The organism is Rickettsiella endosymbiont of Xylota segnis, assembly GCF_964019545.1.
Taxonomy (GTDB): Bacteria; Pseudomonadota; Gammaproteobacteria; order Diplorickettsiales; family Diplorickettsiaceae; genus Aquirickettsiella.
The window spans coordinates 230,686-346,028 of sequence record NZ_OZ026451.1 but is presented as its reverse complement, the minus strand read 5'-3'; the positions used below and the strand labels follow the sequence as shown (position 1 = coordinate 346,028).

The following is a 115,343-nucleotide window of genomic DNA, read 5'->3' as shown; positions in this document are numbered from 1 at the left end:
CACGTTCTCTTGTCGAACAAGATCCTAATTATACCTACGCCACTGCACGTTTCTTATTACGCACATTATATACAGAAGCATTAAACTTTCTTGATCTACCTACTACAACCCACATCAGTAATCATGGCGTATATCATCACTATTTCCAACACTATATCAAGCGCGGAATTGCCTTAGAATTATTGGACCCGCAATTACAAACCTTTGACTTAGAAAAATTAAGTAAGGCTTTATTACCTGAACACGATCAGAAATTTACTTATCTAAGTTTACAAACTTTATATGATCGCTACTTCTTACACGCCGATGATGTCCGTTTTGAATTGCCTCAAGCTTTCTTTATGCGCGTTGCCATGGGACTTGCGCAACAAGAATCTAACAAAGAAGAACAAGCGATTGAATTTTATCATTTACTTTCGTCTTTTGATTATATGGCATCCACACCGACTCTATTCAATGCTGGAACTCTGCGTCCACAACTCTCAAGTTGCTTCTTAACAACTGTCCCCGATGATCTCAATCAAATTTACAGTGCCATAAAAGATAATGCCTTACTTTCAAAATTTGCGGGTGGTTTAGGCAATGACTGGACTTCAGTTCGAGCGATGGGCGCACGAATTAAAGGCACCAATGGTAAGTCACTCGGGGTCGTACCTTTTTTAAATGTAGCCAATGCTTCTGCAGTGGCCGTCAACCAAGGGGGTAAACGTAAAGGTGCCGTCTGCGCCTATTTAGAAACATGGCATTTAGATATTGAAGAATTTTTAGAATTACGAAAAAATACCGGTGACGATCGACGTCGTACGCATGATATGAATACCGCGAATTGGGTACCTGATTTATTTATGAAACGACTCATGCAAGGAGAGAACTGGACTTTATTTTCTCCCGATGAAACTCCTGATTTACATGATGCGTTTGGTTTAGAATTTGAAGAAAAATATCAAGCCTATGAAGCCAAAGCCGCGCGCGGTGAAATTAAAAATTTCAAAACGATTCCCGCAGCTAATCTATGGCGAAAAATGTTGAGTTTATTATTTGAAACCGGACATCCTTGGATCACATTTAAAGATCCTTGCAACTTACGTTCACCACAACAACATGTTGGAACCATTCATAGCTCCAATTTATGTACTGAAATTACGCTCAATACCTCAATTGATGAAATAGCCGTCTGTAATTTAGGTAGTATTAATCTACCTCAACATCTAACCGAATCTGGCGAAATTGATCAAACGAAATTGCGTCGTACCATTCGCACAGCCATTCGCATGTTAGATAATGTAATTGATATCAATTATTACACTGTACCTCAAGCACGTAGTTCTAACTTAAAACACCGTCCTGTCGGTCTAGGTCTGATGGGTTTCCAAGACGCTTTATATCAATTACGGCTACCTTATGCTTCAGAAGCTGCAATCACTTTTGCCGATCACTCCATGGAATCGATTAGTTATTACGCCATCGAAGCTTCCAGTGATTTAGCCAAAGAGCGTGGTTCGTATGAAAGCTTTAATGGATCGTTGTGGAGTCAAGGGATCTTACCCTTAGATTCTATTGCACGGTTACAAAAAACCCGTGGTAAATTCTTAGATCAAGATCAAACCACTCGTTTAGATTGGGACACATTGCGAAAAAAAGTGATGGCAGATGGTATGCGCAACTCGAACTGTATGGCCATTGCACCGACAGCCACTATTTCCAATATCTGTGGCGTTTCACAATCCATTGAGCCGACCTATCAAAACCTTTTTGTAAAATCCAATATGTCCGGCGAGTTTACCGTGATCAATCCCTATTTAGTCAAAGATTTGAAATTATTGGGATTATGGGATGCCGTTATGCTCAATGACCTTAAATACTATGACGGTAGTTTACAAAAAATTGAGCGGGTTCCTGATAGCTTAAAACAACTGTATGCGACTGCTTTTGAAGTTCCTACACATTGGCTGGTTGAAGCCGGATCGCGTCGACAAAAATGGATAGATCAAAGTCAATCGTTAAATCTTTATATGGCACAAGCTTCTGGTAAAAGATTAGATGAACTTTATAAAAACATTTGGCTGAAAGGATTAAAAACGAGTTACTATTTACGGACCATGGGCGCTACACATACTGAAAAGGCAACCTTAGAAAAAAGTCATTTAAATTCAGTGCAAATGGATAGCGCAGCCGGTGGCCCTGCTTGCTCAATACTCGACCCGGATTGCGAATCATGTCAATAACCAACTAGTTTTTTGTAAATTAAAGTTACTAACTCACAGCAATGGGATTTTTGTCAAGGCGCCGTGAGAATGAGCAACCGCAGTGTATATAACATACATGAGGATTGCGAATTGAGCGGCAACACCGACAAAAATTCAAGTGCGAAGAGTATATTAAAGAGGATCCTAAAGCGATGAGTACTACTGAACATGCAGCCGGTGGTTTTACCGGTCTAGAAACACTAGAAATAGGCGCAGCACGCGTGCAAGTCGATGATAAAAAAATCATCAATTGTCGCGCTGATCTCAATCAATTAGTCCCATTTAAGTATAAATGGGCCTGGGAAAAATACTTAGCCGCCTGCGCTAATCATTGGATGCCACAAGAAGTTAACATGTCCGCTGACATTGCATTATGGCGCGATACAAAAGGATTAAGTGAAGATGAACGTTTGATCATAGAACGCAGTTTAGGTTTTTTTTCAACCGCTGATTCTCTGGTTGCGAATAATCTGGTTTTAGCCGTCTACCGTCATATTACCAATCCAGAATGCCGACAATACTTACTAAGACAAGCTTTTGAAGAAGCTCTGCATACGCATGCTTATCAATATGTCATAGAAAGTTTAGGGATGGATGAAGCGCGCCTGTTTAATATGTATCGCGAATTACCTACCGTAGCCAAAAAAACCGAATGGGCTCTTCCTTTTACGCAAAGCTTAGCCGATCCTAATTTTCGTACTGGCACGCCCGAAAATGATCAACGTTTATTGCGCGATTTAATTGCTTTTTATGTGGTGTTTGAAGGCATATTTTTCTATGTCGGTTTTTCACAGATCCTAAGCATGGGTCGACGCAATAAAATGACCGGAACAGCCGAACAATTTCAATATATCTTACGCGATGAATCAATGCATTTAAATTTTGGTATCGATGTCATCAATCAGATTAAATTGGAAAACCCACATTTATGGACACCGGAATTCAAACGCTATGTCATTGATCTCGTGAAAGAAGGCGTCGATCTAGAATATCAATATGCTTTAGATACCATGCCACGTGGCATTCTTGGATTGAATGCTAACATGATGTGGGATTATCTACGTTTCATCGGGAATCGACGTCTCGCACAAATTGGCTTACCTGAACAATATCCTGGTGTTAGCAACCCTTTACCATGGATGAGTGAAATCATCGATCTTAAAAAGGAGAAAAATTTCTTTGAAACGCGCGTAACAGAATATCAAACCGGCGGAAGTTTAAATTGGGATGACTGAATAAAAAATTAATTTTTTATTCAAGAAAATCAATTATGCATAAATTTTTAAAAAGCTTGGCTTAAAGGTAACAGATGAAATTTATTTTTTTCTTGCAACTTAAAAAATAGCTTAATACCTTTTGGCTCATTACCATTGCCATGCACCAGTATGATGCTTCCTGGCTTAGGTGATTGACCTTTGGCTAACCAAGCATTACTGGCTATGGGAATTAAACCAAACTGTCGGAGCTCTAAAACAAGACATTTACTTGAAACAAGTCCTGGAAAACGAAAAAAAACTGAAGGTGTTTGGCCATGAGTAATTAATAATTTTTCGGTATCAAGAATCTCATGCGAAATATTCGTTGATGGCGTTAACAGAAAATTTTCTCTAAGCGGAACCTCCACGTAATAGGGATGATGAAAAGAGTGATCAATCCAAGTGATATGTAGTGTATTCAATTTCTGTTGTTGGAGTAACCAAGCAAATTCCTTTTGATGATGAATTGCCCATAACCCAGATATACCAATACCTAAGGGAACAACCTGCCCAGTTTGCTTAGTTTGTATAACAAGACTTTGAAAAAAAGTTTTCTCAAAAGACTTTTTTGAAGGACACATATCTACTGTGAGAAAAACACCCTCTAGTAGATGATCCGTATGCGTAATTCCATAATTTTGCAATGGATATGGCGGAGAAGTATAACGGATAAGTGCTTTAACATAAGGCGTATTTTTAATCTCTAAGGGTAAATAGTGATTGTAATAATTTAAGCCATTAACTTGAGGAATATTTTTTAAACTAATAGAAGAAAATGGAACAATCTCAGTTGCAAAATTGTAGGGATTGACAAGTAATAAATAAGGTTTTTTTCCTAGATGGTACATACGAATAGCAATTCGCAATGAAGCATGCTTATTGTAACCAAATGCAAAAATAGAATGGTAATTAGTAATCAGCGGATTGTTAGCGGCAAATAGTTTACTGTAAGAGCTTCCTACCAATAAAATGGCCATCAAAATTAAAGCGAAAAAAAAATTTTTAACCGTTAGCATAATAAAAAAAACTCGCCATTCTATAAAAAAACATTAAAAGTTAATAGTATATTACATAGGTCTATTTATTGATCTTCCTAGATAACTGAGAAAATAATTACCAGCAGCCAATGCACTAATCCAAAACGGAATAGGCCAATCGGTAACAAATGATAAAATAATACCCAACCATACGATTAGGATACCAAACAGCACGGTTAAAAATAAACCACTTAAAATACGGTGCGTCCAATTTAAAGCGGCTGCAGCAGGTCCTATCAATAAAGTAAATACTAAAAGCACACCGACTACTTGACTGGCTTCAGTTACAGCAACTGCCACGATGATCATAAATAAAATAGAAATCAGTGGTAACGAAACGCCTTTTGCTTCGGCTAACTCCGGTTCTAAGCTAGCAAATAATAATGGTCTTGCAATGATACCTAAGCCTAGCAAGCTGAAAACAGAATAGATCAACATCATCTTTATTAAATGCGCTGAAACACCCAAAAGATTACCAAATAATATCGTCATCGCTTGTGCAGCGTAACTGGTATAAAAATGTAAAAATAACACGCCCAATCCTAGTGCTAAAGCCAGAATAATACCGATAGCTACATCACTTTTACTAATTCGGTGCCCCAAACTACCCATACCAATAGCGGCTAATATTGTCAAAATTAACTGCCCACTGACCGGCATTAAACCAATTAAACCTGCGCCGGTCGCTCCAGCAAAACCAATGTGCCCTAAGGCATGACCAGCAAAAGCCAACCTCCTGATAACCATAAAATAACCGACGAAACTGGCTAATACCGCTGCAATCGTACCTGCTATAAGTGCGTTACGTAAAAAATGATATTCAAACAGAGAAATGATCAAGGTCGGGTCGACAATGGTTGACATGATGGTGGAATCCTAATTCTTTATTTATGACAAAAAGTTGCTGTTCATGCTGAATAACTTGTATATCCAATCCATAAAGCTCACTTAATTTTTTACTATTGATAATTTCATTGACTAAACCTATCACCGCTTTACCTTTTGCCAAATAGAGTACTCTATCTACGCTGGTTAATAGTGGGTTGATGTCATGCGAAGTAAACAATATGGTAATACCATATTGCAAACGGATATCATCAATTAAACTGACCAACGTGGCTTGATAATAAGGATCTAGATTCATTAGTGGCTCATCTAATAATAAAATCTTTGGTTTATTCAATAAAGCTTGAGCTAATAATAAACGTTGTCGTTCCCCTCCTGATAAAAGGCTGTAAGGTCGATTGATAATCTTTTCAGCTTTTACTAACTGAATAACACGTTGTAATTCTTCGGTTTGTTGTGCATTTAAAACGGGCAACCCCCACTGATATCCATTTAAATTTGCGCCTAACCAGGCATAGGCACTCAAACTATTACCGATATTCTGGCGTATTTGTGGCATATAACCAATAAAAGCGGCGCCTTTATGTACTGCTTGTCCGAATACTGAGATGTAACCTTGGGATGGAGCGATTAAACCTAATATTGATCGCAGCAAAGTACTTTTTCCGGCACCGTTAGCTCCTAAAATAGCAACAAACTCACCTGTATCGATACTTGCAGTGAAATCCTGAAAAATACAGCGTTGTCCATAGGCAAGGCTAAGTTGTTTAAATTCGATGGCGTTCATTCAAAGCCTGCTCCACTTGTTTTAATTGATTCTGCATCCACTGATAGTAAGTAGACTGCATAGGTTGTGTTTCCATCACACCTATGATTGGAATTCCAAAAAACTTAGCCTGTTGTAATAATTGCAATACCAAAGGACTACTCACTTGACTATTATAAAATACTAATTTGACTCGATGCTGTTGCAACTGACGTTGAAACTCTTGTACTTGTTTAGGACTAGGATCCACCCCGTTCATCATGCTGAGTTGAAACGGAATTCCTTGCATACGAAATCCTAAAGCCTGTGCCATATATCCAAACACAGGCTCTGTCGCAATAACCGAAACACCCTTGTGTTGAACTTTAATTTTTTTTATCAGTCGCCATAAATGTTGCTGTTGTGCAATAAACTGTTGGTAATGCGCTTGATATTCCTTCTGATGATCGGGGTCGTGCTTAATCAAATAATCGCGCAATGCCGTAGCATAAACGGGCATAGTATCCGGATCATACCAAATATGAGGATTAGCCCCTTCTTTTCTATGTATTAAATCAGCAACGCAAATAACGGTTCTTGGTGAAGCTGTTCCAACACTCAATAAATTCTGCATCCAAGGATCATAGCCCAAGCCATTATAAACAATTAGATCTCCTTGCTCCAAAATCTTAGCCACACTGGGCGTTAAATTAAATAAATGTGGATCTTGATCGGGTTGATTAAGAATGCTCGTGACTTGGACATAATTTCCACCGATTTGTTTTGCAACAGAACCATAAAAATTCTCAGCGGCGATAATGTGAATGGGTTTTGCTATACTAGGTGTTGTAGAGCCGATTGCCAATAGCAAGGCTAAGGCTTGGAAAAATTTCAACATGAAAAACCCTTTTATTCAACGAAAAATTCTCGTTATGGATAATGCAAATTAGCAAGTTTGCATTGAGCCGTTATACTATACTCACAGCAATAGGATTTTTGACAAATACCGTGAAGAGATTGTGCCGATCAGCAGCAACGAGTCAAAATTCAAATGCGACGAGTATACTATACCAAACTTGTCAAGATAGATTATGGGGCTTTTATGGGTAAAATTATCGCTATCGTAAATCAAAAAGGGGGCGTGGGGAAAACCACAACGTGTATTAACCTTGCTGCATCGATGGCTTTGTTAGAACAAAAAACACTGCTAATAGACCTTGATCCTCAAGCCAATGCAACCACCGGCAGTCTTTTACAAAAAGATCTCAGCCCGCATATTGCACAAGTACTTCTAGATGAAGTTCCAATAGAACAGAGTCTCGTCGTTACTCCAGCAAATTATACACTTATTCCTGGCTCTGGGGATTTAACACAGACTGAAATTCAATTATTAAAAATAGAACAACGTGAATATATACTCAAAAAAAAGCTAAGTTTACTAATCGAAGCTTATGACTATATTTTGCTAGATTGCCCGCCGTCTTTAAATATACTGACTGTTAATGCTTTAGTAGCCGCTCAATTTGTCATTATCCCTGTACAATGTGAATATTTTGCTTTAGAAGGCTTAAGCAATTTGATGAATACATTGCAGAGTTTACGCGCAACGGTCAATCCGCATTTACAAATCCATGGCATACTTCGTACACTATTTGATGGCCGAAATAGTCTAGCCAAACAGGTTTCCGAAGAATTAGTTATGCATTTTAAAGATAAAATGTATACCACACTGATCCCTCGCAATATTCGACTCGCAGAAGCACCTAGTCATGGACAACCGGCTTTATTGTATGATCCCCAATCAAATGGTAGTCATGCCTATTTAAGTTTAGCCAAGGAAGTATTAACACGAGATGGATGCCCTATTCCACTTGTGGGCTCACCTACAGATATACCCTCGAACGTTTTTTTAAAAAAACGTTCGTATTATGAAAAATCTCCGTCCGTCGAACAGGTAATATGATGAAAAAATCGCGCTTAGGTCGAAATCTTGACATGTTATTAAGTGGACAACCTTTTGAAGATTTAGTGCAAACAGCTAATCCTCGCAAAGAAGAGTTACGTTATTTACCGATTGAATGGCTACAAGCCGGTCGTTATCAACCTAGAAGAGAATTTGCTAAAGAAGCATTAGAAGATCTAGCCAATTCAATTCGCACACAAGGCATAATCAACCCTATCGTGGTACGTCTTATCGGCGAAAATTGTTATGAAATTATTGCCGGTGAACGTCGTTGGCGCGCTGCTCAACTCGCAAATCTCAATGAAGTACCTGTATTAATCAAGGTAATCTCAGATGAGACGGCACTGGCTATTTCTTTGATAGAAAATATTCAACGTCAAGATTTGAATCCCTTGGAAGAAGCGGAAGGTATACAACGACTTATTAACGAATTCAAATTAACACATCAAGAAATTGCCAAAACCTTAGGTCGCTCACGCACTGCCATTACGAATTTATTACGCTTATTAGGTTTAACTCCGCAAGTAAAGCTTTTATTGCAACAAGGCCAACTCGAAATGGGTCATGCTAGAGCTTTGTTAAGTCTATCCGGTAACTTACAAATTCAAGCTGCTGAAAAAATTATAAAAAATAAATTGTCTGTTCGTGAAACCGAACGTTTAGTTCAAAATCAGGCTTATATTAACCCGGAAATCACCATCCCATTAAAAATTGATGCTGATGTGCAGCAACTCGAACGTAAATTATCAGAAACATTAGGTGCCAGAGTTTATTTTAAACAAACAGCTAAAGGAAAGGGTCAACTTATCATCCATTATAATAGTTTAGAAGAATTAGATGGGATTCTGTCTCATCTGAACTAATTTCTCTGTAACAACTAATAAAAAATTACCGCCTAGGCGAGCGATTGTAATGAAGGCCGTTCATAGTTTCGTATTTCCTAAATATTGCCGCGCGTTTCGCGCTCGCAATGACAGGTAAATGATTATCTAGCAAAGCTGATTAAACCATTCTTTTGCCTAGTGCTAGTCATGAAATCCCTATTTTATATAAGATTATTCTCGAACTATAGTAATTTATCGCCCACAAGTTATAATTGGGCATTGAAAAATTAGCAAATGGCAAACCAATGGAAAATAAAACAGTTCTTCATGGACAACATAAAAAAAACGGAGCAATACTCGTCAATTTTGCAGGTTGGCTAATGCCTCTGCATTATGGCTCTCAAATACAAGAGCACCATGTCGTCAGACAAGATAGCGGCTTATTTGATGTTTCGCATATGTTAGCCGTCGATATTGCTGGGGAAAATGCAATTCATTATCTCAGTTTTTTATTGGCAAATAATCCGCAACGTCTTATTCCAGGAAAAGCTTTATATACCTGCATGTTAAATAATGTGGGTGGAATTTTGGATGATTTAATCGTTTATCAACTTTCGAAACAACTTTATCGCATCGTCATCAATGCTGGAAATCGACTATCCGATCTCGATTGGATGAAAAAGCAAGCTCAACATTTTTCTTCTATTTCTATCCTTGAACGCACCGATCTCGCAATTATTGCCATTCAAGGCCCTCATGCAATATTAAAAGCAAATAATGCTTTTGATTTACATCAACAATCTCTAATAAAAGAATTAAAACCTTTCCATTGTGTTCAGCACGATAATTGGTGCATCGCAAGAACAGGTTACACCGGTGAAGATGGCCTAGAGGTGATCTTACCGATACACGAAGCTGAAGGCTTCTGGCAACGTTTAATTGAGTGTGGTAACAAACCATGTGGATTAGGTGCACGCGATACCTTGCGTCTAGAAGCTGGATTAAATTTGCATGGCGCCGATATGGATGTCACAACAACTCCTTTAGAATCCAACCTCGCTTGGACAATTGCCTGGGATCCTAGTGATCGAGACTTTATGGGGCGTCAGGCACTAATCAAACAACTAGAAAACCCTTCGCGTAAATTAGTGGGTTTAGTATTAGAAGAAAAAGGTCGCATCTTACGTAACCATCAAAAAATTATTACTTCCGAAGGAGAGGGTGAAATTACTAGTGGAAGTTATTCTCCTACGTTAGGCAGTTCTATTGCTTTTGCTAGAATACCTTACGCGCATAACGAAAATTATTGTGATGTTATCATGGGCACCAAACAATATCAGGCACGCATCATTAAACCTCCCTTTATACGAAAAGGAAAAAAAACTTTTATTTAAGCAATTGATTTTTTAAAGAGTGACTATCATGAAAAAACTATCCGAATTATTAAAATATACAGCAACTCATGAGTGGGTTCGTATCGAAGAAAATAATATCGTCTGTATTGGAATTACCGCGCATGCTCAAGAATTGTTAGGTGATATTGTCTATGTTGAATTACCTGTCATTAAAAAGATTTTTAAAAAAAGTGAGGAAGCCTGTGTTTTAGAATCTGTAAAAGCTGCTGCTGATGTGTATGCTCCTCTTTCTGGCGTAGTCACTGAAATCAATACAGCATTGAGTGATAAGCCTCAACTGATCAACTTAGACTCTTACGACCAAGGATGGTTATTTCGACTTCAGTTTTCAGATGCAAGTGAATTAGAAAATTTATTGGACTTTGTCACTTACCAACAACAAATTTTAGTTGAGGCTTAACATGCCATTCATTCCTCACACTGAAGTCGAAGTGCAAGAAATGCTGGCTATGTTAGGTGTGCATGCCATCGATGATCTTTTTGATGAAATTCCATCTCATTTAAAAAATGCAGAATTAAATCATGTTTCTTCAGGTTTAACTGAAATGGAAATGACACGTATAACAGAACAACGTGGTCAAGAAAATAGAAAAGGACTTTGTTTTATTGGTGCGGGTGCCTACGAACATCATATCCCAGCCGCAGTTTGGGATATTACGAGTCGTGGTGAATTTATGACGGCTTATACGCCCTATCAAGCGGAAGCGAGTCAAGGAACCTTGCAATTGATCTATGAATATCAAACCATGATGGCAAGTCTAACGGGTATGGATTATTCCAACGCTTCACTTTATGACGGTGCTTCTGCTTTAGCTGAAGCGGTTTTGATGGCGATTAGAGCCAACAAAAAAACATTATCTGCAAAAATACTAATCCCACGTAGCTTACACCCTCATTATCGACAAACCTTAAAGGCTATTGTTACTCAACAATCTATCGAGCTTATTGATCTTCCTTACTGCCCAGAACAGGGTAAAACTTTATTATCCACACTTGAAAACTGCGAACAACAAGATATTTGTGCTTTAGTGATACCTCAACCTAATTTTTTTGGTTGCTTAGAAGAAGTTGATCAATTAACTGAATGGGCACATGCTAAACAGGCTTTTGTCATTGCTGTCACCAATCCCATTAGTTTGGCTTTGCTTAAGGAGCCGGGAAGTTGGGGTAAGCAAGGTGCTGATATTGTATGCGGTGAAGGACAATCACTGGGTGTGCCACTTGCAGGTGGTGGACCTTACTTTGGCTTTATGTGTTGCAAAAAAGAATGGTTGCGACAAATGCCGGGCAGAATTGTCGGTCGCACCGTTGATAAAAACGGTAAGCCAGGATTTACATTAACACTACAAGCACGTGAACAACACATACGACGTGCTAAAGCGACTTCGAATATTTGCACTAACCAAGGTTTATTAGTCACAGCAGCAACAATTTACATGAGTCTGTTAGGTCCTGTGGGTTTACAAAAAGTCGCGTCAGCATCTCATTACCATGCTCAGCAACTCGCTGATCTATTAACCCAAATACCCGGTGTAAAATTAATTTTTAATACTCCATTTTTTCACGAGTTTATTATTCGTTTACCTAAACCAGTTTCTGGCTTATTACGTGATTTAGCAAAATTAGGAATTCACGGAGGATATGATCTGTCAACCTTTTATCCTGAATTAGGCCATGCTTTGTTGATTTGTGTTACTGAAACTAAAAACCATGATGACCTAACCAGATATCAACAAGAATTATTCACATTACTTACCGTATAACGTAAAAATTTTTATGCTTATTTTTGAATTAAGTCAAACAGGCCGTACTGCAAAAGCGCAAATCCCTTCGAATTTACCGCAGAATAAATTTTCTTGTATACCCGAAAATTTATTGAGAAAAACAGAAATTTTTTTACCTGAAGTTTCTGAATTACAAGTGGTACGACATTTTACATGTCTATCACAAAAAAATTTTTCGATTGATACGAATTTCTATCCCTTAGGATCTTGTACAATGAAGTACAATCCACGTGGTGTGCATCGTTTGGTATCATCGCCTGCTTTTCTTAACCAACATCCTTTGTTGCCTGCAGAAAGTTGCCAAGGCACTTTACGTTGCTTGTATGAATTTCAAAAGATTTTAGAAGATATAACCGGGATGTGTGGCGTTTCTTTAACCCCTATGGCAGGTGCTCAAGGTGAATTTGCCGGTGTTGCCATGATCAAAGCCTATCATGTCTCACGTAATGATCATGATAGAACGGAATTTCTTATCCCAGATGCCGCCCATGGTACCAATCCTGCTTCTGCGGTCATGTGTGGTTATAAGGTTCGTGAAATCCCTACTAATCTTGAAGGCGATTTAGATTTAGCTGCATTGCAAGCCGCAGTTGGACCTCACACTGCGGGAATCATGCTAACTAATCCTTCAACCTTAGGAATATTTGAAAGACAAATTGAACAGATTGCTCACATTATCCACCAAGCAGGTGGTTTACTTTATTATGATGGCGCTAACCTGAATGCGATATTAGGTAAAGTTCGGCCTGGTGATATGGGCTTTGATGTCATGCACCTCAACTTACATAAAACTTTTGCCACACCCCATGGTGGCGGCGGTCCTGGTGCGGGACCCGTTGCTGTTGGAAAACGTCTCCTACCATTTTTACCCATCCCAACCGTTATTTTCGAAAATAATTGTTATCGATGGCTCGATCTACCCGATCGACCACAAAGTATTGGTCGCTTATCTACGTTTATGGGAAATACCGGTATTCTTTTACGCGCTTATGTCTATGCTCGATTATTAGGGCGCGAAGGATTAAAGCGCGTATCAGAAATCGCTACGCTGAATGCCAATTATTTACTTAAACGATTACAACAAATTGGATATATTCCTGCTTTTCCACAACGACGTGCTAGTCATGAATTTATTTTGACGCTAAAAACTTTAGCCAAACAATTTAACATTACAGCGATGGATGTGGGTAAACGTTTGCTTGATTTTGGTTTTCATGCACCCACAACCTATTTTCCTTTACTCGTTCCTGAATGCTTATTGATAGAACCTACGGAAACTGAGTCAAAGCAGGAATTGGATCAATTTATAATGGCTATGAAAAAAATCCTTATCGAAGCAAAAGAAAATCCGACGCATTTAAATAATGCGCCACATAATTTAAGTCTACAACGTTTAGATGATGTGAAAGCAGTACGAGAATTAGATCTTATCTGGGAAAATTAATTTTCTTGCACCCATGATTGATTTAGTTCTGCTATACAGTTACTAACTCATCCTTCGAAATAAGTTGTGTTGCCATAGCAATAGCTTCTGAATTTAAACCCACATTGTGAACACGCAAATAATTTACACCCTGCGCTGCTAATTGATAGGACACCATCGCGGTTTCAAAGTCTCTGTCTGGAAAAGGTTTTTCTGTTATTAAATTTAGAAAAGATTTTCGTGAATGCCCTACCAAGATAGGACAATTTAAACGTCGAAATTGTTTAATATTTTTCAACAAAAAAATAGATTGTTGAGATGTTTTACCAAAACCGATGCCAATATCAAAAATGAGTTGGTTTGCATCGACACCGGCATCAAGTAATTCATCGAAACGTTGCTCTGTCCAATCTAATATTTGCTCACAAATATTAGGGTGTGAAGCCAACACGACATTTTTTTGCGCCGGAACACCAAGATTGTGCATAACAACACACTTCACAGAGCTGCCTGCGGCCAATGTGCGCATGTTTGGATCAACAAACCCACTCACATCATTTATCCAATCAATACCTAATTGCATCGCTTTTTCTGCTACGATGGAATGTCGCGTATCGATACTAATTTTTGGTTTAAATGCCCATTGTTTACACTGTTCTTTTAATGCTGTTAAAACAGGTTTTAACAGCCCCCACTCGGTTTCTGGTAAAACCGGCGTAGCACCTGGCCGTGTCGATTCGGCTCCTATATCCAACACTTCTGCCCCCTCACGCACCAATTTTTCTGCTTGAGCCAGTGCATTAGATACGGTTATAAATTTACCTCCATCAGAAAAAGAATCAGGCGTTATATTTAATATTCCAACTAAGGCACTTCCTTCTAAACGATGTGGAAGCTGTTTGGTCCCGCAGGGTGCTAACTCTCCGGTATAACGTGAACCCCAACGTTTTAATAGTTCAGTAAGTTCAGAACTGGGATGCTGCCAATCCGGCCACAAATCCAACAATGGCCATAAAGCAAAAGGTCTAGATAATAATTCGGTGTGGGGGATTTTTAGCCCGATTTGATCAATCACACAATTATCCCAAGCTAAAATATCAATATCAATAATTCGTGGTGCCCAACGTTGGTTTTCTTCTCTACCAAGCTGGCGCTCAATTTGCTTAATAAGCTTCAACACCTCTAATGGAGACAAATCTGTTTCACAGGCAACTGCTAGATTTAAAAAAGGTCTATTCCAAGCCACAGGTGCATAAGCAGGAAGTAGTGCTGATGAGCTATAAAGTGGAGAAATTTGTAAAGGTGCAATCTTCCGTGATTTTTGTAATAATTGCAGCCCTAAGCGTAGGTTGTTTAAACTATCGCCCAAGTTTGTACCTAAACTGAGTATTAGCATATTTTTTGCCTTAAAGGGCTTGCCTTTTCTACGTTAAAGGTTTATAGGTTTATCTTAATTAGGTATATAATAAAATTATTACTTTCCCAAGAGGTCAAGCGCAGCTATGGATTTCGAACAACAACAATCCCGTTTACGAGAGCTTATTGCACACGGTAAAAAGCAAGGATTTGTCACTTACGCTGAAATCAATGACCATCTGTTGGAAGATATTATCTCTGAAGCCGAGCAAGAGCAACTGCAGCTCGATGAAATTATCTTGATGCTCAATGATATCGGCATACCTGTTTATGAAGTTCCGCCCGACATGGAAACTTTGCTTTCTTCGAGCATAACCAACAACTCATCAGAGGAAGAAAGCAGCTCAGAAAACACTAATATTTTAGGTAATATTGCGGCCGAGTTAGGTCGGACAACGGATCCAGTACGTATGTATATGCGTGAAATGGGCACCGTTGAACTGCTCACACGCGAAGGTGAAATTAAACTTGCTAAACGCATTGAAGAAGGTTTACAAGCGATACTCTCTGCACTCACACAATATCCAGAAAATGTTTTCGATATACTGAGCGATTTTACGCGTTATGAACAACAAGAAATCCGTTTAAATGACATTATTAGTGGATTTCTCGATCTAGAAGAATTATCCATCCCACTTGAATTGCCACCCGGAAAAAATATTTCGCCTGAAGCGGAAACAGATGATGAAGGTTTTAGTGAAGATAAAAGTATCGATGATAAAGAGACTGATGATGATAGCGATGAAAACAAAGCCAAAAGTGCAACCGATGATGATGAAGGATTTGGCGAACTGGAGGGCGGGCCCGACCCAGAATTAGCACATACTCGTTTTGCTGAATTAAAAACACTTTATGAAGCCTATATTACGACACAAGAAAAATACGGTCGCCACGATAAAAAAACCTTAAAACAAGCCGCCTTATTAGCCGACGCGTTTACTAAATTTAAATTAATTCCACGCCAACTTGATAAATTGACGCGCAAAATGCGTGACTTATTAGATAAAGTTCGCATTCAAGAACGTGTCATCATGCGTTTATGTATTAATGAAGCCAAAATGCCACGCCAACTTTTTATTAGCACTTTTCCCAAAAACGAGACCAATGAAAATTTTCTCAAAAAACACATCAATGCTAAAAAGAGTTATTCGCAAACCTTAAAATCTTTGCATATTCCTGTCACTGCCGCACAAAATAAGTTGCGTGAATTAGAAAAAACAATTGGCATGACAATTGGTGAAATCAAAGAAATCAATCGTCAAATGTCTGCGGGTGAAGCAAAAGCTCGCCGTGCAAAAAAAGAAATGGTTGAAGCCAATCTACGACTTGTTATTTCTATCGCCAAAAAATATACCAACCGTGGTTTACAATTTCTTGATTTAATTCAAGAAGGTAATATTGGTTTAATGAAAGCCGTCGATAAATTTGAATATCGTCGTGGCTATAAATTTTCTACCTATGCCACCTGGTGGATACGACAAGCCATCACGCGCTCCATTGCCGATCAAGCACGAACAATTCGTATCCCCGTGCATATGATTGAAACGATTAATAAGCTGAATCGCATTTCACGACAAATATTACAAGCCACCGGTAAAGAACCCTCTCCTGAAGATCTCAGCAAAAAAATGGGTTTACCGGAAGATAAAATCCGTAAAATTCTTAAAATTGCTAAAGAACCCATTTCAATGGAAACACCCATTGGTGATGAAGATGGTGATTCACATTTAGGTGATTTTATAGAAGATGCAACTGCTCTGTCGCCCATCGATGCCGCTACTATCGAAGGCCTACGCGAAACTGCACAGCGAGTACTGGCATCACTCACACCGCGTGAAGCAAAAGTATTACGCATGCGCTTTGGTATTGATATGAATACCGATCACACATTGGAAGAAGTGGGTAAACAATTTGATGTGACACGTGAACGTATTCGACAAATTGAAGCCAAGGCCTTACGTAAATTACGTCATCCTACTCGTTCAGAACCTTTACGTAGCTTTCTTGATCAAGAATAATAATTAAAACTTTAGCTAAAAAGAGAAGTTAAAAATAACTTCTCTTTTTTTATTAAACTCAATTACATCCCGTTTTAAAAATGGGTTGTTGTTCTTCTAACCGTTCTTCTTTACTAGGCTGAATTGGTTTCACACTCGAAAAAAAACTAGTTGTTGAATCTATCGCTTTCGAACAAATATCTTTTACACTCCTTACCATGTTTCGTGTAACAGGGCTTATTACAGGGATATGCTTAGCGAATGCAAGTGCGGTAACTCCCATGATCAGCATTGGATTTAAATTTACACCGGGGGCTGCTTTATTTGATGAGTTTAAAGGTAAAGCTTCTGTAACGAGTTCAGATCCATTGGCAGAATAACCCATTTGTGATGCAGAAGCAGGCATAGCTAACTGAGATTGTGTATGGTCTTTTCCAGCAATACCAGACTCCGCTTTTAGGCTTTGCCATATATGGTGGCTATCTATTTCAGATCCGTCTCGCTTTTTTCTAGGAGTAATTTCCTGAACCCCCTCATTCCTAGCTCTCGCAGAGCCATCTATACGCTCTTCAAAGCCATTACGTTGGTCCACTATACGAACTATACGTTTATCTCGAATAGCTTCTAGAATTACTCTATCTTTTACACTATTCGGCAATGTAGTTTTCGGGTCATCGAAAAAAAGCCGTGAACCCAGTAAACGTAAGTTGCTTTGGGAAGGAAGCACTCTATCTTCAGATTTTCTGTAAGCCGAGAATTGAAGCATTTCCTTTTTTACATTCTCGTTATTATTATCATTTAAGGCTGTACATAACTTAGAACCAATTAAAACCGGATTGGAATAACACAGAATAACTAAACTCAGCAACTCACGCGGTTCAAATTGTCGAACTTGCAAGTCCCGAAAACCTCGCTCTGCAAACTTATTCCTTACACTTCTAGCTCTATCCAACATTTCTGAGGTATCAATATTATTAACAGAGGGTATCGCATTATACTGAGCCAGTACTGCTATCCAATCTGCGGCTTGATTATTTTCTAATTTTTCAATTAATTGATTAATACTTAAATTAGGTAAATTTTTACTAGAAATTGAACTAATAATATTTTTTAATTCATTTTCTTCATTAGTTGGGATGGTAATCCATAATGTTTCGCTCATAAAATCACTCCTTTTTTTAATCTATTCTTAAATAAAATAACATGTATAACATTTATTTACAAATAAGAATAAAAAAATAATTAATTTTAATATGATTAATTTATTTAAAAAAAACGAATTATTTTATAAAAAAAATAAAAAATTATTTAGATAAAAATAATTCTTCTGATTCCAATTTTCCACCTATAAATTTAAAGACAGTTCATATCGATAGATACAAAGATCTAAAATAAAAATTAAATCCAATTTGTGATCCAGTCTTGATTAGGTCTTTGCATGTACAATTTCTTGCCAATGTGTCGTGTAGCGTGGCGAGCGCTGCCCAGCGCGCATCGCCCAAGAGGTCTGTGCACCACCTTCCGCTGCAAAAAAAAGCGTATGTGAACCAAAAATCTTATTCGTCTCATCCAATACTTTCATTAATGCGAGAGAATGTTGTGAAGTTGACTGAATAAATAGATCATTGGATTGTTGATGACTTGGGATAATATCCATTAATAAAATTCCGGTTTTTTTATAATTAAATCCGGTTTTATACAATTGTTTTAAAACCTGCTGTGCCGCGGTAATTAATACGCGTGTATCATCCGTCGCAGTCACTAAAGAGCACGCTAAACCCTTCATGTATTGCCGATCGCTGATTTTATGCTTATTCGTAGTAATAAACACATAAATGGCTTGCGCTTTACAAGCTTGCTCTCTTAATTTATAAGCAGCACGCGCGGTATAGCGACTCAACGCACTGCTTAAGTCGTGCAGATTAGTTATCGGCTGTCCAAACGAGCGCGAACACATAATCTGCTTTTTAGCTGCTACACTTTCTAAGCCAAGACACGAAACGCCATTGAGCTCGAGAATAATACGCTCAACCACCACACTGAAGCGTCGACGCATTATTTTTGGATTGGCCTGTTGTAAATCAAAAGCAGTTTTAATCGAATAATGATGAAGTTTTTCGGTCAATTTGCGGCCAATTCCCCAAATCTCTTCTATGGGCAGCGTCTTTAATAACGAATCTCGGTGCGGCACCGAACGTAAATCACAAACGCCTGTTTTAATAAGCCGTTTCGCATAAAAATTGGCTACTTTAGCTAAGGTTTTACTAGGCGCTAAGCCTATCGAAATAGGAATACCTGTCCATTGTTTTATTTTTTGGCGAATATCTATTAAGTAAGTGTTTAAATCATAGTGTGAAAAATGATCGAGTTTTAAAAAAGCTTCATCAATGGAATACACTTCCATATCCGGACATAAGCGCCGCAATGAATCCATGACACGTTGCGACATATCCCCATAAAGCGCGTAATTCGAAGAAAAACATTGAATCTGACCGCGTCGTATCAGCTCGCGGTACTTAAAAACGGGTGCGCCCATGGGAATACCTAAGGCTTTTGCTTCATTCGAACGTGAAATAATACAGCCATCATTATTCGATAAAATAATAATAGCTTGTTTTTCTAAGGCCGGGTTAAACACTCGTTCGCAAGAAACATAAAAATTATTACAATCCGCCAACGCAAAGTAAGACATGCTTACACTGGATGAATAACATTGGTGACAATTCCCCAGATACTGACATTATTTTCTTCATTCAATGCAATCGCTGGAAAATCTGGATTTTCTGCTATCAAAACAAATTGTTGATTTTTTAATTTTTTAAGTCGTTTTACCGTTAATTGACCATCAACAACTGCAATCACTACTTTATTATCACGTGGTTCTAAACTACGATCGACAATTAATAGATCACCATCATGAATACCGGCATTAATCATCGATTCGCCTTTAACTCGGACGTAGTAAGTGGCAGCCGGGTGATGAATCAAATACTCATTCAGATCGAGATGGCCCTCTAAAAAATCATCTGCCGGCGAAGGAAATCCGGCATGTACTGCCGATGATAGGTAAGGAATCAGATAAGTATGCGAAATAATACATCGATAAGCACTGGACATGATTTTTTTAAAGTGAAAGTAAATAGTTGTGATGGATAGTTAAGCTCGTCCAATGCTAAGAAACCCATCCATCGCCATGCAAAGATTCTCTCACAGAAAATCGTCATATATCAAATTTATATATAAAAAATTTATTTATTATTTATTTTATGAAACTATAAATGGCTTAAATTATCCGATATAAATAAAACTATCTATAAGAAGATACTGAGCATTGAAGTACAAATTTATTTTTCCTAAATACTAGGAAAATTTAGTCGCATCATAGACAACATACTAGTGCAAATAAAGTTGGTTACGTCAGTATATCCAAGCTTTTTTATAGCGTAGTGATAATTTTTAGCATGCATTTGATGACGTTTTAAATTATCGAGTTTTTTTATTGTTGGGTCCATCATCAGTTTTAGAATTAAAATCGTTCGCCGAATCCGCATTCGCAGAACCCGCAACAGGTTGGAAAAATGTAGCTCTATTTTCCTGTCCTTGCTGTACACCTATATTTTGCTGCGCGTGTGGCATTGGATTTTCTTGAGCAGGATTTTCTCTATTTTGGTTTGCAATGGGCACAGCACGTCTGGGCGTAATAAGTGCTCTAAAAAATAAGCCTGTTGAAATTCCTAAAAGCAATATCGATACACACATATCCCTAATAATTGCTGGGTTTTTCAATACGTTACTTTCAAGTGATTTCACACGATCCCTATCAAACATAGGAGAGTTTAGGGTTACAGCTAATTCATCCATTAATTTAGGATTAATTGATATATGATTGACAAAATAAATTCTCAACAAGAAAATTAAAAATGACATTAAGAATAATACATCCTGTTCTTCCATATGTGACCTCCATTGTTTAAGCCTCCATTACAAATTATTTTTGGAAGTTTAAATGAAAATAATTTATTTTTAAAGTCAAATTACTTTTAACTGGACTTGGACTTTTTCTGTAATCCTTTGTAGACTGAAGCTACTCAGAAAGTAGAGGTTGCTGGTATGCGCTTGAAAAAACTGTGTAAACTTTTTTCTCTCTTCATCATTTTATATTCTGCGTTAAGTTTTGCAGAGCCCAGCAAATTAACGCTTAGAGTCTATAACCCAGGCAACGCGTCCTTGTTTCCTGTATCTTCGACATTGATCCTAGGTAATAAAGAAGCCATTCTTGTCGATGCCCAGTTTCAAAAAAATGATGCCGAGAAACTAGTTACATTAATAAAAAAATCAGGCAAAAAACTCAGTATTATCTATATCAGCCATAGCGATCCTGATTACTATTTTGGCCTAGAAACCTTAGCGAAAAACTTTCCTGAGGCTAAAATTTTATCCACTCCACAAACCGCCTATTTAATTAATGCAAGCAAGGATCAAAAACTAGCATTATGGGCAAGCAAACTCAAAGAAAGACCCAGTAAACTCATCACTCCTGAAGTCATCAAAGAAAATTATCTCGATCTTGAAGGGAATAAAATTTATATTCAAGGTTTAAAACAAGATCCTGATCATACCTATCTTTGGATTCCTTCCATAAAAACCATACTCGGAGGGGTATTAGTATCAAATGGCATACATGTTTGGTTAGCGGATAGTCAAAGTGAACAATCAAGACAAAACTGGATAAAAAAGCTTGAAGAAATGCGTAGCTTGTCACCTAAAAACGTCATACCCGGTCATTTTTTAATGAAAAATCAACCTCCTGATTTTTCATCTTCATCGCTTCAGTTTACTCAAGACTATATCCAACATTTTGATCAGTTTTTGCACCAATCTCCACATAGCCAAACTATCATTGCAGCGATGAAAAAATTGTATCCAGGTCTTGCCGAAGAAGGTAATTTACAATTAAGCGCTAAAGTTTTGAGCGGCGAAATGCCATGGAAAACGCTCAGTTCTTTCCCAGCAATCGGCAAAAAAATGCGGGTTAAATTTGGCAACAATCTATTTGAATTAAATTTCAAAGATAATAAAAATATGTCTTTCGAAGGTCTATCTGGACAATTTAAAGGCGATCGCGATAATGTTCAATACACAGCGATTGAAATTAGGCCGCAGGTGTATATGGTGTATTGGCATGAACCTACCAGTATGACTAATGTGGTACATATCGAAGATTTTGAACATAAGACTGTTTATACCAATATTGCTGCAAAGGATGGTTCATTTACACACCTAAAAGGAACATTACAATTATTAAATTAACTAGCGACTGATTTTATTGGTTCAGCATTGTCATTTTTTTGTAAAGACATCTAACTCATTATTTTTAAAGGAGCTAAAAATGAAACTATTCTATAGTCCCGGCGCTTGTTCGTTGTCCCCCCACATTGTGTTATGTGAAACAGGACAGAATTTTACATTAGAAAAAGTCGATTTAGTGAAAAAAATGACTAGCTCAGAAACAGACTATCTGACCATCAATCCGAAAGGACAAGTGCCTGCACTTTTATTAGACGATGGAAGTTTGCTAACCGAAGGGGTGGCCATCGTGTTATATCTGGCAGACAAAGCGCCGAATACCAATCTAATTGCACCTGTCGGCAACTTGTCACGCTATCAAACCATCACGTGGCTTGCCTATATTACTTCGGAGCTGCATAAAAGTTTCAGTCCTCTGTTCAATCCGAAAACGCCAGAGGAATATAAGACAATTTTACGGGAAAAACTAGAAGCACAGTTTAAATATTTAGATGAAACTCTAAAAAAAGATGAATACCTACAAGGAGATCATTTCACGATCGCCGATGCTTATCTGTTCACTATTTTGCGTTGGGGATTTGCTATGAAGTTTGAGATGAGTAAGTATAAACACTTAATGGCCTACTTCGAACGCATTGCTAACCGTCCTGCTGTGCAAGCTGCCTTGACTGCAGAAAATCTTAAAAAATAAATAATACTAAATAATTTAAATTGCTTAAAATAAAAAAATGTAAGTAGCTAATAGCTAATAAAAAATTTTATCCTGCACAATGTTACATTTCAGTATACCAAATTAAATTCTATAAAAATCTAGAGGATACTTGAATGGCTAAAAGAAGAAATAGAGCTATTGAGCAACAACAACCTCCCACCGTAGAGCAGTTGGCTGAACTAGAAACCTATATCGATGCTATTAATGCATTAGCTATTAGAATCAATCCATCTACTTAAGGTGGATTTTTAAGTTTTATGCTTATTACTAAATTTTGACCTATTCACATCCAACATATGTTTTTACTTTTAAGGAAAAATTAATAACTTGTATGTTAAATTTAGACTGAAAAAAAGTGCAAAAGAATTGGCGGTTATTGGAAGGCAGTGTAAGTGTTCGATTATACTGGTGGGCCCACTAGGACTTGAACCTAGGACCAACGGATTATGAGTCCGCTGCTCTAACCAACTGAGCTATGGGCCCTTCACATGAAAGGAGCCGAATTGTAGCTAATTTAAACATGATTAGCAATTTCGTTTTAGTTCATTATGAAGCCTGTACCCGTTTTGTACTAGGAATTCAAAGTTCTGCACCTGCGTTATCTACAACCAGTACCATTAATGAATACGCAATCCTAACTAAAGGGTTTACACCCATGTTTTTTATGAAGGTAACAATTTAAGCATCTGGATTGGATATTTATCAATTACGACTCAAAAAAAACAAAGTAATTTATTTATGGTAAAAATATTGATTGTAGCAAAATTTATTACAGCGAAACTCGATAATTTGTTACTTAATATTTTGCTCATTAGCAATTGGTATTTCTAACCGGATCCCATAATCCTGGGCTCAGATAAAAATTAATATACGGTGAAACTGCTCTGTTATTATTAGATTACATTTTTCAACTTATTAATTTTACTAATTTTAAAATAGCTAAATTATTTAGGGAATTTCTTAAATGCAACTGACTAAAATATTAACCAGAAAAATTTGAATATAATGTAATTAATAACTAATATTTGAAATAAATCACTATGTCTAGATTTTTTAATTTGAATTATGTAAAAAATGTATTGTGTTATCTTCATTTGGAAGAACGTATTGTTTGTAAAACATATTGGGTAAGCGCTTTATATTCTTAAATGAAACTGTATTTTTAATTATTCTTAATGAATTAAAAAATGATGCACCACCTAATTGAGGGATGTTATCTAGCTTAGTATTGGTAGGCGCTTCATTGCGCATCTTCCCGATGTCTAGTTGACTCATAAAATCAATCAGGAATGAGCTTAATAAATAACCTGTTGTTTTAATTAGAGGCATCCATAACATTTGGATAAAAAAATTATTTACTTGCTCGTTTAGTACAGACACAAATATAGGTTTATCCGCTAAAAACCATAGATTGGAAAAACCGTACTCCAATTCTGTTACTATGAGGAAAAGTATTAATTGAAAGTAATGTATAACTTTTCGATGAGAAGTAGCTAAATTTTTGTTTATTGAAAACTCAATTAGATAATAAAAAAATAAAAACGGAAATTGTAATGTTGAAAAATAGTTCATACTGACTAAAAGCAAACTTGATCCTATTTTACAAATAAATTTAATGCCTGAGTTTAAAGACATCGCATCAATACATCCTTCAAATAAACCATGCATCAAGGGAAAAATAAGCAAATAATTAAGTTGCTTATATCGACCAATAATCGAATCTGTAAGACTATCCGATGCGTTTAAGTGAGATGTTTTTAGCAAAATATTTTCGTAAGCTAATGGGCGGCGGGTGTCATTTAATCCGTATGAGCCTTCAAGCACATAGTTAAGTGCCACCCCATGGCGTTGATTATTATTAATTACAGAATGATTAATGGTTAAAAAATGTAATTTACAGGTTTTATTTATTAATTGATTTGAAAAATTTACTGTAAAAATGTAAGACATGTTGTGTTCCATGCCTGAAACAGAACAATTGGAAAATAATAAACCTTTCGGTAGATCAGTGCTAATACACTGCAAATCATTTTGTTGAGACATTGTTATAGCACGACATAAATCAATCAAATCTATAGTACGTGAAGATTTACTCAACTTAAGCACAACTGAGGGATTTTCAAGTATTGATGTGTCTAAACGAGGTTTTTTTGAAAAAAAAAGCTGAATATAACGATTAATAGCAGTAGAATTAGTTTTTATAGTTATATTTACTCGATAAATAACATCGGTTTGACTATAGAGTGTGAGAATGCATTCTTCGGAAAGCTGTAAAATGCCAGTTAAATGGGTAGGTTTTTCAATATAACATCTAATTCTCTGGGGGGTTAAATTGACTACTTTAAATTTATCTACCAAATTTATTACCTGCGTATCTCCCGTATCCACACTCAGATTCAAACTTTCTTGTGCTAAAATTGGATAATTAAAGTTTTCACTCTGCTTAAAAAATGCGATCAATCGACTAAATTTTCCTTCATCGTCTAACGGTCTATAAACAGCTTTAACGGAATAATAATTTGGGATATTAAAATTTTGTCCCAAAAGACTATCAGGAGCACTTAAATAAATGCTTTTGACTAAAGCACAGATGTCCTGATAAGTCACAAAATGGTTATAGCCTTGATATTTTTCTAACAATTCAAAATAATCTTTTTGTAAATCTAAAGTAAAATTTTTTTCTTTTAGTAGTTCAATGATTCGGGTCTTATTTATAAGATACATTGGCTCTAAAGTTTTACGCGAATATTGGTGCAAAGAAAATAAGGAAATGGGAGAAATAATTAAATCTTCAGAAAGCGCTGAACATGAACCTGGTTCAATATTTTTTAAAAAATCTAATTTACTATAATTAGAATTGCCTGAATTTTTTAGAGTTTCACATTCAAGTATTGCTGAGATATTGGTATACAAAATACCGTTCCAACAATCTATGGGTAATCTGTATAAATCCTTTATTCCAAATAGATGATAAATTTCATGAAGAAGAATACCAACCGGATTCGATTGATATTTTGGATTTGCTGTATTTGCGTCAATCCACGCAAATGCAGACCAACTATCCATTGTCGAGTTAATCTTCTTTAAAAAATTAATATAATTGTCAAATGAATAAATGACCCAAGTAGTCGCTAGCAAAAAATTGGAACTTGAATTAAACTGTCCAAATACGATTTGATTAAGATGTTTTTTTCTTAAGATTAATTCATCAATAGAAGAATTCATAGTTAGATTTGTTGTGGAAACAGGTCTATAAATCAATTTTGCAAAATTGTATGCATTAAATTCTTCGATCGCAATTTGAACTTGTTTAACATAATCTAAATCAAGAATGGACTCCTCAGCAAAATCGTAAGCTAAATGAATAATTTCATTTTTTTCGCTATAAAAATTTGGAAGGTTATCATTAAGTAAAAATCGTTTTTTTCTTATTTTTCTTATTATTTTTGGCATGCAAATCCCTTTTTTTATATGTTAATCTAATAATGACTGCTTTCTCCTTTTTTTATTATTCTAATAGGAAATTTAAACAAGATCTAGGTTTTATTTATGATCAATTGAACGTATCTAAGAATTCAAAATGCTCTTTAAAGACTTACTCTGTAAATGGAAGTTCTAAAGTAGATCAAAGGTAAAATAATTTTTTTCTCTTTAACTAACCGCGAGAATATCGTCATAGAAAGCTATGATCACTTTAAAAACCCCATCACTATCAATGTCTACCCTACTAAAAAATGACAAAAAAATTGTCATCAGTCTTTTTACCACAAAATATAAAGTCAATACTTCAGACACTTGCATAGAAGAATATCCATGTTTACGCTCAGAAGAAAATAAAATCAAGCACACATACTGTTGATATTTGAAGCAATTAAATTACGCACTCTTTCGATGTGGCACTTGCTTTCTGTCGGTATATTATTCAAATAGTTTGAACATATTTTGTAAGCTTGCCTAAATACACTATTTCTCGATAGATTTCAGTAAATTTCTTCTATAATGCTCATTAGTCTCTTTACTATAAAAAAGAGTCTGTGAAAATTTCTTATCATTTCTGGAGATAAGTTTAAAAAGCATTGAAATTCTATTTAATAAAGGAAAGAATTATGAGCAAAAAAGTAAAAGGGAAAATTTATAAATCTAAATTGGTTAAGAAAAAAGAAAAACGTGCTGAAACTCATCAACAAGCCAGTCATACGATTCCCATTTTAACAACGGCTCAAGGCACTGCTATTTCTGATAATCAAAACTCTTTACGCCTAGGTGCAAAAGGACCTAGCCTACTTGAAGACTTTCATTTTCGTGAAAAAATTTTTCATTTTGATCATGAAAGAATTCCTGAACGCGTCGTTCATGCCAGAGGCTATGGTGCGCATGGATATTTTGAAAATTATCGATCCCTTGCAGAATATACTTGTGCGGATTTATTTCAGCGAAAAAAAGAAAAAACGCCTGCTTTTGTGCGTTTTTCTACGGTGGTAGGGAATAAAGGATCAGCCGACCTCGCACGCGATGTTCGCGGTTTTGCGGTTAAATTATATACTAAAGTAGGAAACTGGGACATTGTTGGTAATAATATCCCGGTTTTTTTTATTCAAGATGCAATAAAATTTCCTGATTTAATTCATGCCGCTAAAGATGAGCCAGATAGTGGTTTCCCCCAAGCACAAACGGCACATGATAATTTTTGGGATTTTATATCATTAAATCCGGAGAGCATGCATATGATAATGTGGGTGATGTCCGACCGTGCTATCCCGCGCTCTTTCCGTTTCATGCAAGGTTTTGGTGTACATACTTTTCGACTCATTAATACCAAGCAGAAATCAACTTTTGTTAAGTTTCATTGGCAACCGAAACTAGGAGTGCAATCGCTCACCTGGGATGAGGCTGTTAAACTCAATGGGGCTGATCCCGATTTTCATCGCCGTGATCTATGGAATGCTATTCAATCCGGTCAATTTCCAGAATGGGAGTTAGGATTGCAGCTTTTCGATGAAAAAACAGCAAAAAAATTTGATTTTGACATTTTAGATGCAACCAAATTAATTCCAGAAGAATTAGTTCCAATTAAAAAAGTGGGCCGTTTAGTCTTAAATCGTTGTGTGGATAATTTTTTTTCTGAAACAGAACAAGTTGCATTTTGTACACAAAATATTGTCCCTGGTATCGATTTCACTAATGATCCATTACTACAAGGTCGTAATTTTTCTTATTTAGATACGCAAGTAAAGCGTTTAGGAAGTCCAAACTTCAGTCAACTTCCGATTAATGCACCGAAATGTCCATTCCACAACTTTCAGCAAGATGGACATATGGCATTTCACAATCTGATCGGAAGAGTTAATTATGAGCCTAATTCATGGGGAAAAGATGGCGGTCCACGTGAATCCTTTAAAAAAGGTTTTCAATCTTTTACTGCCATGGCAACAGGTGAAAAAGTACGTTTGCGTCCGGATAGTTTTGCCGATTATTATAATCAAGCTAACTTATTTTATATTAGCCAAACTCCTATTGAGCAAAAACACATACAGGCGGCTTTAGCATTTGAGCTCAGCAAAGTAAACACACAGACTATTCAAGCACGCGTTATTTCCCATCTCCTAAATATCGATACGCAACTTGCCAAGAATGTTGCTAATCTACTAGGCTTGAGATCCCTACCTAAGCCTGCTCAGTCATTCTGTGCGAAGAAAAAAAATCAAGCGTGTGCTCCTTCATTAAGTATAGTGTTAAATAATCCCAATACTTTTAAAGGACGAAAATTAGCAGTGATACTCACTGAAAAAAGTAATTTCTCCTTAGTAAATCATCTAGAAAAACTTATTAAAAAAGAAGGTGGTATATTAGAAATTATTGCGCCTAAAATTTTAGATTTTAAAAAAAAGAAATTTAAACCTCAACAAAGCTTCGAAACAGTCGTTTCTGCTAGTTATGACGCTATTGCAGTTATGGCTAAACCTAAAGATTTGCTTAAATGCGACCCCTTAAAATTATTTACTTTTCTGCAAGAAAGTTTTCATCAATGTAAATTAATCGGTTATGAACCCGAATTAGCAACAATTTTTCAAGAATTGAAACTAAAACCTGATCACGGGATAATGGCTTTGGAGAATGCGAGTGCTTGTCAAGCATTCATAAAACTTTGCCGGAAACTGCGTTATTGGGAACGTAGTAAGACATAACTGCTTCTTCGATATAATTAACGAAAGCAATTATTTTGTTGTAAAATAAACCTATTTTCTTATCATTCACTTTTTTTATGTGTAAAATATTCCTTAAAAAGTACTTTATATTCCTCTACTTACTGATATTTATTGTTATGGATGTTTTTGCTGAAGAAAAATCAGATAATTTTGTTTATGTCAATGAGATTATTCCTAATATTAAGCAAGATGTGCGTTATTTTGGTAAAAATAATTTTGTTGGTCGCCCAATTAACGGTTATAAAAAGCCGGTCTGTATTTTAACGAATGCCGCTGCTCAGGCTCTATTGAAAGTACAAACAACGCTGAATAAGCAAAATTTAGGTTTACTGGTCTATGATTGCTATCGCCCACAAATGGCAGTAAATGATTTTATTGTATGGGGTCAAAATATTGAGGATCAGACGACGAAGAATATTTTCTATCCACACATTGATAAAAGAGAGCTTTTTAAACGCAATTATATTGCGCGTCGTTCAAGTCATACGCGCGGAAGCACAGTGGATCTAACAATAGTTGATCTTAAAAACAATCAAGTACTCGATATGGGTACATCTTTTGATTATCTCGATCCCTTATCACATCCCGATAATCGTGATATTACTGAAGAGCAATTTAAAAATCGAATGTTGTTACGATCATTAATGATCAAGTATGGCTTTATACCAATAAGAACCGAATGGTGGCATTTTACTTTAAAAAACGAACCCTATAAAAATACTTATTTTAATTTTTTTGTTGAATAATAATTGATTTATTATCTTTACTTATCATAGACTTAAACAATAAACTAAATGCAAATTAAATGTATTTTTTTCTTTAGATTAGAACTCATTTACCAGCACCTCAGGATTTAAGTCTGTGTTTTGGTGTAATATTATTTGAGCATTTAACTAATTTTTAGCTTAAGGTAAATTTAATAAGTATTCAGGTTTTTTATTCCAAAATTTTATTTGCCATTTATGCTCATAAGTTATTAAACAAATATTGCCAGTGGCTACTTTAAAGGCTTTATTCTTTACATATTGTTCAAATAGCCCAGGAATAAGTTTTAAAAAATAACGTAGCCGACCATTACTAGTAATGACTAAAATAGTGTCTGTCGGATCATATTGAGCAACTAACGCTTTGCTAAACGTTTTAACTTCCTTGAGCATTTGCGTTGGAGATCCTGACCAACGGGCAATTTTAGGCCAAACACTTAAATTTTCCCAAGCAGACAATTCGTCGCCTTCATCAATTTCTTGAATTTGCGTATTACTAAGACCGGCCCAATTTCCATAATCGATCTCGTTTAAACGAGCATCTATAATAGGTTTTAAGGAAGAATGTAATTGTTCTAAAACTACAGCCGCATAATCACGTGTTCTTTTTAAAGGACCACAATACACTGCCTTAGGATGTATCTCTGCTTTTTGCAATGCCTGCGCCAAACATTTGCCTTGAAATATACCTGAATCAACGAGAGGTAAATCTTGTGTAGCACCTACCCAAACCACCGGATCCCTTACAGAAAAGGTATTACCATGTCGAGATAAAATAATTTTCATATCATTTCTACTACAATGTTACTAATTCGCCTTCTGTTTCTATTAACTGTTCAACTCTGATAACATCTTCTGGACTATCAATCGAAGCGTGGGTATGTCCTTTATAATCCACTAATATCACTCGAATAGGTTTGCCATTTTCCAGTATTCGTAATTGTTCTAGGCCTTCTAATTTTTCTAAAGGGGTGGGCGATAATGAAATATATTTTTTGAGCGCTGAGTAACGATAAGCATACAGTCCAATATGCCGATAAAGGGGGGGCGACTGCATTTGCGTATCTCTTAAATAGGGAATCATACTTTTAGAAAAATACATAGCATTTAAATCTTTATCACATACAACCATTGTACCTCCCACCTCACCTTTTAATTTAGCCTTTTGCATAAGAGAATATTGCTTTGTATTAATTAGGGTTGCTAGCGTTGTTATTTCTAATTGCGAATTATTGATCATCGCATCGATTAACGCTTGAATAACCCAAGGTGGAGTTAACACGGCGTCTCCCTGTAAATTTAAAATAATATCTGGTTTATTAGTTAATAAAGCAATTGCAGAAAAAATACGTTCGGTGCCATTATTACATTCTTCAGTCATCAGAACTTTAGCACCAAAACCTAAAGCGTGTGTTTGTATATCGACATGATCCGTTGCAATATAGACTTCATCAACCCTTTTAATAGTTTTTGCAATAGACCAAACTCGGTAAATCAAACTATGGCCTTTGATCAATGCTAATGGTTTTCCTGGAAAACGACTGGATTGATAACGTGCTGGAATAATGATGATATTTTTATTCTGCATAATGGCTATTCGATTCTCCGTTTTGTTGTTTTTGTTGTTCTTGTAATTGTTTTAGAACTGAGAAATCTTCTAGTGTCGATGTGTCCTGATCAATTTGACGATTCACAGCGATGTCTTGTAATAAGCGGCGCATAATTTTTCCAGACCGCGTTTTTGGTAAGGCAATAGTAAAAATTAAACGTTTTGGTAATGCTAAAGCACCAATAGTACTTCGAACTTGATTCATAATATTTGTTTTTAATGTTGATGTTGGTTTTTCAACATCATTTAGCACAACAAAAGCAACGATAGCTTGACCGGTAGTTTTATCCGGAATAGGGACTACCGCGGATTCGGCAACCGCAGGATAACTATCTAACGCCGCTTCTATTTCTGCTGATCCTAAACGATGCCCAGAAACTTTGATCACATCGTCGGTACGCCCCATAATCCAAATGTAATTTTGTGTGTCAGAATGTGCACTATCTCCAGAGAAGTAAGCATGGGGAACTTTACTCCAATATTGTTCTTCATATCTTTTTGGATCATTCCAAATGCCGCGTAACATACTCGGCCAGGGTCGACGAATGACTAAAGCACCTCCTTTTCCTTGCTCTACTCTAAGTCCCGTCGCAGGATCCACAATATCAACTTCCACACCCGGTAACGGTTTTGCCACAGAACCTGGTTTAGTCGGCGTTGCTCCAGGAAGTGGCGCAATCATAATCGACCCCGTTTCCGTTTGCCACCAAGTATCTACAATGGGGCATTGTTTGTTGCCAATTTTCTCAAAATACCAAAGCCAAGCCTCTGGATTTAAGGGCTCACCTACACTGCCTAAAAGTCTTAAGCTCGATAGATCTTTTTTGTCTATCCATTCATCCCCCCATTTCATAAAAGAACGTACTGCTGTTGGAGCTGTATAAAAAATGCTGACTCGGTAAGATTCGATGAGCTGCCAGAAACGATCCGGTTTAGGCCAGTCAGGAGCTCCTTCATAGATAAGCACTGTCGCTGCATTTAGCAATGGTCCATAAACTACATAGGTATGACCAGTGATCCAACCCACATCGGCAGTACACCAGTAAACATCTTCCGGTTTTAAATCAAAAACTATCTTGGAAGTATAATAAGCGCCTACCATATAGCCGGCAGTTGTATGAAAAATCCCTTTTGGTACTCCGGTAGAGCCTGAAGTATAAAGAATAAAAAGTGTATCTTCGCTATCCATAGGTTCAGCAGGGCAGTTTTCGTCAAGCCCTGCTATCACATCATGCCACCAAATATCACGATCTGCTTTTAAAGTAATTTCAGCATGAGTCCTTTGATAAATAATAACTTTTTCTACCAACGGGCAGCTGAGTAACGCTTCATCCATAACCTGTTTAAGCGGAATAATCTTGCCACGCCGATAACCACCATCTGCGGTAATCACAAATTTAGATTTTGAATCTTGGATTCGCGCTTCTAAGGCTAGTACTGAATAGCCGCCAAACACCACATTATGAATGATTCCTAAACGCGCGCAAGCTAACACGGCAATGATAAGCTCTGGTATCAAAGGCATATACAGCGTGATGCAATCACCTTTTTTTACATCTAGTTTTTTCAAACCATTAGCAAATTGGCAAACCGCCTGATGTAATTCCTTATAAGTAAATTGACGTTTTTCTTCCGGCTCTCCCTGCCAAAGCAATGCAGTTTTTTCGCCATAGTGCTCAAGATGTCGATCGAGACAATTATAAGCTAGATTGGTTTTACCTGCTTCAAACCATTTTGAATACGGTTCCTCCCAAATTAATACCTTTTTCCAAGTTTGCATCCAATGTAGTTCGCCGGCAATGCTCGCCCAAAATTGTTCGGGATGCTCCATAGAGTAGCGATAAATCTCGTCGTATTGAGCCATCGATTTAATCGTCGCCTGATCAGAAAATTTTTTTGAAGGGGGATAAACTTTGATTTCTTTTAAGATAGTATCTATCGTTTGTGATTCGTTTATAGACATATTTTATACTCCTGGTGTCAAAACGAGCAAAATATGGCGACACTTTCTAAGAATGCATACCGCCACTTGCGACTACTGGATTCATCAACTAACCTTAAAGCTTAAGCCAATTTAAATAGAGGAGAAATATTATGTTAGCGTGGGCATTTATCTTTCTAGCTATTGCTATCATTGCAGCCATTATTGGGTTTACCGGTGTTTTTGCCGTAGCAGCAGGTGTTGCAAAAATCATATTTTTTATATTCATCATATTAGCCATCATTGCATTTGTAACGATGTTATTTCGCAGACAACGATAAAAAATTACCGCTGGCAACCCTAAAATAAAATTTTTTGCCCGTTATTCATCAAAGATTGAACGTCGAATTTGTTCGCAAACATTGTGCATGATGTGTACGTTATGTATGCATGCCAGCTGGTTATAAAGAGACGATCCTTGTTTAAATAAAAAATGTAAATAGGCCCGAGTAAAATGCCGACAAGTATAGCATAAACACCCTAGTAAAATAGGATTTTCGTCCTTTGCGTAAATAGATTTTTTAATCAATATTCTTGCTTGTTTTTTTTCACTGATAAATTCTAACCAATTACCTTTTTTGATAATATTTCCGTGATAAAGTGCGCCATGTCGTGCATTGCGCGTTGGGGCAACACAATCGAATAAATCAATCCCTCTAGCCGCCACATCAATCAAATCTTGTGGATTAAGCCCTACTCCCATGGTGTAACGAACTTTATTTTCCGGTAATAATGGTCGAATCCAATCGATCACTTCAGTGGTTTTTTGCATGTCAAAACCAATAACTTCTCCGCCAATAGCAATGCCATCAAGTTCTGCGTCTAAGATAAATTGCGTACTCAATTCGCGAAGATCCCTAAAACGACCACCTTGAATAATACCAAATAAAGCTTGTTGATGACCATAAACTGCACCTGAATGTAAATAAGCTGCTTGTGAAGCTAATAACCAACGATGCGTACGTTCCATTGCAGCTAATGCAATTTCTCTACCACCATTTTCTGGAGTACATTCATCAAACGCCATGATGATATCGGCACCAATAATTCTTTGCGCTTCGATTGAGCTTTTCGGCGTCAAATGTATCACCTTTCCGGTAATAGGATGTTTAAAATGTGCCCCATCCGCATCAATTCGACAAATTTTGGCATTTTTAGATAAACTAAATACTTGAAAACCACCGCTGTCAGTCAGCATAGGTCCTTCCCAAGCCATTAAGTGATGCATCCCGCCACTCGCTAAAATAATCTCCATACCCGGATTGAGTAACATATGATAAGTATTGCCACCTAAAATAATTTGCGAACCCGCACTTTTAAGATCATGAGGCGTCATATGATTAACAAAAGCACGGGTCCCCACCGGCATAAAAGCAGGTGTTAACACACTGCCATGCCCTGTCGTTAGTTGAGTAACCCGAGCGTGAGAATTTTTGCTAGATTTAAGTAGTTGGCAATTAAATTGATTATTCATGATTTAGAGGCTAATTTTTTTTCAATCGTGCTGAGTATTCCCCGTAAAATTTTCACTTCATTGATATCTAATTCGGATCGGCTGAATAATCGACGTAGTCTATTCATGATTTGCTGACTACGAATGGGTTTTAAAAATTCAATTTTATTCAATAGCTCATGTAAATGTTGGTAAAAATATTCTTGCTGTTTGACATCTGCCAACTGGATGCTTTTTTCATCAAGTTTAGTTTCATGTAAAAAAGCCATGCGTAACTCATAACAAACAATTTGTACTGCGGCCGCTAAGTTTAAGGAACTATAATCCGGATTTGCAGGGATATTAATTTGAAAATGGCATTGTTGTAATTCTTTGTTGATAAGACCACATCGTTCCCGCCCAAAGACTACGGCTACCTTCTGCTTAGGATTAATAACTATTTTTTCAGCCGCTGCACGAGCCGTTAAAGAAACCCAGTTAAGCTCGCGGATACGCGTACTGGTGCCAAACACTAAATGACAATCCTGAAGCGCTGTAGCTAAATGGTCGACGACTATTACTTCCGCTAAGACGTCAATCGCATTGCTAGCGCGAGCGGATGCATTCACATGCGGAAAAGACTTAGGTTCTACCAAATACAGTTGTTTCAAACCCATGGTTTTCATCGCGCGAGCAGTAGCACCGATGTTTCCAGGATCGGTTGTGTTAACGAGCACGATCCGAATTTGTGAAAGTGGCATGGTTTTACCTGTAAACCTTTCAACGTAGGTTTTTTATAATCAATATCCATTGCATTTAAAGGCGGACTACATCTAAAGATATTTAAGATGCATAAGCTATGGTATCATCTTACACTTTTAAAAATATAGTATTAGTTTTCACTCTATCATCAATATCATGCACCCTTTTCTAAATATCGCCGATCGCGCTGCCCGCCTGGCAGGCAAGACTATTTTAGATGGTTTGAACCGTCTAGACCGACTTCGTATGCAACAAAAACAGGATAATCGCGGCGTTGTCACTGAGATCGATCTAAAAGCTGAAAAAATTATTATCTCTACTATCCAAGATGCTTATCCAAATCATGGGATCATTGCGGAAGAAAGCGAGCCAATTAACGGAGATAAATATACTTGGATTATTGATCCACTGGATGGAACCTGTAATTATGTCCATGATTTTCCACATTTTGCTGTATCTATTGCTGTTAAAAACAATGAAAAAGATTATATTGAGCATGCCTTAATCTATGATCCCTTACGCCAAGAAACATTTACAGCAACACGCGGCCAAGGTGCTTATTTAGATAATACACAACGTTATACGCGTCGTTTACGTGTCAGTACACGTTCCAGTATTCAAGAATCCTTAATAGGAATCTCAATTCCTAGCCGTGGCTTTAATACGATGACAACTTCTATCAATAAAGAAGCTTTACGCACAATGATGTCACAAGCCAGTGGCATACGCCGAACCGGATCAGCGGCACTTGATTTAGCTTATGTGGCGGCAGGACGCTTAGATGCTGCTTTGGAGCTTGAACTTGCGCCCTGGGATATGGCTGCGGGTGTTTTGTTGGTTATAGAAGCGGGTGGAATAGCTTGTGATATAAAAGGCGGTGAGAATTACTTTGAAGCTGGACATATCCTTGTCGCTAACTCCAAACTCTGCCCTGTAGTATTACAAGCTATTCGTTCACTTTAGTTTTTGTTTAGCTTTTTTTATTTTCTTATTCTAGTATATTCAATGCCATTTATTTCTTTAGGCTTTGATAAGCAAAAGCTACCTTTATAGGTAGAGGACTTAAAGAACGCATAGTTATTTAAACTAGGAATTAAATCTTTAAAAAACTCTTTGAATAAGTCCTTGATTTTATTAATTACATTTCTTTGATCTAGATGTGTCTTTAATTTTAGTTCTTTGTAATCAAGTTTAACCTCAGCGATAATATGTTGAAAATTTGCAATTTTTTTATCATTTATACCAACAAATAAACTGTGTGATAACTCCCCCCGAAGTAGATAACTACCTTCTTCTGCCTCTAATGTTAAGGAGTCATCAGGATTTGGTAAACTTGTATAGGTAAAATTTTCTTTGATTTTTAAACTATTTTCATTAAATGCAAAGCGCAATTCCTTTTGAGCGGATGCAGTACTATATCCTAAATGTGGCCTTGATAAACATCCCGCTACAATTGCTTGGAGGGGATACAAAAAACCACCCTGATGAAGGTATCTAGTAGCAAGATTCTTCCAGTTGATTAATTCCTCTTTTCCAGCACCTACGAATAATTCCTTCCATACTTTATCAAAATTATCTGCTGTAATTTCCGCAAACATTTCTCCCAACAATTTATCGTTAATATAAATATGTCCTTTATTTCTATTAAAATCATGCACAATCAAGCTATTGTCATCAGCAGGGAAAATCTTAAATCTTTTTTTAAATTCTCGATGATAAGTAGGCATTTTTTTATTTTTCTCGCTACAGTTACTGATTCTATTTATTGATAGTCTTTTACAGAAAGCACTATCTTTTTTATCATTCTTTCAGTTAGTTATATTAGCAACTATAGATTAAGTAAATATTAAAAAACTTATAGTTTTTATAAACAACGTATATACCGAGGAAAAAAATATAAAGGCTTAAAGACAAGATCTTCTGAGGGGATTAATAAATATATCGAATTAAGGTCTATCATCGACACTTTTTACTGGGGGTAAAAAATTACGTCGATCCAAACCTAATGCTACGGCAATAATTCCAGCCACATAAATCGACGAATAAGTACCCACAACAATTCCTATTACGAGTGCTAAAGCAAAACTATGAATCATCGTTCCACCAAAAACACACAGCGAAAGCACAACAAATAATGTCGTTGCGGATGTCATGATAGTACGCGACAAGGTTTGATTTATAGACAAATTAACCACTTCTACTGCCGTACCTTTACGAAGCTTACGAAAGTTTTCGCGAATTCGATCAAAGATAACGATGGTGTCGTTAAGTGAGTAACCAATTACTGCTAAAATTGCTGCTAATGCTGTTAGATTGAATTCAATATTAAATAAAGAAAATATACCCAAAATAACGATAGGATCATGAATCAAAGCTATTGCAGCACCTACAGCAAAACGATACTCAAAACGCAGTGCGATATAAATCATGATACCTAAGAGTGCAATAAAAACAGCTAGCGCGCCTTGGGTTGCTAATTCACGACCTACCTGAGGACCTATATATTCAATCTGTTTTAATTGTGCACCCGGTAAAGCCTTTATAATTTGTACGCTTAAATCATGTTGTGTAGTCTGCTGATGAGGCGCCAAGCTTATCAATATATCGCGTGAAGTTCCGTAACTTTGCACTAAGGGATCTTTAAATCCCGCTGCTTCTAATTGTTTTCTTAATAAGGGAATATCTGCCGTATGATTAAAAGAAACTTGTAATTGACTACCTCCTGTAAAGTCTAATCCCCAATGTAAACCTTTGATGATTAAGGACCCCGCTGAAATAATAACTAACAGTAGAGATAAACCTACCGCCCAGCGACGTAAGCCTAAAAAATTTATATGGGTTTGTTTTTTAAAAAATTCCACTGTTTTTACTCTTTAAAACTAAATACCAATCGGCAAACGTTTTAGAGGACGTCCTCCATAGCACGCATTGATCAAGGCTCTTGTTATCATGATCCCGGTTAACATTGAAGTGAGCAATCCTATGGTTAGAGTCACCGCAAATCCTTTGATTGATCCAGTACCTACTCCAAATAATATTAATGCGACTATTAAAGTTGTCACATTCGCATCAATAATAGTAATTAATGCACGATCGTAACCAGCATGAATACTTGATTGTGGTGACACACCATTGCGTAATTCTTCACGAATACGCTCAAATATTAAGACATTCGCATCAACAGCCATACCAACAGTCAGCACAATCCCTGCCATACCTGGCAAAGTTAACGTCATACCCAATAAAGATAATAAAGCAACTAATAGTACTAAATTAAGTGCTAAGGCTATATCAGCAATTACACCAAATACACCATAATAAACAGCCATAAACACAACTGCCAAAATAAATCCCACAATAATAGAAATAATTCCTTTATGGATATTCTCAGCACCTAATTGTGGACCTATGGTTCGTTGTTCGACCACATAAATAGGCGCTGGCAATGCACCCGCGCGTAACAATAAGGATAAGTTCAAAGCTTCTTGTGGATTGGTTAAACCAGTTACTTGAAAATTAGGAGGTAGTGCGGTCTGAATTCTAGCAATACTAATAATTCGTTCCACTTTACGAGGAATATGAATAATTTTACCATTTACTACTTTTGCACTGCTTTTAGTTTCAACATACACTATAGCCAGTGGCTTACCTACGTTTTCACCAGTCACCTGATGAAAATAACTTTCACCCCCTCCTCCCAAACTAATACTCACAGCGGATCGTCCCGATTCATCAAAGCTAGTTGAAGCGTCAGTAATCGAATTACCCGTTAAAATAACTTGTTTGTTTAGTAACACGGGTTGATTTTCATACTGATATAATTGTGTGCCCACAGGTGATGCCTTATCTACTTGTGCCAAATGTGGATCATGTATTGTATCCACTAAACGAAACTCTATCGTTGCTGTTCCACCTAAAATTTGTTGTGCTCGTGCTATATCTTGAACACCGGGTAAATCGACCAAAATTCGATTATTCCCCTGTTGTTGAACAATAGGTTCTGCGACACCCAACTCGTTAATTCGATTCCGTAAAGTATTGATGGTTTGGTCTATAGCCAATTGCCGTAAATTATTAAGTCCTTGGTTCGACCAAACAGCTACCAGTTGCTTGGGGTTTCCGGTTGCTTCAGTAAATTCAAAAGCTGGAAACTGTTGCTGTAACAACTTTTTTGCTTGGTTTAAATTATCTATGTCTCTAAATAAAATAGATAATTGTTTTTCTTTAGGTATTAATTCTGTATAGCGAATACGGGCTTGTTGTAAATTTTCGCTAATATTCTTTGCTAAACCTTGCATCCGTTGCGCAATAAGATTATTAATATCGACTTCTAAAGCGAAATGTACACCCCCGCGCAAATCCAACCCTAATTTCATAGGAGAAGCACCAATTGCCTGCATCCAACGTGGTGTTGAGGATAATAAATTAACCGCCACAGTATAATCATCACCTAAGGCAGAGGATAAAATATCTTTCGCTTTAAGTTGTGTATCCGTGTTATTAAATCGCAGTAAAAGCGTTTGCTGATTAAGCTCTTCACTAACAGGAAAAATCTGTACTGCTTTAATCAAGGCATTGACTTTGGTTTGTAAAGCTTCAAGGTTCACATGCATTATCGCTGTAGAAGGCGAAATTTGAACCGCTGGCTGCTCTGGAAAAAGATTAGGTGCTGCATAAATAAAACCAAGTATCAGCAACACCAGTAATAAACTATTTTTCCAGAGCGGGTATTTATTGAGCATAAATGGTTTAAGACTTCATAGTCCCTTTAGGTAATACGCTAGAAACAGCTGCTTTTTGTAAATTAATTTCCACGTTTTCAGCAACTTTCAGAGAAATCAAATCATCATTTAGGCGGGTAATCTTGCCGACTATTCCACCGGTAGTTGTCACTTCATCACCTATTGCTAAGTTGGCCATTAATTGGCGATGTTCTTTCGCGCGTTTCGCTTGCGGCCGCCATAATAACAAGTAAAAGATGACTACAAAACCTAATAAAATTAAAATTTGAGAATATCCGCTGGATTGAGGGGCTATAGTATTGGCGGCTGATTGAGCTAATACATCAGTGATAAAAAAACTCATACTTTACTCCTAAGGGGATCATGATATTAAGCCAAGCAATTTACCTGGTTCGTTGTCTATTCGCAAATTTTGTCCGCTGAAATTCTTCTTAGCTGATCCACATGGCATCGCCATAGCTAAAAAATCGATAATTCTGTTTAATCGCCTCATAATAGGATTGCATAACACGCTCATAGCCTGCAAAAGCACACACTAACATCAATAAAGTCGAATACGGCAAATGAAAATTAGTGATTATGGCATCGATACAACGAAAATTAAAACCTGGATAAATAAAAAGGCGTGTGCTTCCAACAAATGATTTGATCTGACTATTTAAAGTCGCAGTTTCTAAACTTCTCACTACTGTAGTTCCAACTGCTATAACGCGTTTATTATTTTGTTTAGTTAGGGTTATTTGTTCACAGACTGTTTCAGACACAGTAATATGCTCATTGTGCATACGATGATCTTCTAGACGTGCGCTGCGAATGGGTTGAAAAGTTCCTGAACCAACATGTAAAGTAATATAAGCAATATTTACTCCTTTAGCTTTTAATTGTGTTAACAAATCTTCATCAAAATGTAAACCTGCTGTCGGCGCTGCGATAGCACCTGGCGAAGATGCAAAAACAGTTTGATAACGTTCCCAATCAAATAATTCATCTGCTCTTTGTATATAGGGAGGTAATGGAATATGACCTATTTTATTTAATAGTTCTAAAATAGAGGTATTAGGTTCGATTAAAAAAACTAATTCAAATATATTTTCAGATCGAGCAGTGATTTCTAGACACACACCCGTTTCTAATATAAGTATAGTCCCCAATTTAAGTGACTTACTTGATTTTAACTGGGCTAAAACACATTTTTTGTTTAATATTTTTTCAATTAAAATTTCTACTTTTCCACCTGTCGTTTTCTTTGCAAACAATCGTGCTGGAATAACTTGCGTATTATTTAAAACTAACAGATCCCCTGGATTTATAAAATTTAAAATATCTTTGAATTTTTTATGTTGAATGGCACCTGTCGTTTTATTTAAACAAAACAATCGACTATCGGTGCGCTGCTTAGTTGGATAATGCGCTATTAGCTTTTCCGGAAGTGCATAAGCAAAATCTTCCAGTTTATATTGAGTTTGAATTTTCAAGATAAGCTAACCATAAAACAATGTAATAAATAAAGCAAAAGCCGGCCGATTAAAAGAAAAAACCCGCGAAAAGCGGGTTTTTATGTGTAACAGTAGCCTGGCGATGCCCTACTTTCCCATGGGGGAACCCCAAAGTATCATTGGCGCAGAATAGTTTCACGTCTGAGTTCGGAATGGGATCAGGTGGTGCCTATTCGCTAAGGTCGCCAGGCATTCATTTTGCGCTAAGTCGCTTGTCTTTTATTCGATCTCTTCGTTGGCTTAACTTTTCGGTGCTCATGTACTTTCCAGTACACTCCGCTACTCAAAGTTAACCCGCCTTGATCTCAAATAAAATTCATCGCTCCTTATCAACAGCGCGAATCCTATTTTACTTTCGCTAAATCTCTTTAAAACTTAGCAAAACCTTTATTAAAGTAAATTTACTTTAAATATCAAAACAAAAAATCTGTAAAAAGTGTTTATGTGGATATGCTTTATTCAGCCTATCTAGTATTCACTAAAGAATAACCAGTAGGATTCTCAAATCAAGCCACACGGTCAATTAGTATGGGTTAGCTCAATACATTGCTGCACTTACACACCCCACCTATCTACGTCGTCGTCTTCAACGGACCTTTAGGAGGAATAAATCCTCGGGAGATCTTATCTTGAGGGAGGCTTCCCGCTTAGATGCTTTCAGCGGTTATCCTGTCGGTACGTAGCTACCCGGCTATGCTTCTGGCGAAACAACCGGACCACCAGCGGTACCTCCACGCCGGTCCTCTCGTACTAGGCGTAGCTCCTCTCAAATCTCCAGCGCCCACGGCAGATAGGGACCGAACTGTCTCACGACGTTCTGAACCCAGCTCGCGTACCACTTTAAATGGCGAACAGCCATACCCTTGGGACCTGCTTCAGCCCCAGGATGTGATGAGCCGACATCGAGGTGCCAAACACCGCCGTCGATATGAACTCTTGGGCGGTATCAGCCTGTTATCCCCGGCGTACCTTTTATTCGTTAAGCGATGGCCCTTCCATTCGGAACCACCGGATCACTATGACCTGCTTTCGCACCTGCTCGACGTGTTTGTCTCGCAGTCAAGCACCCTTGTGCCATTACACGCAATGCGCGATGTCCGACCGCGCTGAGGGTACCTTCGTGCTCCTCCGTTACTCTTTAGGAGGAGACCGCCCCAGTCAAACTACCCACCATACACTGTCCCCAAGCCCGTTCAGGGCCCTAGGTTAGAACTTCAACTTTAACAGGGTGGTATTTCACCGGTCGGCTCCACGAATTCTAGCGAACTCGCTTCAACGCCTCCCACCTATTCTACACAGTTAAATTCAAAGTCCAGTGTAAAGCTGTAGTAAAGGTGCACGGGGTCTTTCCGTCTTGCCGCGGGTACGCTGCATCTTCACAGCGATTTCAATTTCACTGAGCCTTGGGTGGAGACAGTGTGGCTGTCGTTACGCCATTCGTGCAGGTCGGAACTTACCCGACAAGGAATTTCGCTACCTTAGGACCGTTATAGTTACGGCCGCCGTTTACCGGGGCTTCGATCCGCAGCTTCACCTGCGCTGACATGACTTTTGATCTTTCTCTTCGAATTATTCTTCTCTCTAATTCATTGTCAAAAGCCATCTCAGCGCAAGTTAACCACTTCAATTAACCTTCCGGCACCGGGCAGGCGTCACACCCTATACTTCCTCTTTCGAGTTTGCAGAGTGCTGTGTTTTTGGTAAACAGTCGCAACCACCTGATTATTTCAACCTCCCTCAGCTTATGGGGTAAACCCACTCACCAAAAAAGGTGCACCTTCTCCCGAAGTTACGGTGCCAATTTGCCTAGTTCCTTCACCCAAGTTGTCTCATCGCCTTAGTATTCTCTACCTGTCCACCTGTGTCGGTTTGCGGTACGGTTCCTATAGACCTGAAGTTTAGAGAGTTTTCCTGGAAGCAGGGCATCAATTACTTCGTCGTTAACCGAAGTTAACAACTCGTCGTCACGTCTCGAGATTAACGAACCTCCGGATTTTCCTAGAGATTCTCTCTACACGTTTAAACCGGAACTACCAGTCTCCGGCTAATCTAGCCTTCTTCGTCCTCCCATCACAGCCTATAAAAGTACAGGAATTTTAACCTGTTTCCCATCGACTACGCGTTTCCGCCTCGCCTTAGGGGCCGACTCACCCTGCGTCGATTACCGTTGCGCAGGAATCCTGGGACTTTCGGCGGGCGAGGTTTTCACTCGCCTTATCGTTACTCATGTCAGCATTCGCACTTCGGATACCTCCAGCAACCTTTACAGGTCACCTTCAACGGCTTACCGAACGCTCCTCTACCACATCATTGATTCGTAAACCAATGACATTCACTGCTTCAGTATTAGGTTTGAGCCCCGTTCATTCTTCCGCGCAGACCGATTCGACCAGTGAGCTATTACGCTTTCTTTAAAGGATGGCTGCTTCTAAGCCAACCTCCTGGCTGTTTAAACCTTTCCACTACGTTTCACACTTAACCTAACTTTTGGGACTTTAGCAGGTGATCTGGGTTGTTTCCCTTTTCACGACGGACGTTAGCACCCGCCGTGTGTCTCCCGTGCATCACGTCCTAGGTATTCGAAGTTTGCATCGGCTCAGTAAGTCGGGATGACCCCCTTACCGAAACAGTGCTCTACCCCCTAGTCGTTAACACGAGGCGCTACCTCAATAGCTTTCGAGGAGAACCAGCTATCTCCGAGCTTGTTTAGCCTTTCACTCCTAGCCACACCTCATCCCCATCTTTTGCAACAGATGTGGGTTCGGGCCTCCACTTAGTGTTACCCAAGCTTCACCCTGGACATGGCTAGCTCGCTCGGTTTCGGGTCGACTCCTAGCGACTCAAACGCCCTTATCAGACTCGGTTTCCCTTCGCCTACCCTATTCGGTTAAGCTTGCCACTAAAAGTCACTCGCTGACCCATTATACAAAAGGTACGCAGTCACTCCGCACTTTAATTACTCTGTGTACTATCTAAATAACACTCTTCGCACTTGAATTTTTGTCTACGTTACCGCTCAACTCGCAATCCTCATGTATAACTATACACTCCGGTTGCTCATCTTCACGGCGCCTTGTCAAAAATTCTATGGCTGTGAGCTTAACTAATTTTAATAGTCTTCTTTATTTTTCAGTTTGATTAAACTGCTCTACAAAGTAATTTAAGTGCGGAGCTCCTACTGCTTGTACGCAGACGGTTTCAGGTTCTATTTCACTCCCCTCACCGGGGTTCTTTTCGCCTTTCCCTCACGGTACTGGTTCACTATCGGTCAGTCGAGAGTATTTAGCCTTGGAGGATGGTCCCCCCATCTTCAAACAGGATTTCTCGTGTCCCGCCCTACTTGGTTTCACGCTTAGTCTCATTAACAGATTTTCGCCGACGGGGCTATCACCCTCTATGGCAGGCCTTTCCAGACCTTTTGGCTAACCTATTAACTAGCTCGTGAAGGCTCTTCCACGTTCGCTCGCCGCTACTTGCAGAATCTCATTTGATTTCTTTTCCTCGAGGTACTTAGATGTTTCAGTTCCCTCGGTTCGCTTTGTTAACCTATGTATTCAGTTAACAATGACCTATCTAAAATAGATCGGGTTTCCCCATTCAGATATCTCCGGATCAAAGCTTGTTTGCCAGCTCCCCGAAGCTTTTCGCAGGCTTCCACGTCTTTCTTCGCCTTCGACTGCCAAGGCATTCACCTTCTGCGCTTATTTACTTGATTTGAGAACCCAACTCGTTACTCTTCACTTCGCTTCGCTTTGTCTTTTTATTGATTTTCTCGTTGAAAGCTTGCCTGCGGTACTCATGTACTTCACAGTACACTCTGTTTCCTCGCCAATCTTTCGCCTCAAACTCAACAAAAATACTTCGCTCAGCAATTAGCTACTTAAATTTTCTAGATAGTTTTTACTTTACTTTTTTAAGAGTGAAATAAAACTCCTTTCCAATTTGAGTTGAAAGCTTGCAAGCTTTCACTTGTTGGATTTTCTGGTTCTTTTCGCTGAATGCAACATACCCTGAAATTGTTTTTATAAAACAACTTCATTCTTTCATTCTTGGAAGATCATAAAAAAATTTTACTTCTTTTACATCTTCGCGCCTTCTTACAGATTTCTGTTTTGTTAATGAACTTTTTTATAAACGCCTAAGACGCTTATTTCTTCCTTTATACCTTCATGGCTTCTTATTCTTTTTCCTTCTCTTCCTTATATTCTTAAATTCTTTTTGGGCCTGTATCTTGGTGGAGCCAGTCGGGATCGAACCGACGACCCTCGGCTTGCAAAGCCGATGCTCTCCCAGCTGAGCTATGGCCCCTCATACTTTAGAAAGCTTGTCTTTTACTCGATTTCTACGTTAAAAGCTTGCTTGCAGTACTCATGCACTTCGCAGTGCACTCCGTCCCTCGCCAAGCTTTCGCCTTGAACTCAAATAAAATTCTTCGCTTCTCTAGTTCTGCACCCAAAAGACTTTTTTACTCTAGTCTTAAGCTGGTGGGTCTGGGTGGACTTGAACCACCGACCCCACGCTTATCAAGCGTGTGCTCTAACCAACTGAGCTACAGACCCTTAATCTTGCACAAAGCTTGCCTTTTAATTGATTCCTTCGTTGGCTCGTCTTTTCCGATGCTCATGAACTTTTCAGTACATTCCGCTTCGCAAAGCTAAACCGCATTGAACTCAATTAAAATTCTTCGCTTCTCTAATTCAGTTATTTATTCATTCTCTAAACTCAGGATTCGATTGTCTCTATCGACTCTTTGTTTAAAGTAAGCAATGTGTGTGGGCGCTTAGGCGTTAGGGTTTCTTATTGTCTTATTTTCATAAGGAGGTGATCCAGCCGCAGGTTCCCCTACGGCTACCTTGTTACGACTTCACCCCAGTCATGAATCTTACCGTGGTCGGCGATCTCCTCTTGCGAGGTTAATCTACCGCCTTCTGGTAGAACCCACTCCCATGGTGTGACGGGCGGTGTGTACAAGGCCCGAGAACGTATTCACCGCGACTTGCTGATTCGCGATTACTAGCGATTCCAACTTCATGGAGTCGAGTTGCAGACTCCAATCCGGACTACGAAACGTTTTAAAGGATTGGCTCCCCCTCGCGGGTTGGCTTCCCTCTGTACGCCCCATTGTAGCACGTGTGTAGCCCTACCCATAAAGGCCATGATGACTTGACGTCGTCCCCACCTTCCTCCGGTTTATCACCGGCAGTCTCCCTTAAGTTCCCAGCATAACCTGTTGGCAATAAAGGATAAGGGTTGCGCTCGTTACGGGACTTAACCCAACATCTCACGACACGAGCTGACGACAGCCATGCAGCACCTGTCTCTTGGTTCCTTTCGGCACAAAAGCATCTCTGCCTTCTTCCAAGGATGTCAAGGGTAGGTAAGGTTCTTCGGGTTGCATCGAATTAAACCACATGCTCCACCGCTTGTGCGGGCCCCCGTCAATTCCTTTGAGTTTTAACCTTGCGGCCGTACTCCCCAGGCGGAGAACTTAACGCGTTAGCTTCGCTACGTCATGCAGAGATTGCTCCCTACACATCACAGCTAGTTCTCATCGTTTACTGCGTGGACTACCAGGGTATCTAATCCTGTTTGCTCCCCACGCCTTCGCGCCTCAGTGTCAGTTAAGATCCAGGTTGTCGCCTTCGCCACTGATGTTCTTTCCGATATCTACGCATTTCACCGCTACACCGGAAATTCCACAACCCTCTATCTCACTCCAGTCGACCCGTTTTCGACGCAATTCCCAGGTTAAGCCCGGGGATTTCACATCAAACCTAGTCAACCACCTACACGCCCTTTACGCCCAGTCATTCTGATTAACGCTTGCACCCTCTGTATTACCGCGGCTGCTGGCACAGAGTTAGCCGGTGCTTATTCTGCGGGTACCGTCATAGCAACGAGTTATTCGCTCGTTACCTTTCTTCCCCACCTAAAGTGCTTTACAACCCGAAGGCCTTCTTCACACACGCGGCATCGCTGGATCAGGGTTTCCCCCATTGTCCAAGATTCCCCACTGCTGCCTCCCGTAGGAGTCTGGGCCGTGTCTCAGTCCCAGTGTGGCTGGTCATCCTCTCAGACCAGCTACGGATCGTCGCCTTGGTAGGCTTTTACCCCACCAACTAGCTAATCCGACGTAGGCTCACCCCAGAGCGCAAGGCCTTTCGGTCCCCTGCTTTTGATCTCTCGATATCATGTGGTATTAGCCCGAGTTTCCTCGGGTTATCCCACGCTCCAGGACAGATTCCTACGCTTTACTCACCCGTCCGCCACTCGCCACCCATAAAGACCGAAATCTTTACTGTGCTGCCGTTCGACTTGCATGTGTTAGGCATGCCGCCAGCGTTCAATCTGAGCCAGGATCAAACTCTTCACTTTTTTGTTTAATCCCGTCTCACTCAAATTATGATCTCTCACAATCTCAGCGCTCGGTTTGCTAATACTTATAACTATTAGGTTTTATCCCAATAGCCCTCATATCGGCTCTTGCCAAGCGCCCACACACTTTGCTTACTGCATACTTAATTTTTAATGAACTTCTTTTGGATTTTTCTTAGGCCTTGTTTAGCTTTTATCCTAAACCCTTTCTAAGCTTTTACCCTTTCTCTCAAGCCGAAAACTCAAGAGCTCGCGAATTCTACATCAATCAGCTTTTCTGTCAAGCAGAATGTTTGTTAAAAATATTTCCGTTATATATTGCTTCAATTCAATTGTTTTGTTGCTTACAGGACGTAAACCGTCCCAACGATTGAACTGAGAACTTTTCTTTTTTAAGTACCAAATAGAGTTGATTAATTACTAATTTAAATGGTGTTATAATTAAAGTACTAGAAGTAAAGTTAATTTTTAATTAAATTTTTTTTAAAATTTGTTAAGCGAAATTTATGGGACCTATTATATTGGATTTAGCAGGCTTAGAATTAAGTCCTGATGAACGTGAAATAATCAAACATCCTCAAGTGGGTGGTATCATTTTTTTTCAGCGTAATTTCGAATCGACTTCTCAACTTGAAAACTTAATTTCACAAATTCATTTACATAGTAATCAGCAACTGCTATTGACTGTTGATCAAGAAGGAGGGAGAGTTCAACGTTTTCAAAATGGATTTACGTCGCTACCTGCCTTGGGATTAATTGGCGCTCGTTATGATCAAAACCCTGATGAAGCTATTCAACTGGCTGAGACACATGGCTGGTTATTAGCCTGTGAATTATTGGCGGTTGGAATTGATCTTAGTTTTGCACCCGTTTTAGATTTAAATAATAATTTAAATCAAGTCATAGGGTTACGTGCATTACATAGTAACCCTACTGTTGTGGTTAAATTAGGAAGCGCGGTCATCGCGGGGATGCATCGTGCTGGGATGTGTTCTGTTGGTAAGCATTTTCCTGGACATGGCTCTGTCAGTGCAGATACACACACACATTTCACCGTCGACGATAGAGATTTTCAAACTATTGAGGCCCAGGACTTAATCCCGTTTTCTCAATTAACACCTTACTTAGATGGCATAATGGCTTCTCATATAGTCTACAATCAGGTTGATCCGCTACCCTGCGGCTTCTCCTCTTACTGGCTACAATCTATTTTGCGTCAACAATTAAATTTTACGGGCGCAATCTTCACCGACGATTTATCAATGAAAGCGGTACAACATATGGGCACTATTTCCGAACGCGTTCATCTTGCGTTACAAGCTGGATGTAATGGATTATTAGTTTGTAATTGCCGAAAAGACGCTATCTTGGCATTAGAATATTTAGAACGCTACCCTGAATTAATTAAACTTTATAATTCTCAGCACTTGCAAAAATTATTTCCTCGTCGCACACTAACGCTCCCCGCACTACAACAAACTGATGCCTGGCTTAGTGCGGTTAATCTATTAAAACCATTATTCGAACATTAGGATGCATTCATGTTAATTCCGAGTCATATACAAGAAGTCGAAAGAAAAGCGACTCGTCTTTTTACTAAAGAAGAAATCGAAAAAAGTTTAGATAATATGGCTAAGGCAATTAGCAATAAGTTAAGTGAAAGCAATCCACTAGTCTTATGTGTCATGATTGGAGGTCTTATCCCAGCAGGAAATTTACTACCACGTCTAGATTTTCCCTTAGAACTCGACTATGTTCACGCTACTCGCTATGCACATGATACAGTTGGGCAATCTGAAATCCTCTGGATAGCTAAACCACGCGTATCGCTCAAAGGTCGTAATATATTGATTATAGAAGATATTCTTGATGGCGGCTTGACATTAGCAGCTATCGTTGATTATTGTCATGCACAGGGGGCCAATACAGTATATACCGCCGTCTTACTCGACAAACAAAAAGCTGAACGCTTGCCTGGAGGAACAACTTCCGCAGATTTTACAGCTATTACTATGGATCATGGTTTTGTTTTTGGATATGGGATGGACTATAACGGTTATTTACGGAATGCTCCTGGCATTTACGTTGTAGCCCCTGAGCATGAATAACTTGTCAAATATTTTTTTTGAGGTTAAATAGGTTACTACCATGAATAACTCTTCCATTATTACTCTTAACGATGCTTCCTTTGAAAAAGAAGTATTACAAGTCGATTCGTCATTTATACTCGTTGATTTTTGGGCAGAATGGTGTGGGCCCTGCAAAATGATCACCCCTATTTTAGAGGAGCTAGCCCCAAAGTATCTCGGAAAAATAAAAATTGTCAAATTAAATGTTGACGAGAACCCTAATACCCCGGCAAAATACGGTGTGCGTGGTATTCCTACATTAATCCTCTTTAAAGATGGAAAGGCACTTGAAACTAAAGTCTGCGCCTTATCGAAATCTCAGTTAGAAACATTTTTAGATAAACATCTTGCTTAAAGACCAATGTATTCTATAACTATTTTTCTAAGTAGGATGAGCCTTGAGATAAACACGATTACCAAGCATTAACACTGTTTTTGGGATTACAGGTAACTTTTTTCGCATCATTTATTTAAACCATGCGAGGAGCACTATTTGTATCTCTACTCGGATATAACATTATAAAATGAATTTATTTAACACGCTCTAAATTCTTGACACATCCTTTATATTAAATATTCCAATTAAATACTTAAACTTACTCAATTTTTTACACATCCTTTTATGAAAGAAACAATACTATGAATTTAACAGAACTCAAGAAAAACTCCCCGGCCGAACTCGTTGCCATCGCTGAAGAATTAAAAATAGACGGTCTAGGTCGCCTGCACAAAAAAGATATGATCTTTTCTATCCTCAAAGCTTTAGCAAAAAGAGGAGAAGACATCTATGGGGACGGCGTATTAGAAATATTACCGGATGGCTTTGGCTTTTTACGTTCTGCAGAAGGATCTTACCTTGCCGGCCCTGATGACATTTATGTTTCTCCTAGTCAAATTCGACGCTTTAATCTTCACACTGGCGACACTGTTTCAGGAAAAATTCGACCTCCTAAAGAGTCTGAACGTTATTTTGCTTTACTTAAAGTAAGCGAAATTAATTTTGACGCTCCTGAAAATGCTAAAAATCGAGTTTTATTTGAAAACTTAACTCCTTTATTTCCCGACGAACGCGTGACGCTGGAACGTGGAAACGGCAGCACAGAAGATATCACTGCTAGAATTATTGATTTAGTTGCTCCGACTGGAAAAGGACAACGTGGTTTAATTGTATCTCCTCCGAAAGCCGGGAAAACGATGATGATGCAGAACATTGCACAATCGATTTCGCATAATTGTCCAGAATGCTATTTGATTGTTTTATTAATTGATGAACGTCCTGAAGAAGTAACCGATATGCGACGCTCGGTTCGTGGTGAAGTTATTGCAAGTACTTTTGATGAACCTGCAACACGCCATGTCCAAGTTGCAGAAATTGTTATTGAAAAAGCGAAACGATTAGTCGAACACAAAAAAGATGTTGTTATTTTATTAGATTCTATCACCCGTTTAGCGCGTGCTTATAATACCGTTATTCCTTCATCTGGAAAGGTATTAACCGGTGGTGTCGATGCGAATGCACTACAACGACCAAAACGTTTTTTTGGAGCCGCACGTAATATAGAAGAAGGTGGTAGTTTAACCATCATCGCCACCGCATTGGTGGATACCGGTTCAAAAATGGATGATGTTATTTATGAAGAATTTAAAGGAACCGGAAATATGGAAATTCATCTTGATCGACGGATAGCTGAAAAGCGTATTTATCCTGCTATCCACTTAAATCGATCCGGTACCCGACGTGAAGAATTACTGGCTAAACCCGATGTATTACAAAAAATGTGGATATTACGGAAAATTTTACAATCCATGGATGAAGTCACCGCTATGGAGTTTTTAATTGAACGTTTAAAAAACACCAAAACTAATGACGAATTTTTTGACTCAATGAAAAAATAATCTTCGGTAATGTTTTATTCATATCAATTTAGTTTTTGACAATTGCCAAAAGAATTGCGAATTGAGAAACATAAGCAAAAATTCAAGTGCGAAGAGTACTAGTTGATTTAAGTTTTTTTTCTAAATCGGTTAATACATCTGGGAGCGTATTTTCAATAACTATCGCTAATTTTTTGCAACAAGGTTCCAAAACACTATCTTTACGCCATAAAATTCCAATTTTTCGTTCTGGTATAGGAGCAGCAAAAGGTTTGTTGATTGTCAAAGAATGTTCTTCCAACGCTAATAAAGGAAGCAAAGTAATTCCCGCGCCACTGGCTACCATATTCCGCAAAGTTTCTAAACTAGTTGCGCGATAATTCATCTTTTCCTTAAGATTACTTTTTTTATGACAAACCTCTAATGCCTGATCCCTAAGGCAATGTCCTTCTTCTAAAAGAAGCAGATTATCGCTGTTTAAATCGTCTAAATGCAGCTCTTTAGAATTATGTAATGGGTGTGATATCGGCATAACCAGAAAAAAAGGTTCTTTAAATAAAGTTTGTACAATCATGCCTTTATGCTGAACCGGTAATGCTAATATCACAGCATCTAAATTACCCTGATTCAATTGAGTTAAAAGCGCCTCTGTTTTATCTTCATATAAATATAACGTAAGTTTTGGTAATTGCTGCTTTATGAAAGGTAAAATATGCGGAAGTAAATAAGGCCCCAAGCTGGGAATCAGTCCTAAACGTAACTCAGCAAAAAAAGGGTCGTTAGCTAATTTTGCCAATCGCTCAAGTTCATTCACTGCATTCAATACATGCTTTGCTTGTTCAATAATACGCAGACCTGATGTTGTAATTAAAACTCTTTTTTGACCACGTTCAAATAATTGCACACCTAGAGCGTGTTCTAATTTTTTTAATTGTATACTTAGGGTTGGTTGACTAACCGAACATGCTTTAGCGGCCTTTCCAAAATGACGGTGGTCAGCTAGAGCTAATAAATATTTAAGATCTTTCAGATTCATAATACCTCGAAGTAACAAGCTAATTTTTATTGTTTTAGCATTTTTTAAATAGGAAAATTAAGCATGTTTAGAATGAGAGGCTACTAATTGAATCTCATATTTGACTGGATTTTCTGGGCAAGCTTTAATTCCACATTCTAAATAAGTAGAAATACCATTAAAAATGGCTAAAAGGAAAACCACTGCAAAAGCAGTATGAGTTAATAATTGCATACCTTTGGTTTTTGATGGCTCATCATATTTATATTGAGGGAAAAAACTAAAAATAATTGAGATATAAAAGATAATGCCTACACACAGAAGAAACAGCCAGGTATAAAGATGTAACCCCAATAAAGGTAAACCATAGCCCGGGTCACCTGGGATTACGTGAAGAAAGATTTGGCGCACGCAAATAGAGGCCGTTAGCATTGCCGATAATAGCGACAAAGTATAGTGCACTGGACGTATCTTAAATTGTGCATTCAACAAAAACCCAAATGCTATTGCCAATACACCAAGCCGCTGCAACAAACATAAAGGACAAGGTAATTCGTGATAACCTATTTGTAAAATGAAGGCCACTAACAACAAAAAAGCCAACCCTATAGCATCTATCGCATTGAGGGTTTTAACAATTTTTACTACTTTGGAGGGTTGCATAATAATTACCTCTAAAATTGCAGAGATAACTGATTAGTTATATGATGAATGAACACAAACGCTGTTAATAGCAAAATGACCATAAATAAACCTATAGCAAGCCTTCTCTGCCTGCACCAGGCCAAGAGCACACAAAGACTATAGAGAAAAAAAAGCACTAACATAAGTGTCCACCATATAAGCGCTTTTAATCTAGCCTAGTTTTAATAAAAAATCTATGCAGAATACTTATCTAGTATCGCTTGTATGCCTGTCCATGCTTTAAGCCTTGGCACAGATTCCACCAAAATTGCATCGTGATGCTGTTCAGCCTCATGCAAATATTTATATAACACCTGGCCATATTGACTAGCCTCGTTAGGCATGCGAATCCAAGTTAAGTTTTTATATTTTTTCTTTGTTGGACCCAATCCAAACACAGTTAATGTTTTATTTTGATTTAAATATCTATCGATAATGAACGCTAATTCATGCTTGGAAACTTGCTTTAATAACGGCTTTTTAGAGAGGCAATGAGATAATGTGAACTCCTTAATTTCGTAAGGAGTGATAGATTTTAGTTGTTCTAATGAAATAGCACCCACTCTAAGTATGCGCGGAATAACAAAAGTTACATCAATAATTGTCGATTCAATGCCAATCGCACAAGGTCCACCATCAATAATGAGCTCGAGTTCATTATCAAATTCCTGTCGCACATGTTCAATTTGTGTAGGACTCAGATGAGACGAGCGGTTTGCAGAGGGTGCCGCCAAACCACTACCAAACGAATTTAGGATAGCTTGCGCAATAGGATGATCTGGTACTCGTAAACCTATTTTATCTTGTCCACCGGTTAACGCTGTCAACACCGATTTTTCTTTATGTAGAATAAGCGTCAAAGGGCCTGGCCAAAAATGCTGAGCTAATTTTTCAGCTACCAATGGAATATCACGCGCCCATTTATCCAATGAATGTTCTTTAGCCAACAAAACGCTTAAAGCTTGATTGGTGGGACGTTTTTTCAATGCAAAAATTTGCTGAACTGCTGCTACATTTCTTGCATCCCCCGCCAAGGCATAGAGCGTTTCAGTAGGAAAAACAACCAATTTTCCTTCTTTTAAAAGCTTAACAGCTATAGCTAATTCATTTGAATTAATCATTTGATAAAGCTCACATTAATTTGCAGCAATATTTAAAAAAGTTATCTGTCATGCTACTAAATAGATTATAATGTTTTGACTTAATTTGGACAAACTACTTAAAGCCTGCGTTGCATGAAGCACTTGCATTTAGGCTTTCAATACATTCTAAAAAAGATTGGATTCGTAAAGGACTATGAATAAAATAATCTTAAGCTATCGCTATAAATTTTTAAAAGATTCTTTTTTTCTATTTATATTCTTTCTCATATCAAGCTTAGTATTTGCCAACTCAAATGTTGATAAAATAAAAAAAAATCCAGAGCTCAATATCCCCTATCCTGCCATTAATTACCCTAAGGATGCTACATTACGCCAACTCATTAAGCGCGGCGAATATTTAAGTAAAGCAGGAGATTGTATTGCTTGTCATACCGATACTAAACATCACGGCAAACCTTTTGCAGGAGGTTTAGGAATTTACACCCCTTTCGGAAGCATTTATTCTCCTAATATTACGCCAGATAAAGCCACAGGAATAGGATCTTGGAGCGATAAAGATTTTATCCGTGCCATGCATGAAGGAATAGCGCCCGATGGAAGTTATTATTTTCCGGTATTTCCTTTTGCTAGCTTCACAAAAATCAATACTGATGATTTATTAGCGCTCAAAGCTTATCTATTTAGTCTAAATCCGATTAAAAAAGCTAATCAAGTTAATGAAATGATGTGGCCATTTAATTGGCGGTTTTTGCAATTGGGATGGCGAATCTTATTTTTTCGTTCCGGAGAGTATGAAATAGATAAACAACAAACGATGTTATGGAATCGTGGCGCATATTTAGTCCAGGGTTTAGGTCATTGCGGCATGTGCCATACGCCTTTGAATTTGCTAGGCGCAGAAAAAAAGAAAAACTATTTAACGGGTGGTTTTATCCAAGGTTATTATGCGCCTAATATTAGTGGAAATGGATTAAAAAACGTCAGTATCGACGATATCCGGGCGGTATTTACAAAAAACAAAATGTTAAGAAACTCCGGTATCGTAGCAGGCCCTATGGCAGAAGTTAATAGTAACAGTCTTAAATATTTATCCATCGCCGATTTAAATGCTATAGCGCTTTATTTAAAAACTGTAAAAAGCTATGTACCTTATTCAGCTTTTAGTGGACCTATTACCTCGAAAACCGGTCACAAGGTTTATGAATCTTATTGCGCTGTTTGCCATACGAGTGGGGCTGCAGGCGCTCCGAAATTAGGTGATACCGTTGAATGGGAAAAACGTTTGAAACAAGGTAAAAGTATCGTTTATGATCGGGCTATTCACGGTTTTAATTCCATGCCGCCTAAGGGTACTTGCACCGGCTGCTCAGATGAAGCAGTAAAAGCCGCAGTTGATTATCTCATCCTCAATGACCAGAGTGGAACTACTGCTACGATACCATTACAAGAAATACCACTCAGCTTACAAATAGGAAAACAAATTTATCAACAACATTGTGCTGTCTGTCATGATAATGGAAAGTTAGGCGCACCCATATTAGGGGATAAAACTAAGTGGAAACCTATTATTGCAAAAAATATCGATGTTTTATTTGCACATACTATCTATGGATACAAAAAAATGCCCGCAAAAGGCGATTGCAAAAACTGTAGTAATTCCGAATTGGAAGCAAGTGTAAAATATATGGTTGAGCAAAGTAAAACTACAGGAAATTATTCCCTATGGTAAAATTTTAAACTAAAGCATTTTAAATTAATTTAATTTTTTATATTTCAAGCTGGGAGATACGAAAGGATTCCTAATTTAAAAAGAAAATATTTTCAAATGAAAGAGTAATAAAAAAGGATAGTGTTGACATGGATCATGTTAAAAGATTTTTTTTAGTTTTTTTTATTTTCCTGGTTACTCCCGGATTGGCTTTCGCAGCATGGCAAACCAATATGCCAATAGGCGTAACACCTATCAGTCATGCTATTTATCACTTACATATGTTGGTATTTTGGATCTGCGTAGGAATTGCAGTTGTAGTCTTTAGTATCATGATTTATTCGTTAATTCGGCATAGAAAATCACGAGGCGCTCATGCTGCTCAATTTCATGAACATTTTGCTTTAGAAATTGCTTGGGCTATCGTACCGTTTATTATATTAATCGTCATTGCAATTCCCGCCACTAGAACCTTAATCAAAATGAATGATAATAGTGATCCTGAGCTAACCATAAAAGTTACCGGGTATCAATGGCGTTGGCGATATGCTTATCTAGATCAAGGCATCGATTTCTTTAGTAATCTCTCTACGCCTACTCAAGAATTACAGAATCAGGCAAAAAAAAACCAATGGTATTTATTAGAGGTTGATCATCCATTAGTCGTACCTATCCATAAAAAAATTAGATTTCTATTTACTTCGAATGATGTCATACATTCATGGTGGGTGCCAACTTTAGGTATTAAACGCGATACTATTCCAGGATTTATTAATGAAGCCTGGGCTAAAATAGATACTCAAGGCATTTATCGTGGCCAATGTGCAGAATTATGCGGAACAAACCATGCCTTTATGCCTATCGTTGTAAAAGCGGTTAGCGAAAAAGACTTTAATTTATGGGCCAAACAACAATCAGGAGAACTTCTTCATGGAACAAGCACTTGATCTGGAACATTCGGCCCCTCATGGTTTTTTAGCATTCATAAAACGTTGGCTGTTCACAACCAACCATAAAGAAATTGGAACATTGTATCTGCTATTTAGTTTACTCATGTTTTTTATCGGCGGAATCTTTGCTTTATTGATCCGTGCAGAATTATTTCAACCGGGGGCACGTTTACTTAATCCAGAATTTTTTAATCAAATGACAACATTACATGGCTTAGTCATGTTATTTCTTGCCATCATGCCGGCTTTTTCAGGTTTTGCAAACTGGATGATCCCATTGATGATAGGTGCACCTGACATGGCTATGCCGCGGATGAATAATTGGGCATTTTGGATTTTGCCGGTTGCAGCAATCTTACTTTTTAGTACTTTATTTATGGATGGTTCGGCACCTAATTTTGGTTGGACTATGTATGCCCCCTTATCAACTACCTATGGGCCGGCAAGCACAGATTATTTAATTCTTGCAATCCATTTAATGGGACTTTCTTCGTTAATGGGTGCAATTAACATTATTGTCACGCTTCTGAATCTTCGAACACCAGGAATGACGATGATGAAAATGCCAATCTTCTGTTGGAGCTGGTTTGTTACAGCTTTTTTGCTTATAGGAGTGATGCCTGTTTTAGCCGCTACGGTTACGATGATGCTTATGGACAGGCATTTTGCTACAAGTTTTTTTAACGCTGCTGGTGGAGGTGATCCTTTACTTTATCAACATCTTTTTTGGTTTTTTGGTCATCCTGAAGTATATATAATTATACTTCCTGCTTTCGGTATTATCTCACAGATTATTCCAACATTTAGCCGCAAAAAACTTTTTGGCTACCGATTTATGGTGTATGCGTTATTAGCTATTGCATTCTTATCTTTTATTGTTTGGGTACATCATATGTTTGTAACAGGCGTCCCACTGGCTGCGGAATTATTTTTTATGTATACCACTATGCTGATTGCGGTACCGACAGGCGTGAAAGTTTTTAATTGGGTAACCACCATGTATCGCGGCTCTATAAGCTTTGAAACCCCCATGTTATTTGCTTTAGCATTTGTTATCTTATTTACCATCGGTGGTTTTTCGGGTGTCATGCTATCCATGGTTCCAGCGGATTTTCAATATCAAGATACCTATTTTGTGGTCGCACACTTCCATTATGTCTTAGTACCTGGTGCTTTGTTTGGCGCTATTGCCGGAACTTATTATTGGTTACCTAAAATGACTGGGGTTATGTACAACGAACGCTTAGGTCAATGGCATTTCTGGTTATCGGTTATCGGCGTCAATCTGACGTTTTTTCCGATGCACTTTTTAGGCCTTGCCGGTATGCCAAGGCGAGTGGCTGATTACTCATTACAATTTGCAAATTTTAATGCTATTGCCAGTTTAGGCGCTTTTTTATTTGGTTTTGCACAATTATTTTTTCTCTACATTATTATACAATCTATGCGTGGAAAAGGGAAAAAAGCCAGCGCTCAAGTTTGGGAAGGAGCTGAAGGCTTAGAATGGACCTTAAGTTCACCTCCTCCCTTACATAGTTTTACTACACCTCCGAAATTTGAGTAATATACTCTTCGCACTTAAATTTTTGGCTGTGGGTATACAAAAGCATGACCGTTAGAATAGCGAAATTAACCAATAAAAAAATTTTAATTTTGCTGGGTTTTACAACATTAATTATGTTTGGTTTCGGCTTTGCCATGATTCCACTTTATAACGTACTTTGTAAAAATTTAGGTATTAATGGTAAAACCGATAAAAATGCCTATCTAACTTCGAATGAGATTGATTGGTCACGTAGTATTCGTGTGGAATTTTTGACAAATAACAATAACTATCTTCCCTGGGATTTTTATCCTAGACTTCAGCATATCCAATTACATCCTGGAGAAAATATTTTAGTTTATTTTGCTGCAAAAAATAATTCAAATCGTCGAATGACAGTGCAAGCGATTCCTAGCGTTTCTCCGGGATTAGCCGCACGTTACTTAAAAAAAACTGAATGTTTTTGTTTTACCCAACAAACATTTAACCCAGGCCAACGCCGCGATATGCCGGTTTTATTTCATATCGATCAACATTTACCTAAAAATATTAATACTATTACTTTAGCTTATACTTTATTCGACACCCGTGGTTTGAAAAATACCAAATTAACGTCGCAAACTTTAAGGCACATTCCGGCCTAATTATCTATTTATGCAAACAAATTCACTACTATTGCACCGCTTTTTATTCTTGCTATTGTAATTAACCTATTATATAACTATATTCATATATTATTTCATAATCTTTCTTTAAAATTTATCGATGCGCTATCTTCACTTAACAAAATTCAATATTTTATTCATTCTTAGCTTTTCATTTTTACTACAAGCTTTCAACCCGGTTTTTTCCAAATCATTAGACCGGCAAATGAACCAAAACCAGTTGGTAATAACTTCAAATCCTGCTGATCGTTGTAATTATAATCAACGAATAAAATTTATAGTCCTGCATTATACTGTTTCAGACGAAAAAGATTCTCTTAGAGTACTTAAACAAGGAGATGTTAGTGCGCACTATTTAATTCCTAAAGAGGCTAAATCCAATGGAACCGATTTATGGCAATTAGTTCCTATAAAATATCGCGCCTGGCATGCAGGCCAAAGCTACTGGCAAACACGCAATCATCTCAATGATACATCGGTAGGGATCGAAATTATTAACTATGGATATGGGCTAAAACAAGCTTCCGGAAAAATTTTATGGCCATATCAAGTGGAAAACAACATTAAATTTTTTCTTATTCAGGAAATAAAAAAGGATAAGAGCCTTTATTCTTTGTTAATTAAAAAAAACTTACTTTCTGCATTTCTTGAAGATGTAATGCGCGGTTTAGTTCCTCCACGCGATGATCAAATTTACAAAAAATATATATCGGAAAAAATTATCAAAAAATATACTAACTTGACTAATACTCTTCGAGAGCAACATGATCCTTTTTTAAATATTAAAATTAACGATCTCTATGAATTACAGCAGCAAGGTAAATTAGTTTGGGACGACTACACTCCTCATCAACGTAGAGTTCTTGTACTTTTGCTTAAAAAAATAACTAAAGAATTAGCAGTAAAAGACAAAAACGGTAAGGTTTGTGAAGAAATCCAACCAACTGACTTCGTCGGTCATTCAGATATTGCCCCAAATAGAAAATCAGATCCAGGTCCGCAATTTCCTTGGAAATATTTAGCAGAACAAGGAATAGGCGCTTGGCCTAATAAACAGGATGTTGATATATTTCTAAAAGAGTTATCCAAAAACAAAAATATCAATCTCATTTGGTTACAAGATAATTTACGTTTATATGGTTACAATATTCAAACGACGAAAATATTAGACACACAAAGTAAAGATGCCATACGTGCCTTTCAATGGCATTTTGAACCCGATAATGCATCTGGAATCCCTAGTTTGAAAACAATTGCTCTATTGAAAGCATTGATAAAAAAATATCCTCCCATTGGAATTCAACCTCAAATAAATACTGCGACTCAATTAAAAAATAGCATCAACTCTGGATGGAAAGATCTTAAAAATCAACTTTTAATTTTAGATAAAGACTTAAAAGCTACAAAAAAACAAATAGATTTATTTTTCTAATACTATAGCAATTGTCTTTCGGCCTTTAAACATTCAATCGCATTTTAAAATTGCTCTTATGTTTAAAGCTAGACAACTTAGAAAAATATCGGTGTAAAGTGTAAGTAATTCTAGTCCTATTAATTATTTTTTTAATTAAGTTGAATGTAAAATACATTTTTTTCGTATTGTAGAAGATCAGTTACAGCTATTTTAAATCGAAGATCTGACTCTTCTAGAGTAGATTCAACAAAGATAAGATCACGTTAAAGGACAAACGCTGATGAAAAACAAAGACTCTTCATATTATGTGCCCGAGCAAAGTGCTTGGCCGATTATAGGTGCACTAGCATTACTCTTTTTAGCATTTGGATCACTCAATCTAGATAAACAATGGGGGCTTATTGCATTTATAATTGGCATAGCTGGCTTAGTATTTATGTTAAGCGGTTGGTTATGGCATGTTACAGAAGAAAGTAATGCCGGATTATACAATCAACAAATGAATAAAACGTTTCGTTGGGGAATGCTATGGTTTTTAATCTCTGAGTTATTTTTATTTGGCTTATTAATTGGCGCTATTATTCAGGTAAGATTTTCTATTACTCCATGGCTAGCCGGGCAAAGTGGCGATGCATCACAGTTAACCCATTATTTACTCTGGCCAGATTTTGCTAAGCATTGGCCCTTAATAAAACCTCCAAGCGCAAATACTACTGCAAACACACTGGCTATAGGTTCTTTGCGTCACATGCCACTCCTCAATTTAGTTATATTATTGTCAAGTGCTTTACTTCTGACAGATTCTTTATATCATCTAAAAAAATTGCGCTATAAATTATGTCGCATAACTCTAAATATTGCTATTTTTCTAGCGTATATTTTTTTAATTTCACAAACCTATTACTTTATTCACCTTATTCATGTCCATATCATTGCCCAAAGTGGTGTTTATGGCAGTTTTTTAATTGGCTTCTTAGGGTTACATTTATTAAATATAGTTGCTGCATTGTTGTTTTTAAGCATTTTATGTTTCCGAATTTATAAAAGTAATTTATTAGAAAAAAATGTTTTTTCTTTCGATGCTGCTGTTTGGTGGTGGGATTTCTTAGCAGCAATCTGGATATTAGGTTTTTTTTGGATTTTTTGAGCTAATGAAAAAAAATATCATTTATATTCAGTTGTATAACTATTGCTTTGTACCTACATTATTTCCTAGCTTGCTAATAATAATCTTACTTCCCCTACTTGTTTATTTAGGATTTTGGCAAATTCATCGTGGGGACATAAAAAAACATATTCAAAAATTATTTTTTCAAAGATCCCTGTCAGTACCTATCAATTTAAATCAAAACAAGAATATAGATTTAGATAAAAATTACTTTGCTAGCAAAATGCAAGGCCACTTTGATAATAAACATAGTTTTTTGTTAGAAAATAAAATATATTTACATAAAGTAGGTTATGAGATACTAACTCCATTTATTTTAGACGCTGGGCAGAAAGCTATATTAGTAAATAGAGGGTGGATCACACAAGGTATAGATAGAAACCACATACCAAGCATACCGTCTTTTGAAAAAGAAATAAATTTACATGGATTAATTATATTTCCTAACAAAACCTTTAGTTTTACACAAACAAATGAAAAAGGATGGCCAAAAAGAATACAATCTATCAATCCAGAATTTTTAAGAAAAAATAATTTCAAATCTTATATATTTATCATTAACAATCAATCACCTTATAGCTTTACGCCGATTTGGCAACCCATATCCCTACAAGCCAGCCGACATTATGCCTATGCATTTCAATGGTTTGGTTTAAGTTTAACCTTACTTATTGCTTATTTTTCAACACATATACGCCGTTTATGAAAAAGAAAAAATCAAAAAATTATTTATTTGTCTTTGGACTGTTATTAGCGATATTTTTAATTCCACTAATACTATCCGGCATACTTTATAAAAAAAATCCAGGCTGGTTACAGCATAAAACAATCAATAGAGGCACTCTAATTTCTTCAAATTTAAATTTACTACAGATCAAATTAAACCCTGATAAATCGACACTCCCTTCGTTTAAACATAATTGGTTTTTATTTTATTTGGCAACTGCTCCCTGTCGCGAACTGTGTAAAAAAAATTTGCATACCATGCGACAAATTACAGTGGCATTAGGAAAATATCGTCATCAAGTATGTTATGGTTCAATCTTAGTTAAAGAAAATTCATCGAATATTTATCCATTTATACATCAAGATGTCGGCTTGCAGAATTATACAATTTCTAAATTAGAATTTAAAAAAAATTTTTCTGCATTGAACTTCAGAAATCTCCGAGAAGCTTATTTTATAGCCGATCCGGTTGGAAAAATTATTTTATATTACCCTAGCTATGTTGATGGCGAAGATATCTATCAAGATTTAATGCGTCTTTTAACAATTTCAACAACAACAGGATAAAACATGCAATTGGAAAACAAATCGGCTTTATATTTTTTGTATATTGCTTTTTTTTTGGCTTTCATCGTTGTACAGCTTGGAGCTTTAACTCGTTTAAAAGATGCTGGTTTAGGATGCCCCGATTGGCCAGGTTGTTATGGAAAATTAACCTTACCCAATAAGTCTATTCAATTGAAGAATGGACCTTACAGTGGCCAAATGCTAATTCCTGAAAAAGCATGGCCGGAAATGATCCATCGCTATGCCGCAGCTACATTAGTAATATTGTGTTTTGCAGGTGTTGTTTTAATTATTTATAAATATAAACTTCCTCAACAACCCATATGGATAGCGACTAGTTTGCTTTTTTTACTGTTTTTGCAAGGATTATTAGGAAAATGGACTGTCACCTTGCGACTGCATCCTTTGGTGGTGATGTCTCATTTACTAGGAGGCTTAGCATTATTAAGTCTGCTTTGGCTATTAATTCTACGACTCAACCCATTATCCATGAGACAATCTTTCGGGGAACATAAATTAAGATCATGGACGACATTAGGTTTATTATTGATTGTTATACAAATTGGTTTAGGCGGTTGGACCAGTGCTAATTATGCCGCGTTTGTTTGCCCTGATTTTCCTCAATGCCAGGGACAATGGTGGCCTACAATGAATTTCTCAGAGGGTTTTCATCTTTGGTTAAATACAAATCTCACTTACGAAGGCGGGATCCTTTCGCAAACAGCACGAACTGCCATTCAAATGAGTCACCGCATAATGGCTATCATTACAAGTATCTACCTTGTTTTATTGGTTTATAAACTATTTAAGGTAACGAAAATAAATTTTTTACGCGGTCTGGGGATTTTATTGCTATTCTTGCTAGGACTGCAAATTTGTCTAGGTGTTTTAAATGTATTATGGGTATTACCTTTACCTATTGCTATGGCACATAATGCTGTAGCTGCATTATTATTATTAACTATAATTACCTTAAATATTAGCTATATGAAATATAAATTATAAAAAAAACTTAAGATTTTTAAAATCTTCATATATAAACTCATCGCTACTATTTCTTACTCCATTTTTATATTTTCTTTCGTTAAAATTAAATAATGTTAGTAAACTATTTCTTGTTATTTTTACAATCTTTGCATAGAAAAGAATAGATTCATGATCTCCATTTAATTTTTTTTCATCAGATAACTCTAGTACTTTCTCTGATTTACTCATTAGTGTTGTTTGCTGATCAGATTTATTTTTATTAAATTGCTCATTGGCTTCATTGTAGACCTCCCAAAAGCTTATCTGCGAAATTCTTTTTGATGAAATAACACTTTGTTTTTCTATAAAATCAGAAGCATTTTTATTAAAAAAATTATTTAATCTAGTAATTAATGACATACATAACTCTTTTAATTGTTATTTAAAATTTATCCAAATTAAAAAGGGACCGTTTTAGATGTCCCTTTTAATTCTAACAAATCATTTTTTTAAGATCGTAAAACAACGCTTTGTTTTGGATCGTTCACAATAGTTTCAGGAACCAAATGGTCTAATTTTGAGCTTAAATCATTCACTAAGCCTGGTGACACTGGGTTAAAAAATTTACCTGTAGAAATAGAAAGCTTGCTTATATTCTCATCAATAAATTCTTTAATTTTTTTAATTTTATCTTTAATAACAACTATAGATTCTTTTTTATCTATCATTTCTTTAAGTTGCCGAATATATAGTAAAATATTATTTAAAACCCCCGCTTTTTCTGGAGATGTTTTTTTTGAATGATTAGTGATAATTGTTAATTTAGGCTGAAGCGTTTCTGCAAAGTAATTTTCCATTTGTCTTCGTTGCTCGTTTTCTTTTTCATTATTATTTTGACTTCCCATTAATGGTGCATTTACTTTACTTTTAAAATTAAGCAATTTATTTTCTAAGTTATTAAGTTTATCATCTAATCCTGCAATTGTTTCGTCAGAAATAACAACATGCTGGATTAAATCCTCAATATATACAAATAAAAGCTCAATTTCATTTTTAATTTCTTTTCTTTCTTCAAACATTTTTTCTGTGCAAGCTGCTTTTTTAGGAATAACCTTTTCACAATCTGTTTGAAGTGTAACTAATCTATCTTTTAATAATTTTAGTTTTTCATTTCGTTCATCATTAGAATCTTCTTTTTTTAACTGTTGAGCTTCTCCTTCAAATTTTTCTTTTTTCTTTTCAAAGAATTTAATTACAGAAGCAATTGAGCCGATAGACAAATGTTGAAATCTATCTCTATTATTTTCATACTCCTTTTCCATGCTGCCAACTATAGATTCAAGTTCTGCCAATATTTTTTGGAATTTTTCTGGTCTTTCACCATATTGTTTTTTTAGATCTTCATAGCTTTTTTTAATATCAAGATATATTTCACCCACCTTATTCGCTGCTTTTAGAATTGGTTCTCCTGAATGCTGATCGTAAGCTTCTAAAATATTATGATAATTAGGAAATGGTGTGAAATTTTTCCATACCACGCGGAAATGCTTTATAATCTCATTAATTTTTTCTTGAATGGTTAAACCTGCTAACATAGAAAGCTTACTTTTAATCTCTTTTTCAAATTCATTCTTTTCGCTAGTTTTTACATAGAAAACTAATAATATTTCTTCCTTTTTATTTGATTCTAAAACTTTTGCTAATTCTTTTTTAGAGTGACTTACTATTTGTAACTTATTGTCTAGTAGATTAACAGAAATAAACTTACGCTTATTTTTTGTAGAATGATTAGCTCCACTATTTTCTTTAAGATCTAGAGCAAAAAACTTATTAGTATCCACAGCAGAATAAGCGGATGGAGGTGAATCTGAAGCAGCTAACTTATTTAATTGATTTATTGGTGATTCAGAAGTGAACTTTGATGGCATAACAACCTCTTTTATTTATTATTTTTTCTCTTAAATTAAAAATATGAATTTTTAACGAACACAATTTATCATTATTAAATTATTTTTGTCCAGTTATTTTTTTTTAATTATTATATAAAAAGTTATTTAATTTACCATTAAAATGTTAATAATTTATTTTCAAATTCTCTGAAACTCTTTCAATAATAGTATTATTCTCGTATAATTTTTTCGACAGAATGAAGGATGTGTAGAAATATAAGGAACAATATGTTAGAGAATTTTGTGACGCACTTACTTAGTAAGACTTTAATTTATTTAGAGTTAGGGAAATGGCGCGTCACTAGTTTAATGTTAATTACCGTTTGGGTCGGTATGTCACTCGCTGCTTCGCAACCGATTTCCTTACAACTAAGTTTATTTACATTGCTAGGTATCGGTTTAGTAGCCATTTCTGCAGGGTCACTGAATCATTTATTAGAATATCGATTGGATAGCCTAATGCCACGTACTGAACGAAGACCTTTACCACAAAAAAAAATTTCTGCTAGGCATGTTTTGGTATTTTCGTTAGTCACCAGTTTATTTGGGCTAGTCATAGTAAGACTAGCGAGTAATTTATTAACTTGTTTTTTAAGCTTTTTAAGCTTAATTGTTTATTCATTTATTTATACTTTATATTTAAAAAAACATACCACGCAAAATATCGTCATCGGTGGTTTAGCAGGTGCCACACCTCCTTTGCTGGGTTGGACCGCAGTAACGGGAAACATTGATCCAGGTGGCTTAATCTTGGTTTTAATTATATTTATTTGGACACCTCCGCATTTTTGGTCATTGGCTATTGCAAGACATACCGACTATGCAAAAAGTAATATACCTATGTTACCAGTGACGCATGGCATTGCTTTTACTAAGCAACAAATTTTACTTTATACCTTGCTTCTAACTGGAATTAGTTTGTTACCATTCAGCATAGGTATGAGTGGATATTTTTATTTAATTGCTGCTTTATTATTGAATACAGGATTTATAGTTGCAGCGGCTAATTTATTAAAGCAAACTAAAGCGACAACAGCGATAAAAACATTTCATTACTCGAATTTTTATTTACTCATGCTGTTTGCATGTTTGTTCATGGACCATTCTTTAATGAGGAATATTTAATGACTTGCCCTGTCTCTAATAAACGATTTTTAACCTTTATCATTTTTGCCATACTCGCTTTAGTCTTGGGCTTAGGCGTTAATCTTTGGCATTCTGCAAAAACTCGAGTAACGCTACCCATTGCCGGGACTAGCATCGATCAACCTCAATTAATCCCTGAGTTTCACCTAGTAAATGGACTAGGCAAACCATTTACTAACCATAGTTTAAAAGGTCATTTCAGCTTATTATTTTTTGGTTACAGTTATTGTCAAAGTATTTGCCCGTTAACAATGGCTATGTTGACGCAACTTTATACGGAATTAAAAGCCGAAAAAATCCCTCTCCCGCAAGTGATATTTATTACACTCGATCCTAGACGAGACACACCAAAAGTAGTGGGATCCTATGTTAAAGCCTTTAATCCTAATTTTATCGGCCTAACCGGGCCGTTAGCAGGAATCCAGCAATTGAGTAAACAAATGGGTGTAGTGTATATTCAAGCTCAGCAAAGCAAATCTTCGGAAAATAACTACCAAATTGACCATAGCGGGACTTTATATTTAATCAATCCTGAAGGTAAATTGGCGGCTATTTTCTCTCCTCCACATGATGTAGCCAGCATTAAACAAGACTATAAAAACTTATTAATCAATAATAAAAAAGAAAAATAAATCTTTTTCGCTATTCTACTGAGAACCAGGTAGTTTAACGTACATTAGGGATAGCGTTCATCGAATAACTAGAAAGTTAGCCTAAATGGAGGTAAATTAATCCATAGCGTTCTCATAATAATATGGCTTAGGTTAAATTTAAAAAATTACATGAAAAAACAACGTGTTATGGTCGGCCTCTCGGGGGGCGTAGATTCCTCAGTGACTGCTTTGTTGCTTAAAGAACAAGGCTATCAAGTCGAAGGGCTGTTTATGAAAAACTGGGAAGAAGACGACACCGAAAATTACTGCTCTGCCAGTGCCGATATTGCGGATGCACAAGCTATCTGCGATAAATTAGAGATTCCATTGCATACTATTAATTTTGCAGCCGAATATTGGAATCGTGTCTTTACACATTTTCTAGCCGAATATCAATTAGGTCGCACACCCAACCCGGATATCCTATGTAATAAGGAAATTAAATTTAAAACTTTTCTTGATTATGCCTTACAATGCGGCGCCGATTTTATTGCCACCGGCCATTATGCGGGAATATCTCGTGAAAATAACACCTATCAATTACGTAAATGTTCCGATAAAAATAAGGATCAAACCTATTTTTTGTATACTTTAGGTCAAAAGCCATTGGCCAAAACCTTATTTCCATTGGCCAATCTTACCAAATTGAAAGTACGACAAATCGCTAATCAAGCAGGATTTCTTAATGCAACTAAAAAAGATAGTACCGGCATCTGTTTTATTGGTGAACGCAAATTTAGACATTTTTTAGAAGCCTACCTACCTGCGCAGCCAGGTAAGATTGAAACATTAACTGGTGAAGTCATTGGCGAACATGATGGCCTGATGTTTTACACCTTAGGTCAGCGGCAAGGATTGCGCATCGGGGGTCGGAAAGGAAAATCTGAATCGCCCTGGTATGTCGCCGATAAGCTACTCGCGCGAAATACTTTAATAGTGGTACAAGGACACAACCATCCTAAGCTTTTTTCGACTGGTCTGGCCTGCACACAATTGCATTGGGTCAACGATTGTCCTCCCAACAGCCCATTGTATTGCACAGCCAAAACGCGATTCCGGCAAGTTGAAACGCCTTGCCTAATTAAATCTTCAAGCAACGATAAATATCTAGTAGAATTTGAAATTCCCCAACGAGCGATTACACCTGGTCAATCAGTTGTTTTTTATCAAGATCAAACCTGCTTGGGAGGCGGAGTCATTGATGCCATTGTCTAATTCTTGTAATACCCGTTTAATCATCGGCTTAGGTGAAACTGGACTTTCCTGTGCACGTTATTTTACCCGATTAAACTTGCCTTTTACGCTCCTGGATAGTCGTTTAAATCCACCAAGATTATCGGAATTTCAAAAAGAATTTCCGAACGCTGCCTATCATTTAGGACCTTTTAATCCGCAACACTTCCAAAATTGTAAAGAATTGATTGTCAGTCCCGGTGTTGATCTCAACGAGAAAAACATCTGGAGTGCCATTAAGCGATATCAACTAAAACCTTTCGGTGATATCGAATTATTTGCCCAACATGCTCTTGCACCTATCATCGCGATAACTGGCAGCAATGCCAAAGGGACTGTGACTAGCTTAGTAGGCAATATGATAGAAGAATCAAAACTAAAGGTTGGAGTGGGAGGAAATATCGGCAAACCGGTATTAGATTTGCTTAATGAACCGATACCCGATTTTTATGTATTAGAAATTTCAAGTTTTCAATTAGAAACTACTTACAGTTTGCGTCCTAAATTAGCAAGCATACTTAATATCAGCCCTGATCATTTAGATCGTCATAAAACCTTAACTGCCTACATACAAGCAAAACAACGAATTTATCAAGAATGTGAAATAGCTTTATGGAATCGAGAAGATTCAAATACTTATCCTAAATTTAAAGCAAAAAAAATAATCAGTTTCGGTTTAGAACCACTAAAATCTGATTTAAAAGAATTTGGTTTGCAAACTATTAATCAAAAAACCTATTTTGTAAAAGAGAATCAAATTTTATTATCTGTTGAAAAATTACCTATCAAAGGCCGACATAATTGGACCAATGCCTTGACTGCTTTAACCATAGGCCATGCAATTGGATTATCCACATCAGCTATGCTAATTGCATTGTGTCAATTTAAAGGTTTACCTCACCGCTGCCAATGGGTTAAAGAGCATGAAGGTGTAACTTGGTATAATGATTCTAAAGCAACCAATGTTGGTGCCACACTTGCCGCGCTTAATGGATTAGGCCCAGCCATTTTGGGTAAAATTATTTTAATTGCTGGAGGTTTAGCTAAAGGCGCCGATTTTTCATTGTTAAATGATCCCATCAAGCGTTATGTAAAAAAAATGATTTTAATTGGTCAAGATGCTGCTTTATTAAAAAATTCATTAGAAAAAAGCACGGCCATCGAACTGTCTGCTGATTTGGCGCAGGCCGTAAAAGTAGCTCATCAAACTGCAACTCAAGGTGATATTGTTCTTTTATCTCCTGCGTGTGCCAGCATGGATATGTTTAAAAATTATGAAGAGCGTGGTGATGTTTTTAGCAATTTAGCGCGAGGAATCCATTGATATGTCAAAAACTAGCAAGTCCGATGTTACATGCATCGTTTTGTATGATCGTTGGTTGCTAGTTGTCATTGCTACTTTACTTGCATTCGGTTTATTAATGGTCGCTTCAACCTCAATTGTGATTTCTGAACATCAGTATGGCCAATCTTTTCATTTTTTTTTCCATCAACTGTTTTACTTAATCTTAGGAATCGCCGCTGGAATAATTGTAGTTCAAATAAAAACCTTTTATTGGCAACAAATCAGTCTTGCGTTGTTAATACTCAGTATTGGTTTACTTTTTTTAGTTTTATTACCTGGTATCGGCAGACAAGTTAATGGAAGTATGCGTTGGTTGGGTTTTGGCCCATTTGGACTACAAGTGTCTGAATTCGTCAAATTAACCATGATTGTTTATCTGGCTGGTTATTTAGTACGCCAAGAAAAACAGGTGCAAAATCAAATCCGTGGTTTTCTCAAGCCATTAATGGTTCTTGCGGTCATTACTTTTTTACTGTTACGCGAACCTGATTTTGGCGCCGCGACAGTGATATTGGTCACTAGTTTAGGGATGTTATTTTTAGCGGGCGTAAGAATATGGCAATTTATTGTTTTGTTAAGCGGTGTAGCAATTATTTTAGGTATTTTAGCGGTTAGTTCACCTTATCGTTTAGCACGTCTAACAACTTTTCTTAATCCCTGGGCTAACCAATTTGATTCAGGCTATCAATTAACTCAATCATTAATTGCTTTTGGTCGTGGAGGTTGGTTTGGCGTGGGACTAGGGGAAAGCATACAAAAGTTATTTTATCTTCCTGAAGCACACACAGATTTTTTGTTTGCCGTGCTTACCGAAGAACTAGGCTTGATCGGCGGATTATTTATGATTCTATTATTTTCACTATTAGTCTGGCGGGCATTATATATAGGCTATCGTTGTTTTAATATTGGCCAGCGTTTCTCAGCTTATCTTGCCTATGGCATCGGTTTAAACATTGCTTTACAAGCCATGATTAATATTGGTGTCAATACCGGCGTATTACCCACGAAAGGTTTAACATTACCCCTCATGAGCTATGGAGGAAGCAGTTTACTCATGATTTGCATCATGCTGGCTTTATTGTTGCGTATCGATTATGAATATCGCTTAATCCAATTTGGCTTTAAAGTAGATAAATAGCAGTTTTTTAAACTAAGCATCTTATGCGAAAACTGCTATTTAACATGAATATATTTTGCATCTTCAAATTCGATGAGTATAAGCAAAAGTTGAAGATATAAGTCAACTAATGCCACAATACGTTTCCTTACTCCACAATATAGGTTTTTAGCCATGAAAATCCCCTTTGTTGACCATCAAATGGGACGTATACAGCACCTCCATTTCGTAGGAATTGGAGGTGCTGGCATGGGTGGTATTGCTGAAATCTTGTTAAATGAAGGTTACATTATTTCCGGTTCTGATCTTCAAGAAAATGCCATGACTCAACACCTGAGAAAATTAGGCACTGACATTCAACTGGGTCATCACGAAAAACACATACGTGATGCCGATGTAATTGTTTATTCTAGTGCTGTCTCACCCGATAATGTAGAAATTGTGGCCGCACGTAACGCGCTGGTACCCGTCGTTCCAAGGGCCTTGATGCTCGCTGAATTGATGCGTTTTCGTTATAGTGTTGCCGTTGCAGGAACACACGGAAAAACAACCACAACGAGTTTAGTGGCAAGCTTACTAGGAGAAGGGGGATTAGATCCAACGTTTGTTATTGGTGGCAAATTGAATAGCACCAGTACACATGCACGTTTAGGCGCTGGCCGTTATTTAGTCGCTGAAGCCGATGAAAGTGATGCTTCTTTTCTTTATTTAAAACCCATGATTGCTATTGTGACTAATATCGATATGGACCATATGGGAACTTATGATGGTAATTTTCAGCAACTAAAAAAAAGCTTTTTGGAGTTTTTATGGCATTTACCTTTTTATGGTTTAGCCATTATGTGCTGTGATGATCCCTTTGTCCGATCGATCTTACCTGATATTATGCGTCCTATAATCACCTATGGATTTAGTGAAGATGCTGATATTCGTATCACTTCTTTTCAGCAAAAAGGAATTAAAAATTACTTTACCGTCAATCGGCCGAAGAAAAAACCGCTCGATATAACTTTAAACCTCCCTGGCGAACACAATGCTTTAAATTCATTAGCCGCTATTGCCGTTGCTTCCGAACTCGGCATTAAAGACGATGTGATACTGGGTGCTTTATCTCATTTCACTGGTGTCGATCGACGTTTTCAAATATTAGGAAAACTGAAATGCCGACAAGGACATGCTTTATTGATAGATGATTATGGGCATCATCCGCGTGAGATTGCTGCCACTTTAAAAGCCATTCGCAGCGCATGGCCTAACCGACGTTTAGTCATGACTTACCAACCGCACCGTTACACACGAACACGCGATTTGTTTGCAGATTTTGTAGAAATTTTATCTGAGGTTGATCGTTTGCTTTTGCTAAATGTTTACTCAGCTGGAGAAACACCGATACCTGGCGCAGATAGCGCCGATTTATTAAAATCAATACGTTTAAATAATCAATCAAGTCCTATCCATATTGAAGATAAAGAAAATCTCACTCAAACTTTAAATGAAGTTATTCAAGACGGTGATGTTCTGCTATTACAAGGTGCAGGCGATATTGGCAGTATTGCACAAAAACTAGCGCTCTCAATTGATAATGAACAGACTTTTCGCATTTAAATTTTTGACTGCCGCTTAACTCGCAATCCTTATGTATCCTGAATAAACGAAGGTTGCTTCATTACGCGGTACACTTCAAAAAAACCCAACTACTGTGAGTCCAATTTATGCAAAATTTACACGGTCAACTTATAGAAAACGCAACACTGGCCGAATATTCTTCATGGCAAGTCGGTGGTAAAGCAGATCGTCTGTATAAACCTGCAGATATGAACGATCTAATTTACTTTATTAAACAGTTACCTAAACAAGAACCTTTGTTTTTTTTAGGCTTGGGAAGCAACACACTGATACGCGATGGTGGCATCAAAGGCACCGTTGTTGTCACACAAGGTGCACTAAAAAAATTAAAAAGTATCGACACTGTGACGCTTTATGCAGAAGCAGGTGTCGCTTCACCAGCTTTCGCTCGATTTTCAGCAAGAAAAAACTTAATCGGTGCTGAATTTTTAGCGGGTATTCCCGGTACTATTGGCGGCGCTTTGGTCATGAATGCAGGATGCGATGGCTCTGAAACCTGGAATATCATCAAGTCAGTCCTTACTATTAATCGTCAAGGCGAAAAAAAAATTCGTTATCCTAATGAATATGAAATTGCTTACCGGAGTGTCAGTGTATTTCCAGATGAATTTTATTTGGCTGCTGAATTTGAATTAAAACCAGGTAATAAAGAAAAAGCGTTAAGCAAGATTCGCTCTTTACTTAAATATCGTGCAGACACTCAGCCTACTAACGAACCAAATTGCGGCTCGGTGTTTCGCAATCCTCCGGGTGATTATGCAGCACGCTTGATCGAAGCGTGTGGGCTTAAAGGTTTAACTATCGGTGATGCTACCATATCGCACAAGCATGCTAATTTTATTATTAATAATGGCCATGCCAGCGCTACTGATATTGAAGCCTTAATTGAAAAAATTGCTGACTGTGTTTTCCACAAATTTCATATTCGCTTGATACCTGAAGTGCGTATTATTGGCGAAGCTTAGTACAGATCGCATCAGATCCTACATAGGAACAATTATGCGATAATGTTGAGTTAACATTGCAATTTTAGTTCGCTACATAATGTGATCAAAAAGAGGAATTCTTGCATGGACCTGCTGCCATCATATACACAAGTGTCATTTGATTCGGCAAATAAAATAATGGCAGTAATTTTTTTTATAAATGTCGTGTAACACAATTATTGATAGAATGTTTGTAATTAGTTTAGAATCTTCACACTATTTTCTGAATTCATAAATCTTGTAATTGTTTATTCATCAATGCAAATGATTCTTCCTCAGCTTGATCTCTGACTAAGCAGTATTGAGATAAGTAAAGCATTAATATGCTAAAAGGAAGTATTACTAACATACCCATTGGAAATTTTAACCGAGCTATGCCACCAAAGGGACCCAAATAAGAAAGTAATAATAAAATGGATAGATAAGAAAAAAACCAAACTAAACTAAAATTTTTGCTCCAAAAACGGCGCTTTTGATAACAAAGATAGATAATAAACCCCACTAAAATAGCAATATAAAGTTTCCATATCACCGAAAAACCGCACCAATAAAGCATTAAATTAGCTACATAGAATGCAATATGACAAATAATTAAACTCGCGGATAATCTGAACGGACGATGTTGCTCAGGTTGCATTTTACGTAATGCTAACAAGCAAATAGGTCCTATCCCATACGAAAGTATGCTTGCTGAGGATAAAAAAGCCACCATTTTTTGCCAACCGGGAAACGGCAAAAAAGCACAAATTCCAACGAAAAAATTTGCATAAAGCGTAACATACGGGATTTGATAGCGATTAAGTTTTAAAAAAAATGGCGGTAAATGTTTATTTAATGCCATACCATATAAAATTCGCGATGTGGCAGCGGTATAGACTAACGTTGTTCCTAAGGGCGAAAAAGCAGCATCAAATAGCAGTAATACAGCAACCACACTAAGACCTAACAACAAACTTAAACCTACCAAAGGACCACTATCACCTGGGAAACTTAATTGATGCCAACCTTGTTGCAAATAAGTTTGCGGAACTGCCATTAAAAAACTTAACTGCAACATAAAATAGAGAATAAAACCAACTAACACAGCACCTAAAATAGCAATAGGAATACTTTTTTGCGGATTTTTAACTTCCCCTGCTAGCATCAACCCATTTTGAAATCCAGTAAACGCAAAGGCTATACCACCTGCAGATAGCGCTGAAAATATATCTATCCAGCTGGCTTTATTAGTTAAATCCAAATCAATGTTTTGCAAAGTAGGTGAAACATGTATTAAAGCAACAATAGCAATTGACGGTAAAAGGAATTTCACAATGCTGGCATATTTATTACATTCTGCTAAGAATTTAATGCCATAGCTGTTCAGCAGCACAATAAAAAACATGATCACTACTGCTACAAGATATCCCGTGTGAGACAACTTAAAATAACTGGCTTCTTTGATTAACAAACAAGGAAAGAAATGACTGCTATATTGTAAAATGGCCTGGATTTCTATTGGCGTCATCACCACATACGCCAACCATGTGACCCAAGAAAATAAAAATCCTACTTCTCTGCCATGCGTATAGGTCGGATAATTAGATAAGCCTCCGGAAATCGGCAGCATAGTCCCCAATTCGCATAATGGTAGGGCTACGAATAACATAAAAACTGCTGCTATCATCCAACTAATGAGCGCATTCGGCCCAGCCATCTGCGCGCCGGTAAAAGGCGTAAATAGCCAAGCAGAACCTATCATGCCACCCGCTGCAGCAATTAAGATATTAGTGGTAGAGATATCACGCTTTAACAATTTTTAATTCCTTTCTTACTATATAGTCAAATAGCTAAACTTAAATCAATAGTTTAGCAATTATTAAAAAATTCGTATTTAGAATTTTTTAATAATTCTAATAAAACGATACAATTTTATACAGGCAATCATTTATTTGCCAAACGTTGTAAATGTACATGTTTTATTTTCTTTGATATTTTCTGGTAGCTTCGCTGGAGGCATGGACATATAAAGAGTCTTTAGCTTGCTGTAGTTCTTGACTTGGAACATGTTTAATAATTATCTCTGCTTGGAAAAGCCTCGTCCGAGAATAAGCGCAAGGAATTCCATTGTTTTTTTCAACTTTTTCATTGAAGAGAGGGCGTTTCTTCAATTGTAACTCTTCATTCATGCTTTCGCTTTCTATTTTCTCTTCTCCTTGCCCTAAAGGTTTTGCTAAATATCTCTGTTGCGAAGGGATACATGTTTTAACAGAACTGATACTCATAATAAATTTATGAGTATCAGTTTAATAAGAGATTATTAAGAAAAGCTTATAATTTCAGTTTTATCTGATAAAGCCTTTCGTTGTTTCTCGAACAATTGATTTATTCCTTTTTCTGCTATAGACAACATTTCGTCTAGCTGAAGTTTAGAAAACGCATTTTTTTCAGCTGTCGCTTGCACTTCCAATATGCCGCCCTGCTCTGTCATGATGACATTCATATCCGTTTCAGCTTGGGAATCTTCTGCATAATCAAGATCTAAGATCACTTGTCCTTGGTAGATTCCTACCGACACTGCAGCAACAAGAAACCGTAGCGGATCATGTGTCAATTCGCCTTTTTGTTTCATTACGTTTAAAGCATCTCTCAATGCGACACTCGCACCGGTAATAGCGGCGGTTCGTGTTCCGCCATCGGCTTGAATCACATCACAATCTAAAAATATAGTATTTTCACCTAATTTTTTCATATCAACACTTACACGTAAAACGCGACCGATTAAACGCTGAATTTCTAAACTTCGACCGGTTTGCTTACCTCTACTCGCCTCTCGTTCAGAACGAGTATGTGTTGCACGAGGTAACATCCCATATTCTGCCGTAATCCAACCTTGGTCTGAACCTTTTAAAAATTTTGGTACGCCGGGTACCACACTGGCTGTACAAATTACTTTAGTATTACCAAATGCTACCAACACCGAACCTTCAGCATAGTGTGTATAGCAACGAGTTAGATTGATGACTCGAAGCTCGTCAAAAGCACGTTGTGTCGCACGCATGATTACTTTCCTTTTATAAAACTAGATTTTATTTGCAGAGTGATTAAAATAGAACCGGTAAAAATAGGCATTATACTTTTTAACCTGAAAAATACCATGACCAATAGCATGACGGCTTTTGCCAGAAAAGAAAAACAAGCCGAATGGGGTCAAGCTGCTTGGGAAGTTCGTAGCGTCAATCATCGTTATTTAGAAATCGTTCTCTCTTTACCTGATACCTTTAGTCATCTAGAACCCTTAATCCGAAAACAAATGCAAGCACGCTTACAACGCGGCAGAGTCGAAGCAAAGTTACGGTATAAACCCTATATCAATAAAGCGATGCCGATTGAGATCGATGAAGAATTAACCCTGTCTCTTATCGGTGCCTATAAGAAAATTGCGCATCTTGCCCAGACCAACACGTCTTTAAATCCTGGAGAATTATTGCGTTGGCCACAATTACTTAAATTCCCTGAATTAAATACTGAAGTAATACAGCCCGAATTAATGAGCTTATTTTCTGAAACCTTAGACGATTTTTGTAAAGTACGTAGCATTGAAGGTAATGCTATTTTTGAGTTATTAAATCAACGTTTGATTAAACTTGTAAATCTTACTCAACAGATCCAAGCTCAATTACCGCATATTTTGAATTCACAACGTAAAAAGCTTTTGGGTCGATTGCATGAAATTAAAACCAGTTTAGACCCTAACCGTTTAGAGCAGGAAATGTTATTATTTGCTCAGAAGATGGATGTCGCAGAAGAACTGGATCGTCTACAGATCCACCTGCATGAATTTAAGAACTTATTAGCGAAAAGCCAAGCCCAAGGTAAACAACTTGATTTTTTATTACAAGAATTGAATCGTGAGGCAAACACCTTAGCATCTAAATCACTAAATGCTGAACTGACCTTATCCGTGGTTAACATCAAGGTTTTGATAGAGGAAATGCGCGAACAAGTGCAAAATATCGAGTAAATTATGAATATACCAGGAACACTTTATATTATATCAGCACCTTCAGGTGGCGGAAAAACCAGTCTTGTTAATGCACTGTTAGAATCTGTCTCTAACTTAGAAGTTTCGATTTCCTATACCACACGCTTACCGCGACCGGGTGAAAAAGAAGGAGTAGATTACCACTTCATTGATCAACCAGAATTTAAACAACTTATTCAAAAAAAATCTTTGTTAGAACATGCTATCGTTTTCGGTCATTATTATGGCACTTCCCTCGATTGGGTAACAAAAAAAATTAAAGCCGGGATCGATATTATCTTAGAAATTGATTGGCAAGGGGCGCAGCAAATTAGAGAAAAGATGCCTGAATCCATTGGAATATTTATCATTCCTCCTTCCTGGGAGGTATTAGAAAAAAGATTGCATCTTAGAGCACAAGATAAGCAAGACGTCATAAAAAAACGCATGGCTGACGCAAAAGCTGAATTAGCTCATTATGATGAATATGATTATTTAATTGTGAACGAAAACTTTTCGAATGCCCTCGCCGATTTGAATGCTATCTTACGCGTAAGACGTTTACGCTGTAGTATACAAAAAAAAGAACTCGCACCTCTTTTAAAAACCTTGTTAACTTAATCTTTTAATTAACTGAATCAACTAAATAGACTACAAATAACACTATTAAAACTTAAAAAGAATATTTATGTTAAAAAAAATACTCTATGGTTTATTCTTATTTAGCGCTTGCCATATTTCCACCAGTTTAGCAATTAGCAACTCCAATACTTGTCCCAAAATCCAAGTTTGTTTTACGCCTGGCCAAAATTGCACGGCTGAAATAACAGATGTAATCGATGCTGCTAAACAATCAATTTTTGTCCAAGCCTACAGCTTTACTTCTGCGCCCATTGCCGCTCATTTGGTTGCAGCAAAAAAACGCGGAGTCAAGGTCAATGTAATATTGGATAAAAGTCAAAAAACGCAAAGATATAGTTCTTCCCATTTTTTAGTTAACCAACATATTCCCTGTTGGATAGATTACAAACCCGCCATTGCACACAATAAAATTATGATTATTGATGAAAAAGCTGTTATTACGGGTTCTTTTAATTTTACTAAAGCAGCACAAAATAGAAATGCAGAAAATTTATTAATCATCCGTGATAGGTCACTAGCAACCATTTATTTAAAAAATTGGAACCGCCGTAGGGCTCTCTCAATGTATCTTAATCCACACACCTCAACCACATAGATTTTTTAAATTAACATACTTTAAAAAAGTTTAATTTGGTTACTATGCAAATTTAATACTCGCGCGTATCTGGCCTACTGTAGATTTGTTGCCTGTTCCACCCATCGCTAACACACCGCCGTTTTCAGCAACTACTTGACCTTCTCCAAAACTGTAATCTTTGTTTTGGAATATCGCAACACCAACATCAAACCATTGACTGATATTCATGAGATAATCCACATAAATACGTTGGTTCGGTAAAATTCCTGCTAAGTGTTTGGTAGCTTGATAACCTATTGCGAGTCTAGTTTGGTTTGTAATAGCTGGAAAAGTCAAACCTAATTCGAAACCCCATAATTTTGGTTTTTTAAACGTAAGTACAGAGATCACCTCAGACGGAATTGGAGCAGGGAAAGCTAACAGTAAAGGCTTTCTAAAACTGCGAGTAGTTGCCAAATAATGACCATTAAAGTCTAACGGCCCCCATTGAAATTCCGCACTTACATTATAAGCTGGAGCCTTTTGATCAGGCAAAGCAGGTATATTATTAACTGCAAACTCTACATTAGTATTTGTGTAATATGAGGATAAAAAATTTGTGTCGGTAATATTAGCAATATATCCACCATCTATATTAAAGCGGCTAATACAATCAGTGTAAGTGTATCCAAAATTAACGCCGCCATTTTGTATACGGCGTGTTGATCCTCCATCACTCAAGTGAGGTTGTCCTGCAAAAGTATAAACTGAACCATACAACCCACTAGGCATAGTGAAACCAAACTGGGCGGTGCTAGCATTTATTTCACTCAGCAATTGTGTAGGGTTTTCACTGCTAACAAAACTATAAGGATCATAGCGGCCAAAAGGCACATATTCTTTCCCTACACGCAAATAAACTGGCGAAACATTAAAATGCTGTAAAGTTGCATAAGCGGTATCGAGATTAATTCTGCTTATGGGGCGATAGATTAAAAATGAATTGGGTATTTCATAAATACCTTGCGCACCTGCCACGGCAGACAATGAAGTGTAAACAAATGACATATTAGCCTTCATCCAATTGTTTACCTCAGTATCTATAAATAAATTGGCATTATTCAGTAAGAGATCACTAGCTCTACCACTTGTAGCAGTACGAATAGGATTTGCTTGGGGAGGAAGATTTAAAAAAGGATAATTAAAAAAAGGATTAGTAACAGTAAAAACTGGAGGCGTATTGGTTATATAGGCATCGGTATTAATCCAACCACTTAAATTTATTCGACATTTCCAACCACAGGGTTGGTCAAAACCGCCCGGTTGGTTTCTACCTAATAACCAATCCATCTCATTAACTTGAGCCTGCATAACTTCTTGTTCGTAAGCGCTATCGATGACATAGATACCTGCAGCCAAGGCTGGACAGCTGACTCCTAAAGCTAACAAGGAAAAAATAACTAGCTTGAGTCTCATATCTACATCCCTATAAAAGATTCACAGTGTTGCCAAAGCTTAACAACTCTTGTTAAATATCTCAAATAAATAGACTTATCCATTTAATACCGGATCACTTGGCAGATCACTTGCAGTATGCACTTGATGATCCTGAGCTAATAATAAGTACATAGCAGGCACAACAAACAAAGTAAATAAAGTACCAATAGAAATACCAGAAGCAATGACTAAGCCGATATTAAAGCGACTAATTGCGCCTGCGCCAGACGCTAAAATTAAGGGAATAACTCCTAAAACCATTGAAGCTGTAGTCATTAAAATAGGACGGAGCCGAATGCCAGCAGCCATTTGAATTGCTTCCTGTTTATTATGGCCTTCTTGTTGCAAATCATTTGCAAATTGCACAATCAAAATTCCGTGCTTACTAATTAAACCTATTAATGTCACTAAACCCACTTCAGTATAAATATTTAAACTCGCTCCCCCTACTCCTAAACTTATAAAGATAAGTGCACCACAAATTGACATTGGCACACTGATTAAAATAATTAATGGATCGCGAAAACTTTCAAATTGAGCTGCTAAACAAAGAAAGATAATAATTAGGGCTAAGAAAAAGGTTAAAATCAAAGCGCTACTTTCTTGCTGATATTGACGTGATTGAGCTGCGTAATCCATATTGTAGTTTTCTGGAAATATTTTTTTAGCTATTTTCTGCAATCCTTGTAATGCATCGCCCATAGTGACACCCGGAAAAGGAACCGCTGAAATAGTGGCCGAATTAAGTTGCTGAAAATGATTAATCGATTCTGGCACCACAATAGTTTTTAATCGCGCAATCGTCGATAAAGGAATCACTGCACCATTTGGAATCTTTAAATAATAATTCAGTAATTGTTCGGCATTCAAACGCGAACCTCGCATCACTTGAGGAATAACCTGGTAAGATCGACCATCAAAATTAAAATAATTAATATAGTTCTCACTCATCGCAGAGGCTAATAAATCTCCCACATCTGCCATCGTTAAACCCAATTGCGCTGCTTTATCACGATCGAGTTGTATTGCTGATTGAGGTTTATCTAATTTAAGATCACTATCTAAATAAACAAAGAGTCCACTCTTACGCGCTTCGTCTAATAATACTTGGGAAATGTCATTCAATTTTACATAATCATCCGTAGTAGTAATAACAAATTGCACAGGTAATCCACTACCTCCCCCAGGCAAAGAAGGTTTTTGAAAGGCAGCTACTCTTGCTCCTGCTATGCCATCAAATAAATGTTGTATCTGTGGTTGGAGTTGATTAGTTGTGCGTTTGCGTTCATTCCATGGTTTAAAGACCATTCCACCAATACTGGTATTAAGCCCATTAACTCCATCTAATTGAAAGACATGATCAGTTTCAGGATAAGATTGAAAAATTTTGAATACTTGATTGGAATATAATTGTGTTTGCTGCAAAGCCGCATTAGGTGCTGCAGTTAATAAGCTAATAATAAGCCCTTGATCTTCTTGAGGGGCTAGCTCATTTTTAGAAGTTGCATACAAAAAATAAATACTACTTAAAATAATTAATGCAAATACTATCGTCACTTGAACATTCTTTAATGAACCTTGCAAAAGATGTTCATAATAATCACGTAATTTATCGAATTTTTCATCGATAAAACCAACAAAACCTCTGTGTTGATCCTTAACACTCGGTTTTAAGGAGAGAGAGCACATCATGGGAGAAAGTGTTAAGGCAATAATCGCAGAAATTCCAACCGCTCCGGCTAATGTGAAAGCAAATTCAGTAAATAATGCGCCGGTTAATCCCCCCATAAAACCTATTGGTACATAAACTGCAATTAAAACCACAGAAATTGAAATAATAGGAATAGCTAACTCGCGTGCACCTTTAATAGCCGCTTTGAGAGGTGATTGACCCGATTCGATATGCCGATAAATATTTTCTACAATAATAATTGCATCATCGACAACCAAACCTATGGCTAATACCAAGGCTAACAAAGTGAGTAAATTGATTGTATATCCCAATAACAACATAATAAAAAATGCCCCTATTAAGGATAAGGGCATAGCAATCACTGGAATTATTACTGAACGAAGAGAACCCAAAAATAAAAAGATAACTAACGTAACAATCACTAAGGCTTCTATCAAACTGGTCATCACCTCATGGATAGAACTATTGATATAACGACTTTCGTCATAAACAATCTTTCCATTTAAACCCTGCGGCAACTGTGCAGTTATGTTCGGCATGGCTTTGCGTATATTTTTGATAACAGAAAGTACGTTTGCAGTGGGGGCCACTTTAATGCCGATATACACGGCCGGTTTATTATCAAACTTTACGGTAGTGTCATAACTTTGTGAACCTAAAGTCACTTTAGCCACATCTCTTAAACGTATAATGGCGCCATTTTGTGCTTTGACAATTAAGTTCTGAAACTGTTCTACGTTGTTTAATCCTGTATTTATGGTTAAATCGACTGTAACCATATCACCTTTCGTGCGTCCAACAGCAGCAATAAAATCATTGTTAGCTAATGCGTTAGCCACATCATCAGCACCTAAACCATAGGAAGCTAATTTGGCTGGGTCTAACCAGGCACGAAGTGAAAATAAATGCTGTCCAACGATTTCGGCTTGCTGAACACCTTTTACCGCTTGAAATTTTGGTTGTACCACTCGAATCAAATAATCAGTAATTTGATTGCTGGCTAACTTAGGGCTATAAAATCCGATATACATGGAGTCGATCGTTTCACCAATTGCTATATTTAATGTCGGTTGTTGAGATTGCTTAGGCAATTGATTGATAACAGCATTAACTTTGGTATTAATTTCAGTTAATGCTTTATTCGGATCGTAATTCAGTAACAAATTAGCTTGTATGGAACTACTACCTTGTGTACTACTTGAAGTTAAATAATCAATTCCTTGCGCCTGTGCAATAGAATTTTCTAAAGGGGTAGTGATAAATCCAGCAATTAAAGCGGGATCAGCACCGGTATATACCGTAGAAACGGTTATCACTGCATTCTCTGTATAAGGATATTGTCGAACCTGCAGTAAAGTTAACGAACGTATTCCTAGCACCAAGATTAATAAACTAATCACTGTTGCTAACACAGGTCGCTGAATAAAAATATCCGTAAAGCGCATAAAAACAGCTATCCTTAAACTAAAACAAGCTCATTTTATTAAAAAAATGACTTATATAACTCCCTTTTTGTTTCATTATTCATCAATAGCTATCGGTGCAGGATTATTATTTGGTATCACAGAATTATTAATCACCACACTACTGCCATTTTTAAGTTTGAGTTGCCCGCTGGTAACAATCATTTCACCTTCTTTTAAACCACCCAAGATAGCAATTTGATCGCCGCGTTTTTCACCCGTTGTCACAAAAGTTTGTAGTACGGTAAGTTGTGGTTTTCCATTTTTATCTTTTCCTTTTTGTTGCACGATATAGGCTATCTCTCCATAAGGATTAAAACTGATCGCTGTCTGTGGCAGCGTTAAATATTGTTTCATTGGGCTGGTTTGCACTTCGGCTGAAACAAACATACCAGGATATATTTCAGACTGCGGATTTGCGATGGTGGCTTCAATCTGCACATTCCGTGTATTAACATCCACAATAGGATTGATGGTAGTCACTTTTCCAGTAAAAATTTTATCTGGGTAGGTGTCAGTTTTAATGTTAACTATAGATCCTATATGTAATTGCGCTAACTTTTGCTGTGGAATAAAAAAATCAGCATAAAGTGGATCTAAAGCTTGCAAAGTAACGACTTGATCACCCGGATTGAGATATTGACCTACGTTCACAGTCGAAACACCTAAACGACCAGTAAACGGTGCTTTTAAGGTTTTTTTAGCAACAATGGCTTCTTGTTGCGCGACTTGTGCTTGTAAATTTTTTAGATTTTGTTCATCCGTATCCAGCACGGCTTTACTGATTGCTTTGACAGCAAATTGTGCACTATCCCGATGATATATAATTTCAGCTAATTTCTCTTGTGCTTCTAATGAGTGTAATAAGGCTATGTCTGAGTCCGCATTGAGTTGGACTAAAACATCTCCCTCTTTAACCTCCGTGCCTGGTTTCAAATAAACTGTGCGCACCAATCCGGCTAATTCTGTGGTGACATACACACCATTCACAGATCGCATACTGCCATAGGTCAAAATCTTTGGTTGCCACCATGAATATTGAACGCGCATGGCGGAAACCGTGACGACCGGTGCAGCATTCTTTTGCATCGCATGTCGAATAAAGAGATGCTTAATAGCTTGATAACCGAAAACCAGAATAAAAAGCACCCCAACACTGATCAACATGATGATCATGGGTCTATTAAAATGCTTTTTTAATCTATGCATGATTGTGATCCTCTACTGGCAATTCGAGTTCCACCATCCACCCCCTAAAGCTTGAAATAAAGCAGCTGTATCTGCATATCGACTGGCTTCTGCTTGTACCAAACTAATGCGCGTTTGCTGATATTGTCGTTGTGCATCTAATAGTGAAAGGTAACTTACACTGCCTAAATAAAATTGTTGTTTAACCAAATACAAATTAGCATAAGCCGCTGTTTCAGCCTGTTTTTGTGCGCGCATTTCTCGAGCATCCGCTTCAATTGCCCGTAACGTATCCGCTACATTTTTAAAAGCCTGTAGCACAACTTCTTGATACTGGGCAGCAGCGGCATCATAAGCAGCAATGGCCGCACGACGTTCAGCAAGTAAAGCCCCACCACGAAATAACGGTTGAAATAATGCCCCACCAATATTCCACAAGTTGCTTTGCGAACCAAACACTTGACTACCTACAGAATTAGATTTACCCCAAGAACCACTGAGCGTAAATTGTGGATATAGATTAGCCGTAGCAACGCCTATTTGAGCATTAGCCGCTTCCCACAATGCTTCAGCCGCACGCACATCAGGTCTCTGTCGAACTAAAGCAGAAGGTACACTCAAGGGCAGTTTAGTCGGTAAGTGCAATTCATTTAAATCCAAAGAAGGAATGATATGTCTTTCACTAGGGAAAGCACCGACCAAAATAGCAAGTAAATGGCGTGTTTGTGCCCAACTTTTTTCTAAAGGGGGCAAAGTTGCTTGAGTTTGCGCCAATTGTGTTTGTTGCGCGACAACTTCAATTTGTGAAACACCGCCGAGATCAAATTGTTTTTTTATAATCGCCAATTGTTGAGCCTGTTCTCGTATCAATTGCTTAGTAACACAAATTTGTCTATGCAACGAGGCTACGGTAATTGCGGTGGTCACAATATTCGACGTTAAACTCAGATATGCCGCGCGAAGTTCAAAATATTGATATTCTACTTGGGATTGCAAACCTTGTATTTGCCGGCGCATTCCTCCAAAAAAATCAAGCAGATAAGAAGCATTGACTGAAGCATTGAACAGATTAAATACTGATGAAGGAATCCCACTGGTAGTTACTGAGTTATTCGTAGCGTTGGAGGAATTAAAAAAACCTGTATTGGAACCACGTTGTGCTGTCACTTGGGCTGCGATATTTGGAAACAAATTATTTCCTATACCCGCACTTAGATTCTCCTGTGCTTCAAGTAAAGTCGCTTTAGCCGCTCGCAAATTGGGGCTGTTGGTTATACCTTGGCAAATGAGTTTATTTATTTTAGACGAATGGAATAAACGCCACCATTCTGCGGAAATGTATTTAGCCAGAATAAACTGCTGTGACGCCCCTCCATGACCTGGCGCGTTGGCAGTTCTACAAGGCCAAGGAGGTTTTGTATAATGATTTACTTTTGGAGGCTCAGGTGATGCAAAATCAGGCCCCACCAGGCAAGCACTGAGACTACCCAACATCACGGCAATCATGGAAAATTGATAACAGCTCCTGTAGAAAACCCACATTTAATATCTGTCCATTTTTACTCTGTTTTGTATACACATTTTTCTTAATGTGTACTTTCATATCATAGACGATATTTTTAGAACTTAGTTGAAAATCGAAATGAATTCTGTCTCATTCACGCCTAATCAAGCTGATATAAAACTTATCAGTACACTCACAACAAACTATGCTTTAATTAAATAATCAGAAGCCTAACTTCACCCTTTGGTAATAAAGAACAAGCAGCTTGCTTCTCTTATTGGAGCTTAATTTATGGTCAAATATCTAAAAAGAATTGGTTCAGAAAAAAAACGTCAACTTGCTCTATTGTATTTAGTAATCGGGGCTGTAGCGATAGGTTTTGCTCCTATTTTTGTCCGATTAAGCGAAGTGGGTCCCATTGCGACAGGATTTTGGCGAGTGGCTATTGCTTTTCCGATTTTAACCTTACTTTCCATAGGACAAGGTTATACACGTCCGGATGATAGGCATGTCCCCCTTTTAAAAGATTATCTTTGGTTATTATTTTCTGGTGTTTTATTTGGCGGCGACCTAGCCACATGGCATCTTTCTATTCAATATACCACCATCGCCAACTCGACTTTAATTGCTAACTTTTCGCCTATCCTTATCGCTTTATGGGGATGGATTGTTTTACGCAGACAACCACAAAAAAAATTAGTAATTGGTTTATTATTAGCCATTTTAGGTATAGCTGTTTTAATCCATCCTAGCTTACATATGGACAAAAATATCCGCATTGGTGATGGGTTAGCCTTTATTACTGCTTTTTTCTATGCCGGATATTTATTAGTACTGAATCGTGCACGTAAAAAATTTACTGCCTTTTCAAGTATGGCGATATCAACTTTTGCCAGCATGCTTACCTTGCTTATCATCACATGCCTCTCTGGCGAGCTTGCTATGCCGCAAACAGAAACCGCTTGGATCATTTTATTTGCTTTAGCATTGTTTGCGCATATTTTAGGGCAAGGATTAATTGCTTATGCCTTGCCCTATTTACCCGTTACCTTTTCATCAACCGCTTTGCTTATCCAACCGATGGTCGCGGCCATGGCAGGTTGGTACTTTTTTGCAGAGTATCTAGGTTTTAGTCAAATGATCGGCATGTTAATCGCCTTAGTCGGTATCTTTTTAGCCAAACAAACCATTTAGAATACATTTACAATTACACTCAATGATGGCCAAAAAGAATCGTTTTTCTGCGTTTCGCTCACATACTCCGTGTATGCTCCGTTACGATACTTAAAAAATAACCCTTCTTCGCTCATCCTTAATCTTCTAAAAATTTAAATACGCGAATATAAAATAATTTATAGCAAGCTCTTACTCACCATCTCAAACACATCTGAAGAAAGTCCCGGTATTTTGATAAGTTTCTCTAGCTGCTCGCGCATCAAAGTCTGACGACCAGCATCAAAACGCTTCCACTGTGTAAAAGGTTTTACCAAGCGTGCGGCTATTTGAGGATTTATAGGATCAAGATGTTGTATTTGTTCACTTAAAAACAAATAACCCACACCGGAACGATCGTGAAATTGACTACGGTTTTCTGAAGAAAAAACACCAATCAGCGATCGAATTTTATTTGGATTCTTATAATCAAAAGCAGGATGCTTTAGTAATTTTTTAACCTGATGTAAGGTATCTGGTAGAGGAGCTCGTGCTTGTATGGCCAACCATTTGCAAACCACTAAAGAATTAGTCGAATTGTTTTCATAAAACTCTTTTAAAAAACGATCTCTTTGCGATAAATTATGATTAACAATTTCACTTAATGCCACAATCCGATCGGTTAAATTATCAGCTTTCCTATAATGTTCGACACAAAGATGATGCACACTAGGATCTTGCAATAACATGAGATAAGTTAAACTTATGTTCGCTAGACGTCGATTGGCTACCGATTGTTTATCAAAAACGTAAGGCTTTAAATCATGACAACTTTGATAGCAATGTAAAAAATTATTTTCTAGTTTTTTAACTAACTCAAAACGTAACCATTCTCTTTCTTCGTGAATACCATCGATATCAATCATAGGCATTTGTTCTGCCAAAGAAGCTTCGCTCGGTAAACTCAATAGTTCCGCTAATAAATCCTTACTGTCCTGACTGTCATCTGCAAATAGAATTTTATATCCCTTAATCAGTTGATTGACTGCTGAATCTTCCGCAGCAGCTGAGGATTGAATACGGCTTAATACAATTCTATTGGCCAATTCCTGTGTAGCATCCCAGCGATTAAAGCCATCGGTATCAGATTGCATTAAAAATGCAAGATCTTCATCAGAATATTTAACCTTCAATTTTACTGGTGCAGAAAAATTTCTTAATAAAGACGGTATAGGTTTAGCATCGACATTAACAAATTGAAAAACATGCTCAAATTCTTTAAGCTTTAATGTACATTGTGTTCCCATTGATGTTGCATCACCGACTAATTGTAAATCAATTGGATGACCCTCTGGATTCAATAAAGCCATGACTAAAGGAATATAAAAAGGTTTCTTAGTTGCTTGGTTCGGCGTAGGAGGACAATGTTGTTTAAGAATCAAATCAAACGTTTTGTCTTCGAATGAATAATGATAATCAATCTGTAATTCAGGTGTTCCGGATTGCTTATACCAACGACGAAATTGTTGCAGATCATAACCACTTCCTTTTTCGATTGATTTAACAAAATCTTCTATAGTGACTGCCTGTCCATCATGAGAAGTAAAATAATCATCCATACCTTTACGAAATAATTTTGGACCCACTAAGACCTTCATCATACGAATGATTTCAGCACCTTTTTCATATACGGTCATGGTATAAAAATTATTGATTTCCATATAAGAATCAGGCTGCACGGGATGTGCTAAAGGACCTGCATCTTCTGCAAATTGCATAGCTCTTAATTGTCTTACAGTATTGATTCGCTCAGTCGCCGGGTTACCAATCGATTCACTAAATTCCTGTTCACGAAAAACGGTCAATCCTTCTTTAAGACTTAATTGAAACCAATCGCGACAAGTAATCCGATCACCCGTCCAATTATGAAAATATTCATGGCCCACCACTTTAGTAATATAACTATAATCTGCATCGGTCGCTGAATTCGGATCCGCCAAAATAGTCTGTGCATTAAAAATATTAAGTCCTTTATTTTCCATTGCACCCATATTGAAATCATCGATGACAGCAATCATAAATATGTCTAAATCATATTCACGACCATAAGCTTGTTCATCCCAAAACATGGCTTTTTTTAACGATTCCATCGCATGATGACATTTATTTTTCTCACCTTTTTCTGAAAAAATTTGTAATTTTATTTTTCGTTGCGATTGAGTTACGAATTCATCTTGTATATGTTCTAAATCACCTGCAACTAATGCAAATAAATAACTAGGTTTTTTGAAAGGGTCTTCCCAAGTAATGGAATGTTGATTATGTCCTAAATCCTGCACTGCGATATTATTTCCGTTAGATAACAAAATGGGATATTTCGTTTTGTCAGCGATAATAGTAGTCGTATAGCGCGCTAATACATCCGGTCTATCTAAAAAATAAGTGATACGACGAAAACCTTCTGCCTCACATTGAGTACAAAAAATTCCTCGAGAAACATACAATCCACTTAACGCAGTATTTTCCTTTGGCTTAATTCTATTTTCAATCTCAAGACTAAATTGATCAGGCACTTGAAGAATGACTAATTCCTGATCCTTAAGTTGATATTCTTTAGTAGATAAAGATCGACCATCGAGTTTAATAAAAACCAATTCACAATTCTCGCCCTGCAAAATCAGCGGTTTATTTTTATTTTCTGGTGCCGAGTCACGAATGATTGTCAAACGTGAGTTAACTTGAGTCGAATTTTCATCTAACTTAAAGGTTAATTCAACCGTATTAATTAAAAAGTTAGGTGGAGTGTAATCTTTAAGAAAGGTAGTTTTTACTTCAGTCATTTTATTACCTATTATTTGATGAGAGGATCAGATTCTTTTTTCATATTCACTATCGCCGGAAGAATTAAACTTAACAATAATAGTGAGCCACCAACAACTGTGGTTTTAGCCAGCATTTCATGATTAATAAGCACGCCAAATAGGCTTGCAAATACCGGTTCTAAAGCAAATATCAACGCCGCTTTGGGGGCACTTGTAAATTTTTGGTATTTATTTTGCAAATAATACGCCAAACTGGTAGCAAATACAGCACAAAATAAGATGCCCACTAAAGCTTGCGGTTGCAAAGCAGCAATAAAAGAATGGCCTTTAGTAAATAAAAAGACAAACGGTACTGTAAACAAAAGTTGATAAAAAGCTAATAATTGATAATCACCTATTAATTGATTAATACGTTGTAGGTAAGTAATTTGTAAAGAAAAAAAGATAGCACCCAAAAAAACCCATAGTTCACCATGTCCTATATAAAAATGTTTGATATCCATTAAGACATACAGACCTATAAATCCTATGCCCGCACACAATAAATCCAAGCTGCTCGGTTTTTCTAATTTAAACAACGGCGCTAGAAAGGGCACTAAAATAACACTTGCACCCGTTATAAACGCCGCGCGCGAGGAATGCACTGTCTGCAAACCGATGGTTTGACAAAGATAAGCTCCCGCATTCAGAATACCAATGATTAAGCTGCCACGCAAAATAGTTCGGGTCGTATTTTGAAGCAAAATCCAGACATTAGGCAACAAAACCAACGTAGCTAAAGCAAAACGTAAACTTACAAATACAAAGGGATCGACTTCAGTCAACGCATTTCGTGTCAGGGGAAAAGTAATCCCCCACATCAAGGTTGCTAAAAGAAGATAAAGATTTGCTTTACTAGATAATTTCATAAAATATATACTCGTAGGAATTGGATTTTTGGAAAGGCGCCGTGAGAATGAAGCAACGGTAATGTATTCAAGATACATGAGGATTGCGAGTTAAGCAGCAACCAGCCAAAAATTCACATGCGAAGAATATAGAGTATAGTCACTCCCATTCCTAGCAACAACAGGAGAATTTACCGTGTCTATTCGAGTTCTTGTTAACGGCGCTGCGGGCCGCATGGGGCAAACCACTGTTAAATTTATTCATGCGGATAAAACTTTAGACTTGGTTGGAGAAACATACGGTAAAGACGATCTAAAAAAATCTATACTCGCTGCAAAAGCCGATATTGTCATTGATTTCACCAATGCGGCCGTCGTATACGAAAACACCAAAAATATTATCTTAGCCGGTGCTCATCCTGTTATCGGGACCAGTGGTTTACTTCCGGAACAAATACAAGAATTTCAAAATCTTTGCGCTGAGAAAAGTTTAGGCGGAATTATTGCACCGAATTTTTGTATAGGTGCTTTATTAATGATGCGCTTTGCCGAAAAAGCCGCGCAGTATTTTTCCGAATGCGAAATTATAGAAACACATCATGAAAATAAATTGGATGCTCCTTCTGCAACCGCTATAAAAACAGCTGAATTAATTAGTTTTGCCAGAAAAAAACAACCTAGCCCCAAAAAAATTCATGAAACATTAGTTGGCGCCCGTGGTGCCGTTAAAGATCAAATCCCGATACATGCCTTACGTCTACCAGGATTTCTCGCCAAGCAAGATGTAATATTTGGTCATCTCGGTGGAAATTTGGTTATTGCCCATGAAACAATAGACCGTAATGCCTTTATGCCCGGCGTATTATTGGCTTGCAAAAAGGTCATATCGTTAAAAAAGTTAGTTTATGGCTTAGAAACTTTTTTATAAAAAATCAATGCACTATGACTTAGGCGGAAAAATCTACATGGCCGATTTTAAACAATTATATGCTGAACTTTTAAAACAATTAAACGAAAATCATTTTAACATTGATAATATTACCAGCAAAAAATTAATTGAATATGTGTTGCTATTGCATAAATGGAATCAGATACATAATTTAACTAGTATTCGCGATCCTTTGCAGATGCTCATCAAACATATTATCGATAGTCTTGTTATTAGTCCTTATTTAAAAGGTCCACGCATTCTTGATGTTGGCACAGGCGCTGGTTTACCGGGTCTTCCTTTAGCGCTTACACATCCTCAATATCGTTTTGCATTATTAGATAGTAATGGAAAAAAAACCCGTTTCTTAACACATGTCATACAGACTTTAATGATGACTAATGTAGATATTATTCCTTTGCGCGTCGAGAAATATCATCCTGAAAATTGTTTTAACTCTGTGGTGAGCCGTGCCTTTAGCCAGCTCAATGAATTTTTACAGAAAACAAAACATTTATGCTGCGAAAATGGAATTTTTTTAGCTATGAAAGGTCAGTATCCTGCAGAAGAAATCAATATATTAGATACAAATTTCAAAGTAATTGCAGTCGAAGCTTTGCAAATTGTGGGGCTTGATGAAAAAAGACATGTATTGATCGTCGGTTTAAATTGATAATCAATAAAATTTTCTTTATTAATTTCTTGTTAGTTAAGAAATAATTAATTATTCAACAAAAAAATTCACTCCCGCTATCAAGGATAAAAAAATGCCAACCTCTTAGTATCAATAACTCTCCCGTATATAAACTTAAATATAACGATAGATAGTAGCTAACCGCTAGCTGAGTAAGTTATAAACTGTTAGAATGCCGACTCTTTTTGGAGTTGCGCCCGTAGCTCAGCTGGATAGAGTACCAGGCTACGAACTTGGTATTTAGTTTAATAAATAATTAATAATCAACAACTTGCGGTATCTTGGTTGCACTACAATTTATCTAGAACGACTGTAGTGACGTTAGAATTAACGTCACTGCGTTACAAATTCCCTACATTGTTTTTTTTATCTGAGTCAGATTTTTAAAAATTTTTTTCAGTAGTTAAGCTAAAGCGAGTAGTAAATACTTTTCATTTCTCAGGTGATTGGAAAGGCCTATTGAGTTAAAACCAAATCAGATATAGATCTTTAAGATTCTTCGAGCTCAAGTAAGTCTTGTCTAGAAAGACCAGTCATTTCCTTAATAAAATTATGTAAAACAACAGTAATAAACTCCGGATCATTTCTCATAGCAAGCATTCTTTTGGCAATTTTTAAAGCGTAACTACGCCGACCTTCTTCAACGCCACGTTTAAAATTTTCTTCAAATTGTTGTTGTTCTGTTGTTTGGGCCATAATTGTAAAAATCTATACGTCTTCTAACTCGAGTAATTCTTGCTCAGAAAGGCCACTTGCTGATTTAATAGTAGCTAAGGGAACATTCTGCTTTAATAAATTTCTTACGAGTGCTAAAACCTCTTGTCGGCCTTGTTGTAGGCCTTGTTGAAGACCTTCTTGTTTTAGCTGTTGGGCTAAAGTGCCCATGAATTCTTGTTTATACTCTTCTTTTAACTGTTGGGCAAAAGTCATAATTGTTTTCCTCGCTGGTTCTTCTGGAAAGGCTTTAATTAGCTCTTCAATTAAGTGCTGAGCAGCCTTTGGTTCACTGTCATCCTGACTCGTATTTACTATATAGTTTAACATATCCGTAAGATAGGAAATATTAAGCTGTTTGATTATATTTTGTACAAATTGACTTTCAAGTAATCTCCTCATTATAGACAAGAAATTTTTATCCCTTTGGTGCTTAAAAAGCATCTCCATAAGGCCCACTAAGCCATGTGATTTAATTTCCTCATCCGATAGAATAGTCAAATCAATCAATTTAAACGGTTTAAAAGCTATTTCTTTTGCAAAATCTGGCTGTTCAAAACAGTCATAAAGACAAGTAGAATAAGGATAAGGAGACTTGTCTCCATGATACATACAAAAAGGTAAAATAATGGGTAATTTGGCATGTCCTTGCTTGAGATGCTCATAGCTTAGAGAAACAATGGCATGAAGAAAGCGAAAAGCCATTAAAGGATCATCAGTAGATTGATGTTCTAGCAAAAAGAATAAATATCCTGGTACTTTATTAATAAGACATTTATAAATAACGTCACTATGAATTTCACGAAGCTGTGGGACAATAAAACTTTTTTCTGTTAATTGGAGAGAATTAATATCAATCTTATTGTAAAGCTGCGGTGCTAAATATGATTTTAAAAAATCAATAGCTACTCTTTTATCCTTAAGATTCCGTTTAAAAAATTTATCATGCGGCTGATGAATAGTAGTTTTCACTTCTTGTTATCCTTATTGTGATTTAGTAGAAAGAAGTTTATCGCAACATGTCTAAAACGGTAATAATAAATCTATATTCTGAATAAGAGATTATCTCTGTATTAGTCCGTTAGATAAATAAGTCTTTTCAAAAAAACTTACCGGCCAATTATATATTTTTCTTTTTTGCAGATTTTGAATGTCTAATTTCATCGTCAATAATTAATATAGCGCCAAATCCTATTACACAAGCAGCTATAATAATTGGTAAGAATGATAAAAATATTTTCATTGTTTATTTTTCCTCAGTCCTAAATATAAAGATATTGCACCTATTGTTGTTAATGACGCAGAGGTTAAAGACATAGTCCAAAAATCTATGCCCACATAATGGTTTATAAATACTCCAACAACGCCTGCCGTGATAAAATTAACCCCGATTTTTCTAAAATCTTCTTTTAGGGCTTTTAGATTAATAGATTTCTCTATTTTCTCTAATAACATTCCAATTCCTTATAATCTGTATTATTTTTATTTAATAACATACATACTATATACTACTAGAGTTCTATAAGTCTAGGGGATTAAATTAGTGCCTAAATTAGTTAAAAAAAGTGAAAAAGCAACACTAGTAATTGAAATGCCAAAAGAAATGTGGGAACAACTTAGATGGCTATCATTCAACACAAAAGTTAGCATGTCAGAAATATGCAGAAAAGGAATAGAAAAAACATTAAAAGAAAATTTAAAAAAATTTCCTACTCCTCCTGCTTGACACATGTAATGCTAGGATCCTATAATACTAGGAATATAAGTACAAAATTATAGCGCTGATAATCAGAACTCGTAATTCTGACTACCAGCTAACCACAATCTACTTACTAGGAGTAAATCATGGCTAACGTGATACTAGATCAATTCGTCCATCTAAAACAACCCGCTTGTGATTATCTATCGCAAGCTTATGAAATTTCCCACCAACTCAATGATTTAATAGAAGCATTAAAAGATCTTCTATCCCTTATCCAAGAATATGCTAAGTCCTCGCATACACTGCTTGATAAGGGACATATACCTGTTAAAGATCTTGAAGATCTATACATTTGCCAAGTTCAAGGAATTAAGTACCTGAGGCTAGCAGCTAAAGAGTTTGAAGCTTTTAATGGTTTTGAACTCTATTCAAAAGCTTTAGAAAAATTAGAAAAACAGGAGGTAGCATATGCGTAATTTTAGAAGAAAACTAATACCATATAAAGCACTTGGCAACACGACTTATTCCAGTGATCCTAAGCTTTATATGAATAATAAAAATAAACCGCTTTGGGATGATTTTAATTCCTTGATTGAACAAGCCGTTGTTCATCAAAAAGCCTCTCTTTATAGTGATCTGAATGAAGAAATGAAATGGGCTTTAGCTGTTACCGCTCTTCGTGAAAATAAAACGGAGATCTTAGATGCAGAATACGATCATTTTAATCAATTAGTTGCTGATGTGTTAGTCACTCGAGGCTCTTTTAAGAGTTTACGAAGACTCTATGATGAATTGGTTGCAACACTTATTGAATCGAAGCCTTCACAAGATGCACATGTAGCTTATTGCATTGATCGCGCTTTAGAAAAAGAAGAAGACAAACAAGCTTTTAATGCTGCCGAAGAAGCAGAGACTAAGGGTGGCTATTATGCTGAAGATTATTGCTTCTGACAAAAACATTAAACCAGGTCTCTATGATCTCTCCATAGAAGATTACCATCGCGGTCCAGGTCTTAGTCGTAGCGGTTTAATGGAGTTTAAGCGATCTCCCTATCACTATTGGTATAAGTATCTCAATCCAGATTATAAACCTGAGCCAGCAACCCCAGCTCAGACCATAGGTAATGCCTTACACACTTTAATCTTAGAACCTAATGAATTTAATAAAAGATACTTTGTTATTCCTGAGTTTAATAAAGCCACTAAGGAGGGAAAAGAACGTTGGCAACTTATCAAATCTGAATTAGGCAAGAAAGAAACCTTATCTGCCCATCAATATGAAATATTGCAAGCTATGACAGCAAGTCTTAAGAAGAATAAGCTGGCTACACAACTCATTGAATACGCAGAGATAGAACAATCTTTATATTGGACTGATCCGGATACCGGTATTTTATGTAAATGTCGTCCTGATATTTTGCGTAATAATTTAGTGTGTGATCTAAAGACAGCTCAGAATGGTAGTCCACGATCGTTTCAGTATGCCACATTCGATTATGGCTATTACATCCAAGCCGCCATGGTTAGAGAAGCGATAAAACAATTAAAACAAAAAATAATAAAAGACTTTCTGTTTTTGGTTATTGAAAAAGCTAGGCCTTATGCCATCTCTATCTATCAATTAGATGAAGCTTCCTTAGATAAGGGCTATCAAGAATTTAAAACACTATTAGTTCGTTATCAACATTGTCTAGAAAGCAATGATTGGCCCGCTTATACCATCCAAGAAGTTTCACTTCCCCGTTATGTGTTTTCTTAAATAGGAGAATAAAATGAATCAACCATTAATCAGCGATCAAGGAAAATTAGTCCGTGCAGAACTGGATATGCAGATTACTACTGCTAAGGCTTATCCAAGAAATCCAGATGACTTTATTCAGTTCGCAACACAATTAGCGACACAAGATGAAGAAACCGCCCAATCTTGCTTTTATTGTCTCACTAGAAAAAGCAAAGATGGAAAGATCACCGAAATTAAAGGCGCTTCTATTCGACTCGCTGAGATCGCAGCAGCCAGCTGGGGTAATCTCCATGCCGCAAGTCGGATTGTTGAAAATGATGGGAGAGCGATTACCGCAGAAGGTGTTGCTTGGGATTTAGAAAGAAATGTTCGTATTAGCAGTCAAGTCAAAAGAAGTATTGTTACTACAACCGGTGCAACCTACAGCAGTGACATGCAAACCTTAACAGGAAATGCGGCTAGCTCTATTGCTTTGCGTAATGCCATCTTCAAAGTAATTCCAAAAGCTTTGATCGATAGAGTTTATGATAAGGCGGTGCAGTATGCCGTAGGTGATCAAAAAACCTTAAGTACTCGTCGCAGTATGGTCTTTGAACGGTTTAGAAAACTAGGTGTGGGTCATTCAAAAATCTTTAAATACTTCAATAAAAATAGTTTTGAGGAATTCACCTTGGCTGATTTGGAGGATTTGATAGGAATTGGTACATCGATCAAAGATGGTTTTTTAGAAATTGATAAGGCCTTTGTCTTAGATGAAGAGACAACGCCCCTCAATGTCGAGGAGCGTGTCAAAAACTTACTTAATAATTAATCCTAACCGCCAACCCCGTTAAGGGGACACCGATAGAGTGCTTGAACACTCTACCGGTGCCTGGCCACAACCAATTCTACGAGGAATTGAATCATGGTTACATCCAGCTTATATCGATCGTTCGATCGAAGCAAATTATTAAACCTAAATAATCTTTTTTTTAAAAAAATCAATATCCTGTTTTTGGAAGTCAAATATCTTGAGTTCCAATTAAAGGAATTCCATCTAAATTGTTATATATTCAGAATATGCGTATCCAAAATAAAAATAGGATATGTAATGTTTACCGGTTTTTTATTTTTTTATAATCCCCAAATTTCAGGGGATTCAAATGGCTTATAGTAAAGAAAGGGAAGCTATTTGGTCTGACGTCCTCACTCGAGAAAAAGATCATTATCAATCACGTGCTCGATTATCACTAATCAAAAGGGGCATTAAAAATCCTAGTCCGCTACAACTGAGATTAGAGATACTTTTTCATTCACATAAAAATTTAAATAACGACGCCTTTTTAGGGGATCTTTCAGATCATGAACTAGGCTGTATTTTATTAACTGCATGGGGGTGGGAGGCAAAAGAAACGGGAAATGTCCTTGGAATTAAAGAAGATAGTGTTCATAAATTCCGTGCCCGAGTTTCTCAAAAATTAAATGCCAAAAATATACCCAATACTGTTTATAGGGCAAGTCAAGCAGGAATTTTAGCTGTTGATAATATTGATTTTCTGCTTTATCTAAAGAAAGAAAATTCTATCCAAAAAATCAATAAAACTCACGAAATCGAAAATATTTTAATCTGAAAAAGAAATTTAAAAAATTAATCATGGTGTCATCATGGAAAAAAATAAAACGATAAAACAATTTAAAGTAGATTATTCTTGGGACAATCGCGAAAAAGCATTAGTGTTTTCTTACCGCACAGAATTTATAAAAAAATTCATTACTATTGCTGAGGATAATTTTAAATTCTTTGTTAAACCACAGCAAAGTCTGGATTCATTTATTACGGAATTACATTTTTCAAAATATCATGTCATTTATTTAGATGTTGATCGTATTTTTTATAAATTGGATGAAATATTAACTGATATCAAAGAGAGTAAAAATAAAAAGACTAAACTTTATCTTGTTAGCTCAAATATAGAAAATTCTTACGCTCTTAAAAAACGTGATTTCCCTAAAAACATTTTTCTTCTATTGAATGGAGAAGAAATCATTTATCTCTCAGAAGATAGAAAATATATCTACAAAAAGTTTTAAATTCCATCCAGAGAAAAACTAATATGTCAATCGAAAATAATAATAAAACAGAAGCAATAAAAGCCTGTTTAGTAGTCCTTTTAGAGAGATTAGAAAACCAAAAACAAATTATTGCTACCCAAAAATCTTATATCTATATTGACGATAAGATAGCTCCCTATGTCCCGAGAGATGAATTAGAATCTCTCAATATAGGAACGAGTACATTAAGTAATTTAATCAATCAATTTAAATCCGTAGATGATCTTAATTCGGTAAAAAAGCTTAGGGAAACTGAATTACTTTTCTTAAAAACAGATAGTTTAAATGAGTTTAAATTTCCAGACTACCAATCAAATATTAGTCCAGATTTTTTAATCTTTGCTGATATTGAAATTCAACTAGATGCCTTGGATAAAAAAGCTTTAGAGCTACTTCATCGCGGGCATGAATTAGTCGGAACAGAAGCGAGTTGGGTAGTTCTTACATTACGCAATTCGAATCAATTTTATTTTCAAGAGAAAAAAATTAATTATTTTGAATATAAAACCAATGTATTGGCTATTTTTAATGAAGCCAGGCCTCTGTTAGAACAACATCGTGGCTGTAAAAAAATATTAACTAATCTTGCTGCACTGATTTCAACTTTAGGAATTGCCTTTATTGTCAATAAATGCATCAACAATCGTTATCTCTTCTTTCCAGAAACAAAAAGTTCTGAGCTGCTCATTGAGCTTGAGCATAGGGTCTCTAAATTAAATTCTTAACTTATTTTTTAGTTGAACAAGGAAAAAACATGGAACCGGAAAAACAAAAAATTAATCCTGCGCATGCATTACTTATAGAAGATGATGAAGCTTGTCAAAGAGTCATGACCCATTTTTTACAACAACTTAATTATGAGGTTGATTTAGCGGATGAGGGTGAGAAAGCTGTAAAAATGGCACAGGATAAACAATACGATTTAATCCTAACGGATGTAAGGAACAAGGGGATCTCTGGAAAAGAAGTTATTCCCCTCATACGTAACAAGAATAAGAGCCGAAATGTAGGTACGCCGATAATCGTATGGAGTGCCTTCGTTCATAAAAAAAACGAAGAGATGTATTTAAGTTGGGGCGCGGATGGAGCTTTAACAAAACCGTGCAAGATCCAAGTCTTAAAAATAGCAATTGGTGAATGTTCTGCACTCCAACGATACGAAAGGAAATTCCGTCATAGAATAAAAATTATTGAACAGGAATGGAAAGCGAATGGTGGTAAAAAAGAATTGTTAGAAAAACTATGCTGTCTAGATAATCTTCAATTTTCAATTCTAGTCGACGCCTTAGAAAGTATTATGGAATATAATGAATTGGATGACTTATCCCGCTTGCCCCCTGAAAAATTAAGTACTTCAGAAAGTTCAAATCCCTAAAGTCTTAGGAGATGACTACCCCTATAAAAATAATAAAAATGAGGAAATTATGCGCATTCTATTAGTGGAAGAGGATGGAAGTTCAAATGAGAATGATGAAGTACAAAAAGGGTTAAAACAATATGGTTATACAATAGATCGACTGTCTGAAGGGAAGATCTTATTAAGTTTTATAAAAACAGAAATATTCGAGGTAATTCTATTCAATTTAAATTCATCGGAGGTATCCAAATTAAGTGTTCTATATAAGATACGTGCTGCAGGAATCACAATACCGGTACTTATTTTAACATATAATCAATCTGCTCAAGATAAAATAAAAGCTTTCGATAATGGCGCTGATGATTACTTAACTAAACCTGTTGACTTGGCTGAACTATCCGCCAGGATTCGAGCGTTACAACGTCGATATTCAAACAATCGGGCTTCTCCTCTTTTGACTTATCGAGATATTGAATTAAACCCCAATTCATTAACTGTCACACTTAAAGGACAGGATATTAGCTTTTCTCGTCGTGAATTTAGCTTATTACAAAAATTATTAGAAAATGTGGGTCATGTTGTTTCTCGTAATTCACTGAATCAATGTCTATACGGTTGGAACGATGAAATCGATAGCAATGCGCTCGAAGTTCATGTTCACAATATACGAAAGAAATTAGGCAATCCCCATTTTATTCGAACAATACGTGGCGTCGGCTATATGGTAGAGAAGGAGAATTTATGAGTCTTAATAAAAAAATAACACTTTTATTTCCGCTAAGTTTAATTCTTTATGAATTGCCTTTGTATTTATCCAATAATCTATTTTTGCCTGCTTTACCCGAAATAACCAAAAGCTTTCATGTAATCAATGCTACTGCTCAATTGAGTATTGCTTTCTGGTTTTTAGGGGCATCAGCCTTCCAAGTAATATTAGGGCCACTGTCCGATCATTATGGGCGGAAGAAGATATTGCTTAGTGGTGGAATCCTCTTCTTATGCGTTACCTTACTTTGTAGCCTCACTCATTCGATCATTTGGTTTCTTGTCGGTAGATTTTTCCAAGGCTGTGTTGTGAGCACCATTTTAATAGCGGGATATGCGACTATCCATGAATTTATGGAAAGAGAGCAAGCCGTCAAAACGATATCATGGATGGGAAGTATTACTATTTTGGCGCCCGCCCTAGGGCCGCTATTAGGCGGGTTGTTATTACAATGGATAAACTGGAGAGAATTATTCATTGGTTTAACTGCTATTACCGTCTTAGGTTTATGTTTACTGTATACCTATATGCCTTCGGATCGACCTCAATTAGAAAGGTTAAATCTCAAAAAAATAATAATTGATTATCAAACCATTTTAACTAATCTCAAATTTTGGGTTTATACCTTATTATTTTGTTTTTTATTGGCCAGTTTAGTCGCTTGGAATACCCTAAGTCCTTTTTATTTAATAGACTATTTAAAGCTCAATCTCATTCAATTTGGGGTTATTCAGTTATTCGTGTATGGAGCTTTTATTGTGGGTATAAATTTAAAAAATCTATTGATTGGATCGATAGAAAAAATTATTAAAAACGGAATGTTTCTAACAGTACCCTTTTTTATTTTAAGTTTATGGGCTTTAGTGTATTTCTCTCAGCATTTATTTTGGGTAATGAGTGCTGTTTTGTTGTTTTGCATGAGCGCAGGACTCATTTTTTACTCATTACACCGTAAAGCGATTGAGATTCCAAAAGCACCGATGGGCACAATCATAGTGGTATTCTCTACCTTGATGAACTTATTTGGCTTTTTAGGTAGCTTAGTAGCTAGAAAATTGTATTTTTATTAAAAATTGATTAATTTTTTTAATTATTTTAATTTATGTTAAAGTCTGCGCGTTTTATTTGAACTCAAATAACTTTACTAAATATTTAATAAATTATGTCTAAAATTATAAAAATAAATAAATTGTTCGAAAAACAAGCAGAATTATATCCAAATAAAATAGCAATAATTCATGAAGATAAAAAAATAACTTATAAAGAATTAAATAGAATGGCTAATCAGCTTGCTCATGTTATGAGCAACCAAGGGGTAAAACCAGGAGATCTAGTACCTTTATTTGTAGAAAAAAATATAGAAACGTTTATAGCTATTTTGGCAATATTAAAAACTGGCGCTGCTTTCTTCCTTTTTAACCCTGTACAATTAGAAAAATCTCCTTATCCAATTTTAGAAACTATTCAAGCAAAGCATATTGTAAGCCAATCTAGTCTATTAGATCATTTTAAAGATTATTCGGGGATTATCATTAATTTGAGTAATTTTCCCCTTATTTTGTCTGGTATTCCTGAAAAATTTGTCCCTGTGAGAGAGGAAACTGGCCATGATATGGCTTACGGAATATTAACTTCAGGAACAACTGGAAATCCTAAATATGTTGTCGTTACTCATCAAAATCTTTTGGATACCTTTTATTCATGGGAGTTAGTGTACCAGTTAACAAAAAATGATGTTCATCTGCAAATGGCAGCACTTGGATTCGATGTTTTTGTGGGCGATTGGGTTCGTGCGTTATGTTCAGGTGCACAATTGGTGCTTTGTTCCAAAAAAACTTTATTACAACCAAAAGAGTTATATAACTTAATAAGTAAGCATCAGATTAGCTGTGCAGAATTTGTACCATCAACGCTGAGAGGTTTGTTAAATTTTTCAGAAAAAGAACGACTTAAATTAGAAACATTCCGACTACTTCTTTGTGGTTCAGATCAGTGGTCTATGGATGAATACCGCCGTGTGAAATTACTTTGCTCTCCTAATGCTCGAATTATTAATTCATATGGTTTAAGTGAAACAACTATTGATAGTACCTACTTTGAAGAAGACTCTGCATTGATATTACCATCGACTTCGATTGTGCCTGCAGGAAAACCTTTTCCCCATGTAAAAATTTATTTACTAGATGAACAAATGCAACAAGTTCCTGAAGGAGAAGAAGGCGAAATATATATTGGAGGAAGCGGAGTGGGTAGCTACTTAAACCTACCGCAAATTTCGATCGAACGTTTTTTCCCTGACCCTTATATTCCCACCCAGAAAATTTATAAAACCGGAGATAAAGGGCGATTTTCTTCTGATGGAAATTTAGAATTTTTAGGTCGAAATCAATTACATATTAAATATGATGGTAAACGAATAGAATTATCGATCATTGAGTCTTTACTTAACCAACATCAAGGCATTAATCAAGCCCTGGTTATCCCTGAAACTTATGCTAATAAAACTTTACTAAATTGTTTTATCGATTTAACCGATCAAACAATTACCTATGATGAATTAAGGAAGTATTTGAATGATGGGGTATCAAATTTTACTGTGCCTACCAAATTTTTTGTGGTAAAAAAAATTGCGCTCACTATAAATGGTAAACTTGATAGAAAGATTGTTTCTCAAACAATTCTCAAAGAATTAACTCCTGAATTTATACGACCGAGTACTCCTTTAGAAGCTGAATTGGTAAAAATATGGCGAGAAATTCTTCAAATTGAAGAAATTGGACTTCAGAATAATTTTTATGATTTAGGTGGTTCCTCTTTACAGTTTGTTCAAATGATGGAAGAAATTAATAAACGCTTAAAACTTTCTTTACACGTTTCATTGCCAATAAAAACTATCAAAGAATTGTCAGCTGCTATCAAAAACTTAAGTGAAGAATTATCGCAAAAAGAAATCAATCGGATTGTCATAATTGGCGGAGGACCTGCTGCAGTTTCTTTATGTTGGCAACTCCTGAATGAAATAAAATTCAGCACTTTAAATAAAGCATTAGAAATCATTGTGATTGAAAAAAATAAAGACATAGGTATGGGAATACCTTATTCTCAAAAAGAAGAAGCTTATATTTTGAATCTTCCAAAAAATATAATGGAACCTATTCCAGATAAAAAAGGCGAATTTTCTGCTTGGTTATGCTTTAATTACCCTAATTATGCTGACAAGAGTGAATTCCCGCCACGTTATATTTTTGGACAATACTTAAATTACCTTGCTAAAAAATTTCAATCAGAAGCTGCAAAATGGAACATCAAAGTATCCTATCTTACCTCTACAAAGGTAGTTAATATAAGTAAATTTAAAGCTAATCGCTTACTTGTTAAAAACACTCAGGGAGATTTAAAAGCAGATTACGTCATTTTATGTACAGGTCATATGCCATCCGATATCTATAACGAATATATTGGAAAACCTGGGTATTCACATAATCCATGGAATAATGATACTTTTTTAGAAATTCAACCCAATGAACCAGTGGGAATTCTAGGGACTCGATTAACTGCCATTGATGTTGCGGTCAAACTTATAAATCAAAAACACCGTGGTCTCATCACAATGATTTCGCACAATGGTTTACTACCTACGGTTTTAGCAAAAACTATTCTTCCATATCAATTGCAATATTTGAAATTAGATTCTTTGCCAGACTCAATTCAATTATCCTACATACTCAAAATGTTCTTTAAAGAAATCGGTTTAGCTTTAAATAAACCTTGTAGCTTTGATTCTATTGCAAAATCCTATCAGGATATTAAACCTTTGAGCTGGATAAATAAAGAAATTGATCAAGCTGAACGAGATACCAAACCTTGGCAACAAGTCATGTTTTCTTTTTATCCTATAGTTCCGGATATTTGGCAAAGAATGGATTTAGAGAATCAAAGAAAATTTATATTGGAATATAGTTCTTTATTTATGACTTACTTAGCGGCTTTTCCCTTAGAAAATGCTTATAAAGTTAAAAATTTACTCGAATCAGGCCAATTAAAAGTATTAGGAGGTCTACAACTTATTAAGCATCAAGATGAAAAGTTTATTTTACAAGGAAAAACCGAGAGTGTTAAAACAAACTATCTCTTTAATGCCACCGGCCCAGGTTATAATATCAAACGTCAACCTCTATTTATTAATATGTTAAATCAAGGATTGATCCGACAACATTCCCTAGGGGGAATTGATATTAAGCCCGAAACTTTACAAGTGTTTAATTCACAAAAACAACTTAACCCTAGATTGTTTGCAATAGGCGAACTAACTCGCGGCAAATATTTAATGACGACTGATTTAGCTACTGTAGCAAAGCAAGCTAGTAGAGTTTCCCGAGTTATTAGTAGCAAAATAATACGGAATGCAGTTTATAAAACAATTACAAGAAATTACCATAGTTTTTGTTTTTTCGCTGTGCCGGCCCAAATTTTTAATAATTTCCCATCAATCGACGAGACAAGGAGAGAACGAAGTTCGGAGTCGAGGAGCCCGCGGTAGGCGCGCGTTGACGGGCAAAGCAGGAAACGCATCGCGCCGTAAAGTCATTGTGGGAGACGCGGGCATGAATCCCGTTAGGGATGAGTGCGCGTCGGACGCAGGACGGTCGCGGCCTAATGATAGTCGCGTCATGCGAACAAATTTTGGGGTTACGACGGCCGAAATTTTTCGTGAGCATAGCGACTCACTCGTCATAAATATTTATCAAATGGATAACAAAAACATGAGAATAAATACACAATTATTTGAACGTATTATCAAAGATTTACCGAATTATATTTTTGTAAAAGATTTAGATTTAATTTATAAATTATGTAATCAAAATTTTGTTGAAGCAGTAGGTGGGGATCCCATAGGAAAAAGTGATTTCGAATTGCCATGGGATAAAAGTTCAGCCGGGCTTTATCAAGAGGAAGATAGATATATCCTAAGTACAGGAAAATCTATTTTAAATAAAGAAGTTCCAATGATTTTGTTAAATGAAGAAAAATGCTTAGCAGTTAGTAAAGCCCCACTTTATGATGATAATGAGCAAATTGTTGGTATTTTAGGTGTTTATGTAGATATCACTGAAAAGAAAAAAGCAGAAAAAATTATTATTCAAGCAAAAATAGCCGCTGAAGCGGCAAACAAAGCAAAAACTGAATTTATCATGAATATGAGCCATGACATACGTACCCCCTTATCTGGAATTCTCGGTCTTTCTAGCATACAAGCTAACGAAGGGGCTAGCGAGGAAGATAGAAAATTAGGGAAATGGGTTCACGGTGCAGGAGAACAGCTTTTAGAACTGCTTAATTCAGTGATAGAAGTAACTGCTGCTGAATATCCATTAGGACGAATTAAGAAAGAGAAGATTGACCTAGTGAAACTCGCTGAAGAATTAGAAACTTTAATGCAACCAACTATCCAAAGTAAAAAATTAATATTTCAGTTGAAGTTTGATCCTTATCTTCCCATTATTATCAGCGATAAAATTAAATTAAAAACAATTCTTCTTAATCTTCTTTCTAATGCCATTAAATTTACCAAAAAAGGAAATATAAATTTAGAAATAAATTTATTAGCTATAACAAGCGAACATGCAAAAATAGAAATTCGTATAACAGATACGGGAATTGGTATCGCTAAAGATAAACTTGATAAAATATTTGATCGTTTTTATCGTGCTCATCCATCTTATAAAGCAGAATATGCTGGTTATGGTATTGGTTTGTTTTTAGTCAAACAAGCTCTAGAACTTTTAAGTGGAGAAGTAAAAGTCTCGAGCGAAGAAGGAAAAGGAAGCTGTTTTACAGCAATATTTAGCTTTCCTTTGGCTGAAGAAAAAATAAAGCCTTCGATATCACAGTTTTGCATGCAGTAAAAAATTTACTTGTTAGCTTAGGATATGAAATAACCACTGTAACGGATGGGAAAGCGGCATTGAATGCCCTACAAACTCAATGCTTCCATTGGGGGTTATTAGATATTGGTTTACCCGGTTTAACAGGAACAGAAGTCGCAAAGGCTTATCGTCAATGGGAGAAAGAACATAAAGAAATCAAAGTTCCTCTCTTTGCGCTAACTGCTCACGCAATAGAAGAAGTTAAAGAAGAATGCGTAGCGGTTGGTTTTGATTATATTCTTAATAAACCTTTTACCATTAAAGATGTTCAAATTATTAAACTACTTATGGAGAATAAGGAATAGCACATGGTTATAAACCCTACACGCAATAACTAGTTTTGTCCTCTATTATTTATTAAATATAACTGAAGATTTTTCTTCTTCTAGTTCTTCTTTTAACACAGATAACCTTCTTATTCTTAATTTGAAAAGTCTATGACACTGATTGAATTTTTCCGCTCGCCTCTTTCTAAATAATGCTTGAATCCTGGCTTCATGGTTTTTTAATTTCGCATCAGTTTTTTCCATTTTTTCATCAAATGCTTTTATTCCTTTTTTAATATTTTCAATTTCTTCCCACATTTCAGCCCATGAAAGCTGTTTAGTTGGAAACCGTTTCTCATTGGCTTGTCTTTGACTTTCAATTTTAAAAATATCCTTTTTACGATCTTCTAATTTTTTATGACATTTTTCTATAAAATTTTGGTAATGACAGGTCAGTTGATTACAAAGCGTTTTAAGTGCTTGGTTTGCTCCGGCTACAGAGGTATGGTATTTATCTGGATGGAACAATGGAATAGCAGCACGATAGAGCTTCACTAATTGATTTTCTAATAAGGAAATAAACTGTAAAGCCTCCTGTGTAGGGATGGATGTAAACCCTTTCATTCGATAAATTAATAAAGTAGTCGGAGTCACTAAAGGTTCAATGAGTTCGGTAAGAGAGAAAAAACTTTCTTGCAGCAAATTCATAGCCTGTGTGACAGCAGTTGATTCTTGCTGTTGTAAAACGGTTTTAATCTGTTTTTGTCTAGTGTTTACCCATACAGAAAAATTAAACGAACTGATACCTGGTTCGATAGTCGGATTGGTATGAGTTAGGGATGGCTGGATAGGAGAAGGGTTAGCTAAAATAGCCGGAGAAGAAGTGCCGGCCAACACTAATTGCATGCACTGTGGAGGAGGAGAAAAAAGAATTTTTACATAGGTGTTGCGATAGTAGTCAAAAAAATATTGATATAATACGTTGATTGTTTTCTCATAGGATGTTTTTACTATGTTACGAGTACTGTACATTTTGCATATAGGTACTGTATCTAACAACGCTTTCCGTAGATCCCAAGAAAGTTCACTTGATTGTTGACATTCAGAATCAGCCATTTCTTCCTTGAACAAGCGAGGCTTCTTACGCCAACGCATCGCATGGCGATCGATATACCCCTCTAGTTTAAACATTTTTTTAATTAATTGAGCAGTAAACCTATTAATTATCTCACCTGCATAGGGACAAGAATAATTTATCGTTTCACTGGTCTGTATGGACTCTTTCCAATAGCGAAAAGTCATACACTGCTGATAATAGGTCCAAACTGTTAACTGCTGTCGAATGGGTGTAAACCAATATAACAACCATTGTTGCCAGGCAGGTTTTTCCCAATAAATACGTAATTTTCTCTGCAACTCAATGACGCTTAAGCCACATAAGCGCGCACAGGCTAAGCTTTCTTGGTTATAAGACCATAAATGAGCATCCCCTGTTAAAGGCGGAACAATCAAAATCAAAGATCGCAAACGACGTGTTGACCACCAATGAAGGCGTTGTTGAGCTTTTAATGCTAATTGTTGCTCCTTAGCTTTCAAAACAGCCTGTAACAAATTGTTTAGTCTCCCCAACCGCTGTGCATGCTTGGAATAGTGATCATATGAGAAGTTCCAGATCGTATACTTTCTGAGTCGCTTTCAGAAGGTATTTTTACTGATGCAAATATCCCTGAATAACTAGGCGTTGGTTTTGTTTGTAATGGTCTTTGTTCTAAATCTAAATCTCTTCCATAAAGTGTAGAGGATTTTTTGTGAGCTATATTTTTGGAACAACCTGGGGTTGCACTATTCTCTAGGCTTTCAATATACGCACCTTGTGATTCTATGATTTCGTCTTTAATTCTTAATTTTTCATCTTTTTCTTTTAATGTGGCTTTCAAGGCAGTTATTTCTGCTTGCATGGCCTTTTTTTCGGAGTCTTCTTCTATAGCGAGTTGTGTTCTTAAATCATCAGCAACCCGATCTACTTCTCTTACAAAACGGAAAGTTTCATCATGTAATTCAGAGATATTCCTCCAACCTTTTTTCGCGTTATAAGCGTTATAGGCGAGAGGTAATATAGATTGGCGTAGCTCTCTTATGCGATCCGAAGCTAATGGTTGTTCCGGATTAGTGCCTGCAGCCACTGCCTTCATTAGAGCTTTAAAGGCAAAATCCCACTCCTTTTTTCTTTCCTTAAGATGAGAAGCTATACCCGTAAAGACTTTAAAAAAGTCAGACCACTCTGAACGCGCATTCATTGTCCTTAAATAATTTGTTAAATGGTCTCTAAATTCCAGCAACAGTGTATAGAGGTCCTGATGGTCAGACAGTGTTTCAAATCGAGGTATTAAATATTCAACATTTTTTTCAATATAGTTTTTAACGGGCTTTAACCAGGATGGAGGTTTGTTCTCTTTATCATCAAATTTTGAAAAAATGGCTAATGCACTATTTTCATCTCCTGTTTTTAAAAGTGTAGCGTAACCTTCTTCATCCTGTGCTTTTATATCTTCTAAAATAGTAATAATGCTTTTTCCGTCTTGTATTTCTATCGCTACATCAATCAGATGATGTGCCATTGTTTTTTGATAATCGAACTCAAGTGGCATCAGCCAATCAAGACGAAGTGTTTTATAACTTTGATTAATATGAATCGGATGCTTTTTATAAATTTGAGGCACATAGTCTGAGTCTCCATAAAATCTTATCATTTTAGTCATCATAGGCAGCTCATCATTGGACACACTTAAGAAGTCCGTGAGCCCCTGTTGTCGTAACACATGCTCGGCAATAATTAATAGTTTGTGCTGGGTAAGTTGTTCCTCCTTAAATCGTTCATACCCTTTTTTTGCTGCACGCTGAACTAATTGTGTATAGATATCATGTAACTCCTCATCTTCATGATCTGCTTCAGGTACTTTTAGCTGCAAATAATAATTATTATCCAAAAGCAAATCGAGTGCGTTATAGGCATCTAAGTCTAGAGGGAAATTCCCAAAATAAAGTTGTTTAATCTTTGAATTGGTAATTAATGCGGATAATTCTCTTATAAAACCTAACGGTTCATAACCTAGATCAATACGTAAGGTCTCTAACTCAATATTTTTATTTAAAAATACTATGAAATATTGTTCTAAATCAGCATTAGGAAGGTATAGATTTAATTTTTTTAAGTCATGATAATAAGAAAAACAAAGAAAACGATGATAAAAGTTCTCAGATAGGTTTAAATTTTCAATAACCTCTATTTTATTAAGCTGAATAACCCGCCATAAATCATGGTTTAACACATTCAGCAATGCCTGTTCCAAACGAGTTATTTCATTAGTATTAATTGAAGATTGGGACACCAGTCGAATATCGCTCAAATAAATAGATAAAGGATCCGAACAGCTTTTTACATAAACCTGCAATTTATATAGTTCTTCTAGAGTCAATTCAGCATTATTAAGACTAAAACGATCCGTTTGAATAAATTCATTCCACGCATCGCCGAATGTTTGAAAGGTGGGAACGGGCATAATAACTCCTTGTAATTGTTTTATTTTCCTGATGTAAAATTATATTTTAATTTTTATTGGTAAGCTAGTTTTTATTTTATGTATAAAATAATATTATTTTTGATTTCTTTAAATCACTGCTTCTTTTTGCTGAATTTTTTTAAGGGAATATTATTGACCTATAGCTGCAAGATTACTGACAAAAAGTATTATAAATCGAAAAACTAATGTATGAGCTAGGTGGTTTCTTGATATTGATTTACAGAGAAATAAAAAAAATTAAAATTTACTTAATAGTGCTTTCGCCTAATCAATAAAGGAAATTTATTTATTTTGTAGCATTCAATTGTTCTGCTTGAAAATGTGAGTCAGGCCAAATAGGTACATTGATCTCCTGTAAAGGTGCTTTCCAGGCACAACTGGCTATCCAGCCGATTAGACTTACGGAGAGTAAAAGTAATAATATTTTTTTAATCATAAAAAAGTTTATTTAATATTTAATAACGAAATTAATAGCACTATTGAAAGGTCTGGATTCATTACCACCATGAAGATCAACGTAAGCACTGCTGGAATATATACCGTGGTAACATTTTTCAGTCATTACTGTTTGACTTCTCGGAGGATCTTCAAAACCTGTTGTATAAGAATGTCTATGTGTGAGTATTTCATCCAACTCGAGTGAACCAATATTGTTTTTAATCAATCCTTGCCCATACATAAAAAATCGATCTCCGATATCTATTTTAGAATCTTTATCCCAACCTCTTAAGAATGTCCCTCGTAAATCCGGCACGGCAAAATAAGCTTGGTTAATCGCTATGATCGTCTTTGCGTTGACTTGTTCTGCGGTGTCGGTTTCTTCAATATCAACAACAACACCTATCCCCCCAGGTTTTGGATCAGGGGCTTGATCATTTTTTCGGTACCAGACATAGAAGGTTTCAGGCGTACTGGTTGCGAAAGTCCAATAACTACCAGAATTAATCTGATTAGCTACATTGATTTGAATCTGTGTGATTTGATGGCCATTCAACGTTTCAGCTAAGTAGATGGCTACTTCATCAATGGTTTGTGTGGATGAAAGTGCGAGCTTAATGCCGATTAATGAGGGAGGTTTTGGATCCGCTCCTTGGCCATCGACGGTAAACCAAACATAATAAGTGACATTGGTAGTGGAAAATTGGAGCCATTTACCGGCTAAGCTTTTTACATCGGTGCATTCTATTTGAAATAAATGCTTCGTCGCAGCGGCGTTTCTTAATTCGGTAAGGATAAATCCACTGGTTTTTGCATCAGGAAGTGGCGTTGAACCAACAACAGTTCCTTGGCAAATAATTTTTTTTGGATCTTTGCCAATAAAGGCTTGTAGATAATAATTATTTCCGGTAACAACACTGGTTATCGTAAATCCAGAGGTGCCTACTGAAGAAGCAATAGCTGAGCCAGGCTGATTGGTGGTTAGTCGTATTCTATTTTTTTGCGAATCAAGTACGGCGGTCACGAAGTTTGTGCCGGTTCCATAACGATAATAACTGAGTTGTTCATCCCATAACTTTTTAGCTAATCTTGAATAAGGAATTTCATCCTTAGAAATATCGGCTCTTAAGTAACGAGAACCATCGCAGAGCAATTCTCCTGGATTCGGATCTGGATAAGCTGCCGAATAAATCTTACCTACATCGCCATCATAAAAGGCTAAGCCACTCTGGGTGTAAACGATGGGTAGGTATTGATCTAAACCATCGGCATTAGGAATCGGTAAACCTCCCGCTACACTGCGGTTAATAACATCAGACTGGGTCATTTGCGGATAATTTTGGATTGATTTATTCCCAGATGTTAAACAAAAATCGGTTAACGATACATCGAAAACACTATTGATAGGAAAACGTAATGCAATGGATACTTCATCATCATCGTTTAGACCTAAGGTTTTGTTAGTGTTTTCACCAAAGATAAAGGGAATTGTGATAATCGAATAAGAAGCCGTGATAGTTACTGTATTAATAATCTTTTCTTCAACGGGACTACCACCTTGCCCAAAATTTTTAATCGTTAACAACGTGATCTTAAGATCATTGCCTGTATTTGTTTGGCCAGCAAAAGAAAACGTATAAACCTCTGTGTTTGAGGCAAAACAATTTACATTCCTAAAATTTATTCTAAGGTCTTTAACTAAATCACCTGGGTTAGGCAGTTGATTTTCAATTCGAATCGCATAACGCGGATAACCACTGGGATTACTCATCGAGGAACCAAAACGTTCAAAGAAAACTAGATCTCTTGCCTTAGATTGTTCTGTACGATTAAACGTCCAGCCTCCAGGAGCAAGTGTCGTCTTAGTCTGCGTAATTTCACCAACAACTTTTTTATCTTTAACTGGAATGTTGTTATGAATTAAGAATTGACCATTGGGAATATAGTTATTCTCATTTTCCTCAGCTTTATTTTGAGCGATGGATAGCAAAGGCCAGCCTTCTCGTGTGAATTGCAATTGCCCGCTTTCACTTTCAACCGTCACATAATACAACTCAACATTACCTTCCTCATCATACGGAAAGTAAAAAGGTAATACATTGTTGCCATTTGCATCTTGTACCGTCCCCACAGCACTTAAACGTAATGGATTGGGTAATGGGATGTAACGATAGTTCGATGGCGAACCGCTTAAGGTACAAATGGTTTTTAATGTCGTCCGCTGATTATCTTTGTAAAAAGTAATTTTGCCGTTGGCTAAGGGTAGCCCCGAACTTTTATCGATATAAAACTGCTCTAAAGCGGATGCCATGATGTAACGTGAATCGAGATCCATAGAATTATCCTGGTTATTTTTTATTTGTTAATTGATGCGCGATTAAACCTTGAGTGAGTAGGTGATAAGGAGCATTTAATTTTTTTAATTGTTCAGCCACATAGGGATTCGCTGCTAAATCAAGCAGCTTAGGTAAGACATACTGATGCGCGGCACCTCCACCGACTAATCCACCGAGTGCGCCTAAACCACCTGGGTAACTCATCTCTCCTAATCCTGCACCTGTTACTAATGATGCGAGTTGACTGGTCATTTTTCCGCGGTTTATTTTGCTATTTAAATGTTCTAGAGCCTGTTGTAGATAATGATGAGAAGTTACTGCTTCCTTCTCAGACAAACTCGTCAACGCATGGCTTAGTTTTTTAGGCGTCGATGTTTTTACATCGCCCATAGCTATTTTTGAAATAAAAGGTTCTGCATGATAAGGAATAACCGTGTTTTTATAAAACTTGGACGCGTCTTGGTATTGATTTAACACATCGCTATTTTT

The 115,343-nt window shown here is 36.7% G+C and carries 100 protein-coding genes, 3 tRNA genes, 3 rRNA genes and 1 pseudogene (2 of these 107 only partly in view); 57 read left to right on the top strand and 50 right to left on the bottom strand.

Annotated features, from left to right (window positions below):
* Both AACL18_RS01590 and AACL18_RS01585 read left to right on the top strand, forming a co-directional pair.
* Nucleotides 1-2,225, top strand: partial view of a ribonucleoside-diphosphate reductase subunit alpha gene (locus tag AACL18_RS01590; RefSeq protein ID WP_339050932.1) — the 3' portion only. 625 nt of this gene lie to the left of the window's left edge; only the last 2,225 of its 2,850 coding nucleotides appear in the window; its start codon lies off the left edge, out of view; its stop codon occupies nucleotides 2,223-2,225.
* A gap of 173 nt (nucleotides 2,226-2,398) precedes the next feature.
* Nucleotides 2,399-3,481, top strand: a complete 1,083-nt coding sequence (locus tag AACL18_RS01585) for a ribonucleotide-diphosphate reductase subunit beta (protein WP_339050931.1) — start codon at nucleotides 2,399-2,401, stop codon at nucleotides 3,479-3,481.
* Nucleotides 3,482-3,528: 47 nt separating this feature from the next.
* Here the strand turns inward: AACL18_RS01585 and AACL18_RS01580 are convergent, their stop codons facing one another.
* The 4 genes from AACL18_RS01580 to AACL18_RS01565 are packed head-to-tail and all read right to left on the bottom strand — an operon-like array spanning nucleotide 3,529 to nucleotide 7,028.
* Nucleotides 3,529-4,518 (bottom strand): hypothetical protein, encoded by a 990-nt coding sequence (locus tag AACL18_RS01580; RefSeq protein ID WP_339050929.1) that lies wholly within the window; start codon nucleotides 4,516-4,518, stop codon nucleotides 3,529-3,531.
* Between the two features lie 51 nt (nucleotides 4,519-4,569).
* Nucleotides 4,570-5,403, bottom strand: coding sequence for a metal ABC transporter permease (locus AACL18_RS01575; protein ID WP_339050927.1), 834 nt, complete (start codon nucleotides 5,401-5,403; stop codon nucleotides 4,570-4,572).
* Nucleotides 5,360-6,172 carry a metal ABC transporter ATP-binding protein gene (locus AACL18_RS01570; RefSeq protein ID WP_339050925.1) on the bottom strand — a complete coding sequence of 271 codons (813 nt, stop codon included), beginning with the start codon at nucleotides 6,170-6,172 and terminating at the stop codon, nucleotides 5,360-5,362. Before AACL18_RS01570 ends, AACL18_RS01575 begins: the two co-directional genes overlap by 44 nt.
* Nucleotides 6,153-7,028, bottom strand: coding sequence for a metal ABC transporter solute-binding protein, Zn/Mn family (locus AACL18_RS01565; protein ID WP_339050923.1), 876 nt, complete (start codon nucleotides 7,026-7,028; stop codon nucleotides 6,153-6,155). The genes AACL18_RS01570 and AACL18_RS01565 overlap by 20 nt, the downstream gene beginning before the upstream one ends.
* 204 nt (nucleotides 7,029-7,232) lie before the next feature.
* On the opposite strand from AACL18_RS01565, the gene AACL18_RS01560 reads away from it, so the two are divergent.
* The 6 genes from AACL18_RS01560 (at nucleotide 7,233) to gcvPB (ending at nucleotide 13,560) form a co-directional block, all read left to right on the top strand.
* The gene (locus AACL18_RS01560) at nucleotides 7,233-8,093 is read left to right on the top strand and encodes a ParA family protein (RefSeq protein ID WP_339050921.1); all 861 of its coding nucleotides are present in this window, start codon (nucleotides 7,233-7,235) and stop codon (nucleotides 8,091-8,093) included.
* Entirely contained in the window at nucleotides 8,090-8,956 is an 867-nt protein-coding gene (locus AACL18_RS01555; RefSeq protein ID WP_339050919.1) for a ParB/RepB/Spo0J family partition protein, read from the top strand. The genes AACL18_RS01560 and AACL18_RS01555 overlap by 4 nt, the downstream gene beginning before the upstream one ends.
* Before the next feature lie 266 nt (nucleotides 8,957-9,222).
* Nucleotides 9,223-10,311 (top strand): glycine cleavage system aminomethyltransferase GcvT, encoded by a 1,089-nt coding sequence (gene gcvT / locus AACL18_RS01550; RefSeq protein WP_339050916.1) that lies wholly within the window; start codon nucleotides 9,223-9,225, stop codon nucleotides 10,309-10,311.
* Nucleotides 10,312-10,339: 28 nt separating this feature from the next.
* Nucleotides 10,340-10,732, top strand: coding sequence for a glycine cleavage system protein GcvH (gcvH, locus tag AACL18_RS01545; protein ID WP_339050914.1), 393 nt, complete (start codon nucleotides 10,340-10,342; stop codon nucleotides 10,730-10,732).
* A 1-nt stretch (nucleotide 10,733) separates the two neighbouring features.
* Nucleotides 10,734-12,095, top strand: a complete 1,362-nt coding sequence (gcvPA, locus tag AACL18_RS01540; RefSeq protein ID WP_339050912.1) for an aminomethyl-transferring glycine dehydrogenase subunit GcvPA — start codon at nucleotides 10,734-10,736, stop codon at nucleotides 12,093-12,095.
* 13 nt (nucleotides 12,096-12,108) lie between these two features.
* The gene (gene gcvPB / locus AACL18_RS01535) at nucleotides 12,109-13,560 is read left to right on the top strand and encodes an aminomethyl-transferring glycine dehydrogenase subunit GcvPB (protein WP_339050910.1); all 1,452 of its coding nucleotides are present in this window, start codon (nucleotides 12,109-12,111) and stop codon (nucleotides 13,558-13,560) included.
* A gap of 31 nt (nucleotides 13,561-13,591) precedes the next feature.
* Here the strand turns inward: gcvPB and folP are convergent, their stop codons facing one another.
* Nucleotides 13,592-14,935: a dihydropteroate synthase gene (gene folP, locus AACL18_RS01530; protein WP_339050908.1), complete on the bottom strand. Its 1,344-nt coding sequence runs from the start codon at nucleotides 14,933-14,935 to the stop codon at nucleotides 13,592-13,594.
* Between the two features lie 106 nt (nucleotides 14,936-15,041).
* Here folP and rpoD point away from each other — a divergent pair, with 106 nt between their 5' ends.
* Entirely contained in the window at nucleotides 15,042-16,973 is a 1,932-nt protein-coding gene (gene rpoD / locus AACL18_RS01525) for an RNA polymerase sigma factor RpoD (protein ID WP_339050906.1), read from the top strand.
* Between the two features lie 58 nt (nucleotides 16,974-17,031).
* On the opposite strand, the gene AACL18_RS01520 is transcribed toward rpoD, so the two are convergent.
* The 4 genes from AACL18_RS01520 to AACL18_RS01505 all read right to left on the bottom strand — a co-directional run bounded on the left by AACL18_RS01520 (nucleotide 17,032) and on the right by AACL18_RS01505 (nucleotide 20,906).
* The gene (locus AACL18_RS01520) at nucleotides 17,032-18,114 is read right to left on the bottom strand and encodes a hypothetical protein (protein ID WP_339050905.1); all 1,083 of its coding nucleotides are present in this window, start codon (nucleotides 18,112-18,114) and stop codon (nucleotides 17,032-17,034) included.
* A gap of 264 nt (nucleotides 18,115-18,378) precedes the next feature.
* The gene (locus AACL18_RS01515) at nucleotides 18,379-19,644 is read right to left on the bottom strand and encodes a Y-family DNA polymerase (protein ID WP_339050904.1); all 1,266 of its coding nucleotides are present in this window, start codon (nucleotides 19,642-19,644) and stop codon (nucleotides 18,379-18,381) included.
* 2 nt (nucleotides 19,645-19,646) lie between these two features.
* Entirely contained in the window at nucleotides 19,647-20,069 is a 423-nt protein-coding gene (locus AACL18_RS01510) for a translesion error-prone DNA polymerase V autoproteolytic subunit (protein WP_339050903.1), read from the bottom strand.
* A gap of 366 nt (nucleotides 20,070-20,435) precedes the next feature.
* Nucleotides 20,436-20,906: a hypothetical protein gene (locus tag AACL18_RS01505; RefSeq protein WP_339050902.1), complete on the bottom strand. Its 471-nt coding sequence runs from the start codon at nucleotides 20,904-20,906 to the stop codon at nucleotides 20,436-20,438.
* 156 nt (nucleotides 20,907-21,062) lie between these two features.
* Here AACL18_RS01505 and AACL18_RS01500 point away from each other — a divergent pair, with 156 nt between their 5' ends.
* From AACL18_RS01500 to AACL18_RS01490, 3 genes are all read left to right on the top strand, one after another.
* Complete coding sequence (locus tag AACL18_RS01500) at nucleotides 21,063-22,262, top strand: MoaF-related domain-containing protein (protein WP_339050900.1); 1,200 nt, start codon at nucleotides 21,063-21,065, stop codon at nucleotides 22,260-22,262.
* A gap of 112 nt (nucleotides 22,263-22,374) precedes the next feature.
* Nucleotides 22,375-22,950, top strand: coding sequence for a glutathione transferase GstA (gene gstA / locus AACL18_RS01495; protein WP_339050899.1), 576 nt, complete (start codon nucleotides 22,375-22,377; stop codon nucleotides 22,948-22,950).
* Nucleotides 22,951-23,084: 134 nt separating this feature from the next.
* Complete coding sequence (locus tag AACL18_RS01490) at nucleotides 23,085-23,210, top strand: hypothetical protein (RefSeq protein ID WP_339050898.1); 126 nt, start codon at nucleotides 23,085-23,087, stop codon at nucleotides 23,208-23,210.
* 167 nt (nucleotides 23,211-23,377) lie between these two features.
* Here the strand turns inward: AACL18_RS01490 and AACL18_RS01485 are convergent.
* Nucleotides 23,378-23,454 (bottom strand) — tRNA-Ile (locus AACL18_RS01485).
* Nucleotides 23,455-23,491: 37 nt separating this feature from the next.
* Between AACL18_RS01485 and AACL18_RS01480 the strand changes: the two genes are divergently transcribed.
* Nucleotides 23,492-23,653 carry a hypothetical protein gene (locus AACL18_RS01480; RefSeq protein ID WP_339050897.1) on the top strand — a complete coding sequence of 54 codons (162 nt, stop codon included), beginning with the start codon at nucleotides 23,492-23,494 and terminating at the stop codon, nucleotides 23,651-23,653.
* A 371-nt stretch (nucleotides 23,654-24,024) separates the two neighbouring features.
* On the opposite strand, the gene AACL18_RS01475 is transcribed toward AACL18_RS01480, so the two are convergent.
* Nucleotides 24,025-26,424, bottom strand: a complete 2,400-nt coding sequence (locus AACL18_RS01475) for a hypothetical protein (protein ID WP_339050896.1) — start codon at nucleotides 26,422-26,424, stop codon at nucleotides 24,025-24,027.
* Nucleotides 26,425-27,077: 653 nt separating this feature from the next.
* Between AACL18_RS01475 and AACL18_RS01470 the strand changes: the two genes are divergently transcribed.
* Nucleotides 27,078-29,156: a catalase gene (locus AACL18_RS01470; protein WP_339050895.1), complete on the top strand. Its 2,079-nt coding sequence runs from the start codon at nucleotides 27,078-27,080 to the stop codon at nucleotides 29,154-29,156.
* 137 nt (nucleotides 29,157-29,293) lie between these two features.
* Nucleotides 29,294-29,923 carry a M15 family metallopeptidase gene (locus tag AACL18_RS01465; RefSeq protein WP_339050894.1) on the top strand — a complete coding sequence of 210 codons (630 nt, stop codon included), beginning with the start codon at nucleotides 29,294-29,296 and terminating at the stop codon, nucleotides 29,921-29,923.
* A 159-nt stretch (nucleotides 29,924-30,082) separates the two neighbouring features.
* Here AACL18_RS01465 and AACL18_RS01460 read toward each other — a convergent pair whose 3' ends face one another.
* Genes AACL18_RS01460 through acs form a run of 3 tightly spaced genes read right to left on the bottom strand, consistent with a single transcriptional unit; the run spans nucleotide 30,083 to nucleotide 33,513 of the window.
* A complete protein-coding gene (locus AACL18_RS01460; protein WP_339050893.1) occupies nucleotides 30,083-30,727 on the bottom strand; it encodes a histidine phosphatase family protein in 645 nt (214 codons plus the stop codon).
* Nucleotides 30,728-30,737: 10 nt separating this feature from the next.
* On the bottom strand, nucleotides 30,738-31,529 hold the full coding sequence (kdsB, locus tag AACL18_RS01455; RefSeq protein ID WP_339050892.1) for a 3-deoxy-manno-octulosonate cytidylyltransferase: 792 nt from the start codon (nucleotides 31,527-31,529) through the stop codon (nucleotides 30,738-30,740).
* Nucleotides 31,519-33,513, bottom strand: a complete 1,995-nt coding sequence (acs, locus tag AACL18_RS01450; protein WP_339050891.1) for an acetate--CoA ligase — start codon at nucleotides 33,511-33,513, stop codon at nucleotides 31,519-31,521. Before acs ends, kdsB begins: the two co-directional genes overlap by 11 nt.
* A gap of 131 nt (nucleotides 33,514-33,644) precedes the next feature.
* Here acs and AACL18_RS01445 point away from each other — a divergent pair, with 131 nt between their 5' ends.
* Nucleotides 33,645-33,812, top strand: coding sequence for a DUF1328 family protein (locus AACL18_RS01445; protein WP_339050890.1), 168 nt, complete (start codon nucleotides 33,645-33,647; stop codon nucleotides 33,810-33,812).
* Nucleotides 33,813-33,853: 41 nt separating this feature from the next.
* Here AACL18_RS01445 and tgt read toward each other — a convergent pair whose 3' ends face one another.
* Nucleotides 33,854-35,005: a tRNA guanosine(34) transglycosylase Tgt gene (tgt, locus tag AACL18_RS01440; protein ID WP_339050889.1), complete on the bottom strand. Its 1,152-nt coding sequence runs from the start codon at nucleotides 35,003-35,005 to the stop codon at nucleotides 33,854-33,856.
* A complete protein-coding gene (locus tag AACL18_RS01435; RefSeq protein ID WP_339050888.1) occupies nucleotides 35,002-35,724 on the bottom strand; it encodes an RNA methyltransferase in 723 nt (240 codons plus the stop codon). The genes tgt and AACL18_RS01435 overlap by 4 nt, the downstream gene beginning before the upstream one ends.
* Before the next feature lie 157 nt (nucleotides 35,725-35,881).
* Here AACL18_RS01435 and AACL18_RS01430 point away from each other — a divergent pair, with 157 nt between their 5' ends.
* The gene (locus tag AACL18_RS01430) at nucleotides 35,882-36,688 is read left to right on the top strand and encodes an inositol monophosphatase family protein (protein WP_339050887.1); all 807 of its coding nucleotides are present in this window, start codon (nucleotides 35,882-35,884) and stop codon (nucleotides 36,686-36,688) included.
* A 17-nt stretch (nucleotides 36,689-36,705) separates the two neighbouring features.
* Here the strand turns inward: AACL18_RS01430 and AACL18_RS01425 are convergent, their stop codons facing one another.
* The 10 genes from AACL18_RS01425 to AACL18_RS01380 all read right to left on the bottom strand — a co-directional run bounded on the left by AACL18_RS01425 (nucleotide 36,706) and on the right by AACL18_RS01380 (nucleotide 48,338).
* A complete protein-coding gene (locus AACL18_RS01425) occupies nucleotides 36,706-37,452 on the bottom strand; it encodes a hypothetical protein (RefSeq protein WP_339050886.1) in 747 nt (248 codons plus the stop codon).
* Nucleotides 37,453-37,671: 219 nt separating this feature from the next.
* Nucleotides 37,672-38,586 carry a protein translocase subunit SecF gene (gene secF / locus AACL18_RS01420; RefSeq protein WP_339050884.1) on the bottom strand — a complete coding sequence of 305 codons (915 nt, stop codon included), beginning with the start codon at nucleotides 38,584-38,586 and terminating at the stop codon, nucleotides 37,672-37,674.
* 18 nt (nucleotides 38,587-38,604) lie between these two features.
* Nucleotides 38,605-40,467 (bottom strand): protein translocase subunit SecD, encoded by a 1,863-nt coding sequence (gene secD / locus AACL18_RS01415; RefSeq protein WP_339050882.1) that lies wholly within the window; start codon nucleotides 40,465-40,467, stop codon nucleotides 38,605-38,607.
* 7 nt (nucleotides 40,468-40,474) lie between these two features.
* Nucleotides 40,475-40,810, bottom strand: a complete 336-nt coding sequence (gene yajC, locus AACL18_RS01410; RefSeq protein ID WP_339050880.1) for a preprotein translocase subunit YajC — start codon at nucleotides 40,808-40,810, stop codon at nucleotides 40,475-40,477.
* A gap of 88 nt (nucleotides 40,811-40,898) precedes the next feature.
* Nucleotides 40,899-41,936, bottom strand: coding sequence for a tRNA preQ1(34) S-adenosylmethionine ribosyltransferase-isomerase QueA (queA, locus tag AACL18_RS01405; protein ID WP_339051575.1), 1,038 nt, complete (start codon nucleotides 41,934-41,936; stop codon nucleotides 40,899-40,901).
* Nucleotides 41,937-42,037: 101 nt separating this feature from the next.
* Nucleotides 42,038-42,153 (bottom strand): 5S ribosomal RNA (gene rrf / locus AACL18_RS01400).
* A 312-nt stretch (nucleotides 42,154-42,465) separates the two neighbouring features.
* Nucleotides 42,466-45,678, bottom strand: a 23S ribosomal RNA gene (locus tag AACL18_RS01395).
* Nucleotides 45,679-46,195: 517 nt separating this feature from the next.
* Nucleotides 46,196-46,271 (bottom strand) — tRNA-Ala (locus AACL18_RS01390).
* 174 nt (nucleotides 46,272-46,445) lie between these two features.
* A tRNA-Ile gene (locus AACL18_RS01385) sits at nucleotides 46,446-46,522 on the bottom strand.
* 255 nt (nucleotides 46,523-46,777) lie between these two features.
* A 16S ribosomal RNA gene (locus AACL18_RS01380) occupies nucleotides 46,778-48,338 on the bottom strand.
* Together the 16S, 23S and 5S rRNA genes with 2 tRNA genes alongside form the textbook arrangement of a ribosomal RNA operon.
* A 506-nt stretch (nucleotides 48,339-48,844) precedes the next feature.
* Between AACL18_RS01380 and nagZ the strand changes: the two genes are divergently transcribed.
* The 4 genes from nagZ to rho all read left to right on the top strand — a co-directional run bounded on the left by nagZ (nucleotide 48,845) and on the right by rho (nucleotide 52,363).
* Nucleotides 48,845-49,870 (top strand): beta-N-acetylhexosaminidase, encoded by a 1,026-nt coding sequence (gene nagZ, locus AACL18_RS01375; RefSeq protein WP_339050879.1) that lies wholly within the window; start codon nucleotides 48,845-48,847, stop codon nucleotides 49,868-49,870.
* A 9-nt stretch (nucleotides 49,871-49,879) separates the two neighbouring features.
* The gene (locus AACL18_RS01370; protein ID WP_339050878.1) at nucleotides 49,880-50,446 is read left to right on the top strand and encodes a hypoxanthine-guanine phosphoribosyltransferase; all 567 of its coding nucleotides are present in this window, start codon (nucleotides 49,880-49,882) and stop codon (nucleotides 50,444-50,446) included.
* 40 nt (nucleotides 50,447-50,486) lie between these two features.
* The gene (gene trxA / locus AACL18_RS01365; RefSeq protein WP_339050876.1) at nucleotides 50,487-50,822 is read left to right on the top strand and encodes a thioredoxin TrxA; all 336 of its coding nucleotides are present in this window, start codon (nucleotides 50,487-50,489) and stop codon (nucleotides 50,820-50,822) included.
* Between the two features lie 284 nt (nucleotides 50,823-51,106).
* On the top strand, nucleotides 51,107-52,363 hold the full coding sequence (rho, locus tag AACL18_RS01360) for a transcription termination factor Rho (protein ID WP_339050874.1): 1,257 nt from the start codon (nucleotides 51,107-51,109) through the stop codon (nucleotides 52,361-52,363).
* 82 nt (nucleotides 52,364-52,445) lie between these two features.
* On the opposite strand, the gene AACL18_RS01355 is transcribed toward rho, so the two are convergent.
* Genes AACL18_RS01355 through AACL18_RS01345 form a run of 4 tightly spaced genes read right to left on the bottom strand, consistent with a single transcriptional unit; the run spans nucleotide 52,446 to nucleotide 55,162 of the window.
* On the bottom strand, nucleotides 52,446-53,378 hold the full coding sequence (locus tag AACL18_RS01355) for a LysR substrate-binding domain-containing protein (protein WP_339050873.1): 933 nt from the start codon (nucleotides 53,376-53,378) through the stop codon (nucleotides 52,446-52,448).
* 57 nt (nucleotides 53,379-53,435) lie between these two features.
* Nucleotides 53,436-54,020, bottom strand: coding sequence for a disulfide bond formation protein B (locus AACL18_RS01350; protein ID WP_339050872.1), 585 nt, complete (start codon nucleotides 54,018-54,020; stop codon nucleotides 53,436-53,438).
* An 11-nt stretch (nucleotides 54,021-54,031) separates the two neighbouring features.
* On the bottom strand, nucleotides 54,032-54,184 hold the full coding sequence (locus AACL18_RS08110; RefSeq protein ID WP_422395889.1) for a DUF5993 family protein: 153 nt from the start codon (nucleotides 54,182-54,184) through the stop codon (nucleotides 54,032-54,034).
* A gap of 51 nt (nucleotides 54,185-54,235) precedes the next feature.
* On the bottom strand, nucleotides 54,236-55,162 hold the full coding sequence (locus AACL18_RS01345) for an L-threonylcarbamoyladenylate synthase (RefSeq protein ID WP_339050870.1): 927 nt from the start codon (nucleotides 55,160-55,162) through the stop codon (nucleotides 54,236-54,238).
* 175 nt (nucleotides 55,163-55,337) lie between these two features.
* Between AACL18_RS01345 and AACL18_RS01340 the strand changes: the two genes are divergently transcribed.
* From AACL18_RS01340 to AACL18_RS01300, 9 genes and pseudogenes are all read left to right on the top strand, one after another.
* Entirely contained in the window at nucleotides 55,338-56,873 is a 1,536-nt protein-coding gene (locus tag AACL18_RS01340; protein WP_339050869.1) for a c-type cytochrome, read from the top strand.
* Between the two features lie 128 nt (nucleotides 56,874-57,001).
* Nucleotides 57,002-57,769 (top strand): annotated as a pseudogene (coxB, locus tag AACL18_RS01335) (cytochrome c oxidase subunit II); the annotation flags it as partial.
* A 13-nt stretch (nucleotides 57,770-57,782) separates the two neighbouring features.
* Nucleotides 57,783-59,366 (top strand): cytochrome c oxidase subunit I, encoded by a 1,584-nt coding sequence (gene ctaD / locus AACL18_RS01330; protein WP_339051661.1) that lies wholly within the window; start codon nucleotides 57,783-57,785, stop codon nucleotides 59,364-59,366.
* Nucleotides 59,367-59,410: 44 nt separating this feature from the next.
* Nucleotides 59,411-59,989 (top strand): cytochrome c oxidase assembly protein, encoded by a 579-nt coding sequence (locus tag AACL18_RS01325; protein ID WP_339050868.1) that lies wholly within the window; start codon nucleotides 59,411-59,413, stop codon nucleotides 59,987-59,989.
* A gap of 226 nt (nucleotides 59,990-60,215) precedes the next feature.
* The gene (locus AACL18_RS01320; RefSeq protein ID WP_339050867.1) at nucleotides 60,216-61,442 is read left to right on the top strand and encodes an N-acetylmuramoyl-L-alanine amidase; all 1,227 of its coding nucleotides are present in this window, start codon (nucleotides 60,216-60,218) and stop codon (nucleotides 61,440-61,442) included.
* Between the two features lie 262 nt (nucleotides 61,443-61,704).
* Nucleotides 61,705-62,571 (top strand): cytochrome c oxidase subunit 3, encoded by an 867-nt coding sequence (locus tag AACL18_RS01315; protein WP_339050866.1) that lies wholly within the window; start codon nucleotides 61,705-61,707, stop codon nucleotides 62,569-62,571.
* Between the two features lie 4 nt (nucleotides 62,572-62,575).
* Nucleotides 62,576-63,298, top strand: coding sequence for an SURF1 family protein (locus tag AACL18_RS01310; RefSeq protein WP_339050864.1), 723 nt, complete (start codon nucleotides 62,576-62,578; stop codon nucleotides 63,296-63,298).
* A complete protein-coding gene (locus AACL18_RS01305; protein WP_339050863.1) occupies nucleotides 63,295-63,885 on the top strand; it encodes a hypothetical protein in 591 nt (196 codons plus the stop codon). Before AACL18_RS01310 ends, AACL18_RS01305 begins: the two co-directional genes overlap by 4 nt.
* A 3-nt stretch (nucleotides 63,886-63,888) precedes the next feature.
* The gene (locus AACL18_RS01300; protein ID WP_339050861.1) at nucleotides 63,889-64,890 is read left to right on the top strand and encodes a COX15/CtaA family protein; all 1,002 of its coding nucleotides are present in this window, start codon (nucleotides 63,889-63,891) and stop codon (nucleotides 64,888-64,890) included.
* Here AACL18_RS01300 and AACL18_RS01295 read toward each other — a convergent pair.
* Both AACL18_RS01295 and AACL18_RS01290 read right to left on the bottom strand, forming a co-directional pair.
* Nucleotides 64,885-65,271: a hypothetical protein gene (locus AACL18_RS01295; protein ID WP_339050860.1), complete on the bottom strand. Its 387-nt coding sequence runs from the start codon at nucleotides 65,269-65,271 to the stop codon at nucleotides 64,885-64,887. The two genes, AACL18_RS01300 and AACL18_RS01295, sit on opposite strands and share 6 nt — an antisense overlap.
* Before the next feature lie 89 nt (nucleotides 65,272-65,360).
* Nucleotides 65,361-66,779: a hypothetical protein gene (locus tag AACL18_RS01290; RefSeq protein ID WP_339050859.1), complete on the bottom strand. Its 1,419-nt coding sequence runs from the start codon at nucleotides 66,777-66,779 to the stop codon at nucleotides 65,361-65,363.
* Between the two features lie 249 nt (nucleotides 66,780-67,028).
* Here AACL18_RS01290 and cyoE point away from each other — a divergent pair, with 249 nt between their 5' ends.
* From cyoE to murB, 7 genes are all read left to right on the top strand, one after another.
* On the top strand, nucleotides 67,029-67,925 hold the full coding sequence (gene cyoE, locus AACL18_RS01285; RefSeq protein ID WP_339050858.1) for a heme o synthase: 897 nt from the start codon (nucleotides 67,029-67,031) through the stop codon (nucleotides 67,923-67,925).
* Entirely contained in the window at nucleotides 67,925-68,578 is a 654-nt protein-coding gene (locus AACL18_RS01280; protein ID WP_339050857.1) for an SCO family protein, read from the top strand. Before cyoE ends, AACL18_RS01280 begins: the two co-directional genes overlap by 1 nt.
* A 150-nt stretch (nucleotides 68,579-68,728) precedes the next feature.
* Nucleotides 68,729-69,814 carry a tRNA 2-thiouridine(34) synthase MnmA gene (gene mnmA, locus AACL18_RS01275; RefSeq protein WP_339050855.1) on the top strand — a complete coding sequence of 362 codons (1,086 nt, stop codon included), beginning with the start codon at nucleotides 68,729-68,731 and terminating at the stop codon, nucleotides 69,812-69,814.
* Entirely contained in the window at nucleotides 69,801-71,156 is a 1,356-nt protein-coding gene (gene murD, locus AACL18_RS01270) for a UDP-N-acetylmuramoyl-L-alanine--D-glutamate ligase (RefSeq protein ID WP_339050854.1), read from the top strand. Before mnmA ends, murD begins: the two co-directional genes overlap by 14 nt.
* Nucleotide 71,157: 1 nt before the next feature.
* Nucleotides 71,158-72,315 carry a putative lipid II flippase FtsW gene (ftsW, locus tag AACL18_RS01265; protein ID WP_339050853.1) on the top strand — a complete coding sequence of 386 codons (1,158 nt, stop codon included), beginning with the start codon at nucleotides 71,158-71,160 and terminating at the stop codon, nucleotides 72,313-72,315.
* A 153-nt stretch (nucleotides 72,316-72,468) separates the two neighbouring features.
* Nucleotides 72,469-73,899, top strand: a complete 1,431-nt coding sequence (gene murC, locus AACL18_RS01260) for a UDP-N-acetylmuramate--L-alanine ligase (RefSeq protein ID WP_339050851.1) — start codon at nucleotides 72,469-72,471, stop codon at nucleotides 73,897-73,899.
* 107 nt (nucleotides 73,900-74,006) lie between these two features.
* A complete protein-coding gene (murB, locus tag AACL18_RS01255) occupies nucleotides 74,007-74,885 on the top strand; it encodes a UDP-N-acetylmuramate dehydrogenase (protein WP_339050850.1) in 879 nt (292 codons plus the stop codon).
* A gap of 250 nt (nucleotides 74,886-75,135) precedes the next feature.
* Here the strand turns inward: murB and AACL18_RS01250 are convergent, their stop codons facing one another.
* From AACL18_RS01250 to rph, 3 genes are all read right to left on the bottom strand, one after another.
* Nucleotides 75,136-76,701 carry an APC family permease gene (locus tag AACL18_RS01250; RefSeq protein WP_339050849.1) on the bottom strand — a complete coding sequence of 522 codons (1,566 nt, stop codon included), beginning with the start codon at nucleotides 76,699-76,701 and terminating at the stop codon, nucleotides 75,136-75,138.
* Between the two features lie 163 nt (nucleotides 76,702-76,864).
* The gene (locus AACL18_RS01245) at nucleotides 76,865-77,170 is read right to left on the bottom strand and encodes a hypothetical protein (RefSeq protein WP_339050847.1); all 306 of its coding nucleotides are present in this window, start codon (nucleotides 77,168-77,170) and stop codon (nucleotides 76,865-76,867) included.
* Between the two features lie 35 nt (nucleotides 77,171-77,205).
* On the bottom strand, nucleotides 77,206-77,946 hold the full coding sequence (rph, locus tag AACL18_RS01240; protein WP_339050846.1) for a ribonuclease PH: 741 nt from the start codon (nucleotides 77,944-77,946) through the stop codon (nucleotides 77,206-77,208).
* Nucleotides 77,947-78,042: 96 nt separating this feature from the next.
* Here rph and AACL18_RS01235 point away from each other — a divergent pair, with 96 nt between their 5' ends.
* From AACL18_RS01235 to AACL18_RS01225, 3 genes are all read left to right on the top strand, one after another.
* Complete coding sequence (locus AACL18_RS01235; RefSeq protein ID WP_339050845.1) at nucleotides 78,043-78,909, top strand: YicC/YloC family endoribonuclease; 867 nt, start codon at nucleotides 78,043-78,045, stop codon at nucleotides 78,907-78,909.
* A 3-nt stretch (nucleotides 78,910-78,912) separates the two neighbouring features.
* A complete protein-coding gene (gene gmk / locus AACL18_RS01230; RefSeq protein WP_339050844.1) occupies nucleotides 78,913-79,530 on the top strand; it encodes a guanylate kinase in 618 nt (205 codons plus the stop codon).
* Between the two features lie 67 nt (nucleotides 79,531-79,597).
* Nucleotides 79,598-80,146 carry a phospholipase D family protein gene (locus tag AACL18_RS01225; RefSeq protein ID WP_339050843.1) on the top strand — a complete coding sequence of 183 codons (549 nt, stop codon included), beginning with the start codon at nucleotides 79,598-79,600 and terminating at the stop codon, nucleotides 80,144-80,146.
* A 42-nt stretch (nucleotides 80,147-80,188) separates the two neighbouring features.
* On the opposite strand, the gene AACL18_RS01220 is transcribed toward AACL18_RS01225, so the two are convergent.
* From AACL18_RS01220 to AACL18_RS01205, 4 genes are all read right to left on the bottom strand, one after another.
* The gene (locus tag AACL18_RS01220) at nucleotides 80,189-81,583 is read right to left on the bottom strand and encodes an LbtU family siderophore porin (RefSeq protein WP_339050841.1); all 1,395 of its coding nucleotides are present in this window, start codon (nucleotides 81,581-81,583) and stop codon (nucleotides 80,189-80,191) included.
* Nucleotides 81,584-81,658: 75 nt separating this feature from the next.
* Nucleotides 81,659-84,742: an efflux RND transporter permease subunit gene (locus AACL18_RS01215; RefSeq protein WP_339050839.1), complete on the bottom strand. Its 3,084-nt coding sequence runs from the start codon at nucleotides 84,740-84,742 to the stop codon at nucleotides 81,659-81,661.
* Between the two features lie 75 nt (nucleotides 84,743-84,817).
* The gene (locus tag AACL18_RS01210; RefSeq protein ID WP_339050837.1) at nucleotides 84,818-85,969 is read right to left on the bottom strand and encodes an efflux RND transporter periplasmic adaptor subunit; all 1,152 of its coding nucleotides are present in this window, start codon (nucleotides 85,967-85,969) and stop codon (nucleotides 84,818-84,820) included.
* A 12-nt stretch (nucleotides 85,970-85,981) separates the two neighbouring features.
* Nucleotides 85,982-87,490 (bottom strand): efflux transporter outer membrane subunit, encoded by a 1,509-nt coding sequence (locus tag AACL18_RS01205; RefSeq protein ID WP_339050836.1) that lies wholly within the window; start codon nucleotides 87,488-87,490, stop codon nucleotides 85,982-85,984.
* 253 nt (nucleotides 87,491-87,743) lie between these two features.
* Here AACL18_RS01205 and AACL18_RS01200 point away from each other — a divergent pair, with 253 nt between their 5' ends.
* Nucleotides 87,744-88,646, top strand: a complete 903-nt coding sequence (locus AACL18_RS01200) for a DMT family transporter (protein ID WP_339050835.1) — start codon at nucleotides 87,744-87,746, stop codon at nucleotides 88,644-88,646.
* Nucleotides 88,647-88,804: 158 nt separating this feature from the next.
* Here AACL18_RS01200 and pepN read toward each other — a convergent pair whose 3' ends face one another.
* Both pepN and AACL18_RS01190 read right to left on the bottom strand, forming a co-directional pair.
* A complete protein-coding gene (gene pepN, locus AACL18_RS01195; RefSeq protein ID WP_339050833.1) occupies nucleotides 88,805-91,444 on the bottom strand; it encodes an aminopeptidase N in 2,640 nt (879 codons plus the stop codon).
* Nucleotides 91,445-91,455: 11 nt separating this feature from the next.
* Nucleotides 91,456-92,334: a DMT family transporter gene (locus AACL18_RS01190; RefSeq protein WP_339050832.1), complete on the bottom strand. Its 879-nt coding sequence runs from the start codon at nucleotides 92,332-92,334 to the stop codon at nucleotides 91,456-91,458.
* Nucleotides 92,335-92,509: 175 nt separating this feature from the next.
* Here AACL18_RS01190 and dapB point away from each other — a divergent pair, with 175 nt between their 5' ends.
* Both dapB and rsmG read left to right on the top strand, forming a co-directional pair.
* Nucleotides 92,510-93,241, top strand: coding sequence for a 4-hydroxy-tetrahydrodipicolinate reductase (gene dapB, locus AACL18_RS01185; RefSeq protein WP_339050831.1), 732 nt, complete (start codon nucleotides 92,510-92,512; stop codon nucleotides 93,239-93,241).
* A 37-nt stretch (nucleotides 93,242-93,278) separates the two neighbouring features.
* Nucleotides 93,279-93,914, top strand: coding sequence for a 16S rRNA (guanine(527)-N(7))-methyltransferase RsmG (gene rsmG / locus AACL18_RS01180; RefSeq protein WP_339050830.1), 636 nt, complete (start codon nucleotides 93,279-93,281; stop codon nucleotides 93,912-93,914).
* A 510-nt stretch (nucleotides 93,915-94,424) separates the two neighbouring features.
* On the opposite strand, the gene AACL18_RS01175 is transcribed toward rsmG, so the two are convergent.
* From AACL18_RS01175 to AACL18_RS01160, 4 genes are all read right to left on the bottom strand, one after another.
* Nucleotides 94,425-94,631 (bottom strand): transposase, encoded by a 207-nt coding sequence (locus tag AACL18_RS01175; protein ID WP_339050829.1) that lies wholly within the window; start codon nucleotides 94,629-94,631, stop codon nucleotides 94,425-94,427.
* A gap of 12 nt (nucleotides 94,632-94,643) precedes the next feature.
* Nucleotides 94,644-95,621, bottom strand: a complete 978-nt coding sequence (locus tag AACL18_RS01170) for an Rpn family recombination-promoting nuclease/putative transposase (RefSeq protein WP_339050828.1) — start codon at nucleotides 95,619-95,621, stop codon at nucleotides 94,644-94,646.
* A 148-nt stretch (nucleotides 95,622-95,769) separates the two neighbouring features.
* Nucleotides 95,770-95,892, bottom strand: coding sequence for a hypothetical protein (locus tag AACL18_RS01165; protein WP_339050827.1), 123 nt, complete (start codon nucleotides 95,890-95,892; stop codon nucleotides 95,770-95,772).
* A complete protein-coding gene (locus AACL18_RS01160; protein WP_071661855.1) occupies nucleotides 95,889-96,104 on the bottom strand; it encodes a hypothetical protein in 216 nt (71 codons plus the stop codon). The genes AACL18_RS01165 and AACL18_RS01160 overlap by 4 nt, the downstream gene beginning before the upstream one ends.
* Before the next feature lie 88 nt (nucleotides 96,105-96,192).
* Here AACL18_RS01160 and AACL18_RS01155 point away from each other — a divergent pair, with 88 nt between their 5' ends.
* From AACL18_RS01155 to AACL18_RS01090, 14 genes are all read left to right on the top strand, one after another.
* The gene (locus AACL18_RS01155; RefSeq protein ID WP_071661854.1) at nucleotides 96,193-96,375 is read left to right on the top strand and encodes a hypothetical protein; all 183 of its coding nucleotides are present in this window, start codon (nucleotides 96,193-96,195) and stop codon (nucleotides 96,373-96,375) included.
* A gap of 119 nt (nucleotides 96,376-96,494) precedes the next feature.
* The gene (locus AACL18_RS01150; RefSeq protein WP_339050822.1) at nucleotides 96,495-96,827 is read left to right on the top strand and encodes a hypothetical protein; all 333 of its coding nucleotides are present in this window, start codon (nucleotides 96,495-96,497) and stop codon (nucleotides 96,825-96,827) included.
* On the top strand, nucleotides 96,820-97,302 hold the full coding sequence (locus tag AACL18_RS01145) for a hypothetical protein (protein WP_339050819.1): 483 nt from the start codon (nucleotides 96,820-96,822) through the stop codon (nucleotides 97,300-97,302). The genes AACL18_RS01150 and AACL18_RS01145 overlap by 8 nt, the downstream gene beginning before the upstream one ends.
* A complete protein-coding gene (locus AACL18_RS01140; RefSeq protein ID WP_339050817.1) occupies nucleotides 97,280-98,110 on the top strand; it encodes a PD-(D/E)XK nuclease-like domain-containing protein in 831 nt (276 codons plus the stop codon). Before AACL18_RS01145 ends, AACL18_RS01140 begins: the two co-directional genes overlap by 23 nt.
* Nucleotides 98,111-98,123: 13 nt before the next feature.
* Complete coding sequence (locus tag AACL18_RS01135) at nucleotides 98,124-98,903, top strand: hypothetical protein (protein ID WP_339050816.1); 780 nt, start codon at nucleotides 98,124-98,126, stop codon at nucleotides 98,901-98,903.
* A gap of 331 nt (nucleotides 98,904-99,234) precedes the next feature.
* Nucleotides 99,235-99,702, top strand: a complete 468-nt coding sequence (locus tag AACL18_RS01130; RefSeq protein ID WP_339050815.1) for a helix-turn-helix transcriptional regulator — start codon at nucleotides 99,235-99,237, stop codon at nucleotides 99,700-99,702.
* Between the two features lie 34 nt (nucleotides 99,703-99,736).
* Nucleotides 99,737-100,162 (top strand): hypothetical protein, encoded by a 426-nt coding sequence (locus AACL18_RS01125; RefSeq protein WP_339050814.1) that lies wholly within the window; start codon nucleotides 99,737-99,739, stop codon nucleotides 100,160-100,162.
* Between the two features lie 23 nt (nucleotides 100,163-100,185).
* Nucleotides 100,186-100,908: a hypothetical protein gene (locus tag AACL18_RS01120; protein WP_339050813.1), complete on the top strand. Its 723-nt coding sequence runs from the start codon at nucleotides 100,186-100,188 to the stop codon at nucleotides 100,906-100,908.
* A 29-nt stretch (nucleotides 100,909-100,937) separates the two neighbouring features.
* Nucleotides 100,938-101,558, top strand: a complete 621-nt coding sequence (locus AACL18_RS01115; protein ID WP_339050811.1) for a response regulator — start codon at nucleotides 100,938-100,940, stop codon at nucleotides 101,556-101,558.
* A gap of 49 nt (nucleotides 101,559-101,607) precedes the next feature.
* The gene (locus AACL18_RS01110; protein ID WP_339050810.1) at nucleotides 101,608-102,285 is read left to right on the top strand and encodes a response regulator transcription factor; all 678 of its coding nucleotides are present in this window, start codon (nucleotides 101,608-101,610) and stop codon (nucleotides 102,283-102,285) included.
* The gene (locus AACL18_RS01105) at nucleotides 102,282-103,376 is read left to right on the top strand and encodes an MFS transporter (protein ID WP_339050809.1); all 1,095 of its coding nucleotides are present in this window, start codon (nucleotides 102,282-102,284) and stop codon (nucleotides 103,374-103,376) included. Before AACL18_RS01110 ends, AACL18_RS01105 begins: the two co-directional genes overlap by 4 nt.
* Before the next feature lie 92 nt (nucleotides 103,377-103,468).
* Nucleotides 103,469-106,846 (top strand): AMP-binding protein, encoded by a 3,378-nt coding sequence (locus AACL18_RS01100; protein ID WP_339050808.1) that lies wholly within the window; start codon nucleotides 103,469-103,471, stop codon nucleotides 106,844-106,846.
* A gap of 64 nt (nucleotides 106,847-106,910) precedes the next feature.
* Nucleotides 106,911-108,212, top strand: coding sequence for a PAS domain-containing sensor histidine kinase (locus AACL18_RS01095; protein ID WP_339050807.1), 1,302 nt, complete (start codon nucleotides 106,911-106,913; stop codon nucleotides 108,210-108,212).
* On the top strand, nucleotides 108,200-108,538 hold the full coding sequence (locus AACL18_RS01090; RefSeq protein WP_339050805.1) for a response regulator: 339 nt from the start codon (nucleotides 108,200-108,202) through the stop codon (nucleotides 108,536-108,538). Before AACL18_RS01095 ends, AACL18_RS01090 begins: the two co-directional genes overlap by 13 nt.
* A gap of 45 nt (nucleotides 108,539-108,583) precedes the next feature.
* On the opposite strand, the gene AACL18_RS01085 is transcribed toward AACL18_RS01090, so the two are convergent.
* The 5 genes from AACL18_RS01085 to AACL18_RS01065 form a co-directional block, all read right to left on the bottom strand.
* Nucleotides 108,584-110,110 carry a hypothetical protein gene (locus AACL18_RS01085; protein WP_339050804.1) on the bottom strand — a complete coding sequence of 509 codons (1,527 nt, stop codon included), beginning with the start codon at nucleotides 110,108-110,110 and terminating at the stop codon, nucleotides 108,584-108,586.
* A gap of 5 nt (nucleotides 110,111-110,115) precedes the next feature.
* Complete coding sequence (locus AACL18_RS01080) at nucleotides 110,116-112,059, bottom strand: hypothetical protein (protein ID WP_339050803.1); 1,944 nt, start codon at nucleotides 112,057-112,059, stop codon at nucleotides 110,116-110,118.
* 307 nt (nucleotides 112,060-112,366) lie between these two features.
* Complete coding sequence (locus AACL18_RS01075; RefSeq protein ID WP_339050802.1) at nucleotides 112,367-112,516, bottom strand: hypothetical protein; 150 nt, start codon at nucleotides 112,514-112,516, stop codon at nucleotides 112,367-112,369.
* Between the two features lie 12 nt (nucleotides 112,517-112,528).
* The gene (locus AACL18_RS01070) at nucleotides 112,529-114,853 is read right to left on the bottom strand and encodes a hypothetical protein (protein WP_339050800.1); all 2,325 of its coding nucleotides are present in this window, start codon (nucleotides 114,851-114,853) and stop codon (nucleotides 112,529-112,531) included.
* A gap of 13 nt (nucleotides 114,854-114,866) precedes the next feature.
* Nucleotides 114,867-115,343, bottom strand: partial view of a hypothetical protein gene (locus AACL18_RS01065; RefSeq protein ID WP_339050797.1) — the 3' end only. The gene runs 867 nt beyond the window's last position; only the last 477 of its 1,344 coding nucleotides appear in the window; its start codon lies off the right edge, out of view; its stop codon occupies nucleotides 114,867-114,869.

Excerpts from the sequence above, each read along its gene's own strand:
- AACL18_RS01585 (WP_339050931.1), top strand. The coding sequence starts at position 2,399 with ATGAGTACTACTGAACATGCAGCCGGTGGTTTTACCGGTCTAGAAACA.
- AACL18_RS01580 (WP_339050929.1), bottom strand. The coding sequence starts at position 4,518 with ATGCTAACGGTTAAAAATTTTTTTTTCGCTTTAATTTTGATGGCCATT.
- AACL18_RS01575 (WP_339050927.1), bottom strand. The coding sequence starts at position 5,403 with ATGTCAACCATTGTCGACCCGACCTTGATCATTTCTCTGTTTGAATAT.
- AACL18_RS01570 (WP_339050925.1), bottom strand. The coding sequence starts at position 6,172 with ATGAACGCCATCGAATTTAAACAACTTAGCCTTGCCTATGGACAACGC.
- AACL18_RS01565 (WP_339050923.1), bottom strand. The coding sequence starts at position 7,028 with ATGTTGAAATTTTTCCAAGCCTTAGCCTTGCTATTGGCAATCGGCTCT.
- AACL18_RS01560 (WP_339050921.1), top strand. The coding sequence starts at position 7,233 with ATGGGTAAAATTATCGCTATCGTAAATCAAAAAGGGGGCGTGGGGAAA.
- AACL18_RS01555 (WP_339050919.1), top strand. The coding sequence starts at position 8,090 with ATGATGAAAAAATCGCGCTTAGGTCGAAATCTTGACATGTTATTAAGT.
- gcvT (WP_339050916.1), top strand. The coding sequence starts at position 9,223 with ATGGAAAATAAAACAGTTCTTCATGGACAACATAAAAAAAACGGAGCA.
- gcvH (WP_339050914.1), top strand. The coding sequence starts at position 10,340 with ATGAAAAAACTATCCGAATTATTAAAATATACAGCAACTCATGAGTGG.
- gcvPA (WP_339050912.1), top strand. The coding sequence starts at position 10,734 with ATGCCATTCATTCCTCACACTGAAGTCGAAGTGCAAGAAATGCTGGCT.
- gcvPB (WP_339050910.1), top strand. The coding sequence starts at position 12,109 with ATGCTTATTTTTGAATTAAGTCAAACAGGCCGTACTGCAAAAGCGCAA.
- folP (WP_339050908.1), bottom strand. The coding sequence starts at position 14,935 with ATGCTAATACTCAGTTTAGGTACAAACTTGGGCGATAGTTTAAACAAC.
- rpoD (WP_339050906.1), top strand. The coding sequence starts at position 15,042 with ATGGATTTCGAACAACAACAATCCCGTTTACGAGAGCTTATTGCACAC.
- AACL18_RS01520 (WP_339050905.1), bottom strand. The coding sequence starts at position 18,114 with ATGAGCGAAACATTATGGATTACCATCCCAACTAATGAAGAAAATGAA.
- AACL18_RS01515 (WP_339050904.1), bottom strand. The coding sequence starts at position 19,644 with ATGTCTTACTTTGCGTTGGCGGATTGTAATAATTTTTATGTTTCTTGC.
- AACL18_RS01510 (WP_339050903.1), bottom strand. The coding sequence starts at position 20,069 with ATGTCCAGTGCTTATCGATGTATTATTTCGCATACTTATCTGATTCCT.
- AACL18_RS01505 (WP_339050902.1), bottom strand. The coding sequence starts at position 20,906 with ATGGAAGAACAGGATGTATTATTCTTAATGTCATTTTTAATTTTCTTG.
- AACL18_RS01500 (WP_339050900.1), top strand. The coding sequence starts at position 21,063 with ATGCGCTTGAAAAAACTGTGTAAACTTTTTTCTCTCTTCATCATTTTA.
- AACL18_RS01490 (WP_339050898.1), top strand. The coding sequence starts at position 23,085 with ATGGCTAAAAGAAGAAATAGAGCTATTGAGCAACAACAACCTCCCACC.
- AACL18_RS01480 (WP_339050897.1), top strand. The coding sequence starts at position 23,492 with ATGATTAGCAATTTCGTTTTAGTTCATTATGAAGCCTGTACCCGTTTT.
- AACL18_RS01475 (WP_339050896.1), bottom strand. The coding sequence starts at position 26,424 with ATGCCAAAAATAATAAGAAAAATAAGAAAAAAACGATTTTTACTTAAT.
- AACL18_RS01470 (WP_339050895.1), top strand. The coding sequence starts at position 27,078 with ATGAGCAAAAAAGTAAAAGGGAAAATTTATAAATCTAAATTGGTTAAG.
- AACL18_RS01465 (WP_339050894.1), top strand. The coding sequence starts at position 29,294 with ATGGATGTTTTTGCTGAAGAAAAATCAGATAATTTTGTTTATGTCAAT.
- AACL18_RS01460 (WP_339050893.1), bottom strand. The coding sequence starts at position 30,727 with ATGAAAATTATTTTATCTCGACATGGTAATACCTTTTCTGTAAGGGAT.
- kdsB (WP_339050892.1), bottom strand. The coding sequence starts at position 31,529 with ATGCAGAATAAAAATATCATCATTATTCCAGCACGTTATCAATCCAGT.
- acs (WP_339050891.1), bottom strand. The coding sequence starts at position 33,513 with ATGTCTATAAACGAATCACAAACGATAGATACTATCTTAAAAGAAATC.
- AACL18_RS01445 (WP_339050890.1), top strand. The coding sequence starts at position 33,645 with ATGTTAGCGTGGGCATTTATCTTTCTAGCTATTGCTATCATTGCAGCC.
- tgt (WP_339050889.1), bottom strand. The coding sequence starts at position 35,005 with ATGAATAATCAATTTAATTGCCAACTACTTAAATCTAGCAAAAATTCT.
- AACL18_RS01435 (WP_339050888.1), bottom strand. The coding sequence starts at position 35,724 with ATGCCACTTTCACAAATTCGGATCGTGCTCGTTAACACAACCGATCCT.
- AACL18_RS01430 (WP_339050887.1), top strand. The coding sequence starts at position 35,882 with ATGCACCCTTTTCTAAATATCGCCGATCGCGCTGCCCGCCTGGCAGGC.
- AACL18_RS01425 (WP_339050886.1), bottom strand. The coding sequence starts at position 37,452 with ATGCCTACTTATCATCGAGAATTTAAAAAAAGATTTAAGATTTTCCCT.
- secD (WP_339050882.1), bottom strand. The coding sequence starts at position 40,467 with ATGCTCAATAAATACCCGCTCTGGAAAAATAGTTTATTACTGGTGTTG.
- yajC (WP_339050880.1), bottom strand. The coding sequence starts at position 40,810 with ATGAGTTTTTTTATCACTGATGTATTAGCTCAATCAGCCGCCAATACT.
- nagZ (WP_339050879.1), top strand. The coding sequence starts at position 48,845 with ATGGGACCTATTATATTGGATTTAGCAGGCTTAGAATTAAGTCCTGAT.
- AACL18_RS01370 (WP_339050878.1), top strand. The coding sequence starts at position 49,880 with ATGTTAATTCCGAGTCATATACAAGAAGTCGAAAGAAAAGCGACTCGT.
- trxA (WP_339050876.1), top strand. The coding sequence starts at position 50,487 with ATGAATAACTCTTCCATTATTACTCTTAACGATGCTTCCTTTGAAAAA.
- rho (WP_339050874.1), top strand. The coding sequence starts at position 51,107 with ATGAATTTAACAGAACTCAAGAAAAACTCCCCGGCCGAACTCGTTGCC.
- AACL18_RS01355 (WP_339050873.1), bottom strand. The coding sequence starts at position 53,378 with ATGAATCTGAAAGATCTTAAATATTTATTAGCTCTAGCTGACCACCGT.
- AACL18_RS01350 (WP_339050872.1), bottom strand. The coding sequence starts at position 54,020 with ATGCAACCCTCCAAAGTAGTAAAAATTGTTAAAACCCTCAATGCGATA.
- AACL18_RS08110 (WP_422395889.1), bottom strand. The coding sequence starts at position 54,184 with ATGTTAGTGCTTTTTTTTCTCTATAGTCTTTGTGTGCTCTTGGCCTGG.
- AACL18_RS01345 (WP_339050870.1), bottom strand. The coding sequence starts at position 55,162 with ATGATTAATTCAAATGAATTAGCTATAGCTGTTAAGCTTTTAAAAGAA.
- AACL18_RS01340 (WP_339050869.1), top strand. The coding sequence starts at position 55,338 with ATGAATAAAATAATCTTAAGCTATCGCTATAAATTTTTAAAAGATTCT.
- ctaD (WP_339051661.1), top strand. The coding sequence starts at position 57,783 with ATGGAACAAGCACTTGATCTGGAACATTCGGCCCCTCATGGTTTTTTA.
- AACL18_RS01325 (WP_339050868.1), top strand. The coding sequence starts at position 59,411 with ATGACCGTTAGAATAGCGAAATTAACCAATAAAAAAATTTTAATTTTG.
- AACL18_RS01320 (WP_339050867.1), top strand. The coding sequence starts at position 60,216 with ATGAACCAAAACCAGTTGGTAATAACTTCAAATCCTGCTGATCGTTGT.
- AACL18_RS01315 (WP_339050866.1), top strand. The coding sequence starts at position 61,705 with ATGAAAAACAAAGACTCTTCATATTATGTGCCCGAGCAAAGTGCTTGG.
- AACL18_RS01310 (WP_339050864.1), top strand. The coding sequence starts at position 62,576 with ATGAAAAAAAATATCATTTATATTCAGTTGTATAACTATTGCTTTGTA.
- AACL18_RS01305 (WP_339050863.1), top strand. The coding sequence starts at position 63,295 with ATGAAAAAGAAAAAATCAAAAAATTATTTATTTGTCTTTGGACTGTTA.
- AACL18_RS01300 (WP_339050861.1), top strand. The coding sequence starts at position 63,889 with ATGCAATTGGAAAACAAATCGGCTTTATATTTTTTGTATATTGCTTTT.
- AACL18_RS01295 (WP_339050860.1), bottom strand. The coding sequence starts at position 65,271 with ATGTCATTAATTACTAGATTAAATAATTTTTTTAATAAAAATGCTTCT.
- AACL18_RS01290 (WP_339050859.1), bottom strand. The coding sequence starts at position 66,779 with ATGCCATCAAAGTTCACTTCTGAATCACCAATAAATCAATTAAATAAG.
- cyoE (WP_339050858.1), top strand. The coding sequence starts at position 67,029 with ATGTTAGAGAATTTTGTGACGCACTTACTTAGTAAGACTTTAATTTAT.
- AACL18_RS01280 (WP_339050857.1), top strand. The coding sequence starts at position 67,925 with ATGACTTGCCCTGTCTCTAATAAACGATTTTTAACCTTTATCATTTTT.
- mnmA (WP_339050855.1), top strand. The coding sequence starts at position 68,729 with ATGAAAAAACAACGTGTTATGGTCGGCCTCTCGGGGGGCGTAGATTCC.
- murD (WP_339050854.1), top strand. The coding sequence starts at position 69,801 with ATGCCATTGTCTAATTCTTGTAATACCCGTTTAATCATCGGCTTAGGT.
- ftsW (WP_339050853.1), top strand. The coding sequence starts at position 71,158 with ATGTCAAAAACTAGCAAGTCCGATGTTACATGCATCGTTTTGTATGAT.
- murC (WP_339050851.1), top strand. The coding sequence starts at position 72,469 with ATGAAAATCCCCTTTGTTGACCATCAAATGGGACGTATACAGCACCTC.
- murB (WP_339050850.1), top strand. The coding sequence starts at position 74,007 with ATGCAAAATTTACACGGTCAACTTATAGAAAACGCAACACTGGCCGAA.
- AACL18_RS01245 (WP_339050847.1), bottom strand. The coding sequence starts at position 77,170 with ATGAGTATCAGTTCTGTTAAAACATGTATCCCTTCGCAACAGAGATAT.
- rph (WP_339050846.1), bottom strand. The coding sequence starts at position 77,946 with ATGCGTGCGACACAACGTGCTTTTGACGAGCTTCGAGTCATCAATCTA.
- AACL18_RS01235 (WP_339050845.1), top strand. The coding sequence starts at position 78,043 with ATGACCAATAGCATGACGGCTTTTGCCAGAAAAGAAAAACAAGCCGAA.
- gmk (WP_339050844.1), top strand. The coding sequence starts at position 78,913 with ATGAATATACCAGGAACACTTTATATTATATCAGCACCTTCAGGTGGC.
- AACL18_RS01225 (WP_339050843.1), top strand. The coding sequence starts at position 79,598 with ATGTTAAAAAAAATACTCTATGGTTTATTCTTATTTAGCGCTTGCCAT.
- AACL18_RS01220 (WP_339050841.1), bottom strand. The coding sequence starts at position 81,583 with ATGAGACTCAAGCTAGTTATTTTTTCCTTGTTAGCTTTAGGAGTCAGC.
- AACL18_RS01215 (WP_339050839.1), bottom strand. The coding sequence starts at position 84,742 with ATGCGCTTTACGGATATTTTTATTCAGCGACCTGTGTTAGCAACAGTG.
- AACL18_RS01210 (WP_339050837.1), bottom strand. The coding sequence starts at position 85,969 with ATGCATAGATTAAAAAAGCATTTTAATAGACCCATGATCATCATGTTG.
- AACL18_RS01205 (WP_339050836.1), bottom strand. The coding sequence starts at position 87,490 with ATGTGGGTTTTCTACAGGAGCTGTTATCAATTTTCCATGATTGCCGTG.
- AACL18_RS01200 (WP_339050835.1), top strand. The coding sequence starts at position 87,744 with ATGGTCAAATATCTAAAAAGAATTGGTTCAGAAAAAAAACGTCAACTT.
- pepN (WP_339050833.1), bottom strand. The coding sequence starts at position 91,444 with ATGACTGAAGTAAAAACTACCTTTCTTAAAGATTACACTCCACCTAAC.
- AACL18_RS01190 (WP_339050832.1), bottom strand. The coding sequence starts at position 92,334 with ATGAAATTATCTAGTAAAGCAAATCTTTATCTTCTTTTAGCAACCTTG.
- rsmG (WP_339050830.1), top strand. The coding sequence starts at position 93,279 with ATGGCCGATTTTAAACAATTATATGCTGAACTTTTAAAACAATTAAAC.
- AACL18_RS01175 (WP_339050829.1), bottom strand. The coding sequence starts at position 94,631 with ATGGCCCAAACAACAGAACAACAACAATTTGAAGAAAATTTTAAACGT.
- AACL18_RS01165 (WP_339050827.1), bottom strand. The coding sequence starts at position 95,892 with ATGAAAATATTTTTATCATTCTTACCAATTATTATAGCTGCTTGTGTA.
- AACL18_RS01160 (WP_071661855.1), bottom strand. The coding sequence starts at position 96,104 with ATGTTATTAGAGAAAATAGAGAAATCTATTAATCTAAAAGCCCTAAAA.
- AACL18_RS01150 (WP_339050822.1), top strand. The coding sequence starts at position 96,495 with ATGGCTAACGTGATACTAGATCAATTCGTCCATCTAAAACAACCCGCT.
- AACL18_RS01145 (WP_339050819.1), top strand. The coding sequence starts at position 96,820 with ATGCGTAATTTTAGAAGAAAACTAATACCATATAAAGCACTTGGCAAC.
- AACL18_RS01140 (WP_339050817.1), top strand. The coding sequence starts at position 97,280 with ATGCTGAAGATTATTGCTTCTGACAAAAACATTAAACCAGGTCTCTAT.
- AACL18_RS01135 (WP_339050816.1), top strand. The coding sequence starts at position 98,124 with ATGAATCAACCATTAATCAGCGATCAAGGAAAATTAGTCCGTGCAGAA.
- AACL18_RS01130 (WP_339050815.1), top strand. The coding sequence starts at position 99,235 with ATGGCTTATAGTAAAGAAAGGGAAGCTATTTGGTCTGACGTCCTCACT.
- AACL18_RS01125 (WP_339050814.1), top strand. The coding sequence starts at position 99,737 with ATGGAAAAAAATAAAACGATAAAACAATTTAAAGTAGATTATTCTTGG.
- AACL18_RS01120 (WP_339050813.1), top strand. The coding sequence starts at position 100,186 with ATGTCAATCGAAAATAATAATAAAACAGAAGCAATAAAAGCCTGTTTA.
- AACL18_RS01115 (WP_339050811.1), top strand. The coding sequence starts at position 100,938 with ATGGAACCGGAAAAACAAAAAATTAATCCTGCGCATGCATTACTTATA.
- AACL18_RS01110 (WP_339050810.1), top strand. The coding sequence starts at position 101,608 with ATGCGCATTCTATTAGTGGAAGAGGATGGAAGTTCAAATGAGAATGAT.
- AACL18_RS01105 (WP_339050809.1), top strand. The coding sequence starts at position 102,282 with ATGAGTCTTAATAAAAAAATAACACTTTTATTTCCGCTAAGTTTAATT.
- AACL18_RS01100 (WP_339050808.1), top strand. The coding sequence starts at position 103,469 with ATGTCTAAAATTATAAAAATAAATAAATTGTTCGAAAAACAAGCAGAA.
- AACL18_RS01095 (WP_339050807.1), top strand. The coding sequence starts at position 106,911 with ATGAATCCCGTTAGGGATGAGTGCGCGTCGGACGCAGGACGGTCGCGG.
- AACL18_RS01080 (WP_339050803.1), bottom strand. The coding sequence starts at position 112,059 with ATGCCCGTTCCCACCTTTCAAACATTCGGCGATGCGTGGAATGAATTT.
- AACL18_RS01075 (WP_339050802.1), bottom strand. The coding sequence starts at position 112,516 with ATGATTAAAAAAATATTATTACTTTTACTCTCCGTAAGTCTAATCGGC.
- AACL18_RS01070 (WP_339050800.1), bottom strand. The coding sequence starts at position 114,853 with ATGGATCTCGATTCACGTTACATCATGGCATCCGCTTTAGAGCAGTTT.